Source organism: Streptomyces sp. NPDC107575, from assembly GCF_055657265.1.
Genome location: NZ_JBVKBG010000001.1, coordinates 895230 through 1010572 on the forward strand (window position 1 = coordinate 895230; position 115343 = coordinate 1010572).

Annotated in this window: 97 protein-coding genes (2 of these 97 cut by a window edge); 54 read left to right on the top strand and 43 right to left on the bottom strand. The window is 72.2% G+C overall.

Annotated elements, in window-relative coordinates; genetic code table 11:
- The 4 genes from ACZ7L4_RS04200 to ACZ7L4_RS04215 all read left to right on the top strand — a co-directional run.
- Positions 1-665, top strand: partial view of an enoyl-CoA hydratase/isomerase family protein gene (locus ACZ7L4_RS04200; protein WP_472099518.1) — the 3' portion only. 127 nt of this gene lie to the left of the window's left edge; the window shows 665 of its 792 coding nt (coding positions 128-792); its start codon lies beyond the left edge, outside the window; the stop codon is at positions 663-665.
- A gap of 105 nt (positions 666-770) precedes the next feature.
- The gene (locus tag ACZ7L4_RS04205) at positions 771-1898 is read left to right on the top strand and encodes an acyl-CoA dehydrogenase family protein (RefSeq protein ID WP_472099519.1); all 1128 of its coding nucleotides are present in this window, start codon (positions 771-773) and stop codon (positions 1896-1898) included.
- A complete protein-coding gene (locus ACZ7L4_RS04210; RefSeq protein WP_472099521.1) occupies positions 1895-2998 on the top strand; it encodes an acyl-CoA dehydrogenase family protein in 1104 nt (367 codons plus the stop codon). Before ACZ7L4_RS04205 ends, ACZ7L4_RS04210 begins: the two co-directional genes overlap by 4 nt.
- Positions 2999-3041: 43 nt before the next feature.
- Entirely contained in the window at positions 3042-4412 is a 1371-nt protein-coding gene (locus ACZ7L4_RS04215) for an MFS transporter (protein ID WP_472099523.1), read from the top strand.
- Here ACZ7L4_RS04215 and ACZ7L4_RS04220 read toward each other — a convergent pair.
- The 3 genes from ACZ7L4_RS04220 to ACZ7L4_RS04230 are packed head-to-tail and all read right to left on the bottom strand — an operon-like array spanning position 4396 to position 9368.
- The gene (locus ACZ7L4_RS04220; protein WP_472099525.1) at positions 4396-6582 is read right to left on the bottom strand and encodes a PI-PLC domain-containing protein; all 2187 of its coding nucleotides are present in this window, start codon (positions 6580-6582) and stop codon (positions 4396-4398) included. The two genes, ACZ7L4_RS04215 and ACZ7L4_RS04220, sit on opposite strands and share 17 nt — an antisense overlap.
- A 29-nt stretch (positions 6583-6611) precedes the next feature.
- Positions 6612-7874 carry an arginine deiminase gene (locus tag ACZ7L4_RS04225; RefSeq protein WP_472099527.1) on the bottom strand — a complete coding sequence of 421 codons (1263 nt, stop codon included), beginning with the start codon at positions 7872-7874 and terminating at the stop codon, positions 6612-6614.
- Between the two features lie 42 nt (positions 7875-7916).
- A complete protein-coding gene (locus tag ACZ7L4_RS04230; RefSeq protein WP_472099528.1) occupies positions 7917-9368 on the bottom strand; it encodes a basic amino acid/polyamine antiporter in 1452 nt (483 codons plus the stop codon).
- 191 nt (positions 9369-9559) lie between these two features.
- Here ACZ7L4_RS04230 and ACZ7L4_RS04235 point away from each other — a divergent pair, with 191 nt between their 5' ends.
- Together ACZ7L4_RS04235 and ACZ7L4_RS04240 are read left to right on the top strand one after the other, a co-directional pair.
- On the top strand, positions 9560-10654 hold the full coding sequence (locus ACZ7L4_RS04235; protein ID WP_472099529.1) for a baeRF3 domain-containing protein: 1095 nt from the start codon (positions 9560-9562) through the stop codon (positions 10652-10654).
- The gene (locus tag ACZ7L4_RS04240) at positions 10654-11244 is read left to right on the top strand and encodes a hypothetical protein (RefSeq protein WP_472099531.1); all 591 of its coding nucleotides are present in this window, start codon (positions 10654-10656) and stop codon (positions 11242-11244) included. Before ACZ7L4_RS04235 ends, ACZ7L4_RS04240 begins: the two co-directional genes overlap by 1 nt.
- Here the strand turns inward: ACZ7L4_RS04240 and ACZ7L4_RS04245 are convergent.
- From ACZ7L4_RS04245 to ACZ7L4_RS04255, 3 genes are all read right to left on the bottom strand, one after another.
- Positions 11241-12590, bottom strand: a complete 1350-nt coding sequence (locus tag ACZ7L4_RS04245) for an MFS transporter (protein ID WP_472099532.1) — start codon at positions 12588-12590, stop codon at positions 11241-11243. The genes ACZ7L4_RS04240 and ACZ7L4_RS04245 overlap by 4 nt on opposite strands.
- Before the next feature lie 219 nt (positions 12591-12809).
- A complete protein-coding gene (locus tag ACZ7L4_RS04250; RefSeq protein ID WP_472099533.1) occupies positions 12810-14453 on the bottom strand; it encodes an amidohydrolase in 1644 nt (547 codons plus the stop codon).
- A gap of 174 nt (positions 14454-14627) precedes the next feature.
- Entirely contained in the window at positions 14628-15530 is a 903-nt protein-coding gene (locus tag ACZ7L4_RS04255) for an Lrp/AsnC family transcriptional regulator (protein ID WP_472099534.1), read from the bottom strand.
- Between the two features lie 166 nt (positions 15531-15696).
- Here ACZ7L4_RS04255 and ACZ7L4_RS04260 point away from each other — a divergent pair, with 166 nt between their 5' ends.
- The 7 genes from ACZ7L4_RS04260 to ACZ7L4_RS04290 all read left to right on the top strand — a co-directional run bounded on the left by ACZ7L4_RS04260 (position 15697) and on the right by ACZ7L4_RS04290 (position 23283).
- Positions 15697-16677: a C-terminal binding protein gene (locus ACZ7L4_RS04260; protein ID WP_472099536.1), complete on the top strand. Its 981-nt coding sequence runs from the start codon at positions 15697-15699 to the stop codon at positions 16675-16677.
- Positions 16674-17462, top strand: coding sequence for a class II aldolase/adducin family protein (locus ACZ7L4_RS04265; protein WP_472099538.1), 789 nt, complete (start codon positions 16674-16676; stop codon positions 17460-17462). Before ACZ7L4_RS04260 ends, ACZ7L4_RS04265 begins: the two co-directional genes overlap by 4 nt.
- Before the next feature lie 134 nt (positions 17463-17596).
- The gene (locus ACZ7L4_RS04270) at positions 17597-18115 is read left to right on the top strand and encodes an ATP-binding protein (RefSeq protein WP_472099540.1); all 519 of its coding nucleotides are present in this window, start codon (positions 17597-17599) and stop codon (positions 18113-18115) included.
- The gene (locus ACZ7L4_RS04275) at positions 18112-18993 is read left to right on the top strand and encodes a DUF5753 domain-containing protein (RefSeq protein ID WP_472099541.1); all 882 of its coding nucleotides are present in this window, start codon (positions 18112-18114) and stop codon (positions 18991-18993) included. Before ACZ7L4_RS04270 ends, ACZ7L4_RS04275 begins: the two co-directional genes overlap by 4 nt.
- 98 nt (positions 18994-19091) lie before the next feature.
- The gene (locus ACZ7L4_RS04280; protein ID WP_472099542.1) at positions 19092-21857 is read left to right on the top strand and encodes an AfsR/SARP family transcriptional regulator; all 2766 of its coding nucleotides are present in this window, start codon (positions 19092-19094) and stop codon (positions 21855-21857) included.
- 104 nt (positions 21858-21961) lie between these two features.
- A complete protein-coding gene (locus tag ACZ7L4_RS04285; protein ID WP_472099543.1) occupies positions 21962-22306 on the top strand; it encodes an STAS domain-containing protein in 345 nt (114 codons plus the stop codon).
- Positions 22303-23283, top strand: a complete 981-nt coding sequence (locus tag ACZ7L4_RS04290; RefSeq protein WP_472099545.1) for an anti-sigma factor RsbA family regulatory protein — start codon at positions 22303-22305, stop codon at positions 23281-23283. Before ACZ7L4_RS04285 ends, ACZ7L4_RS04290 begins: the two co-directional genes overlap by 4 nt.
- Before the next feature lie 21 nt (positions 23284-23304).
- Here ACZ7L4_RS04290 and rpsR read toward each other — a convergent pair whose 3' ends face one another.
- The 4 genes from rpsR to rpmG are packed head-to-tail and all read right to left on the bottom strand — an operon-like array spanning position 23305 to position 25186.
- Positions 23305-23541, bottom strand: a complete 237-nt coding sequence (gene rpsR / locus ACZ7L4_RS04295; RefSeq protein ID WP_472099546.1) for a 30S ribosomal protein S18 — start codon at positions 23539-23541, stop codon at positions 23305-23307.
- A 19-nt stretch (positions 23542-23560) separates the two neighbouring features.
- Positions 23561-24712, bottom strand: coding sequence for a CobW family GTP-binding protein (locus ACZ7L4_RS04300; RefSeq protein WP_472099547.1), 1152 nt, complete (start codon positions 24710-24712; stop codon positions 23561-23563).
- Complete coding sequence (locus ACZ7L4_RS04305) at positions 24712-24966, bottom strand: type B 50S ribosomal protein L31 (RefSeq protein ID WP_385755001.1); 255 nt, start codon at positions 24964-24966, stop codon at positions 24712-24714. Before ACZ7L4_RS04305 ends, ACZ7L4_RS04300 begins: the two co-directional genes overlap by 1 nt.
- Positions 24967-25021: 55 nt before the next feature.
- Positions 25022-25186 carry a 50S ribosomal protein L33 gene (gene rpmG / locus ACZ7L4_RS04310; RefSeq protein WP_326016273.1) on the bottom strand — a complete coding sequence of 55 codons (165 nt, stop codon included), beginning with the start codon at positions 25184-25186 and terminating at the stop codon, positions 25022-25024.
- A gap of 114 nt (positions 25187-25300) precedes the next feature.
- On the opposite strand from rpmG, the gene rpmB reads away from it, so the two are divergent.
- From rpmB to ACZ7L4_RS04325, 3 genes are all read left to right on the top strand, one after another.
- Positions 25301-25537 (top strand): 50S ribosomal protein L28, encoded by a 237-nt coding sequence (gene rpmB, locus ACZ7L4_RS04315; protein WP_422482907.1) that lies wholly within the window; start codon positions 25301-25303, stop codon positions 25535-25537.
- On the top strand, positions 25537-25842 hold the full coding sequence (rpsN, locus tag ACZ7L4_RS04320; protein WP_472099548.1) for a 30S ribosomal protein S14: 306 nt from the start codon (positions 25537-25539) through the stop codon (positions 25840-25842). The genes rpmB and rpsN overlap by 1 nt, the downstream gene beginning before the upstream one ends.
- Positions 25843-26037: 195 nt before the next feature.
- Complete coding sequence (locus ACZ7L4_RS04325; protein WP_472099549.1) at positions 26038-27876, top strand: SpoIIE family protein phosphatase; 1839 nt, start codon at positions 26038-26040, stop codon at positions 27874-27876.
- Between the two features lie 39 nt (positions 27877-27915).
- Here ACZ7L4_RS04325 and ACZ7L4_RS04330 read toward each other — a convergent pair whose 3' ends face one another.
- Positions 27916-28728 carry a DinB family protein gene (locus tag ACZ7L4_RS04330; RefSeq protein ID WP_472099550.1) on the bottom strand — a complete coding sequence of 271 codons (813 nt, stop codon included), beginning with the start codon at positions 28726-28728 and terminating at the stop codon, positions 27916-27918.
- Between the two features lie 109 nt (positions 28729-28837).
- On the opposite strand from ACZ7L4_RS04330, the gene ACZ7L4_RS04335 reads away from it, so the two are divergent.
- The 22 genes from ACZ7L4_RS04335 (at position 28838) to ACZ7L4_RS04440 (ending at position 58899) form a co-directional block, all read left to right on the top strand.
- Positions 28838-30841, top strand: coding sequence for a beta-N-acetylhexosaminidase family protein (locus ACZ7L4_RS04335; RefSeq protein ID WP_472099551.1), 2004 nt, complete (start codon positions 28838-28840; stop codon positions 30839-30841).
- Positions 30842-31492: 651 nt separating this feature from the next.
- Positions 31493-32920 (top strand): sugar transferase, encoded by a 1428-nt coding sequence (locus ACZ7L4_RS04340; RefSeq protein ID WP_472099552.1) that lies wholly within the window; start codon positions 31493-31495, stop codon positions 32918-32920.
- 73 nt (positions 32921-32993) lie between these two features.
- Positions 32994-34319 carry a nucleotide sugar dehydrogenase gene (locus ACZ7L4_RS04345; RefSeq protein ID WP_472099553.1) on the top strand — a complete coding sequence of 442 codons (1326 nt, stop codon included), beginning with the start codon at positions 32994-32996 and terminating at the stop codon, positions 34317-34319.
- A 4-nt stretch (positions 34320-34323) separates the two neighbouring features.
- Positions 34324-35571 carry a glycosyltransferase family 4 protein gene (locus ACZ7L4_RS04350; RefSeq protein ID WP_472099554.1) on the top strand — a complete coding sequence of 416 codons (1248 nt, stop codon included), beginning with the start codon at positions 34324-34326 and terminating at the stop codon, positions 35569-35571.
- The gene (locus ACZ7L4_RS04355; RefSeq protein ID WP_472099555.1) at positions 35568-36932 is read left to right on the top strand and encodes a Wzz/FepE/Etk N-terminal domain-containing protein; all 1365 of its coding nucleotides are present in this window, start codon (positions 35568-35570) and stop codon (positions 36930-36932) included. The genes ACZ7L4_RS04350 and ACZ7L4_RS04355 overlap by 4 nt, the downstream gene beginning before the upstream one ends.
- Positions 36929-38449, top strand: a complete 1521-nt coding sequence (locus ACZ7L4_RS04360; RefSeq protein ID WP_472099556.1) for a Wzz/FepE/Etk N-terminal domain-containing protein — start codon at positions 36929-36931, stop codon at positions 38447-38449. The genes ACZ7L4_RS04355 and ACZ7L4_RS04360 overlap by 4 nt, the downstream gene beginning before the upstream one ends.
- 4 nt (positions 38450-38453) lie before the next feature.
- A complete protein-coding gene (gene asnB / locus ACZ7L4_RS04365) occupies positions 38454-40382 on the top strand; it encodes an asparagine synthase (glutamine-hydrolyzing) (protein WP_472099557.1) in 1929 nt (642 codons plus the stop codon).
- Positions 40383-40401: 19 nt separating this feature from the next.
- Complete coding sequence (locus ACZ7L4_RS04370) at positions 40402-42573, top strand: bi-domain-containing oxidoreductase (RefSeq protein WP_472099558.1); 2172 nt, start codon at positions 40402-40404, stop codon at positions 42571-42573.
- On the top strand, positions 42570-44507 hold the full coding sequence (locus tag ACZ7L4_RS04375; protein ID WP_472099559.1) for a heparinase II/III family protein: 1938 nt from the start codon (positions 42570-42572) through the stop codon (positions 44505-44507). The genes ACZ7L4_RS04370 and ACZ7L4_RS04375 overlap by 4 nt, the downstream gene beginning before the upstream one ends.
- A 14-nt stretch (positions 44508-44521) precedes the next feature.
- Complete coding sequence (locus tag ACZ7L4_RS04380; RefSeq protein WP_472099560.1) at positions 44522-46057, top strand: right-handed parallel beta-helix repeat-containing protein; 1536 nt, start codon at positions 44522-44524, stop codon at positions 46055-46057.
- A 1-nt stretch (position 46058) separates the two neighbouring features.
- On the top strand, positions 46059-47294 hold the full coding sequence (locus ACZ7L4_RS04385) for an O-antigen ligase domain-containing protein (RefSeq protein WP_472100390.1): 1236 nt from the start codon (positions 46059-46061) through the stop codon (positions 47292-47294).
- A 2-nt stretch (positions 47295-47296) separates the two neighbouring features.
- On the top strand, positions 47297-48532 hold the full coding sequence (locus ACZ7L4_RS04390; RefSeq protein WP_472099562.1) for a glycosyltransferase family 4 protein: 1236 nt from the start codon (positions 47297-47299) through the stop codon (positions 48530-48532).
- On the top strand, positions 48529-49779 hold the full coding sequence (locus ACZ7L4_RS04395) for a class I SAM-dependent methyltransferase (protein ID WP_472099564.1): 1251 nt from the start codon (positions 48529-48531) through the stop codon (positions 49777-49779). The genes ACZ7L4_RS04390 and ACZ7L4_RS04395 overlap by 4 nt, the downstream gene beginning before the upstream one ends.
- Positions 49776-50570: a glycosyltransferase family protein gene (locus ACZ7L4_RS04400; protein ID WP_472099566.1), complete on the top strand. Its 795-nt coding sequence runs from the start codon at positions 49776-49778 to the stop codon at positions 50568-50570. Before ACZ7L4_RS04395 ends, ACZ7L4_RS04400 begins: the two co-directional genes overlap by 4 nt.
- Positions 50567-51244 (top strand): PIG-L deacetylase family protein, encoded by a 678-nt coding sequence (locus ACZ7L4_RS04405; protein ID WP_472099568.1) that lies wholly within the window; start codon positions 50567-50569, stop codon positions 51242-51244. Before ACZ7L4_RS04400 ends, ACZ7L4_RS04405 begins: the two co-directional genes overlap by 4 nt.
- A 3-nt stretch (positions 51245-51247) precedes the next feature.
- Positions 51248-52273, top strand: coding sequence for an NAD-dependent epimerase/dehydratase family protein (locus ACZ7L4_RS04410; RefSeq protein WP_472099569.1), 1026 nt, complete (start codon positions 51248-51250; stop codon positions 52271-52273).
- Positions 52261-53544: a DUF4910 domain-containing protein gene (locus tag ACZ7L4_RS04415; RefSeq protein WP_472099571.1), complete on the top strand. Its 1284-nt coding sequence runs from the start codon at positions 52261-52263 to the stop codon at positions 53542-53544. Before ACZ7L4_RS04410 ends, ACZ7L4_RS04415 begins: the two co-directional genes overlap by 13 nt.
- Positions 53541-54830 carry a hypothetical protein gene (locus ACZ7L4_RS04420; protein WP_472099573.1) on the top strand — a complete coding sequence of 430 codons (1290 nt, stop codon included), beginning with the start codon at positions 53541-53543 and terminating at the stop codon, positions 54828-54830. Before ACZ7L4_RS04415 ends, ACZ7L4_RS04420 begins: the two co-directional genes overlap by 4 nt.
- Positions 54827-55774 carry a glycosyltransferase family 2 protein gene (locus tag ACZ7L4_RS04425; RefSeq protein ID WP_472099575.1) on the top strand — a complete coding sequence of 316 codons (948 nt, stop codon included), beginning with the start codon at positions 54827-54829 and terminating at the stop codon, positions 55772-55774. The genes ACZ7L4_RS04420 and ACZ7L4_RS04425 overlap by 4 nt, the downstream gene beginning before the upstream one ends.
- Positions 55771-56982, top strand: a complete 1212-nt coding sequence (locus ACZ7L4_RS04430; protein WP_472099577.1) for a polysaccharide pyruvyl transferase family protein — start codon at positions 55771-55773, stop codon at positions 56980-56982. Before ACZ7L4_RS04425 ends, ACZ7L4_RS04430 begins: the two co-directional genes overlap by 4 nt.
- Positions 56979-57530, top strand: coding sequence for a dTDP-4-dehydrorhamnose 3,5-epimerase (gene rfbC / locus ACZ7L4_RS04435; protein WP_472099578.1), 552 nt, complete (start codon positions 56979-56981; stop codon positions 57528-57530). The genes ACZ7L4_RS04430 and rfbC overlap by 4 nt, the downstream gene beginning before the upstream one ends.
- 7 nt (positions 57531-57537) lie before the next feature.
- Positions 57538-58899, top strand: a complete 1362-nt coding sequence (locus ACZ7L4_RS04440) for a glutamate-1-semialdehyde 2,1-aminomutase (RefSeq protein WP_472099580.1) — start codon at positions 57538-57540, stop codon at positions 58897-58899.
- A gap of 1 nt (position 58900) precedes the next feature.
- Here the strand turns inward: ACZ7L4_RS04440 and ACZ7L4_RS04445 are convergent, their stop codons facing one another.
- A complete protein-coding gene (locus ACZ7L4_RS04445) occupies positions 58901-59536 on the bottom strand; it encodes a phosphatase PAP2 family protein (RefSeq protein ID WP_472100392.1) in 636 nt (211 codons plus the stop codon).
- 280 nt (positions 59537-59816) lie between these two features.
- Between ACZ7L4_RS04445 and ACZ7L4_RS04450 the strand changes: the two genes are divergently transcribed.
- Positions 59817-59972 (top strand): hypothetical protein, encoded by a 156-nt coding sequence (locus ACZ7L4_RS04450; RefSeq protein WP_472099581.1) that lies wholly within the window; start codon positions 59817-59819, stop codon positions 59970-59972.
- A 59-nt stretch (positions 59973-60031) separates the two neighbouring features.
- On the opposite strand, the gene ACZ7L4_RS04455 is transcribed toward ACZ7L4_RS04450, so the two are convergent.
- Genes ACZ7L4_RS04455 through ACZ7L4_RS04480 form a run of 6 tightly spaced genes read right to left on the bottom strand, consistent with a single transcriptional unit; the run spans position 60032 to position 70758 of the window.
- Positions 60032-61357 (bottom strand): hypothetical protein, encoded by a 1326-nt coding sequence (locus tag ACZ7L4_RS04455; protein WP_472099583.1) that lies wholly within the window; start codon positions 61355-61357, stop codon positions 60032-60034.
- Positions 61354-62697 (bottom strand): hypothetical protein, encoded by a 1344-nt coding sequence (locus tag ACZ7L4_RS04460; RefSeq protein WP_472099585.1) that lies wholly within the window; start codon positions 62695-62697, stop codon positions 61354-61356. The genes ACZ7L4_RS04455 and ACZ7L4_RS04460 overlap by 4 nt, the downstream gene beginning before the upstream one ends.
- Entirely contained in the window at positions 62694-64727 is a 2034-nt protein-coding gene (locus tag ACZ7L4_RS04465; protein ID WP_472099587.1) for an ATP-binding protein, read from the bottom strand. Before ACZ7L4_RS04465 ends, ACZ7L4_RS04460 begins: the two co-directional genes overlap by 4 nt.
- 49 nt (positions 64728-64776) lie before the next feature.
- Positions 64777-66324 carry a hypothetical protein gene (locus ACZ7L4_RS04470; RefSeq protein ID WP_472099589.1) on the bottom strand — a complete coding sequence of 516 codons (1548 nt, stop codon included), beginning with the start codon at positions 66322-66324 and terminating at the stop codon, positions 64777-64779.
- A 51-nt stretch (positions 66325-66375) separates the two neighbouring features.
- Positions 66376-68511: a phage tail protein gene (locus ACZ7L4_RS04475; RefSeq protein WP_472099591.1), complete on the bottom strand. Its 2136-nt coding sequence runs from the start codon at positions 68509-68511 to the stop codon at positions 66376-66378.
- Positions 68512-68523: 12 nt separating this feature from the next.
- Positions 68524-70758 (bottom strand): putative baseplate assembly protein, encoded by a 2235-nt coding sequence (locus tag ACZ7L4_RS04480; RefSeq protein ID WP_472099593.1) that lies wholly within the window; start codon positions 70756-70758, stop codon positions 68524-68526.
- Between the two features lie 149 nt (positions 70759-70907).
- On the opposite strand from ACZ7L4_RS04480, the gene ACZ7L4_RS04485 reads away from it, so the two are divergent.
- Together ACZ7L4_RS04485 and ACZ7L4_RS04490 are read left to right on the top strand one after the other, a co-directional pair.
- The gene (locus tag ACZ7L4_RS04485; RefSeq protein ID WP_472099594.1) at positions 70908-73850 is read left to right on the top strand and encodes a hypothetical protein; all 2943 of its coding nucleotides are present in this window, start codon (positions 70908-70910) and stop codon (positions 73848-73850) included.
- A gap of 2 nt (positions 73851-73852) precedes the next feature.
- Positions 73853-74869 (top strand): outer membrane protein assembly factor BamB family protein, encoded by a 1017-nt coding sequence (locus tag ACZ7L4_RS04490; protein ID WP_472100393.1) that lies wholly within the window; start codon positions 73853-73855, stop codon positions 74867-74869.
- 17 nt (positions 74870-74886) lie between these two features.
- Here ACZ7L4_RS04490 and ACZ7L4_RS04495 read toward each other — a convergent pair whose 3' ends face one another.
- From ACZ7L4_RS04495 to ACZ7L4_RS04550, 12 genes are all read right to left on the bottom strand, one after another.
- Positions 74887-77064, bottom strand: a complete 2178-nt coding sequence (locus ACZ7L4_RS04495; protein WP_472099596.1) for an eCIS core domain-containing protein — start codon at positions 77062-77064, stop codon at positions 74887-74889.
- A 90-nt stretch (positions 77065-77154) separates the two neighbouring features.
- Positions 77155-78690 (bottom strand): hypothetical protein, encoded by a 1536-nt coding sequence (locus ACZ7L4_RS04500; RefSeq protein WP_472099598.1) that lies wholly within the window; start codon positions 78688-78690, stop codon positions 77155-77157.
- A 13-nt stretch (positions 78691-78703) separates the two neighbouring features.
- Positions 78704-79369, bottom strand: coding sequence for a phage baseplate assembly protein V (locus tag ACZ7L4_RS04505; RefSeq protein WP_472099600.1), 666 nt, complete (start codon positions 79367-79369; stop codon positions 78704-78706).
- Positions 79369-80454: a phage late control D family protein gene (locus ACZ7L4_RS04510; RefSeq protein ID WP_472099602.1), complete on the bottom strand. Its 1086-nt coding sequence runs from the start codon at positions 80452-80454 to the stop codon at positions 79369-79371. Before ACZ7L4_RS04510 ends, ACZ7L4_RS04505 begins: the two co-directional genes overlap by 1 nt.
- Positions 80447-80647 carry a hypothetical protein gene (locus tag ACZ7L4_RS04515; protein WP_472099604.1) on the bottom strand — a complete coding sequence of 67 codons (201 nt, stop codon included), beginning with the start codon at positions 80645-80647 and terminating at the stop codon, positions 80447-80449. The genes ACZ7L4_RS04510 and ACZ7L4_RS04515 overlap by 8 nt, the downstream gene beginning before the upstream one ends.
- A complete protein-coding gene (locus tag ACZ7L4_RS04520) occupies positions 80644-82026 on the bottom strand; it encodes a CIS tube protein (protein WP_472099606.1) in 1383 nt (460 codons plus the stop codon). The genes ACZ7L4_RS04515 and ACZ7L4_RS04520 overlap by 4 nt, the downstream gene beginning before the upstream one ends.
- A complete protein-coding gene (locus ACZ7L4_RS04525) occupies positions 82026-82535 on the bottom strand; it encodes a phage tail protein (RefSeq protein ID WP_472099608.1) in 510 nt (169 codons plus the stop codon). The genes ACZ7L4_RS04520 and ACZ7L4_RS04525 overlap by 1 nt, the downstream gene beginning before the upstream one ends.
- Positions 82528-84570: a phage tail sheath family protein gene (locus ACZ7L4_RS04530; RefSeq protein WP_472099610.1), complete on the bottom strand. Its 2043-nt coding sequence runs from the start codon at positions 84568-84570 to the stop codon at positions 82528-82530. The genes ACZ7L4_RS04525 and ACZ7L4_RS04530 overlap by 8 nt, the downstream gene beginning before the upstream one ends.
- Positions 84571-84575: 5 nt before the next feature.
- A complete protein-coding gene (locus tag ACZ7L4_RS04535) occupies positions 84576-85028 on the bottom strand; it encodes a phage tail protein (RefSeq protein WP_472099611.1) in 453 nt (150 codons plus the stop codon).
- A gap of 34 nt (positions 85029-85062) precedes the next feature.
- Positions 85063-86991, bottom strand: coding sequence for a phage tail sheath family protein (locus tag ACZ7L4_RS04540; protein ID WP_472099613.1), 1929 nt, complete (start codon positions 86989-86991; stop codon positions 85063-85065).
- 51 nt (positions 86992-87042) lie between these two features.
- Positions 87043-87897 (bottom strand): hypothetical protein, encoded by an 855-nt coding sequence (locus tag ACZ7L4_RS04545; RefSeq protein ID WP_472099614.1) that lies wholly within the window; start codon positions 87895-87897, stop codon positions 87043-87045.
- On the bottom strand, positions 87894-88511 hold the full coding sequence (locus tag ACZ7L4_RS04550) for a Pvc16 family protein (protein WP_472099616.1): 618 nt from the start codon (positions 88509-88511) through the stop codon (positions 87894-87896). Before ACZ7L4_RS04550 ends, ACZ7L4_RS04545 begins: the two co-directional genes overlap by 4 nt.
- A gap of 156 nt (positions 88512-88667) precedes the next feature.
- Here ACZ7L4_RS04550 and ACZ7L4_RS04555 point away from each other — a divergent pair, with 156 nt between their 5' ends.
- The 3 genes from ACZ7L4_RS04555 (at position 88668) to ACZ7L4_RS04565 (ending at position 92223) form a co-directional block, all read left to right on the top strand.
- Positions 88668-89696, top strand: a complete 1029-nt coding sequence (locus ACZ7L4_RS04555) for a hypothetical protein (RefSeq protein ID WP_472099618.1) — start codon at positions 88668-88670, stop codon at positions 89694-89696.
- Between the two features lie 163 nt (positions 89697-89859).
- Positions 89860-90627: an AfsR/SARP family transcriptional regulator gene (locus ACZ7L4_RS04560; protein WP_472099620.1), complete on the top strand. Its 768-nt coding sequence runs from the start codon at positions 89860-89862 to the stop codon at positions 90625-90627.
- Positions 90628-90792: 165 nt separating this feature from the next.
- Entirely contained in the window at positions 90793-92223 is a 1431-nt protein-coding gene (locus tag ACZ7L4_RS04565; protein ID WP_472099622.1) for a DEAD/DEAH box helicase, read from the top strand.
- Between the two features lie 26 nt (positions 92224-92249).
- Here the strand turns inward: ACZ7L4_RS04565 and ACZ7L4_RS04570 are convergent, their stop codons facing one another.
- The 3 genes from ACZ7L4_RS04570 to ACZ7L4_RS04580 all read right to left on the bottom strand — a co-directional run bounded on the left by ACZ7L4_RS04570 (position 92250) and on the right by ACZ7L4_RS04580 (position 95334).
- Positions 92250-92816 carry an SRPBCC family protein gene (locus ACZ7L4_RS04570; RefSeq protein ID WP_472099623.1) on the bottom strand — a complete coding sequence of 189 codons (567 nt, stop codon included), beginning with the start codon at positions 92814-92816 and terminating at the stop codon, positions 92250-92252.
- Positions 92816-93430, bottom strand: coding sequence for a TetR/AcrR family transcriptional regulator (locus ACZ7L4_RS04575; RefSeq protein ID WP_472099625.1), 615 nt, complete (start codon positions 93428-93430; stop codon positions 92816-92818). The genes ACZ7L4_RS04570 and ACZ7L4_RS04575 overlap by 1 nt, the downstream gene beginning before the upstream one ends.
- Positions 93431-93546: 116 nt before the next feature.
- Positions 93547-95334 (bottom strand): sigma-54-dependent Fis family transcriptional regulator, encoded by a 1788-nt coding sequence (locus tag ACZ7L4_RS04580; RefSeq protein WP_472099627.1) that lies wholly within the window; start codon positions 95332-95334, stop codon positions 93547-93549.
- 219 nt (positions 95335-95553) lie between these two features.
- Here ACZ7L4_RS04580 and ACZ7L4_RS04585 point away from each other — a divergent pair, with 219 nt between their 5' ends.
- From ACZ7L4_RS04585 to ACZ7L4_RS04605, 5 genes are read left to right on the top strand one after another with little or no spacing between them, the layout of a single operon-like run.
- Positions 95554-96348 (top strand): acetoin reductase, encoded by a 795-nt coding sequence (locus ACZ7L4_RS04585; protein WP_472099628.1) that lies wholly within the window; start codon positions 95554-95556, stop codon positions 96346-96348.
- Between the two features lie 37 nt (positions 96349-96385).
- Complete coding sequence (locus tag ACZ7L4_RS04590) at positions 96386-97387, top strand: amidohydrolase family protein (RefSeq protein WP_472099629.1); 1002 nt, start codon at positions 96386-96388, stop codon at positions 97385-97387.
- Position 97388: 1 nt separating this feature from the next.
- Positions 97389-98114 (top strand): metal-sulfur cluster assembly factor, encoded by a 726-nt coding sequence (locus tag ACZ7L4_RS04595; protein WP_472099631.1) that lies wholly within the window; start codon positions 97389-97391, stop codon positions 98112-98114.
- Positions 98111-99136 carry an NAD(P)-dependent alcohol dehydrogenase gene (locus ACZ7L4_RS04600; protein ID WP_472099633.1) on the top strand — a complete coding sequence of 342 codons (1026 nt, stop codon included), beginning with the start codon at positions 98111-98113 and terminating at the stop codon, positions 99134-99136. The genes ACZ7L4_RS04595 and ACZ7L4_RS04600 overlap by 4 nt, the downstream gene beginning before the upstream one ends.
- Positions 99137-99179: 43 nt before the next feature.
- Positions 99180-99995, top strand: a complete 816-nt coding sequence (locus ACZ7L4_RS04605; RefSeq protein WP_472099635.1) for an SCO6745 family protein — start codon at positions 99180-99182, stop codon at positions 99993-99995.
- 12 nt (positions 99996-100007) lie between these two features.
- On the opposite strand, the gene ACZ7L4_RS04610 is transcribed toward ACZ7L4_RS04605, so the two are convergent.
- Positions 100008-100913, bottom strand: a complete 906-nt coding sequence (locus ACZ7L4_RS04610; RefSeq protein WP_472099637.1) for an alpha/beta fold hydrolase — start codon at positions 100911-100913, stop codon at positions 100008-100010.
- 392 nt (positions 100914-101305) lie between these two features.
- Between ACZ7L4_RS04610 and ACZ7L4_RS04615 the strand changes: the two genes are divergently transcribed.
- Positions 101306-101686, top strand: coding sequence for a hypothetical protein (locus tag ACZ7L4_RS04615; RefSeq protein WP_472099639.1), 381 nt, complete (start codon positions 101306-101308; stop codon positions 101684-101686).
- Positions 101687-101912: 226 nt separating this feature from the next.
- Entirely contained in the window at positions 101913-102128 is a 216-nt protein-coding gene (locus ACZ7L4_RS04620; protein ID WP_472099641.1) for a DUF6243 family protein, read from the top strand.
- A 22-nt stretch (positions 102129-102150) separates the two neighbouring features.
- Here the strand turns inward: ACZ7L4_RS04620 and ACZ7L4_RS04625 are convergent, their stop codons facing one another.
- Positions 102151-102489 (bottom strand): thioredoxin family protein, encoded by a 339-nt coding sequence (locus tag ACZ7L4_RS04625; RefSeq protein WP_472099643.1) that lies wholly within the window; start codon positions 102487-102489, stop codon positions 102151-102153.
- A 75-nt stretch (positions 102490-102564) separates the two neighbouring features.
- A complete protein-coding gene (locus tag ACZ7L4_RS04630) occupies positions 102565-103707 on the bottom strand; it encodes a PucR family transcriptional regulator (protein ID WP_472099645.1) in 1143 nt (380 codons plus the stop codon).
- A 132-nt stretch (positions 103708-103839) separates the two neighbouring features.
- On the opposite strand from ACZ7L4_RS04630, the gene ACZ7L4_RS04635 reads away from it, so the two are divergent.
- The 3 genes from ACZ7L4_RS04635 (at position 103840) to ACZ7L4_RS04645 (ending at position 107776) form a co-directional block, all read left to right on the top strand.
- A complete protein-coding gene (locus tag ACZ7L4_RS04635; protein ID WP_472100394.1) occupies positions 103840-104850 on the top strand; it encodes a ferredoxin reductase in 1011 nt (336 codons plus the stop codon).
- A gap of 7 nt (positions 104851-104857) precedes the next feature.
- Positions 104858-105994, top strand: a complete 1137-nt coding sequence (locus ACZ7L4_RS04640) for a fatty acid desaturase family protein (protein WP_472099647.1) — start codon at positions 104858-104860, stop codon at positions 105992-105994.
- Between the two features lie 138 nt (positions 105995-106132).
- The gene (locus ACZ7L4_RS04645) at positions 106133-107776 is read left to right on the top strand and encodes a GMC oxidoreductase (RefSeq protein ID WP_472099649.1); all 1644 of its coding nucleotides are present in this window, start codon (positions 106133-106135) and stop codon (positions 107774-107776) included.
- 40 nt (positions 107777-107816) lie between these two features.
- On the opposite strand, the gene ACZ7L4_RS04650 is transcribed toward ACZ7L4_RS04645, so the two are convergent.
- The 7 genes from ACZ7L4_RS04650 to xylB all read right to left on the bottom strand — a co-directional run.
- The gene (locus tag ACZ7L4_RS04650; protein WP_472099650.1) at positions 107817-108296 is read right to left on the bottom strand and encodes a carboxymuconolactone decarboxylase family protein; all 480 of its coding nucleotides are present in this window, start codon (positions 108294-108296) and stop codon (positions 107817-107819) included.
- Positions 108293-109375 carry an NAD(P)H-dependent amine dehydrogenase family protein gene (locus tag ACZ7L4_RS04655; RefSeq protein ID WP_472099652.1) on the bottom strand — a complete coding sequence of 361 codons (1083 nt, stop codon included), beginning with the start codon at positions 109373-109375 and terminating at the stop codon, positions 108293-108295. The genes ACZ7L4_RS04650 and ACZ7L4_RS04655 overlap by 4 nt, the downstream gene beginning before the upstream one ends.
- A gap of 109 nt (positions 109376-109484) precedes the next feature.
- Complete coding sequence (gene exaC, locus ACZ7L4_RS04660) at positions 109485-111008, bottom strand: acetaldehyde dehydrogenase ExaC (RefSeq protein WP_472099653.1); 1524 nt, start codon at positions 111006-111008, stop codon at positions 109485-109487.
- Positions 111009-111083: 75 nt separating this feature from the next.
- Positions 111084-112352, bottom strand: coding sequence for a GAF domain-containing protein (locus ACZ7L4_RS04665; RefSeq protein ID WP_472099655.1), 1269 nt, complete (start codon positions 112350-112352; stop codon positions 111084-111086).
- Positions 112353-112498: 146 nt separating this feature from the next.
- Complete coding sequence (locus ACZ7L4_RS04670; RefSeq protein WP_472099657.1) at positions 112499-113104, bottom strand: N-acetylmuramoyl-L-alanine amidase; 606 nt, start codon at positions 113102-113104, stop codon at positions 112499-112501.
- A gap of 518 nt (positions 113105-113622) precedes the next feature.
- Positions 113623-114813: an ROK family protein gene (locus ACZ7L4_RS04675; RefSeq protein ID WP_472099659.1), complete on the bottom strand. Its 1191-nt coding sequence runs from the start codon at positions 114811-114813 to the stop codon at positions 113623-113625.
- A 66-nt stretch (positions 114814-114879) separates the two neighbouring features.
- Positions 114880-115343 carry the 3' end of a xylulokinase gene (xylB, locus tag ACZ7L4_RS04680; RefSeq protein WP_472099661.1) on the bottom strand. Its footprint extends 1000 nt past the window's final position, so the window shows 464 of its 1464 coding nt (coding positions 1001-1464); its start codon lies beyond the right edge, outside the window; the stop codon is at positions 114880-114882.

Here is a 115343-nt window from a genome sequence, read left to right on the forward strand (position 1 = left end):
GCGCCGACGCCGACCCGGACGTCCGCGTCATCGTCGTCACCGGCGCGGGCGACGCCTTCTGCTCCGGCGTCGACCTCGCCGACTTCAAGGGCGAACAGCGCACCCCGATCCAGGAGAAGCGGCTGCTCACCGAGCGGGTGCACCAGGTCGCCCGGGCCCTCGAGGACCTCGACAAGCCGGTCATCGCCGCCGTCGCCGGGCCCGCCGTCGGCGCGGGCATGGACATGGCCCTGCTGTGCGACCTGCGCTTCGCGGGCCGCTCCGCCCGCTTCTGCGAGGGCTACATCAAGGTCGGCCTGGTCCCCGGCGACGGCGGCTGCTGGCTGCTGCCCCGCGTCGTCGGCCAGGCGGCCGCGCTGCGCCTGCTGTGGACCGGCGACTTCGTGGACGCCGCCGAGGCCGAGCGGCTCGGCATCGTAGAAGACGTCTTCGACGACGCGGACCTTCTCGACGAGGTGTACGCCTTCGCCGCCCGCCTCGTCGCCAGGCCGCCCGCCGCGCTCGCGATGATCAAGCGCGCCGTCCGGCAGGGCGCCAACCACGACCTGCGCACCGCGCTCGACCTGATCTCCTCCCACATGGCCGTGGTGACGTCGATGGACGACTCCCGTGAGGCCTACGACGCGTTCCGCGAGAAGCGCGACGGCACGTACACGGGTTCCTGACCGTTCAAGCCCCGCCGGCGATCGAGGCCCGGGGTCCGGGGCGGAGCCCCGAGACCGATCGCCGGGTGACCGCGCCGCCCCCTCGACTTCAGGAGACACCACCGCATGTCCCCGACCGACACACGCACCGACCCCCGGTCCGCCGCCCGCTCCCTGGCCGCCGAGTGGCGGACGGCCGCCCGCTACACCCCTCGCAGCGACGCCTGGCTGCGCTCCTTCGACCGCGACTTCAGCCGCGAACTGGCCGCCCGCGGCATGACCGCCATGACCTGGCCCGTCGAGTACGGCGGCCACGCCCTGCACAACGTCGACCGGCTCGCGGTCACCGAGGAACTGCTGCGGGCGGGCGCCCCCGTCGCCGCGCACTGGATCGGGGACCGGCAGATCGGGCCCGCGATCCTGCGGCACGGCAGCCCCGCGCTCAAGGAGGAGATCCTGCCGCGGATCGCCGCCACCGACGCCGTCTTCTGCCTCGGCATGAGCGAGCCCGAGGCCGGCTCCGACCTGGCCTCCGTCCGCACCTCCGCGCGCCGTGTCGCGGGCGGCTGGCGGCTCAGCGGTCACAAGATCTGGACCAGCCACGCCCACCACGCCACCCACGCCTACGTACTGGCCCGCACCACCCCGCGCGAGGACGTCGAGCGCAAGCACCAGGGGCTGAGCGAGTTCGTCGTCGACATGGACGCCGACGGGGTCAGCACGGGCGCCATCCCCGACCTGGCGGGCGAACACCACTTCAACGAGGTCCGGTTCGAGGACGTGTTCGTCCCCGAAGGCCGCCTCATCGGCATCGAGGGGGAGGGCTGGCGCCAGGTCGTCGGCCAGCTCTCCTTCGAACGCGGCGGCGCCGAACGCGTCCTGTCCAGCTACCCCGTCCTCGTCGCCCTGCTCGCCGAGGCCGCCCGGACCGGACACGGCACCCCGGACACCCTCGTCGCGTCCATCGGCTCCCTCACCGCGCGGCTCACCGTCCTGCGCCGCCTGTGCTGGGACGTCGCCTCCGCCATGGACCGCGGGGAGAGCACGGTCCGCGCGGCCGCCGCCCTGAAGTACTTGGGCAACGCCTTCGAGAACGACGTCGTCGAGGCGTTCCGCGAGGCCTCCGGAGGCCTGCCGCCCACCGCCGACAGCGACTTCGGCCAGGCGCTGCTCGCGGCCCCGGCGTTCGGCCTGCGCGGCGGCGCCTCCGACGTCCTGCTGTCCCTGATCGCCCGCGAGGAGACCCGCGCATGACCACGCCCACCAAACCCCGACGCCGCGAGCCCACCCTCACCAGCGAGTACGCCGACGAACTCCGCGAGGTCGTGCGGGGACTCGCGGCGGACGCGGAGGCCGACGGCGGCGAGGCGGACGGCCCCGCACTGTGGGAGCGCCTCGCCGACCTCGGCATGACGCGCCTGGACGTCCCCGAATCGGCGGGCGGCTCGGGCGGCTCCTTCGACGATCTGCTCGCCCTGGCCCACGCACTCGCCCGGCACGCCGTCACCACCCCGGTCGCCGAGTCCGCCACCGCCGACTGGTGCCTGGCCTCCGGCGCCACCCTCCCCACCGGGACGGCCACCCTCGCCCTCCTCCCCGAAGGCGTCACGGGGCCGGACGCGGACGGCACGCTCACGACCCAACTGGCGGCGGTTCCTTGGGCGTCCGGGGCGCACACGCTGCTCCTGGTCCCCGCGGACGGGGCGGAGGCGGGCCCGTGGACCGTCGACCTCGCGGGCCCGGGCGTCACCTGCCACCCCTCATGGCCCGCCCTGTGCACCACCCCGTACGCGGCCGTCGGCCTCGACTCCGTACCGGTCACCGCGCTGCCGCCCGGCGCGCCGTCCTCCGCACACCTCCGAGCCCGCCTCGCCCTGCTCCGCTCGGCGGCCCTGCTCGGCGCGGCCGAGGGTGCCTACGAACTGACCGCAGCGCACGTGACCGAGCGCGAGCAGTTCGGCGCGCCGCTCCTGAAGATCCCGGCCGTCGCCGCGCACCTCGCGACCATGCGCGTGCACCTCCTCCAGGCCGAGGCCGCCCTGCACCACGCACGCGACACGTACCGCGCGACCGGGAGCGTCGACGAGGACGCCGCCCGGCTGACCGCGGCGGCCGCCACCGTACGGATCACCGCCGCGACCACCGCCACCGAAGTGGCCCGCACCGCCCACCAGTTGCACGGCGCGCTCGGCATCACCGCCGAGTACCCCCTGCACCGGTACACGCGCCGCCTGTGGGCCTGGCGCGACACCCCCACCCCGCAGCACACCGAGGCCGCCGCGCTCGGCCGCCTCGCCGTCGCGGTGGGCGAGTCCGGCCTCTGGGACGTCCTCACCGCCCCCATGCCGCGCTGACCTCCCCCGTCCCCGCTCCCCACTTCCCCAGAGAGGCTCGACGATGAGTCGTCCGGTCAACCCAAGAGCGGTATCCAGCACGGCCGCGCAGAAGCGCACCTACGTCCGGAACATCCTGGTCGGCTCGATCGGCAACATGATCGAGTGGTTCGACTGGTTCGTCTACGCCACCTTCGCCGTCTACTTCTCCGGACAGTTCTTCCCGGCGGACGACCCCACCGCCTCCCTGCTGAACTCCGCGGCGGTCTTCGCCGTCGGCTTCCTAGCCCGGCCGGTCGGCGGCTGGCTGCTGGGCAGGCTCGCGGACCGCAAGGGCCGCAAGACCGGCCTCACCGTCACCGTCGGCCTGATGTCGGCGAGCGCCCTGATGATCGCGCTCGCCCCCGACCACGCGACCGCCGGCTACACCGGTGCCGTCGTCCTCGTCGTGGCCCGCCTGCTGCAAGGACTCAGCGTCGGCGGCGAGTACGCGGCCAGCGCCTCCTACCTGACCGAGGTCTCGGCCGGACACCGGCGCGGCCTCGGCGGCAGCTTCCAGTACGTGTCCGTGACACTGGGCCAGCTGGCGGGACTGGTGATCCTCATCGTCCTTCAGACCCTGCTCAGCGAGGACCAACTGACCCAGTGGGGCTGGCGGATCCCCTTCGTGATCGGCGCGCTCGGGGCCGTCGCCGTCTTCTATCTGCGCCGCGGCATGCACGAGACCGAGGCGTACGTGAAGGCCGAGGCCTCCGACATACAGGAGCGGCGCGGAACCCTGCGCGAGGTGTGGCGCCAACGCCGCGCGGCCGTCCTGGTGTTCGCCCTCACGCTCGGCGGCTCCGTCGCCTACTACACGTACACCACCTACCTCAACAGCTATCTGGTCAACAGCGTCGGCCTGCCCAAGGAGCAGGCGTCGTGGGTGAGTTTCGCGGCGCTCTGCGTCTTCCTGGTGCTGCTGCCGCTGGGCGGATACATCTCCGACCGGGTCGGCCGCCGCCCCGTGCTGATCTTCTTCGGCATCGGCACGACGCTCGGCACCTATCCGATCCTCAGCGGCATGAAGGCGTGGCCGACCTGGGGCGCCGCCCTCGCGCTGTCGATCCTGGCGCTGACGATCGTCGCCGGCTACTCGTCGGTCAACGCGGTGGTGAAGGCGGAACTGTTCACCACCGAGGTACGCACCGTGGGCGTCGCCGTCCCCTACAACCTCGCCCAGGCCCTCTTCGGCGGCACCGCCTCCTACGTCGCCCTGGCCTTCGCCGACGGCGGCCACGAGAACTGGTTCTTCCTCTACGTCTCCGGCTGCGCCCTGATCTCGCTGATCACGTACGCGCTGATGCCGGAGACCTCGAAGACGTCGCTCGTCGAGGAGCCGGGGCGGGAGCCGGTGCCCGGGTCGGTGTCGGAGCGGGTCAGCGACGCTCGTTGAGCGCGTCCACCGCCCCCTGCGCGTCCCCGATCGTCGCGTAGTCGACCGCGATGAAGTTGACCGGTCTGCCGCGCTCGCGTTCGCAGCGGTGCGCGCGGTCCAGGACGTAGCGGCGGGCGTTGACCTCGCCCGCGTCGATGCGGCTGCCGCCGTTGTTGGTGATGAAGTGGTTGAGCAGGAACAGCCGTTTGCCGTCGCCGCCGCGGTGCGGGACGCAGCTCATCTGGTCGGGGGAGCGGAAGGCGAACGGCGTCTCCATGCCGTACCGGTAGAAGTTGCGGTACCAGGAGCCCGCGTCGTCCGCCTGCTCGGCGAAGACCACCAGGCGCCGGCCGCTGTCGATCATCTCGCCGAGCGTCGGCCACGGCTTCGCCGGGTCGGCGGCCGGCCGGTGCACCAGCTTGTCCAACCCGGCCTGCCGGAAGGCCTTTTGGGTGTCCTCGGCGGAGATCGCGTCCTGCACGATCAGCGTGATCACTTCGTTGGGGTGGTCCTTCATCCAGTCGCCGAGCTCGCGCAGCGTCGGCACCAGCGGGATCGCCCCCGCCCTGCACACGGAATGGCACAGCCACAGCCCCTTGCGCGGCGGGTTGACCCGGTTGACCGCGGACCGCACCAGCGCCTGCTGCTCGGCGGTGAACTCGGAGCCGTCCAGACGCTCGGTGATCTCCTCGGGCGTCTCCCAGCGGTAGGTGTCCAGCTGCAGGGCGCGCGCCCCGTGGTCCAGCTGCGTGCTGATGTGCGGGTCCTGGAGCGGCCCGATGAAGTGGTCGGCGGTCGTCGACATCGCGTTGTGCATGGTCAGATACGCGACCTCGTCGTAGCGGCGGTCGCACAGCTCGGTGCTGCCCTGGCACTCGCGGGCCGCGGCCGGGGAGGCGGCCAGCGGCATCAGGACCATCCCCGCGACCGCCACGCACGCGGAGCCGAACCCCAGGCCGACCGCCCGCCGCGGCGACCCGAGTCGCTCCCGCGCCATCCGCGGGGCCCGTCCCGCGAGCCCGGTCCGCATGAGCAGGCCGACACCGGCGAGCAGCGCCCCCGCGAGCACGGGGACCAGTGCGGCCCACAGCGCGGTGCCGGTGAGGTGGCCCACGGCGGCGCGCTGCACGTCGTCGACGAGGCGAGCGAGGCTCGGCGGCCACGAGTCGGGAGGCGCCACGAGCCGCCCGTCGGTGACCAGCCGCGTCACCCAGGCGGCCAGCGCGGTGAGCGCGCCGCCTGCCGCGAGCGGAATCCCGAGCAGGATCAGCCGCCGCCCCGGCTGCGCAGGACCGAGCAGCCACAGCGCGGCCAGGGACAGCAACAGCAGTACCGCCGCGACGACTTCGAGCACCCCGAGGCCCACCGCCGTGTACGGACGCGCCTCGTGCAGCCCCGACAGATCGTTGCCGGACGCCTTGAGGGTGTCGGTCAGGTCCCAGGTGCCGCCGTCGACCAGCGCCCGGAGCTGCGTCGCCGCGCCCTGCACGCGGTCCGTGACGGTGGCCGGGGCGACGGCCGCGAGCGCGGTGCCGACGTCGCCGTCCGCGAGCGCCGTCTCGATCTCCGGGCGCAGCTCCGCGCGCTCCTTCGCCGGTACGAGGGCGAGCAGCGCGTCGGCGACGCGGTCCGCCTGGTCCGGTGTCAGCGGCAGCTGCGGCAGGTTCTCGGGCGCGCGCCCGGCGGCGAGTTCGCGGGCCTCGTCGGCGAGCGTCTCCCGGAACCGGTCGAAGTCGGGCTCGGAGCGGTTCTGGACGCCCGCGACGAGATCGCCGAAGTAGGTGTGCGCGAGGTCGCCGAGGCCCGCGATGACCGGGCGCAGATCGACGACGAGGCGCAGGTCGTCACGGTCGCCGTTGAGATAGCCGACCACCGCGTCGATCTGCTGCCGCGTCAGGTCCCGCAGCGTGTCCGGCGGCAGGACCAGCTTGAGGTTGGAGGTGATCTGGGCCTCCGGCACCGCGAGGCCCGCCAGGAGGTCGCGGGTGACCGGGGAGGCCTTCGGGTCGACCAGGACCTCGTTGTAGAGCCGGTCGTAGGCGTGCTGCTCGTCGAGGACGGCGGCGTGGAAGCCGGGGTCGAGCAGCGTGCCGCGGACGGTGGCCGTGACGCACACGGTCAGCGTGGCGAGCGCGGCCACGACGAGGGCCACCGCGCGGAGCAGCGGATGGAGCGCGACCTTCTCCATGCCTTGACGGTACCGGTCCCGGGGCCGCCTCAATAGTCGAGCGGGTCCCTGCTGATGGGGCAGGTCATGCAGTGGCCGCCGCCGCGCCCCCGGCCGAGTTCGGCGCCGACGATCGTGATGACCTCGACGCCCGCCTTGCGCAGCAGCGTGTTCGTCTGGGTGTTGCGGTCGTACGTGAAGACCACGCCGGGCTCCAGGGCGACCGCGTTGTTCCCGCTGTCCCACTGCTGGCGCTCGGAGGCGTACACGTCGCCGCCCGTCTCGATGACCTGGAGGTCGCCGATGCCGAGGGCCTTCGCGACGACGTCGGTGAACGCGGCCGAGCCCTCGTCGGTGATCTCAAGGCCGGGCGCCTTGTCGCTCGGGCGCAGCGAGAACGTGTGCACCGCGTCCATGATCTTCGGGTAGAGCGTCACGATGTCGCGGTCGGCGAAGGTGAAGACGGTGTCCAGGTGCATCGCGGAGCGCAGCTTCGGCATCCCGGCGACGATGACGCGCTCGGCGGCGCCGTTCTCGAACAGGGAGGCCGCGACCTGCGTGATGGCCTGCCGTGAGGTGCGCTCGCTCATGCCCATCAGGACGACGCCCTTGCCGACGGGCATGATGTCGCCGCCCTCGAAGCTCGCCTGCCCCCAGTCCTGTTCGGGATCGCCCCACCACACGGTCGAGCCCGCGAAGTCGGGGTGGAACTCGTAGACCGCCTTCATCAGCAGCGTCTCGTCGTGCCGCGCGGGCCAGTACAGCGGATTGAGGGTGAGGCCGCCGTACAGCCAGCACGTGGTGTCGCGCGTATAGAGGGTGTTGGGCAGCGGCGGCATCAGGTACTCGCGCACGCCCGCGGTCTCCCGGGCCAGGGAGACGTACGGGGAGCGGTAGTCGTCGGGCAGGTCCGTGGTGGCGAGACCGCCGATGAGGTACTCGGCGAGCTGGCGGTGGTCGAGGCCCTCCAGGAACGCGCGGGTGTCGTCGATCAGGCCGAGCCCCACCTGGTTTGCGACGATCTTCCGGTCAAGGAGCCAGGACCTGGCCCCGGGGACCGCCATCGTCTCCGCGAGCAGCTCGTGCAGCTCGACGACCTCGACGCCCCGGCCGCGCAGCTTGTTGACGAAGTCGGCGTGGTCGCGCTGGGCGTTCTCCACCCACATCACGTCGTCGAACAGCAGGTCGTCCGCGTTGGTCGGGGTCAGCCTGCGGTGCGCGAGCCCCGGCGCGCAGACGAGTACCTTGCGCAGCCGGCCCACCTCGGAGTGGACGCCGTAGGGGACGGGAGCGGAGCTGTCGGGGTCGGTCACGGGGTGCCTCCCGGGGCGGGGGTGCGGGGGTGGGACGGGCGGTCACAGGCTGATCCAGCCGGCGGCCAGGGCGACGATGCCGAGCACCGCGCCGATGACGGAGACGGCGAGGATGACGAACTCGCGCGGCGAGAACAGGCGGCGGCCCTGCTCGCGGCGGGCCATCACGAACAGGACGGTGGCCGGGGCGTAGAAGATCAGCGAGACGAGGACGAACTTCAGCCCCGCCGCGTACAGCAGGAACGCCGTGTAGATCACGGCCACCCAGGCGATGGTCAGTTCACGGTTCGAGGCGCGGCCGCCGGTGGTGAGCGGATCGGGGCGCATGCCGATCTTCGCGGCGAACCCGGCCGCCAGCAGATACGGGATCAGGGACAACGCGCTGGTCAGATCCAGCGCGAAGTTGAAGGCGTCGTCGGAGAAGGCGGTGATCACGAGCACGACCTGGGTCAGGATCGTGGTCATGAGCAGGGCGGGCACCGGCACGTCCGCGGGGTTGGCGCGGCGCAGGAAGCGCGGCATGTCGTCGTCCTTCGCGGCGACGAACAGCACCTCCGCGGCCATCAGCGTCCACGCCAGATAGGCGCCGAGCACCGACACGATCAGGCCGACGCTGATGAAGACCTTGCCCCAGGTGCCGACCGCGTCCTCCAGGACCCCGGCCATGGACGGCTGGCGCAGTTCGGCGATCTCGCTCATCGGCATGATCCCGTAGGAGACGATCACGACCGAGGCGAAGATGGCGAAGACGCTGAGGAAGCCGAGGACCGTGGCCTTGCCGACGTCCTCACGGCGCTTGGCGTGCCGCGAGTAGACGCTGGCGCCCTCGACGCCGAGGAAGACGAAGACGGTGGCCAGCATCGTGCCCTTGACCTGGCTGAACAGGGAGCCCGCGTAGTCGGCGCCGCCCCAGTTCTCGGCGAACACGCTCGGGTCGAAGAAGACGAGCGCCAGGATCACGAAGATGACGATCGGCACGACCTTGGCGATCGTGACGATCTTGTTGATGGCCGCGGCCTCCTTCACGCCGCGACGGATCATCAGGAAGAACGCCCACAGGCCGACCGAGGACAGGACGATGGCGAGCGCGGTGTCGCCCTCGCCGAGGCTCGACCAGATGGTGCCGACCGTCGACATGATCAGTACCCAGTACGTCACGTTGCCGACGCAGGAGCTGGCCCAGTAGCCGAAGGCGGAGAAGAATCCCACGTACTCGCCGAAGCCCGCTTTGGCGTAGGCGTAGACGCCCGCGTCCAGGTCGGGTCTGCGCACGGCGAGGGACTGGAAGACGAAGGCGAGCATGAGCATGCCCGTACCGGCGATCGCCCAGGAGATGAGTGCTCCGGCCACCCCGGTCTGCTCGGCGAAGCGCGCCGGGAGCGAGAACACTCCGGCGCCGACCATGGAGCCGATGACCATGGTGGTGAGGGTGAACAGGGCCAGTTTGGCGGGCGGTGGGGAGGTCTGGGACTCCGAAGAGCCTTGCTGCTCCATCACGTCCCCTTCGGTTGTGGTGCGGGGGAGCTGGGGCGCTCGGAGAACAGTTTTCTACGCATACGTTGATGGCTGCACCTTTTCGGCGCCTCAAGGCGCAATGGGCTGAATGGGCCGCCCATTCCAAATGGCCGTTTGTGCGACTTGTGGGCAGCATGGTGCGAGCCGTCTCAGAAGAAGGACAAGCAGCCATGCAATCCTCATTGACCCCGGTGATCCTTCGCGAGCTGCGGGAGCCGCGCAGCTACCCCGCCGTGTCCCTGGCGATGCCCACCCATCGGCGACGACCGGAGAACAGCCAGGACCCGGTCCGGCTCGGCAACCTCATCAGTGAGGCGGAACGCCAGTTGGCGGCCGACCCCGCGGTGACGAAGGAGCGGCAGGCGGACGTCGTCGCGCAGCTGCGGGAGGCGGTCCAGGAGATCGATCTCGCCCATGCGCGCGACGGCCTCGTCGTCTTCGCCGCGCCGGGCGAGCACCAGGCTTGGGTCGTCGACCGCGGCGTCCCCGAGCGGGTCGTGGTCGCCGACACCTTCCTGACCCGGAACCTGGTCGCCGCCGACGCCGCGCGGCGCCCCTACTGGGTGCTGGCCCTCGCCGCCGACCGGATCACGCTGTGGGACGGCCGGGGCGAGCGCGTCACCGAGAACACGGAGCACGGCTTCCCGCTGACCCGCAGCCTCGAGGACCCGGACGCCGAGCGCAAGGAGCGCATCGGCGACGTGCCGAGCACCTTCCGCGACGAACAGGCCCGCCAGTTCTTCCGGGACGCGGACACCGAGCTGAGCGATGTGCTCGGCGAGGAACCCAGGCCCCTCTACGTCACCGGGGAGCCCGCCGCGCTGACACTCCTGACGGAGGTCGGCAGCGCCGCTCAGGGCGCGATCGAGGTCCCGGTCGGCGGCCTCGCGCAGGGCACACCCGACGAGGTGGCCCAGGCGGTGGCCCCGGCGCGGGACGAGGCGGCGCGGCTCGCCGTCGCCGAAGCCCTTGACCAGTTGGAGCAGGCGCGCGGCGAGAAGAAGTACGCGGCCGGCGTGGACGAGGTGTGGCAGGAGGCCCAGGACGGGCGGATCCGCAGGCTCGTCGTCGAGGAGAACTACCGGATCACCGTGCGGGCCGGCGACGGCCACCTGGAACCGGCCGCCGACGACGATCTCGACGCCGTCCACGACATCGTCGACGAGGTCGTCGAGTCCGCCCTGGAGACCGGAGCCGAGGTGGTGTTCGTCCCCGACGACACCCTCGCGGACGCCGGGCGCGTCGCCGCGGTGCTGAGGTTCTGATGCGCGCGCGAAGGACGGCCGCGCCGCTCGCCTGCGCCCTTGCGGGCGTGCTGGCGCTCGCGGCATGCAGCTCCGGCAGCGAGAAGGACACGGGTGCGAGCGCAAGCGCTTCGGCCAGCTCGCCTGACGCGTCGAGGTTCTCCGGTACGCCGCCCTCGGCGCTGGCGTCGAAGAAGGAGTCGATCAAGGCTTCCGCGTCCGAGGCCGCCAAGTCGGCGTCGGAGCGGGCCGACAAGTTCGAGGCGTCCGTCTCGGCGAACCTGGAGCGCAAGCGCCAGGAGTTCACCAAGCAGCTCGACAAGGCCGACGGCCAGGGCAACGCGGTGCGCGACGTCGAACTGACCGGCAAGCGCCTCGCGGACACGAAGGGCGTGCGCGCCGTCGTCGTCCACATCACCAACACCACCGACAAGACCGCCTCGTACGCGGTGCAGGTGGACTTCAGCGACCCCGACGGCAAGGTCGTGGAGACCAAAATCGTCGGAGCCGAGGACCTGAAGGCGGGGGACCGGGCGCAACCGCTGGCGATCAGCACCAAGCCCCCCGAGCCTCATCTCAAGGCCAGTGTGGCCAAGGCCCAGCGCTACTAGGCGGCCACGGTCTCCCGTGTCGCGGCCGTGGACTCGGCCGCGACACGGCGCTCGAAGTGGACCCGCAGCCGCAGCGTGCACCAGATGCCGATCGCCGAGATCACCATCAGCGCGGCGGCCGGGGGCCAGTACGCGCCGCCGGCCAGGGACGACAGCCAGACCGCGGTGACCGGCGCGAAGCCCGCGAAGATCATGTTGCAGACCTGGTAGGAGAGCGAGATGCCGGTGTAGCGGACGTGCGGGGCGAAACCGTCGGCGAGGATCGCGGCCATCGGCCCGTACAGCGCCGACATCACCAGGCGCATCGCCAGCATCATCAGATAGATCAGCACGACGCTGCCGCCGCCGAGCACCATGAACTGCGGGATCGACAGCAGCACGACACCGGCGAGGCCCGCGACGACGACCTTGTGCGCGCCCACCTTGTCGCCGAGCAGCGCGAGCAGCGGGGTGACCACCAGCTCGAGGAACGCGGCCAGCGAGAGGCCGTTGAGCAGCATCGACTCCGACAGGTGCAGCGACTCGGTGCCGTACGAGAGCAGATAACTGGTCACCACGTAGTAGCCGCCGGTCGCGGTGGCCAGCGCGAAGACGCCGGTCAGGACCGTCTTCCAGTCCTTGTGCAGCACCTCGGCCACGGGCAGCCGGCTCGGCTCCTCCTTCTCGGCCTCGGCGGCGTGGATGTCCTCCATCACCGGCGAGTCCTCCAGCTTGGTGCGCACCACCAGGCCGATCACGACGAGGACCGCGGAGGCGAGGAACGGCACGCGCCAGCCCCAGCTGTTGAACGCGGACTCGCCGAACAGGTTCATGAGGCTGAACATGCCGGTCGACAGCAACGCGCCCACGGACGAGCCGAGTTGGGCGAACGAGCCGAAGAAGGTGGCCTTGCCCTTGGGCGCGTTCTCGACGGCGATGAGCACGGCGCCGCCCCATTCGCCGCCGATCGCGATGCCCTGGATGAGGCGCAGCGTGATCAGCAGGATCGGGGACAGGACACCGACCTGGTCGTACGTCGGCAGCAGGCCGATCGCGAACGAGGCGATGCCCATCATCAGGAGCGTGATGACGAGCGTCTTCTTTCGGCCGACGCGGTCGCCGATGTGCCCGAAGACGATGCCGCCGAGCGGGCGCAGCAGGAAGCCGACGGCGAAGGTCGCGAAGGACGAGATCGTCTTGAGGGCCGTCGGCATGTCGGCGGGGAAGAAGACGTCGTTGAACACGATCGCCGCGGCGGTGGCGAAGGCGTAGAAGTCGTACCACTCGATGGAAGTTCCGGACAGAGCGGCGAACGCCGTCCTGAACGGGCTCTGCGGCGAACGGACTGACGTGGTGCGGTCCGACAAGGGGACCTCCGGCGGGATGAGTGCGGTCGGGGACGGGGAGTGGGGGGGGCAGGGGGCTTTCAGGGGCGCGGGAAACTGCGCAACCGCAACCACGGGTGGGCGCGTCCTGCGGACGGGCGCGGCGACGATGCGGCATTCAGGGGCGCGGGGAACTGCGCAAGCCCAGCCACGGCGTGGCGCACCATCCGGCACGGCCACACCACGACTCGGCCAAAACGACTACGCGCTGCGCGCCCACGCCCGACTGCCGCCGATCCACGTCTCCTGGACGCGAATCCCGGCCAACTCCTCGGCGGGCACGGTCAACGGATCGGCATCGAGGACACAGAAGTCGGCGAGCATGCCGGGCGCGAGCACGCCGACGGCACCCTCACGGTGCAGCGCGCTCGCCGCGGCAGCGGTATGCGCATGCAACCCCGCCTCGACCGGCAGCCGCAACGACTCGTCACCCAGAACCGTGCCGAGCACCGTCCGCCGCGTCGCCGCCGCCGACACCGCCTCCAGTGGCGCGGGCGGAGCCACCGGCGCGTCGGAGGAGAACACGACCGGCACCCCGGCCCCGGGGCAGCGCCCCGCCGGGTTGTACCGGTGGCCCATGTCACCGATCGCGGTCAACGTGCCGTCACCGGTGCGCAGATGGTGCTGCGGCTGCATGACGGGGACGACGCCGAGCGCGCCCATCCGCTCGATCTGCTCGTCCGTCGGAAGCCCCGAGTGCTCGATGCGGTGCCGCATGTCGGGCCGCTCCCGGTCGGCCTGCGCCTTCTCGACGGCGTCGAGCACCATGCCGATGGCGTACGGGGACTGGGCGTGCGTCGCGGTCTGCAGACCGGCGTCGTGGGCGCGGCGCACGATCTCCGCGTACTCCTCGACGGAGTGGTACAGCTGCCCGTGGTGGCAGCAGTCGGCGGCGTACCCCTCGGGGAAGTACGCGGTCCAGCCGCCGAGCGTGCCGTCGGCGTAGAACTTCACGCCCTGGATGCGGAACAGGTCGTCGCCGAAGCCGCGCACCGCGCCGAGTTCGAGCGCGGTGTCGAGCAGCGCGGAGGTCAGATAGGCGGAGACGCGCATGCGCAGCGAACCGTCGGCCCGCGCCCGCAGGTACGTCTCCATCTCGCGGCGCGAGACCTGCGCGTCGCCGATCGTGGTGACACCGGAGGCGAGGAACACCTCCTGGGCGCGCAGCAGATGGTCGGCCATGATCTCGTCGGGCTCGGAGAGGTGGAAGTTCGGCCCGTGGTTGCCGATCTTCACGCCGGCCGGCCCGGTCAGCAGGTCGCAGGCGCCGTCCCACAGCTGCCCGTCGGGCTCGCCGTTCTCGAAGTGGCCGATGGCGCCGCCCTCGGGCGAGGGGGTGGACGCGTCGATGCCGCAGGTGCGCAGGGTGTGGGAGTTGACGACGCCGCCGTGCCCGGAGGCGTTCATCACGTAGACCTCGCGGTCGTCGGCGACGCGGTCCAGGTCGTGGCAGCTGGGGTGGCGGCCCTCGGCGAGCCGCCGGTGCTCGTAGCCGAAGCCGCGCACCGGGACGCCGCCCGGCAGGTCGCGGGCGGCCTCGCGCAGCACCTCCACCATCGTGTCGATGTCCGGCACGCGCTCGGGCCGCAGGTCGACCCAGGCGAGCGCCTGCCCGTACATCACCGGGTGGCAGTGGGCGTCCACGAAGCCGGGGTGGACGAGGCCGCCGTCGAGCTTCAGCTCCTCGTCGACCCGGCCACCGAGCGCGGCGCGGGCCTCCTCGACGGTGCCGACGTGCACGATGCGCTCGCCGCGCACGGCGAGGGCCTCGGCCCGGACGGTGGTGCCGGCGGCCGCGACGGCGGCGCCGGTGACGAGGAGTGTGTGCTCGGGGGAGCGGGGCATGGCAGGCCTGCTTTCGACCGGGAACGTACGGGGGTGCGCCGACAGACGATTCGGCTCGCTGAACCATAGATAGCGAACGACTGGTTGACCAGAGGGTTGGGCGAAGAATGTTTGTAAAGTTGAATGGCCGGTCTGGTTCCGTATCGACTGTGCACCCCGGTGCGGCGCGGGCGGTCAGTCCGTGCGCGGCCCCAAGTCGTACCGCTCCTTGACGAGTTCCAGGTGCAGCCAGCTCTCCACCTCGCGTACGGCGGGCAGCCCGCGCATGTCCTCCAGCGTGGTGCGCACCGCCGCGAACGATTCGGCGGTGATGGTGCCGACCAGCTCCGCCCGGCCCAGGCACGTCGACAGGAACGTCACGCGGTCGAAGGCGGCCACCACCCGGTCGGCGACGTCCGCCGCCGCGCCGTCCACCCGCAGGCTGAACCCGCACAGATAGCCCATGCCGAGCACGTCGGGGCGGACCAGTGCCACCACCTTGGCGACCCCGCCCTCCAGCAGGCGCAGCGTGCGCGCGCGGGTGGCGCCCGCCGACAGGCCGACGCGCGCGGCGAGCTCCGCGAAGGCGAGGCGGCCGTCGTCCTCCAGCTCGGCGAGGATCCGCTCGTCCGTCGCGTCGAGCGCGCTCACGGTCGGCTCCTGGGTGAGGAGGTAGGGGTCCTTCACGTGGCGGGTCGCGACGAGCGCGTCCACCGCGCGTACGCCCGGCAGCGACCGGATCTGCTCGATGGTCCGGTCGAGCGCGCCGAAGCCCGCGGTGCGCACCTCCGTCATGATGGCGCGGCGCCCGCTGGTCAGCGTCACGAACGGGGCCTCGGGCAGCTCGGCGATCGCGCGCGCCACCGGGCCCGCCGGTCCTTCGGTGTCGATCGCCAGGTGCGCGGAGGCCGACAGGTCGCGCACGGCCGGGTGGACGATCGCCACGACCCGTACGGCGCCCGACTCCTGGAGCCGCTGCACGCGCATCCGTGCGGCGGGCCGGGACAGGCCCACGCGCTGGGCGAGGGTCTCGTACGTGAGGCGGCCGTCGCCCTGCAGCTCGCGCACGATGCCCAGGTCGGTCTCGTCGAGATCCACGTGCTGTTCCCCTTGGTGGTCCGGTGCGCGCCCGGCCGGGCGCCCGCTCATTGTCGGTCACCGGGAGGGCGACCGTCTCGTTCGGTCTGGACAAGCATGGCAGTCGAAACGTAAGTTCGACTCCCGTAAGTCGATCGAATCATTTCTGATGGCCCTGGAGGATGGTGTGCCGCGACCCGTTGTCGTGATCACCGACACCGAGGAGCTGGATCCCGCACCGGGCGTCCGTCTCCTCGCCGACGCCGGCTGGGAGGTGCGGATCGTCGGCAGTCGGGACCCGGAGGCGATCGCCGCCGCGGCGCACGACGCCGACGCGTTGATCGTCGGGTACGCGCGCGTGGACGCGGACCTGCTCGACCGCCTGCCCCAGGTGCGGCTGCTCGCCACCATGTCCGCCGGCTACGACATGATCGACATCGCCGAGGCGGAGCGGCGCGGCCTGTGGGTGGCGAACCTGCCGGGCGCCGCGACCGAGGACGTCGCCGTGCACGCCCTCGCGCAGGCGCTCGCCCTGGCCCGCCGCCTCCCGCAGGCCGACGCCGTGGTCCGCTCCGGCGGCTGGAGCACCGATCTGCGCGAAGTTCCGCGCCGCACGAGCGAGTTGACGCTCGGCCTGGTCGGCATGGGCCGCATCGCCCGCACCCTCGCCCGCGTCGCGGGGCCCCTCTTCGGCCGGATCGCCGCGTACGACCCGCGCGCCACGAACTGGCCCGAGGGCGTCGAACGCCTGGACCTGGACACGCTCGTGGAGCAGGCCGACGTCCTCTCTCTGCACGTCCCGTCCACGCCGCAGACCCAGGGCATGGTCGACGCCGGCCTGCTGTCGCGGATGCGCCCCGGCAGCGTCCTGGTCAACGTCTCGCGCGGCGACCTCGTGAACCCGGACGCCCTGCTCGACGCCCTCGACAGCGGCCGACTGGCGGGCGCCGCGCTCGACGTCTTCCCCGTCGAACCGCCTGCGCCGGACGACCGCCTGCGCAGCCACCCCCGCCTGCTGCTCTCCCCGCACAGCGCCTTCCTCTCCGACGCCTCCCTGCGCGCGTACGTCACCGAACCCGCGCGCAACGTCATCGCCTGGTGGTCCACCGGGCGCCCGAACACCCCCGTCGTCGACCCCACGACCCGCACCCAAGGAGCCCTCGCGTGACCGACACCCTCAGCGTCCCCGTCACGGCCGAGGACGCCGCCCAGGAAGAGCTGCGCCTGCGCCGCGAACTGGCCGCCGTCTACCGCCTGGTCGCCCACTTCCGCATGACCGACCTGATCTTCACGCACATCTCGCAGCGCCTCCCGGGCCCGGACAACCACTTCCTGATCAACCCCTACGGCCTGCTCTTCGAGGAGATCACCGCCTCGAACCTGGTCAAGATCGACCTCGACGGCAACGCGGTGGAGCCGAGCCCGCACCCCGTCAACCCGGCCGGCTTCATGATCCACAGCGCGATCCACAAGGCCCGCCCCGACGCCCACTGCGTGCTGCACACCCACACGAAGGCCGGCTGCGCCGTCGCCGCGCAGCAGGGCGGGCTGCTCCCCGTCAACCAGATGTCGATGGAGTTCCACAACCGCGTCGGCTACCACGACTACGAGGGCGTCGCCCTCAACTTCGACGAGCAGAAGCGCCTCGTCGAGGACCTCGGCACGCACCCGGCACTGATCCTGCGCAACCACGGCCTGCTGACGGTCGGCGAGAGCGCCAAGCAGGCGTTCCTGCGCATGTACTACCTGGAGAAGGCCTGCGAGATCCAGGTCACCGCCCAGGCCGGCGGCGCCCTGATCATCCCCTCCGAGCAGGTCTGCGAGTACACCGCCCAGCAGCTCACGGGCGAGGGCGAGGCCTCCTCGGACGTCGAGGACGACATCGCCTACGACCTGGCGTGGGGCGCGCTGCTGCGTCTCGTGGAGCGGATCGCGCCGGACTACAAGGGTTGACACCCCCGGGGATCCGGCCTTGGGCGGCCGGATCCCCGCCCCGCCTACCGGCGCTGTACCGCCGCTCTTCCCCCACCGTGCACGCTGCCCGCAGCCACACCGCCCGCAGCGGCGGCACCTCGAGGGGGAGGGCCATGGGTTCCTCGAAAGGCACGTCCGCGCGACCCCGCACGCCCCTGCTGGTGGCGGGCCCGTACGCGTACTCCCGCACCCGGCACCCCTGCGCCGACTGCGACCTCGGCGTCGGCCGGCAACTGCACCGGCACGTCCGCGCGGTCCCCGCGGAGGTCGTCCGAGTACGCGCGGCAGTGCTCGCCGCGCTGACCTCCTGGGGATGTCCGCCTGGCGCCGTCGACGACGGCGAGCTGCTCGTCAGCGAACTCGTCACCAACGCCGTCGTGCACACCACCGACACCACGGTCGCCGTGAACGTGGTGCACCTCGGCAACCGGCTGCTCATCGAGGTCACCGACTCCTCGCCGGTCCGCCCCGCACTGCGTGCGCCCGGCCCCGAGGACGAACAGGGGCGCGGGATGCAGCTCGTGGAGGCCGTCGCCACGGCCTGGGGCTCGCGCAGGGAACCGGGCCGTGGCAAGACCACCTGGTGCACGCTCGCCCTGGACGGCGGCGACGCGGCCCGGCGGGACCGATGAGCGCACCGCGGCCGAGCGTCTACCGGTGGGACATCCACCGCGTCGCGGGCAGCCGCCACCAGCACGGACCCTGCGGCACCAGCGTCAGCGAGGACGGGGCACGGGCCTGCGTCGAGGCGGCCCTGTCCGGCGCCATGGACCCGGACGCGTACGCATGGGGCCTGCTCAGCCGCGTGCGCTCCGGGACGGGGGAGGCCCCGGCGGCCGGCCCGCACACGCCGATCGCGTGGGCCGCCCCGGGGCCCGACGGCACCGTCGCCTGGCTGCCCCACGGGGCGGCGGCGCCGCGCCCGGCCCGTACCCCGCACGTCGCCGAACTGGAACAACGGGCCACCGCCATCCACGAGTTCGCGTCCACCGCACTCCCCGAGCTGTTGCGCACGGACGACTACGCGCGCGCCCTGTGCGCCACGGTCCACCCGCTCGACCCGCCGCTGCGCACCGAACGGCGCCTGGCCGCTCTCGCCCGGCGCCGCCGCATCCTGGACCGGCGCGAGCCGCCCCGCCTCGTGGTGCTCCTCGACGAGGGCGTCCTGCGCCGCCGCGTCGGCGGCAAGCACGTGATGAGCGGGCAGCTCGGGCATCTCGTCGACCGTGGCGCGCTGCCCCGGATCCACCTCCAGGTGCTTCCCCTCGACGCGCCGGACCACCCGGGGGCGCTGCCGTCCTTCCGGCTCATGGGCTTCGGCGAGGGGGCCGACGTGCTGTGCGGCGAGTCCTCCCTCGGCGCGCAGATTACGGACGACGCCGGGCGGATCGGGGAGCACCGGCACGCCTTCCAGCTGATCCGGTCCCGTGCCCTGTCGCGGGACGACTCACGGGAACTCATCCGCGAGCTCAAGGGCGAACTGGACCGAGACCCTCACGTCTCCCGGTGAACTTCCTTGCCCCGCACGTGGGTTCGCACCACAATCGGGGACCACCCCGCCCGGCCGACAGAGCGCGGGAGACGGCACACGGAACGTGACGCGAGGTCATGAGGTATCGGTTGCTCGGGCCGCTCGGCCTGTGGCGGGACGGCGCTCAGGTGCCGCTCGCGCCGGCGAAATGGCGCATGCTCCTCGCCGTGTTGCTGTGCGAGGCCAATCAACTCGTCTCCACCGACCGGCTCGTCGAGGAACTCTGGGGCCACCACCCGCCGCAGAGCGTCCACAAACTGCTCCAGGGCTACGTCTCGCGGGTGCGCCGCGCGCTCGGCGACGCCTCCGGCGACGTCCTGGTCACGCATGTGCACGGCTACCGGGCCCACGGGTACCGGCTCGTCGTCGAGCCCGGCGCCGTGGACGCCCACCGGTTCGCCGACCTCGTCAAGGCGGCCGGACGCGATCTGGAGCGGAACGCGCCGAAGGCGGCCGCCGATCGGCTCGCCGAGGCCCTCGACCTGTGGCACGACACCCCCTTCGCGGATGTTCCGCCGACACCCGCCGTCGAGACCGAGACCAGTCGCCTCCTCGCCGCGCACACCCAGGCCCGTGAACTCCTCATCGAGGCGCGCCTGAGGCTCGGCCACCACGAGGCGGTCCTCGACGAACTCCAGGCACTGTCCGACGAACACCCCCTGCGCGAGGCGCTGCGGGGCCGCCTGATGCTCGCCCTGTACCGCTCGGGCCGTCAGGCCGACGCCCTGAGCGCCTACCGCGACCTGCGCCGACGCCTCGCCGACGATCTGGGCATCGAGCCGGGGCCTCCGGTGCGCGACCTCCACCAGCGCATCCTCACCGGCGACACGTCCCTCCTCCTGGAATCCGAACCGCGCGAGAGCGAGTCCGCCGAGGCCGACCGCACTCCGGCCGAGGTGCCCGCCCGTGTCCCCCGTGAACTGCCGCCCACCACCGGCGAGTTCCTCGGCCGTTCGGGCGAGGAGTCTGTGCTCCAGGAGATCCTCGGCGGCACCGGACGCGGCCGCCCGGCCATCGCCGCGATCGACGGGACCGGCGGCGTCGGCAAATCGGCCCTGGCCATCCACACGGCACACCGCCTCGCCGACCGCTTCCCCGACGGGCAGTTCTACGTCGATCTGCACGGTGCCACCGTGGGCCTCACGCCCCTCGAACCGGGCGAGGTTCTCGGCCGGTTCCTCAGCACGTTGGGCGTGCCGCGGGTCGCCGTCCCCACGAACACGGAGGAAGCCGCCGCCGCGTTCCGCTCCCTGGTCGCGGACCGGCGCGTCCTGATCGTCCTCGACAACGCGGCGAGCGTGGAACAGGTGCGCCCGCTGCTGCCCGCGGGGCCCGGCTGCGCCGTCCTCGTCACCAGCCGCGAGATGCTCACCACGCTGGAGGGCGCCGGCCATCTGCACCTCGGCGTGCTCTTCCACGACCAGGCGACGGCGCTCCTGGAGCGGCTGCTCGGCGCGGACCGGGTGGGCGCCGAGACCGAGGCGGCCGACGCGATCATCCGGATGTGCGGCGGGCTCCCGCTCGCCCTGCGGATCGTCGGCGCCCGCCTCGCCGCTCGCCCCAGCTGGCCACTGAGCGCCTTCGTCGAACGGCTCGGCGACGCCCAGGGACGCCTCGACGAGATCAGCGTCGGCGACATCTCCGTCCGCGCGAGCTTCCACGCCGGCTACCAGGCCCTGTGCCACGGCTCCCACCCCAGCGACCAGGCCGCCGCCCGCGCCTTCCGGCTCCTCGGCGTCGTACCGGGATCGAGCACAGGCCTGCCCGCCGCGGCCGCGCTGCTCGGCGTCCCGGCCGCCCGCGCCGAGGACGCCCTCGAACGCCTCGTCGACGCCCACCTGTTGAACAGCCCGGCCCCCGGCCGCTACCAGATGCACGACCTGCTGCGCCTGTTCGCCCGCGAGGTGTGCGCCGAGGAACCCGAGGCCGAACGCACCGAGGCACTGGAGCGCGTCCTGCGGTTCTACGCCGCCACCACCGGCCGCGCCGTGGCCCACCTGGAGGTGCCGCCCGGCCTCGCCCGCCGCGCCGACGACCCGACACCGGTCCGCATCGACGACCTCGGGCAGGCAGAGGCCTGGCTCGACAGCGAGCGCGCCAACCTCATCGCCACCATCACGCACGCCGCCACCGCGTCCGACGACGCGGCCCGCCACGCCGTCCGCCTCATCGGACTCCTCCACTGGTACCTCTACCCGTACGCCCGTGCACGGGAGCTGCGCAGCCTCGGCGAACTCGCCATCCGCACGGCCCGCCGGCTCGGCGACCGCAGGAGCGAGGCTCAGGGGCTGCACAATCTGGCGGCCGTCTACTGGCTGCACGGCAGGCTCGACCACATGCGCGAGTGCCTGGACGCGGCGCTCGCCATCTGGCGCGGGATCGGCGACGCCAAGGGTGAGCGGCGGACCCTGTACTGCCTCGCGGACGCGCTCACGGAGACGGAGCGGTACGAGGAGTCCCTCACCGTGCAGCGGTCGCATCTCGCCCTCGCCCGCGCGGCCGACGACCGCACCGCCCTGGTGGTCGGCCTCGGCGACCTCGGGCGCGCCCTGCGCGGACTGGGCCGCACCGTCGACGCGCTGGAGGCCTACGAGGAGAGCGCACGGATCGCGGCCGAGAACGGCGACGACGGCCTGCAGTGCTTCGCAACGCACGAGATCAGCCGCATCCTCCTGTACGAGGGCAGGAACGCGGAGGCGGGCAAGCTCCTCGAACGCGCCGCGAGCCTCGGCAGCGACCTCACCGCGTACGTGCGCTGGCGCGGGCACGCCTGGAGCGCGTTCTTCCCCGCGTGCCTGAGCCTGCGGATGGGCCCGGGCGCCCTGGCCCCGCCGCCACTGTGAACGGCGGCCCGCCGGCACCGACCGGATCTACCGCCGCTCTACCGGACCCCGTTACCTTCGGGGACGCCTTGCACAAGGACCCACCTCACCACTCGGCAGGCTTCATGGACGCCACGGCACCCGGCGAGCAGCGCATCCTGCGGATCACCCGCACCGACGACCCGCCCGGGCTCGGCCTCGAAGGGGAACTCGACGCCACCCGGCACGATGTCCTCGCGCAGGCACTCGCGGACCTCGCGGAGGTGGACGGCGAACTCCACCTCGACCTCGGCGGGTTGACCTTCATCGACCTCGGGGCGCTGCGCCTGCTCGCGGCCATCGGACACCGCCGCGGCCCGCGCCGGGGACTCGTCCTCGACCACGTGGCACCGGAAGTGGCGGGCGTCATCGCGATCGTGGGCTGGGGCCGGCTGCCGGGCCTCGTGCCGGGAGCGGAGGGGACGGCATGACCATCGACGAGATCATCGAGGCGCTGGAACGGCTCGGCCCGGCGGACGCCCCCGGCTTCGAGGGGCCGCTGGTCCACCAGCACCAGGCGGTGCTGTACGACGGCATACCGGAGTTCCTCGCGGGCACCGTGCCGCACCTGCGCGAGGGCATCGAGGCGGGAGCGCCGACGATCGCCGTGGCCCCAGTGCGAGAAGGCGACGCCCTGCGCGAGGCGCTCGGCCCGGACGCCCCCGCCGTGCAGTTCATCAATCCCCTGGAGGTCTACACGAACCCCGTACGGGCGATGGCCGCGATCTCGGCGGTCGCCCGCACGCTCGGCCCGCGCCCCGCGTGGGTCGTGGCGACCGACGACTGGGAGCGCTACCCCGACCCCATCGAATGGGTCCGCTACGAGGCGCTGCTCAACATCAGCTTCCCCAACCAGCCCTTCCACAGCCGTTGTTGCTACGACACACGCGTGCTGCCTCCCGAGGTCGTCGACCATGTGCGCCGCACCCACCCCGAGGTCTTCGAGGGCGAGGCCCTGCGGGACAGCCCCGTGTACGGCGATCAGACGGCTCTGCTCGCAGACCTCGATCGCCGGCCGCTGCCCGCCTCGCCGCACGCCACCGCATCCATGCGGATCCTGCCCGCGGATCTGCACGCGGTGCGCGCCTTCGTGGCCGAGCAGGCGCGCGACTGCGGGGTGACGGGCGACGCCCTGCACCAGCTCCTGGTGGCCGTCACCGAGGTGGCGACCAACGCCATCCGGCACGGCGACGCCCCCGTCACCCTGCGCGCCTGGCCCGACAACGGCCTGATCTGCGAGATCACCGATTCCGGCGACTGGCGGCCCGACGCCCACCTCAGCTGGAACCCGCCGGACTCCGCCACCGATGCCGGCTTCGGGCTGTGGGGCGCGGGCATGCTGTGCGACACGGTGCAGGTGCGCCCCGGCGCGAAGGGGACGACGGTGCGGCTGCGGACCTGCGCCTGAGGTGTCCGCAGCCGCACCGGCTCACCTGTTTCCGTACGGCAGCAGCGCCATCTCCCGGGCGTTCTTGATGGCGGACGTCACCTGGCGTTGCTGGCGGACCGTCAGGCGGGTGACGCGGCGGCTGCGGATCTTGCCGCGGTCGGAGATGAACTGGCGGAGCAGGTCGGTGTCCTTGTAGTCGACGTAGGTGATGCCGGCCGCGTCGAGCGGGTTCGGGCGCGGCTTGAGGGGCTTGCGCGGGGTGCGGGAACGGGGCATGTCGGGTCCTTTCGGTGGGTCAGCGCGCGGGGTCGAGGAGCGGGTCGAAGGCGGCGGGGAGCCGGCTCCAACCGGCCGGGCCGGCGCGGTACTCGTCGTCGGTGAGCAGGCAGGAGTCGAGCAGGGCGGCCAGGCCCTCGCGGTCGAGAGCCGGGGAGGTGAACACGAGGTGCTGGCAGCGGTCGCCGTGCTCCGGGTGCCAGTCCATGGCCGCCGCCGCGCGCCGCTCGGGCGGCACCAACTCCCAGGCGGCGTCGGGCAGTGAGTGCAGCCAGGGGCCGCAGTCGTCGACGCCCAGGGCGCCGCCCGCCGCGTCCCAGGACAACAGGGTGTCGGGCCGGTCCGCGAGCCAGAAGCGCCCCCGGCTGCGGGCCGCGGCGCAGCACAGATCCTCCAGCGCGTCGAACAGCCGCTGCGGATGGAACGGCCGGTGCCGGCGCCACACGAGGGTGCCGACCCCGGCCTCCTCCGCCTCCTGCGGCAGCCGGGCGCTGGCCGGGTGCTGGGCGGTGCGCGCGGCCTCCACGTCGAATCCGGCCAGGGCGAGCCGGGCCAGTTCGCTCGAGCGGGCCGCCACCTGTTGCCCCGTCGGGTGCAGCTGGGCGAGCAGCGCCCGGTCCTCCTCGTCCGCCTCCGGACTCTCGGTGACGGCGATGACGGAGGCGTACTCCAGCTGCCGGGCCCAGGTGTCGGCGACGGTGCGCTGGTCACTGGCGGCCGCGGCGAGACCGGCCTCGGCGAGGTCGTCGCCGTTGCCCAGGTAGGGGAGGACGAGCGCGGGGTCGACCGCCGTGATCACGCCGGTCAGCTGCAGCGCGGGAGCGCCGTGCGCCGCCACGACATCCGCCATGGCCTGCGGTTCCACGGAGTCCCACAGCTCCACGACGGCGAGCCGGGTCAGCCCGTCGGACGCGAGCCGCTCCAGCTCCGGCACGAGGTCCTCGCGCAGGGCGCAGCACGCGCAGTCGTTGACCAACGGCGCCTCGCCGCGGCCCAGTTCACCGGACGCGTCCCGGATCGTACGGGTCACGGTCCCGGACGCGGCGGTGCCGAGGTCGTGGTGCAGGGCCACGCTGGACGGCACCGCGTCGAGCAGGCCCCGCACCACCTCCTTGCGCGCCTCGCTGTGCAGGCTGCCGACGATCACGACGGGCAGTCGGTCGCCCCCCATCACCGGGCCCCTCGACGGCCGAAGCGGCGTTCGAAGCGCTCGACGCGGCCCGCGGTGTCCATGACGCGGGCGGTGCCGGTGTAGAAGGGGTGGCTCGCCGAGGAGACCTCGACGTCGTACACGGGATAGGTGTTGCCGTCCTCCCACTCGACGGTCCGGTCGGTGGTGAGCGTGGAACGGGTCAGGAAGGCGAATCCGGCGGCCTTGTCGCGGAAGACAACGGGCCGGTAGGCCGGGTGGATGCCGGGCTTCATGGCGGACTCCAGATGGTTCGGGTGGTTCGGGTGGCGGTGCGGGGCCGGCCGGCGCTCAGCGCTCTTCGCGGAAGTCGACGTGGCGGCCGACCACGGGGTCGTACTTGCGCAGGACCAGGCGGTCCGGGTTGTTCCTGCGGTTCTTGCGGGTGACGTAGGTGTAGCCCGTCCCTGCCGTCGAGCGGAGTTTGAGGATCGGGCGCAGTTCGTTGCGTGCCATGCCGCTACTATATGGCAATGGTTTCCATGTTCAATAACGGGGCCAGGTTCATGACCGCCACTGACTGCCGCTGACCGGCACGACAGGCAACGAACGACGACAGAAAGGGACCGCATGTCCGCCCACTGCCAACTGACCGGCGCCGCACCGCGCTTCGGCAACCGCATCTCGCACTCGCACCGGCGCACCTCCCGACGCTTCGACCCGAACATCCAGAGCAAGCGCTACTGGCTGCCCAGCGAGGGCCGCAACGTGCGGCTGACCCTGAGCGCCAGGGGAGTCAAGACGGTCGACGTCATCGGCATCGAGGCCGCGGTCGCGCGGATCCGTGCGCGAGGGGGCAAGGTCTGATGGCGAAGAAGAGCAAGATCGCGAAGAACGAGAAGCGGAAGGCGATCGTCGAGCGGTACGCCGCCCGGCGCGCGGAACTGAAGGAGACTCTCCGCCGCCCCGGCACCCCGGAGCCGGAGCGCGCCGCCGCCCTGGCAGAACTGCGCCGCCAGCCGCGCGACGCCAGCGCCACGCGGGTCCGCAACCGCGACAGCGTGGACGGCAGGCCGCGCGGGCATCTGCGCAAGTTCGGCCTGTCCCGCGTCCGGCTGCGGGAGGAGGCACACGCGGGACACCTGCCGGGGGTCACCAAGTCCTCCTGGTGACGTAGCCGCGCGCAGGGCCTGTCATTCGGTTCAGGACGGATCCGAATGACAGCCCCTGGCCGCCCGACCGGGCACCGCCCTGGTCGGGCGTTCCGCGCGGGTCGCCCGCATGGCGCCCGAGCGCAGGCGCCGCGCGGCCGATCGTCGGACCATGGGGGGAAGCCGGAGTGCGTCGAGCCGAGGGGAGTGCCGCAGGTGGGTGGCGGGCGCGAGCGCGGAATCCCCGAAGAGGACCCCGAGGAGCCCGGGGAACACGGGGAGCCCGAGGTGTACGACGCCGAGGTTCGCCAGGTCGACGTGCTCAACCGGCTCGCGGGCCCGGCCTCCGGAGGGCCCGGCGCCGACTCCGACCGGGCGCCGGACCGTACCAGCCACCGCGACACCGACGTGCTCGTCACCGGACATGCGCTGGCCGGAATCGCGTCACTGGGGGAGGCCCTCACCCTGATCTCCCAACTGGCCGACGCCACCTTCCCGCTGCGCGGCCAGGCGGTCTTCCGCTCGGACCGCGAAGTGCTGCACTGCGTCGGACAGTTCGGCCTGAGCGACGGCGAGGCCGAGGCCTACCGGCTGCCGCTGCGCAGCGCCCACCCCGCCGCGCAGGTGGCACGCACCGGGCGGCCCGTGGTGCTGACCTCGCCGCAGGAGTACCGGGACCGGTTCCCCTCCGTCGAAGGGGGCGCGGACCTCGCACGCTACGAGGTCTGGGCGTTCCTGCCGCTCACCACGTACGGCCAGCTCACCGGCGTGTGGATGGCCGCGTTCGACGCCCCGGTGGAGATGACCGGCGGCATCGGCACCTTCCTGGTCACCCTCGCCCGGCTGCTCGGCCAGTGCATCGAGCAGACCTACGACGGCGAAGCCGATCACGCCCTCTCAGAGAGCCTGCGCAGCAGCATGGGCCGCATCGGCCCGGGCCCCGAGGGGCTCACCGTCACCGCGCGTTACGTCCCCACCGGCGGCGGGCTCATGGTCGGCGGCGACTGGTTCGACAGCATCACGCTGCCCAACGGGCGGCTCGGCCTGGTGATCGGCGACGTCCAGGGCCACGACGTGCAGGCCGCCGGGCTGATGTCGCAGCTGCGCACCGCCATTCACGCCTACGCCGCCGAGGGGCACGGCCCTGACGCCGTCCTCGTCCGCGCCTCCCACTTCCTCGCCTCACTGGGCGAGGGCCGCTTCGCCACCTGCATCTACCTGGAGGCCGACCCCGAGACCGGCACGCTCCGCATCGCCCGCGCCGGCCACCCGCACCCGGTCCTTCGGCTGCCGGACGGCACCTGTCTGCTCAAGCACGTGCGCGGCGGCCTGCCCCTGGGACTCGACCTCGGCGAGGACGACTACCCGGTCAGCATCGTCACGCTGCGTGAGAACGAGATCCTCATGCTCTGCACGGACGGCCTGATCGAGTCCGGCGGCCACGACATGTACTCCGGCTGGCTCCGGGTGCGCGGCGCGCTGACGCCGGGCGGCCCCGACGACATCGCCGGCATGGCCGACCGGCTCCTCAACGCGGTGGTGGCCCCGCAGGTCACGCAGCCGGGCGACCGACCCGTCACCTCCTTCACCGAGGACGACATCGCCCTGCTGCTCCTGCGCCGCGACCCCCGCGACGACCACGCGGACGGGCCCGGGCGCAATCTGCGGTTCACCCTCGAACAGGACCAGGCCCAGGGCATCGCCGACGCCCGCATCGAGTTCCAGGGCCTGCTCCACGACTGGGCCCGCCCCGAGCAGGTCGACACCGCCCTGCTGCTCGTCTCCGAACTCCTCGGCAACGTACTGATCCACACCGAGCAGGCCGCGGTCCTGCGGGCCGACATCAGCGGCGCCGAGGGGCGCCGCCGGCTGCGCGTGGAGGTCTCCGATCGCAGCGACGAGGTCCCCGCCCGCCGCGCCCCCGGCGAACTCTCCTCCTCGGGCCGCGGCCTGGTCCTCCTCGACCTGCTGGCCCACCGCTGGAACCTGCGCCCGGAGCCGGAGGGCAAGACGGTGTGGTTCGAACTGGACGAGGACGGGCCCGAGGAGCCCTGAGTCCGTTCCTTGTCGCTTGTCCTTTGTCGAGGATCCCGCTCAGCGTTCGTGCAGGTCGAGGTCACGGACGCAGAACCCGTGGTGCAGCAAGACCTCGTTCAGCACCACGCGCAGGCACTCGACCACCGGCCTGCCCTCGGCGTACGGCGGCCAGCCCGGTCCCGCAGGAACGGGAGCGACCGCGGACAGCTCGTCGACCGTCACGGTCGCCAGCCAACGCTCCAGTTCGGCGGACTGTTCGTCCCGCACGGCCAGTACCTCGTCGAGGCCCGGGGTCGCCGCTCGATCGAGGCCCTGCTCCTCCTGATCGGGCACGAAGCCGGACGCCAACCCGATCCCGGTGAAGGGCCGGGTCGATCCCAGGCAACAGCGGCGAAACCACGAGTCGTGCACGAACACCAGGTGGCGCAGGGTCTCCACGGCCGACCATTCGCCGTCGACACGCCGGTGCTCGGAGCCGGCGGGCATCGTGCGGAGCCGCTCGATCGTCCTCGCCCAGCCATCACGCAGCTGTCGATGGGCTTTCCGCAGATCGGCCGGGTCATCTGAGCGCATCAGCAACCGAACTGGATACCGCCGGTCGAGCTCGGCCTCGACGTAGGACGTCACCTCCACGCCGTTGACCACCACGTTGCTGACCAGCCCGTCGATCACGACGTCCCGCATCACCACGCCGATCAGCCGGGCGCGGGTCAGGTCGCACTCGCGAAACTCGGCGTCGGCCAGATCCTGATCCTCAAAGCTCACCATGCCGAGCATTGTGTACCGGCGGGCCGACACCAGGCGGGCGTCCAGCCGGAACAGCAGGTTGTGGGCGGCCGGTCCGTCCTGGACCCCGGTGGGTCGGCGCAACTCCTCCTCGCTCGCGGGATCTTGACACCGTCATGGATGGGTGGTGGTTTAGACCACGTGCCCTCGCCCGATGGTGAGGGTCCGCTTCCGTGGAGGTGCAGTGTCCCGTATGTCTGAACGTCATTCGTCCTGTCTCCCCCGTGTCTCCCGTCCCGCGCTCGCCGGTGCCGCGCTCCTGCTGACCCTGGGCGCGGTCGCCGTGCCCGCGCAGGCGGAAGGTGGTGCGCCGGCCGCCGCCCGTGCGGAAACCGCCGCCAAGTTGCCCGTCGTCACGCCCACTCCGCAGGACATGAGATCCGCGGGCGCCGACCTGAAGGTGCCCAGCCGGGCGCGTCTCGTGCTCGGCGACGGCGTCGAAGCGTCGAGCGTCGAGGTCGTCAAGCGGGCGCTGACCGCGGCAGGCGCCCGGTCCGTCGACACCGTCAAGGCCGCCGACGCCAGGACTACGGCTGCGCCCGGTGTGCTGACCGTCGTGGCCGGATCCATCAAGGACGGCGCCATCGCGGCCGCCCTCAAGGGCGCGGGCGGCACCGTGCCCGGCACCCTGAACCCGGAGGGCTACTCCCTCGCCTCCCGTGGCTCCGCCCGCGGTGACATCGTTGTCCTGGCCGGAAACGACGGTGACGGCGTCTACTACGCCGCCCAGACACTGCGTCAGTTGGTGACGGGGCCGCACAGCATCGCCTCCGTCTCGATCACCGACCACCCGAGCATGCCGCTGCGCGGCAGCATCGAGGGCTTCTACGGCGCGCCCTGGTCGCACAGCGACCGCGTCGACCAACTCGCCTTCTACGGCGACGTCAAGGCCAACACGTACATCTACACGCCGAAGGACGACACGTACCTGCGGGAGAAGTGGCGCACCCCGTATCCGGCGGACAAGCTCGCCGATCTGCGCGAGTTGATCGAGAAGGCCGCCGACCATCACGTCGACTTCACGTACGCCCTCTCGCCGGGTCTTTCCGTCTGTTACAGCGACCCCGACGATGTCAAGGCGCTGAAGGAGAAGCTGGGTTCGCTCTACGAGCAGGGCGCGCGCAGCTTCTACGTGGCGCTCGACGACATCAGTTACACCAAGTGGAACTGCGACGCCGACCAGGCGAAGTACGGGGCGCCGGGGCGGGCCGCGGCGGGGCAGGCGCAGACCGATCTGCTCAACGCGGTGCAGCAGGACTTCATCGACACCCATGAGGGCGCCAAGCCGCTCCAGTTCGTGCCCACCGAGTACTCCGACACGGCGGACTCCGCGTACAAGTCGGTGCTGCGCGAGAAGTTGGACCCGAAGGTCGTCGTGCAGTGGACCGGCACCGACGTCGTGCCGCCCTCCATCAGCCTCGCGGACGCCAAGGCCGCGTCCACGGTGTGGGGCCGCAAGGTGTTCCTTTGGGACAACTATCCGGTGAACGACTACGGGCAGACCACCGGACGCCTCCTGATGGCCCCGTACGACAAGCGGGAAGCCGGTCTGCACAAGGAGTTGAGCGGCATCGTGCTCAACCCGATGAACCAGGCGGCGCCGAGCAAGGTCGCGCTCTTCGGCGGCGCGTCGTTCGCCTGGAACGACGAGGACTACGATCCCGACCGCACCTGGCGCGCGTCCGCCGACTACCTGGCCGGCGGCGACCGGGACACCGCGCGGGCCCTGCTCGCCTTCTTCGACACCGAGCACCTCGCGCCGACCTTCGGCGACACGAACTGGCAGCCGCAGGCGCCCGAACTCGCCTCGCGTCTCGACGAGTTCCGCACGGCGTGGGACGGCGGCACCGACGCCGAGCGGCAGGCCGCACTGCGCAAGCTTTCGGCCTATGCGGAGGTGCTCGCCGGCGCCCCCGAGCAGATCCGCGACGGGGTGCGGGATCCGGCCTTCCTCGCGCAGACGAAGCCGTGGCTCGACGCGCTCGACCTGTGGGGCGGTGCCCTGAACGCCACGCTGGACGGGCTGCGCGCCCAACTCGGCTCCGGCAGCGGGGAGTCGGACTTCGCGAAGGCGGCCGACCTGGCGAAGCAGGCCTCCGCGATCACCACCATCCCCGGCACCACGCGGCCGCAGGGCCCGATCAAGGTGGCCGACGGGGTTCTGGACGCCTTCATTGCGCAGGCGCCCCAGATGTGACGACCCCTCAAAAGCCCGCCCCGGTACGTGACCTGGGCGGGCTTCGTCATGTCCGGGCGCCGCCCCGGAGCGGAGGGGCGGAATCCCGCCGAGAATGGCTGATCGTGCAGGCAACTTCAAACCTTGACCACAAATTCCACACATCCCTCTCTATGGGCGGCCTCAATGGTCTAGATTGACCGTGCTTCACATGCCGGGACACTAGGCGACAAATGATGATCTATGGGGGCTGGTGTGGCGTGCGACCGACCGCCGCCGCACCGGAATCGAACGGGGGGTGATCGTTTTGTGGTGCCCGACAGGGGGACCTTGGGCGCGGGGAGCGCCCGAGAGGTCGCGGGGATTCCGGGCGACTCGGTCCCCGGGTTCCGATCAGCGCGACACGTCCGCCACCGACTGAGCGGACGGCGCACGCCGAGCTGAACCAGCCGGTGATTCACGCACGGGAGGCGGGGGCCTCCCGAGGGGGAGGAGCAGCGCGGTACGGGGGGCGGGGGGCCTCCCGAGGAGGGGAAACAGCACGGGGGGCGGCGGCCTCCCGAGGGGGGAGTAACCGTGTTGGGCGAGCACGTCGAACCCGCTGGCGACCCGGACGGGGCTGTACAGCAGGGGGAATTAGTCAGCCCGTTCCCGCCGGTCAGCGGGCGTCCGGTGAACGGGGCACTGCAGCGGCCCGCGAGCGACTGGGAGCAGCGCTACCGCCGCATCGTGATCATCAGCGATACGGTGGCGACCGCTGTCGTGGTGGCGGCCTTCGGAGGCTTCTTCGGGGTCAGGGACGCCGCCAACTGGCACGAGAAGTGGAAGATCCTGGCGTTCGGCACCGAGTTGCTGGTGCTGGGGGCGCTGGCGGTGAGCCGCTCGTGGGCTCCGGCCGTGCTCGGCCAGGGCGCCGAGGAGTTCCGCCGGCTCGGGCGTTCGCTGTTCACGGCGACCGTCGTCCTCGCGCTCGGCGGGATCGCCCTCACCTCGCGCAACATCAAGCTCTGGATCTTCGTCGCGATCCCCGCGATCGCGCTGGTGACGATGACCGCGCGCTATCTGCTGCGGCTGTGGCTGCACAGACAGCGCAAGGAAGGACGCTGTCTGCGTCCGGTGCTGGCCGCAGGGAGCCCGGACACCGTGCGCGACCTGATCAGCAGAACGCGGAAGTTCCCGCACATCGGCTGGCAGGTGGAGGCGGTCTGCACGACGGACGGACACGGTGTCGACGGTGACCGTCTGGACGGAGTGCCGGTCGTCGGCCCCCTGACGGACGTCGCGAGCCACGTCTCGCGCGACGGCTACCGGGTCGTCGCGGTCACCCCCGATCCGCACTGGACGCCGGACCGGCTGCAGCGGCTGGCCTGGAACCTGGAGGGCAGCGACGCCGAAATGGTCGTGGCGCCCGTGCTGATGGAGGTGGCGGGACCGCGGCTGCACGTCGACGCGGTGCTGGGGATACCGCTGCTGCGGGTCAGCATGCCGGCGTTCACCGGAGGACGCCGGGCCATAAAGGAGATCGTCGACCGGCTCGGAGCGGCGATCCTGATCCTGCTGTTCGCTCCGGTGATGGTGCTCGTCGGTCTCTGTGTCCTGGCCGACAGCCGGGGCGGGGTGTTCTACCGGCAGCGCCGGGTGGGCAAGGACGGCCGCGAGTTCACCATCCTCAAGTTCCGCACCATGGTCGACGGGGCGCATGGCAAGCGGGCCGGTCTCGCCGACCGGAACGAGGGGGCGGGGCTGCTGTTCAAGCTCCGGCGGGACCCGCGGGTGACCAAGGTGGGGCACGTACTGCGCCGCTACTCGCTGGACGAACTCCCGCAGCTGTTCAACGTGTTGACCGGATCGATGTCACTCGTCGGCCCGCGGCCTCCCCTGCCCGAGGAGTCCGCGGCGTACGGGCCTGACATCAGGCGGCGCCTCCTGGTCAAGCCCGGGCTCACCGGCCTGTGGCAGATCAGCGGGCGCAGCGACCTGCCGTGGGAGGAGGCGGTCCGCCTCGACCTGCGCTACGTCGAGGACTGGTCGCTCGCCCTCGACACGGTGATCTTGTGGAAGACGCTGCGGGCCGTGCTCCACGGACAAGGGGCGTACTGAAGCGGGGGGCGCGCCGATCCGTCGGCGCAGGAAAGTCAGGCCACAAGGGCCTGCTCTGGGGGGAGGAACGGGAATGAGGATCAGCGTCCTAGGACTCGGCTACGTCGGCTGTGTGTCGGCGGCATGCCTGGCGGGACAGGGCCACGAGGTCATCGGCGTGGACGTGAACCAGGCGAAGGTGGACCTGGTCAACAGCGGCAGGGCCCCCGTGGTCGAGGAGCGGATCGGCGAGCTCACCGCAGAGGTCGTGCGGACCGGAGCCCTGCGCGCCACCCGCGACGTCCGCGAGGCGATCATGGGCAGCGACGTGTCGCTGATCTGCGTCGGTACGCCGTCGGAGCCCAACGGCAGCTTGTGCACGACGTACTTGGAGCGGGTCACCGAACAGATCGGCGCCGCGCTGGCCGAGCGCGGGGCGGAGGGCGGCCGGCACACGGTCGTGTTCCGCAGCACCATGCTCCCAAGCACCTGCCTGAACCTGCTGGTGCCGATCCTGGAGAAGAGCCTCGGCGGCACCGCCGGCGTCGACTTCGGCGTCGCGGTCAACCCGGAGTTCCTGCGCGAGGGCACCAGCGTGCGGGACTTCTTCGACCCGCCCAAGACCGTCATCGGCCAACTGGACCAGGCCAGTGGCGACGTGGTGGCCCAGTTGTACGAGGGGCTGCCCGGCGAGGTGTTCCGGGTGCCGGTCCCGGTCGCCGAGGCGATCAAGTACGCGGACAACTCCTTCCACGGCCTCAAGATCGGTTTCGCCAACGAACTCGGCGCGGTGTGCCAGGCGTTGGGCGTCGACTCGCACCAGGTGATGGACGTGTTCCTCGCCGACCGCAAGCTCAACATCAGCCCCGCCTACCTGCGTCCCGGCTTCGCCTTCGGCGGCTCCTGCCTGCCCAAGGACCTGCGCAGCCTGGTGCACGCGGCGCGGCGGGCCGACGTCTCCGTGCCGATCCTGTCGCACGTGCTCGCGTCCAACGCCGACCACTTGCAGCGCGCGGTGGAGCTCGTCGAGCGCACCGGCAAGCGCAAGGTGGGCCTGTTCGGCCTGTCGTTCAAGCCCGGCACCGACGACCTGCGCGAGAGCCCGCTCGTCGAACTGGCGGAGCGGCTCTACGGCAAGGGCTACGACCTCAAGATCTACGACGCCAACGTGAGCCTTTCCCGGCTGATGGGCGCGAACCGCGAGTACATCGAGGGCCGCCTTCCGCACCTCGCGCAACTGCTCGCGGACTCCGTCGACGAGGTGCTCGGCCACGCCGAGGTGTGCCTCGTCGGCACCAGAGATCAAGCAGTCCTGTCGGCGCTGCCGCTCAGCGGCGGCCCGACGGTCGTCGATCTCGTCCGCCTTCCCGACGCCGAGGCGCGCCGGGCCGAACCGGGGTACATGGGCCTTGCTTGGTGACGCAATGAACGAAGAAACAACCAGCGGGGGCGGGCCGAACCGGCGCGCGCTGATCCTGGTGGAGAACCTGTCGGTCCCCTTCGACCGGCGGGTGTGGCAGGAGTGCACGACGCTGCGCGACGCGGGCTGGACCGTGCACGTCATCTGCCCGCAGGGCACGAAGCGGGACACGGAAGCCGAGACGGTCATCGACGGGGTGCACATCCACCGCTACCCGCTGACCGCCGCCACCGGGGGACCGGCCGGCTATCTGCGGGAGTACGGCTCCGCGCTGTGGCACACCGCGCGGCTCGCCCGCAAGGTGGGACCGGTGCACGTCGTGCACGCCTGCAACCCGCCGGACCTGCTGTTCCTGGCGGCGCGGTGGCTGCGCCGGCGCGGCGCGCGGTTCGTCTTCGACCAGCACGACCTGGTGCCCGAGCTGTACCTGTCGCGCTTCGGCCGCGGCAAGGATCTGCTCTACCGCGGTGTATGCGCGCTCGAACGCAGCACCTACCGGGCCGCGGACGTCGTGCTCGCCACGAACGAGAGCTACCGGGACGTCGCGCTCGACCGCGGCGGAAAGCGCCCGGAGGACGTGTTCGTGGTCCGCAGTGCGCCCCAGATCGAGCGGTTCCAACCGGTGCCGCCCGAGCCGGAGTTGAAGCGCGGCAAGCCCCATCTGCTGTGCTACCTCGGCGTGATGGGGCCGCAGGACGGCGTCGACTACGCCCTGCGGGCGCTGGCCAAGCTGCGCGACGAGCTCGGGCGGACCGACTGGCACGCCGTGTTCGTCGGCTCGGGCGACGCCTTCGACGCGATGGTGGAGCTGTCCCGTGAACTCGGGCTCGCCGACCAGGTGGAGTTCACCGGACGCATACCGGACGCCGACCTCGTGCGCTACCTGTCCACCGCGGACGTCTGCCTCTCGCCCGACCCGCGCAACCCGCTCAACGACGTGTCGACGATGAACAAGGTCCTCGAGTACATGGCCATGGGCCGCCCCATCGTCTCGTTCGATCTGAGAGAGGCGCGCGTCTCCGCAGGTGACGCGGCTGTCTACGCGCGTGCCAACGACGAGGCGGAATTCGCGGGTCTCGTCGCGCGGTTGCTGGACGATCCGGAGCAGCGGGCCCGGATGGGCAAGCTCGGGCAGGAGCGCATCGGCGGACCGCTGTCCTGGCGGAACTCGCAGGAGTCGCTGCTCGCCGCCTACGCCGCCGCGGTGGCGGGGCGCGGCCCCGCCCAGGCAAGGAGGAGGCGGGGTCGTTGAGCGAGGACACGATCCGCCTGGTCACGATCGGCCGGATTCTCCGCAGAAGGTGGCGGCTGCTCGCCGTCCTCACCGTGGTCGGCGCGCTCGTCGGCTACGGCGTCTCCGTGGTGTTCCCGCCGCGCTACACGGCATCGGCATCGGTGCTGCTGCCGGGCCAGTGGGAGGAGCGCGAGCTGCTCACCCAGGTGGACATCGCGACGAGTTCCTCGGTGGTCGACCGGGCCGCGGCCAAGCTCGACTGGGCCGGTGTCAACGGCAGTGACCTGCACGGCCGCGTGACCGCCAAGGCCGCCGACGGCAACATCATCGCCATCTCGGGCACCGCCGAGAGCCCGAAGCGCGCCCAGCAGCTCACCGACCGGGTGGCCCAGCAGTTCGTCGCGTTCTCCGCGCGGATCGCGGGCGGCGCGACCGACGCCGACGCGGCCGCGGGACCCGAGGCGCTGCGCAAGAAGGTGCAGGAGACCAACCGCCGGATCACCGAACTGGCCCGCGGGGCCGACCCGGGCCGGACGGTCGAGGGTGTGCAGGCCCGTACGGCGCTGGAGAACCTGCGCAACTCGCTGGAGGCGGCCATGAAGAAGCTGGAGGAGGCCGACCCGGCGACGAACAAGGCGAGCATGGTCGTCATGGGCCCCGCGGCCCGGCCGACCGGCCAGTCGCCGCCGACGCGGGTCCAACTCATCGTCGCCGGGGCGCTGTTGTTCTTCCTGTTCTCGGTCATCGGTCACCTGACCGCCGCCCGGATCAACCGCAGGCTGCGCACCGAGCAGGAGATCGCCTCCGCGCTCGGCTCGACGCTCCTCGGCGCCGTCGACGTGCCCGGGGAACAGCGCGCGCAGCGGACCCAGGGCGGCCCGCGCGCCGCCCTGCGCCGCCTGCTCGGCACCGACACCCGGTGGGACGTCCCCACCCCGCAGCGCTCCGGCGACGAGGCCGCGCGGCGCACCCGCTACCGGCGGGTGTGCGGCCGCATCCGGGCCCAACTGCCCGCGCCCCGGCGCCTGCTGGTCGTCGTCCCGGACGGCGACGAGCTCGCCCTGCGGGCCGCGGGCCAGCTCGTCGCCGAGGCCAAGGGCGACCCGGTGCTGCGCGTGGTCGTGGTGCCGGTGGACCGGCCGATCGTGCCGGACCGGGGCACCGAGGCCGGCGCCGTCGTCGTCCTCAGCGCAGGCAGCTGGACCGCGGAGGAGCTCACCGGCGTCGCCGAGGCCTGCGCGGACGCCAGGCACGAGATCGTCGGCATCGTCGTGGCGGGACCGGTCAGGGTCCGCCCCGCCGGCCCGGCCGAGGAGCCGCCCGACCATGCCACTCCCGCGCTCGCGGTGCGCGGCCACGCGACGGGAGGCTCGGCGTGACGACGAACAGGACTTCGGAGTCGGCGGCGGGCACCCCGCTGCTCGACCTGCACGCGCTGGTGGTCGCGGTGCGCAGGCGCCGCCGCCTGTGGGGCGCCCTGGCGCTGCTCGGGCTCGTGATCGGCGCGGCGGTGGCGATCCTGCTGCCGCCCCCGCCGAGCGCGGTGACCAAGGTGCTGGTCGCGCACCAGGAGGACCAGCCGAACGACACGGGAACACTGATCCGCACCGACATCGAGGTGCTGGGCACCACCCGCATCGCCAAGGACGCCCTGCAGACCCTCAAGTCCCAGGAGAGCACCGAGGACTTCATGCGGGACTACCGGGGCACCGGGCTGACCAACAACGTGCTGCAGATCGACGTGTCGGCCGACAGCGAAGCGCTGGCGGTCGACCGGGCCAAGGCGCTCGCCGACGCGTTCGTCGCCGATCACGTGCGGCGGATGCGGGCGGCGGCCACGGCCGAGTCCCAGGCCCTGCTCGACCAGCGCGACCGCATGCGCGACGAGCTGGCCCGGGTCAACAAGGAGATCGGCGACCGGGCACCGGACGACAACGCCGACGAGTCGGCCGCCGGCACCGAGACGCTCTTCGCCCGCCGCGCCGAACTCAACTCGCGGATCGCCGACTTCGACCAGCGCGCCGCCGAGGCACGCACCGGCACACCCAAGGTCGTCGCCGGTACGCAGATCGTGGACGCCCCGCGCGCGGTGCAGCACTCGCTGCCCAAGACGACGGCGACCAACGCCGCGATCGGCCTGGTTCTCGGTCTCGTCCTCGGGCTCGCCCTGTCCGCGGTCGGCGCCGTGGTCGCGGACCGCCCCGTGCTGCGCCGGGACATCTCGGCGAACCTGGGCGCCTCCGTCATCGCGGAGCTGCCCCGGCGCGCCGGGCCCTGGCGGCGCAAGGGCACCCGGGCGACCCGCGAACGGCTCACCGCGACCCTCGCCCGCACCGTGCACGGCTCCGCGGAACCGCTGTCGCTCCTCGAGCTGGGCTGCGCGCGCACCACGAGCGCGATCGCCCTGGACCTCGCGGGGACGCTGACGGCGGAGGGCCCCGTGGTCGTCGTCGACGGACTGCCGGGGCCGGAGCTCGCCGACCACCGCCCGCAGCCGGGCGGACCCACGGTCGTCGGCGCCGAGCACGCCGCGGCCGTCTCGCCCCAGGACCGCCGCATCGGCGTCGGCTCCGTGGCGCCCGGCACGGCGTGGACCGACCTCCAGCACCTCGGCACCCAGACGGTGCTCGTCGTACGGGCCGGGCACGGCAGCGCCGCATGGCTGCACACGGTGGCGCGACAGCTCGCCGAGCAGCGCATCCCCGTGCTCGGCGTGGTGCTGATCGACCCGGACCCCAGGGACAGGACCGACGGCACGCTCTGGGACGGGCTGCACACCGCCCTGCGCGGCAGGGGCGACCGGCCGGCCCGGCACAACGGGTCGGGCCCGCGGCGCACGGAGCGCAAGCCCGCATGGGCGGCCCGGGGCGCGGACAACGACCAGGAGGCTCGGTAAGTACATGTGTGGCATCGCAGGCACCTACCGGTGGCCGGACGGGAAGGTCGTGACCGACCGGCTCACCGACACCCTCGCCCACCGCGGTCCCGACGGGTCCGGCCGCTACGGCCACCCCGCCGGTGACGGCGAGGTCCAGCTCGGGCACCGCCGTCTGTCCATCATCGACCTGTCCGAGACCGGCGCCCAGCCGATGGTCTCGGACGGCCTCGCCCTGACCTACAACGGCGAGCTGTACAACGCGCCCGAACTCCGTGCCGAACTGGAGGGTGCCGGGGCCCGCTTCCGCGGCACCTCCGACACCGAGGTGCTCCTGGAGGCCTGGCGGCGCTGGGGCACCGACTGCCTGCCCCGCCTGCGCGGCATGTTCGCGTTCGGGATCTTCGACGAGCGCACCGGTGAACTGGTGCTCGCGCGCGACCAGTTGGGCATCAAGCCGCTCTTCCTGCTGCGGCGGGGCGGCGGCCTGGTGTTCGCCTCCGAGCTCAAGGCGCTCGCGGCCGTGACGGCCCTGCGCCCCGACCCGACAGCGCTGGTGGCCTCCCTGCTGTACTACTGGGTGCCCGACTCGCGGTGCGCGTACCAGGAGGCGGAGAAGCTCCAGCCGGGCAGCTGGATGAGATTCCGGCCCGACGGCCGGGTGGAGAGCGGCCGGTACTGGAACCTCAAGGACGTCGCCAGTGAGGGCCGCGATCGGGCCCGGGCCGGCGAACAGCCGGACCTGGCCGCCATTGTCGAGGAGTCGACCAAACGACACCTGATGTCCGACGTGCCCGTGGCGACCTTCCTCTCCGGTGGCCTCGACTCCAGCTATCTGACCGCGCTCGCGGCCCGCCACCAGCCGGGGATCTCCGCCTACACGATCGGATTCCGCGCCGAGGACGCCAAGTTCGAGGCGATGCCCGACGACCTGCGCTACGCACGGCAGGTCGCCCGGCGGTTCGGCGTCGACCTGCACGAGATCGAGATCGCGCCCAACGTCCTCGACCTGCTGCCGCAGATGACGTACTCGCTGGACGAGCCGATCGGCGACCCCGCCGCGATCAACACGTACCTGATTTGCCAGGCCGCCCGCGAGGCCGGCGTCAAGGTGATGCTCTCGGGGATGGGCGCCGACGAACTGTTCGCCGGCTACCGCAAACACCTCGCCAACCTGATCGCGCTGCGCTACCAGCGGGTGCCCCGGCCGCTGCGGCGCGGCGTGTCCGCGGCCGTGGACCGGTTGCCGGTCGCCACGTCGAAGCGCGGACTGCGCTCGGTGCGCTTCGCCAAGCGGTTCCTGTCCTTCGCCGACCTGCCGGAGGAGACCGCGTTCCGGCGCAGCTACACCATGTACGACCAGCAGGAGCTGCTCGCCCTGCTCGACCCGGATCTGGCGGGCACGGTCGACGACGTACTGACCGAGCACGCGGACGTGTACGAGGACAACGACCTCGACGACTTCGTCAACCGCATGTGCCTCGGCGACGCCCGGATGTTCCTGCCGGGTCTCAACCTGACGTACACGGACCGCTCCAGCATGGCCGCCTCCACCGAGGTGCGCGTGCCCTACGTCGACGTGGAGGTCGTCAAGGCGGCGTTCGCCTTCCCGGGCGACCGCAAGATCGTCGGCCGGCAGGGCAAGGCGGTCCTCAAGGAGGCCGCCACCTCGATCCTGCCCCGGGAGATCGTCTACCGGCCCAAGGGCCTGTTCAGCGCCCCGCTGCGGGCCTGGATGAGCCGGGACCTGGCACCCCTGGTGCGCGAGGTGATCAACGACGGCGAGCTGGTCCGCTCCGGGTTCCTGCGCCGCGACGCGCTGCGGCGGCTCGCGGCGGAGGACGCCGCCGGGCAGAGCGACCACTCCAAGCATCTGTGGCACGTACTGACTCTCGAGTACTGGTATCGCGACGCGACCTCTGGGTCCGGACAGAGCACTCGGCCAACGGCATAGGAATTTCAGGGGAGTTCGCGTGAAGCAAGTTGTTCAGAACTACAAGAGCGGCGAGTTGGCCGTGCTCGATGTACCGGTGCCGGGCTGCAAGCCGGGCGGGGTGCTGGTCCGCACCGCCTACTCGCTGATCTCCACGGGCACCGAGATGATGAAGGTGTCCGAGGCCGGCATGTCGATGATCGGCAAGGCCCGCTCGCGCCCCGACCAGGTGGCCAAGGTCATGCAGTCCGTGGCCACCAACGGGGTGCCCGCCACCTACCGCAAGGTGATGGGCAAGCTCGATTCCTACACGCCGCTCGGCTACTCCCTGTGCGGGATCGTCGAGCAGGTCGGCGCCGGGATCGACGACGTCAAGGTCGGCGACCTGGTGGCCTGCGCGGGCAATGAGCACGCGCTGCACGCCGAGCTCAACTGGGTGCCCAAGAACCTCTACGCCCCGCTGCCGGAAGGACTCGCGCCCCGGCACGCCGCCTTCGGCACCGTCGGCTCGATCGCCCTGCAAGGTGTGCGCCAGGGCGAGCCGCAGCTCGGCGAGTCGGCCCTCGTCATCGGCCTCGGCCTGATCGGGCAGCTCGTGGTGCAGCTCCTCGCCGCCGCGGGCGTCCGCGTCGTCGGCGTCGACCCCGACCCGGAGCGCTGCGCACTCGCCGAGCGCCAGGGCGCCGAGGCCTGCGGCGACCCGGAGTCCGCCGCCGTCACCGCGGCCGTCGCCGAACTCACCGACGGCCACGGCGTCGACCAGGTGTATCTGGCGGCCGGCGGCTCCAGCAACGGACCCGTCGAGCTGGCCGCCAAGCTGTGCCGGGACCGCGGCCGCGTCGTCGACATCGGCAAGTGCCGCCTCGACCTGCCCTGGAACGCGTACTACGAGAAGGAGCTGGACGTCCGCTTCTCCCGCTCCTACGGTCCGGGCCGCTACGACCCGTCGTACGAGCTGGAGGGCCGGGACTACCCGATCGGCTACGTCCGCTGGACCGAGCGCCGCAACCTCGCCTGCTTCCTTGACCTCGTCGCGCGCGGTCGCGTCGACGTGGAGCCGCTGATCACCCATGTCGCCGACTTCGACGACGCCGTCGAGACGTATCAGCGCCTCAAGGACGGCGAACTCAAGGCCGTCACCGCGCTGTTCCGCTACCCGGAGCAGACCGTGGAGGCCCCGGCGCCCGAGGTCGCCGTGCCTGCGGTGCCGGTGCGGCCGGGCCAGGTACGGGCCGCGAAGACGCCGGTGCGCCTCGCGTTCGTCGGCGCCGGCAACTACGCGACGTCGATGCTGCTGCCGCACCTGACCGGGCGCGAGGGCGTCGAGCTGGCGACCGTCGTCACCACGACGGCGCTGTCCGCGGCCAACGCGCAGCGCAAGTTCGGCTTCGCCCAGGCCACCACCGACCTGGACGCCGTGCTCGGCGACAAGTCCATCGACGCGGTGTTCGTCGTCACCCGGCACAGCTCGCACGCCGACCTGACCCGGCAGGCGCTCCTCGCGGGCAAGACCGTGTTCGTGGAGAAGCCCCTCGCGCTCAGCGAAGAGGAGCTGGCGAGCGTCCTCGCGACGGTGGAGGAGTCCGGCAACGACCGCCTCCAGGTCGGCTTCAACCGCCGCTTCGCCCCGCTGCTGCGCGAGGCCAAGCAGCGCTTCGGCGCCCGCAACGGCCCGGCGCACCTGCGCTACCTGGTCAACGCGGGCCGGCTCGACCACGGCAGCTGGTACCTCCAGCAGGGCACCGAAGGCTCCCGGTTCGCCGGCGAGGGCGGCCACTTCATCGACACGGCGAGCTGGCTGCTCGACGCCGACCCGGTGTCCGTGCACGCGACCGCCACGCCGGGCAACGAGGACCTCCAGGTCGTCCTCCGCTACCCGGACGGGTCCACCGCCACCATCGCCTACGTCACCACAGGACCCGCGGCCTTCCCGAAGGAGACCCTCGACCTGGTTGCGGACGGCAGGGCGCTGCGCCTCGACGACTTCGTCCGCGCCTCGGTCTACGGGCCCAAGCGCTGGGTCAGCTCGCGGCTCCCCAAGGCCCGCGACAAGGGCCAGAACGCCGAACTGGCCTCCTTCATCAAGGCCGTGCGGACCGGTGGCCCCATGCCCGTACCGCTGGAGTCGCTCGTCGCCACCACGGCTGCCACCCTCGCCGTGCAGACCGGCCTGGCCGGCGGCGCGCCCGTCACGTTGGCGGGGCCGCGATGACCATGAGTGCGGGCTGGTACCTGCGGCGCCTGTCCCGGATGGGGCCGCAGGAGGTCGCGGGCCGGGTGGGCGACACGGTGCGCAGGCGCCGCTGGCGCTCCGCGCGGCCCATGTCCCCGCGGGTCACCGGCGCCCGATTCACGTCGGTGCTGCCCGCCGAGGCGCTCGCCGCGGTGCCGCAGGACGCCGTGAAACGCCTCGTCGCGGAGGCCGACCGGCTGATGTACGGGCACGCCGAGTTCTTCGGCGTGGTCCGCGACGACCTGGTCGATCCGGACTGGTGGTACGACCCGAAGACCGGCCGCCGCGCGCCGTTCGGCTACGCGTTCGGCGTGCCGTACCGGGACGAGGAGACGGTCGGCGACATCAAGCAGATCTGGGAGCCGTCGAGGCACCAGTACCTCACCCGGCTCGCCGCGGCCTACGCGGTCACCGGGGACGAGCGCTACGCCGAGCGCGTGGCCGAGCACCTGCGCTCGTGGTGGGCGGCCAACCCGCCGCTGCGCGGCGTCCACTGGATCAGCGGCATCGAGCTGGGCATCCGGCTGCTGTCCTGGGTGTGGATCCGCCGGCTGCTCGACGGCTGGGCGGGCGTGTACGACCTGTTCGAGGACAACCCGGCGGCCGTGAACCAGATCTGGCACCACCAGCGCTGGCTCGCCGCCTTCCCGAGCCGGGGCTCCTCGGCGAACAACCATGTCATCGCCGAGGCCGCCGGGCAGTTCGCGGCGTCCTGCGCGTTCGACTGGTTCCCGTCGTCGCAGCGCTGGCGCACGGACGCCCTCACCTCGCTGGAGCGGCACCTGCGGAGCAACACCTTCCTGTCCGGGCTCAACCGCGAGCTGGCCACCGAGTACCACGGCCTCGTCCTGGAGCTGGGCCTGGCGGCGGTCGCCGAGGCGGACGCGGCCGGGGTGGCGCTGCCCGCGACCGTACGGGTCGTGCTGCTGCGGATGACCGACGCGCTCGCGGCCGTCGTCGACAACCGGCTGCGGCCGCCGCGCCAGGGCGACGCGGACGACGGCCACGGACTGGTCCTGGACGGCCCGGGCACCGACCGCTGGGGCTCGCTGCTCGCCACCGGGGAGGCCGTGTTCGGCCGGCTCGACTGGTGGCCGGAGGTGACCGGCACGGATGTGCGCACCCCGCTCCTCGCCGCGCTGATCAAGCCCGCGGGGCTCAAGGTGCGGCGCCCGGCAGGCCGGGCCGCGCACTTCGCGGACGCGGGCCTCACCATCCTGCGCGGCACCGGGACATCGGGCGAGATCTGGTGCCGCTGCGACGGCGGACCGCACGGCTTCCTGTCCATCGCCGCACACGCCCACGCGGACGCGCTGTCCGCGGAGGTGCGCCACGACGGGGTCGACATCCTGGCCGATCCGGGAACGTACTGCTACCACGGCCAGCCCGAGTGGCGGCGCTACTTCCGCTCGACCCTCGGCCACAACACGCTGGAGCTGGACGGGGCCGACCAGTCCGAGTCCGGCGGACCGTTCCTGTGGACCCGGCACGCGCGCACCCGCGTGCTCGAGTTCGGCCCGGACCGCTGGCGCGCCGAACACGACGGCTACCGGCCCTCCACGCACCGCCGCCGGGTCGAACTCGACGCACCTTCGCAGGAGTTGAGGATCACCGACACGGTGAGCGGGCCGCGCCGCGACGTCCGCCTGGCGTTCCACCTCGGGCCGCAGGTCACCGCGGACCTTTCGGGCGAGCGGGCCCTGCTGACCTGGACGCGCGACGGCGAGGACCGCTCCGCCGAGCTCGACCTGCCCGCGGGGCTGTCCTGGCGGGCGCACCGCGGCGAGAGCGAGCCCCCGCTGGGCTGGTACTCCGCCGGATTCGGACGCAAGGAACCCGCCACGACGCTGATCGGCAGCGGACACGCCGACGGCGCGGGGGAGTTCACCACCGTGCTCAGGTTCCTGGGCTAGGGGGGAGGGGAGACGTGGGTATCAAGTGGCGGCACTGGGCGTGGCCGGCGGCATCGCTGACGCTGGTCGTGCTCGCGGCGACGGGCTGTACGAGCACGTCGGACGGCGGAGCCAAGGCGTCCGCCTCGCCGTCGAGGCAGGGCGCCCGGACGGCCGTGGCCCGCGTCTGCGACAAGCCCTCGGTCGGCCCCGAGAAGGCACCCAAGGGCGCGGTCACCGTCGACCCCAAGAAGGTCAACGACCTGACGGAGAAGACCAAGAGTCACCCCGCTGGCACCACGTTCTGGCTGCGCCCCGGCAAGCACCGGCTCGAATCGGCGCGCTACGCCCAGGTCATCCCCAAGAAGGGCAACCGCTACCTCGGCGCGCCCGGCGCGGTGCTCGACGGCCGCAAGGTCAACCAGTACGCCTTCGGCGGCCACGCCCGTGACGTCGTCATCCGGTATCTGACGGTGGAGCGCTTCGTCCCGCCGCAGAACGAGGGCGTCGTCAACCACGGTTCGGCCGACGGCTGGGCCATCGAGTACTCGACGATCCAGCGCAACGCGGGCGCCGGGATGATGACCGGCGCCCGCCAGAAGATCCGCTCCAACTGCCTGCGCGACAACGGCCAGTACGGCGTCAACGGCTACAAGGACGGCGACACGGCCCGCGGCCTGGTGATCGAGGACAACGAGGTCGTCGGCAACAACACCGACGACTGGGAGAAGAAGCAGCCCGGCTGCGGCTGCACCGGCGGCATGAAGTTCTGGGCCGTCAACGGCGCCGACATCCGCGGCAACTGGGTGCACGACAACCGCGGCGTCGGGATCTGGGCCGACAACAACAACAACGACTTCCGCATCGAGAAGAACCTGATCGAGGCCAACGACGGCGCCGCCCTGATGTACGAGACCAGCTACAACGCGGTCATCCGCGACAACACCATGCGGCGCAACAACTGGGTCAGCGGCGGCAAACCGGCCGAGCGCGGCGACAGCTTCCCGTACGGGACCATCTACGTCTCCGAGGCGGGCGGTGAACCACGGGTCAAGGCCCGCACCGACAAGCTCGAGATCTACCGGAACCTGATGGAGAACAACTGGAACGGGATCACCCTCTGGGAGAACTCCAACCGGTTCTGCAACAGCCCGGCCAACACCTCGACCGGCGAGTGCACGCTGCTGGTCGAGGACGTCAAGCGCTGCGCGCGCCCCGCGATAGCCAAGGCGCCGCTCTACGACGACTGCCGGTGGAAGACCCAGCGCGTCGACATCCACGACAACCGCTTCGTCCTCGACACCTCCGTCGTCAAGTGCACGGACAAGTGCGGCCGCATGGGGATCCTCTCCGTCTACGGCACCTATCCGAAGTGGTCGCCCTACCAGGGCACGCGGGTCGCCGAGGCGATCACCCGCAAGCAGGACAATCGCTGGCACGACAACACCTACCGCGGTCCGTGGACCTTCGTCGTCGAGGACATGAGCAAGGTCGTCGACCGCGAGGACTGGCAGGACGCGCCGTACAAGCAGGACGCCGGCAGCACCTTCCACCGGAAGGCCGGTGGCTGACATGGAGGAACACGGCAGGCTCGCCCCGCCGAAGGCCGTCGGCATCGTCTGGCTGCTGCTCGGCATCAACACGATGGGCTCCGCCGGCGCGAAGACCATCTTCCCGCTGCCGCGCTCCGTCATCCAGCTGGTCACCATGGGCTCGCTCGGCGTCGCCTTCGCCCTGGCGCTCGCGCTCAACCCGCGGCTGCGGATCCGGCCCAGCGCCTTCGTCTTCCTGCTGACGCTGCTGCTCGTTCCCAGCCTGATCTCCAGCCTGGGGGTCGGCCCCGGCGGACTGTTCCGCTGCGCCCGCCTCGCGCTCTTCATCGGCACCCTGTGGCTGCTGAGCTGCTGGTGGGACGGGAGCCTGACCTTCGTCCGCTACCACATCCGGATGTACTTCGGGATCCTGGTGACGGTGGTCGCGGGCCTGGCCATCTCCCCGGGCGCCGCCATGCCCGAGCTGTACGGCGGGCGGCTCGTCGGCGCGCTGTGGCCGCTCACCCCGCCGCAGATCGGCCAGTACACGGCCGTGATCATCGGTCTTACCGTGCTGCTCCTGGTCGGCCGCCGCATCGACCGGACGAGCGCGGTGGTGGTCATCGTCCCGTGCCTCGTGCTGCTCGCCCTCACCCACACCCGCACGGCCACGGTCGGACTCCTCGCCGGGCTCGCCCTGGCGATCTGCTCCCTGCTGCTGACCAGCGCCGCCGCCCGCCGCTTCTTCGGATGGTCGGTGCTGGTGGTGACGGTGGCCGGGGTGGGCTTCGCCTCCGCCGTCCAGGCGTGGTTCCTGCGCGGCCAGAACAAGGAGTACTTCACCAGCCTCACCGGCCGGGCCAAGGTCTGGGACGCGCTGCTCGCGGCGCCCCGGAGCACCGCCGAGCAGTTCCTCGGCACCGGCCTGGGCGACAAGTCGTTCGGCGGCCTGCCGATCGACAACAGCTGGCTGGCCGTCTACAACGAACAGGGCCTGATCGGGGTCGCCCTCGTCGCGTCCGTCCTCCTCGTCCTCGGCGGCGTCGCCCTGCTGCGGCCGCCGTCGCTGCAGCGGGCCTGCGCGATCTTCCTGATCAGCTACGTCGTGCTCTCGTCGTACACCGAGGCGGGCCTGGGCGACGCCTCGCCGTATCTGCTGCATCTGGCCCTGGCCGCCTCGCTCCTGGCGACGCCCGCCGAGGCCGCACCGTTCCCGGCGCCTTCGGTGCCCCGACGCCGTATCCCGCGCTGGGCCCGGGAACGGGAGGTGAGCTGACCATGCACATTCTCGTGGTGCACAACCACTACTCCTCGGGACAGCCGAGCGGCGAGAACCGGGTCGTCGCCGAGGAGGTCGCGCTGCTGCGCGCGGCGGGCCACCGCGTCGAGATGTTCGAGCGGCGCAGCGACGACATCGCCGACCGCTCGCTGCTCGGCAAGGTCGCGGTGCCGCTGCTCGTGCCCTGGAACCCGGCGGTCCGCAAGGAGTTGACCGCCCGGCTCCTGGCCGACCGCCCCGACGTGGTGCACGTCCACAACGTCTTCCCGCTGCTGTCGCCCTCGGTCCTGGCCGCCTGCGCGGACGCCGGGGTGCCCGTCGTCACCACGCTGCACAACTACTACCAGGTGTGTCCGCCGGGCACGCTGCAGCGGGACGGCCGGCTGTGCACCGAGTGCGTCGGCAGGAGGCTGCCGCTGCCCGCCGTACGGCACGGCTGCTACCGGGGCTCCCGGCTCGCGACGGTGCCGATGGCGGTCAACCTGACGGTCAACCGGCGCCGTTGGTGGTCGGGCGTCGAGCGGTTCTTCTGCATCTCCGGCGCCCAGCGCGACGTCCTGGTGCGCTCGGGTCTTCCGGCCGAACTGCTCACGGTGAAGCACAACTTCGTGCCCGACCCGGGGATCGGCCGCGAGGGCGACGGCGAGCAGCTGCTGTTCCTCGGCCGGCTCGCGGAGGCCAAGGGCGTCCGTGTGCTGATGGCCGCCTGGGACATGATCGCCGCGGAGGGCGGGGTGGGAGTCCCGCTGGTGTTCGCCGGCTCGGGCCCGCTGGAGTCGGAGGTGCGCTCCTGGGCACAGGGTCGGGACGACGTGCGCTGCGCCGGCCTGTTGGATCCGGACGAGGTTCGCAAGGCCGTCGCCCGGTCGGTCGCCGTGGTGGCGCCCTCGCTGGCCCCGGAGACGTTCGGCCTGGTGGTCGCGGAGGCGATGGCGGCCGGGGTCCCGGCCGTCGCCTCCGGGCACGGCGCCTTCGTCGAACTCGTCGAGGACGGGGAGACCGGGCTGCTGCACCGCCCGGGCGAGCGCACCTCGCTGGCGTCCTGTCTGCGCCGGATCACGGCCGATCCGGCCGCCAACCGGGACATGGGCCGCGCGGCCCGCCGCCGCTACGAGCAGGGCTTCAGCCCGGCCGTCGGGCTCGCGCGCCTGGAAGAGGAGTACCGCTCCGCGATCGCGGGCCGGTCGGAACAAGGCACCACATGGGGGACGGAATCAATGGGGGGCAATAAATGACACAGTGCCGACTCTGTGGCTCGGCGACGCTGGCGAGCGTCGTCGATCTGGGGGCGACACCGCCGTGCGAGAGCTTCCTCGCCGCGGACCAGCTGGACGCGCCGGAGCCCGCGTTCCCGCTGCACCTGAGGGTGTGCACCGACTGCTGGCTGGCGCAGATCCCGCCGCTGATCACGCCCGAGGACACGTTCAAGGAGTACGCGTACTTCTCGTCGTTCTCGACGTCCTGGGTGGAGCACGCGCGCACCTACGTCGCCGATGCCGTCGAGCGCGCCGAACTGGGCCCCGACGCCTTCGTGGTCGAGGTCGCGAGCAACGACGGCTATCTGCTGAAGCACGTGGTGGACCGGGGGATCCGCTGCCTGGGCATCGAGCCGTCGGTCAACGTCGGCGCCGCGGCGCGCGAGGCGGGCGTGCCCACGCTCACCGCGTTCCTCTCGCCCGAGACCGGAACCGCCGTCCGCGCCGAGCACGGCCCGGCGAACCTGGTCGCCGCGAACAACGTGTACGCGCACATCCCCGACGTGGTCGGCTTCACCCAGGGGCTGCGCGCCCTGGTCGCGGACGACGGCTGGGTCTCCATCGAGGTGCAGCACCTGCTGACCCTGATCGAGGAGAACCAGTACGACACGATCTACCACGAGCACTTCCAGTACTACACGGTCGCCTCCGCGATCCGCGCGCTCGCCAGCGGCGGACTCGCCCTCGTGGACGTCGAGCTGCTGCCCACCCACGGCGGCTCGATCCGGCTGTGGGCTCGGCCCGCCGAGGTGGCGGGGGAGCCCTCGCAGCGCGTCGCCGACGTGCTGGCGCGGGAGAAGGCGGCAGGACTCCAGGAGCTGTCCGGGTACACGGAGTTCTCCGCCCGGGTCGCCAAGGTCCGCCGCGACCTCCTCACGTTCCTGATCACGGCGGCCGAGCAGGGCAAGACGGTCGTCGGCTACGGCGCGCCCGGCAAGGGCAACACCCTGCTCAACCACTGCGGCATCCGCCCCGACCTGCTCGCGTACACGGTCGACCGCAACCCCTACAAGCACGGCCGGTACACCCCGGGCACCCGCATCCCGATCCTGCCGCCCGAGCGGATCGCCGAGGACAAGCCGGACTACGTCCTGATCCTGCCGTGGAACCTGCGGACCGAGCTGACCGAACAGCTGGCGTTCGTGCACGAGTGGGGCGGCCGCCTCGTCTTTCCCATCCCGGAACTGAGTGTTGTCGAACCCAGCGCTGTCGAGGTGACGTCATGAAGGTCGTTCTGTTCTGCGGCGGCTACGGGATGCGGATGCGCAGCGGCGCCGCGGACGACGTGCCCAAGCCCATGGCGATGGTCGGCCCCCGCCCGCTGATCTGGCACGTCATGCGCTACTACGCGCACTACGGGCACAAGGAGTTCATCCTGTGCCTCGGCTACGGCGCGCACCACATCAAGGACTTCTTCCTCAACTACGAGGAGACGACGTCGAACGATTTCGTACTCCGCAACGGCCGCGCTGAACTGTTGTCCAATGACATAGCCGACTGGACGATCACGTTCGCGCAGACCGGCATCGAGTCCCCGATCGGCGAGCGCCTGCGCCGGGTGCGCCACCACCTCGACGGCGACGAGATGTTCCTCGCCAACTACGCCGACGTGCTCACCGACGCGCCGCTCGACGAGATGGTCGACCGGTTCGCGCAGCGCGACGCGGGCGCGTCGATGATGGTGGTGCCGCCGCAGTCCTCGTTCCACTGCGTGGACCTCGGCGAGGACGGCCTGGTCGGCGGCATCACCGCGGTCAGCGACATGCCGCTGTGGGAGAACGGCGGCTACTTCGTGCTCCGCCAGGAGGTCTTCGACCACATACCCGAGAACGGGGACCTGGTCGCCGACGGCTGCGCCCAACTGGCCAAGCAGGGACGCCTCGTGGCCCACCAGCACCGCGGCTTCTGGAAGCCCACCGACACCGTCAAGGAACGCGCCGCGCTCGACGCCGGCTACGCACGCGGTGACCGCCCGTGGGCCGTGTGGGAGCGGGACAGTGCGGGGGTGGGCGCGTGATCCGGCTCGCGGCCGGTCGCCCCGACCGGATCGTCGCCGTGGGCGCGCACTGCGACGACATCGCCATCGGCGCGGGCGGCACGCTGCTCACGCTGTGCCGGGCCCGGCCGGGCCTTCGCGTGGACGCGCTGGTCCTGACCGGCGGCGGCACCGAGCGCGAACAGGAGGAGCGGGCCGCGCTCGCCGCCTTCTGCCCGGGCGCCGACCTGCGCCTGACCGTGCACAAGCTGCCCGACGGACGGCTGCCCGCGCACTGGGAGGAGGCCAAGTCCGCCGTCGAGGAACTGCGTTTGCAGGGTGACCCGGACCTCGTCCTCGCCCCGCGCGCCGACGACGCGCACCAGGACCACCGCGGCCTCGCCCAGCTGATGCCGACCGCCTTCCGCGACCACCTCGTGCTCGGCTACGAGATCGTCAAGTGGGACGGCGACCTCGGCCGGATGTCCGCGTACCAGCCGCTGGCACCGGAGACCGCCGAGGACAAGGTGCGGCTGCTGCAGGAGCACTACGCCTCGCAGCGCCACCGCCCCTGGTACGACCGCGAGGCCTTCCTCGGCCTCGCCCGGATCCGCGGCATCGAATGCCACGAGCGCTACGCAGAGGCGTTCGCCGTCACCAAACTCACGCTCGACCTGGGCGCCCGCACCTCGGGCGCTCCCACTCTGGGGGATTGAACCTTGCGCGTACTACTGACCGGACACCAGGGCTACCTGGGCACCGTGATGGCCCCGGTCCTCAAGGCCGCGGGGCACGACGTGGTCGGCCTCGACTCCGGCCTGTTCGCCGACTGCGTCCTCGGCCCGACCCCCGACGACCCGCAGGGTCACCGGGTGGACCTGCGCGACGTCACCGCCGAGCACGTGGCGGGCGTGGACGCCGTGATCCACCTCGCCGCGCTCTCCAACGACCCGCTCGGCTCGCTTGCGCCGCAGCTCACGTACGACATCAACCACCACGCCTCCGTGCACCTCGCTCGCGTCGCCCGCGAGGCCGGCGTCAAGCGGTTCCTGTACGCCTCGACGTGCTCGGTGTACGGCGCGGCGGGCGGCGACGAACTCGTCGGCGAGGACGCCCCGTTGCGCCCCGTCACGCCCTACGCCGAGTCCAAGGTGCGCGTCGAGGACGACCTGCACGCGCTCGCCGACGCCGACTTCACCCCGGTGTACATGCGCAACGCCACCGCCTTCGGCTACTCGCCGCGGCTGCGCGCCGACATCGTCCTGAACAATCTCGTGGGCCACGCGCTGCTCTCCGGCGAGGTGCTGGTGCTCTCCGACGGCACGCCCTGGCGCCCGCTCGTGCACGCCGCCGACATCGCCCGCGCCTTCACGGCCGCGCTGACCGCGCCCCGCGAGGCTGTCCACGACCGGGCGTTCAACATCGGCAGCGAGACCAACAACGTCACCGTCGCCGAGATCGCCGAGCAGGTCGCCGAGGCGGTGGAGGGCGCGAAGGTGCGGATCACCGGGGAGTCCGGCGCCGACCCGCGCTCCTACCGAGTGGACTTCGCCCGCTTCCGCTCCGCGATCCCCGGCTTCGACTGCGAGTGGACGGTCAAGCGCGGCGCGCTCGAACTCGCCGACGCCTACCGGAAGTTCGGCCTCACCAAGGACGCCTTCGACAACCGCTTCACCCGCCTCGCTGTGCTGCGCGCGGCCTCCGAGGCCGGCTCCGTCGACGACACCCTGCGGTGGCGCCCGTGACCGCGACAGGTGAGCAGATGCACGAACTGGTGGAGCGGATGTACCCGCTCTGTCGGAGCATCACCGGCGACGGGGTGCGCGCCACCCTCGCCATCGTCGGGGAGTACATCCCGCTCGACGTGCACGAGGTGCCCACCGGCACCCAGGTCCTCGACTGGACGGTGCCGCAGGAGTGGAACATCCGCGACGCGTACATCGCCGACGCGTCCGGGAAGCGGGTCGTCGACTTCGCGGCGTCCAGCCTGCACGTGCTCGGCTACAGCGTCCCGGTGTCGGCGACGATGCCGCTGGCCGAGCTGCGCTCGCACCTGCACACCCTGCCGGACCAGCCGGACCTGGTGCCGTACCGCACCAGCTACTACAAGCCGGACTGGGGATTCTGCCTGGCCCAGAACACCCTGGACGCGCTGCCGGAGGGCGAGTACGAGGTGTGCGTGGACTCCACTTTGGAGGACGGCCACCTCACCTACGCCGAGCACGTGGTGCCCGGCCAGGTGCCCGACGAGGTGATCGTCTCCTGTCACGTGTGCCACCCCTCGCTCGCCAATGACAACCTGGCGGGCATCGCGGTGGCCACGTACCTGGCCCGCGCGCTGGCCGAGCGCACGCCGTACTACACCTACCGGTTCGTCTTCGCGCCCGGCACCGTCGGCGCGATCACCTGGCTCGCCCGCAACAAGGAGCGGATCGACCACGTCAAGCACGGCCTCGTGCTGGCGTGCGCGGGCGACCGGGGCGACCTCACGTACAAGCGGAGCAGACGCGGCGACGCCGAGATCGACCGCGTACTGCAACACGTGCTGTCGGCGTCCGAACGGCCGCACCAGGTCAAGGAGTTCACGCCCTACGGATACGACGAGCGGCAGTACTGCTCGCCCGGGTTCGACCTCGGCGTGGGCTCGCTGACCCGCACCCCGTACGCCGGATACCCCGAGTACCACACCTCGGCGGACGACCTGGACTTCGTCTCCCCGGAGGCGATGGCGGACACCCTCGCCGTGTGCCGCGAGGCGTTCGCCGTCCTGGACCGCAACCGGCGCTACCTCAACCAAAGTCCTTACGGGGAACCGCAGTTGGGGCGGCGTGGGCTGTACGACGCGCTCGGCGGGCGCAGTGACACCAAGCAGGCCCAGATGGCGATGCTCTGGGTGCTCAACCTGTCCGACGGCGAGCACAGCCTGCTCGACATCGCCGAGCGGTCCGGGCTGCCGTTCGACACCGTCGCCGACGCGGCGGACGCCCTGGGCGCCGCGGGGCTGGTCAAGGCATGACGTCGATGACCACCGAGGAGGAGACGACGAAGACATCCGCCAGGCGGGCCCTCGCCGGCCGGCTGTCCTGGGGCCTCGCCGACCAGGCGGCCTCCAGCGTGTCCAACTTCGCGGTGGGCATCTACGTGGCCCGTTCCCTGGGCGTGACCGCGTTCGGCGTGTTCAGCCTGGCCTGGGTGACGTACGGCGTGGTGCTCAACGTCTCCCGGGGCCTGGCCACTGACCCGCTCATGGTCCGCTTCAGCGCGGTGCCGGAGGCGTCCTGGCGCCGGGCGGTGGCCCGCTGCTCGGGCACCGCGCTCGGCGTCGGCGCCGCCCTCGGCGCGGCGTCCCTGGTGCTCGGCCTCGCGATCGGCGGCAGCATCGGGCCCGCCTTCGCCTGCCTCGGCATCGTCCTGCCGGGGCTGCTGCTGCAGGACTCCTGGCGGTTCGCGTTCTTCGCCGCGGGCACCGGGCGCAAGGCGTTCGTCAACGACATCGTGTGGTGCGTCGCCCTGGTTCCCGCCCTGGTGGTGGCGGCCCGCGTCGGCGGCGTGCCCGCCTTCGTGCTCGCCTGGGGCGGATCCGCCGCGGTCGCTGCCGCGTACGGCTGCATCCAGTCCGGCATCCGGCCCCACCTCACCGGAGCGCGTACCTGGCTGCGCGAGCACCGCGACCTCGGCACCCGCTACCTCGTCGAGAACGTCAGCAACAGCGGCGGCAGCCAGCTGCGCGCCTACGGGCTCGGCGTGATCGTCGGTGTCGGCGCGGTCGGCGTCGTGCGCGGCGCCGAGCTGCTGCTCGGCCCGTTCATGGCCGTCCTGATGGGACTCTCGCTGGTCACCGTCGCCGAAGCGGCCCGGGTGCTGCGGCGGGCCCCGCACCGCCTCGGCAGGTTCTGCCTCCTGCTCGGCGGCGGACAGGCCGTCGCCGCGCTGCTGTGGGGCGGGGCCCTGCTCCTGGTCCCCGACCGGGCCGGCGAGCTGCTGCTCGGCGACGTGTGGAGCGCCGCCTCGCAGCTCATCGTGCCGGTCACCCTCGGCGTCGCGGGCGCCGGGCTCGGCACCGGCGCCGCCGCCGGGCTGCGCGCGCTCGGCGCGGCCCGGCTCAGCCTGCGCTCCCAACTGTTCGCCTCCGCCTGCTACGTCGCCGGCGGACTCGGCGGCGCGGCCGCCGGCGGCGTGGTCGGCTCCGCCTGGGGCGTCGCCGCCGCGACCGTCACCGGCTCCGCCGTGTGGTGGCTGCACCTGAGGTACGCGCTGCGCGAGCACCACCACAACCCCACCCCCGAAGCGAGGACCCCATGAGCGCCCAGCCCCGACTGAGCATCGGCCTGCCCGTCTACAACGGCGAGGAGTACCTCGCCGAGTCCCTCGACGCGCTCCTCGGCCAGACCTACGAGGACTTCGAGCTGGTCATCACCGACAACGCCTCGACCGACGGGACCGCGGACATCTGCCGCGACTACGCGGGGCGCGACCCGCGCATCCGCTACATCCGGCTGCCCCGCAACATCGGCGCCGCCCCGAACCACAACTACGTGTTCACGCAGTGCCGCGGCGAGCTGTTCAAGTGGGCGTCCCACGACGACCTGTACGCCCGCGACCTGCTGCGCCGCTGCGTCCTCGCGCTCGACGAGCACCCCGAGGTGATCCTCGCCCACGCCGACCAGGCCGTCATCGACGAGGACGGCAAGGTCAAGGTCCCCTACGCGTACACCCTGAACACCGACTCGCCGCGCGCGCCCGAGCGCTTCCGCAGCATGCTGTTCGAGCCCGGCGGCGACGACTTCTACGGTGTGATCCGCGCCGACGTGCTGCGCAAGGTGAAGCCGCACGACAGCTACCACCACGCCGACCGCACCTTCGTCGCCGAGATCGGCCTGCACGGCCCCTTCCACCAGGTGCCGGAGCTGCTCTACTTCCGCCGCGACCACCCCACCCGCGCCGAGCGGGCCAACCCCTCCAAGCGCTCCCGTTGCGTCAACCTCGACCCGCGGCGGGCGGGTGTGCTGCACCCGACGCCCCGGCTGCTCGCCGAGTACGTCCTGGGATTCGTCTCGGCGATCCGGCGGGCACCGCTGTCCTCGGCCGAACGGGCGGCGTGCTACCGGCACTTGGCCGCGTGGGCGACCAGCCGCGTCCGGCCGGGCGCGGGGGAGCGGGTCGAGGACCGGGCGCCGGTCGACCCCGCACAGCTCGACGTCTCCATCGACGAGATCGTCGCGGGGCGCGAGGGGCGGCGGCGATGAACGGCCCGCCGCGCGTCGGGGTGTTCGGCCTGCTCGGCTCCGGCAACCTCGGCAACGACGGATCCCTGGAGGCCGTCCTCGGCTACCTCCGTACCGAGCACCCGGACGCCCCCGTGGACGCGCTGTGCGGCGGACCCGACGTCGTCACCGCCCGCTACGGCATCCCCGCCACACGGCTGCACTGGAACCGCGGCGAGTACCGCACCGCGTCGCGCGCGGGCGCGCTCGCGACGAAGGGCCTCGGCAAACTCGTCGACGTCGTGCGCACCGCCGCCTGGGTGCGCCGGCACGACGTGGTGATCGTGCCCGGCATGGGCGTCCTGGAGGCCACCCTGCCGCTGCGGCCCTGGGGATTCCCGTACTCCCTGTTCCTGCTCTGCGCGAGCGGGCGGCTGCTCGGCACGAAGGTCGCGCTGGTCGGCGTCGGCGCCGGAGAGATCCGGGTCCGGCCGACCCGGGTCCTGGTCCGCTGGTCGGCGCGGCTCGCCGCCTACCGCTCGTACCGCGACGCCCAGTCCCGCGACGCGATGCGCGCGATGGGCGTGAACACCGCGCGCGACGCGGTCTACCCGGACCTGGCGTTCGCCCTCCCGGTGCCCGCGGCGCCGCCGGCCGAGGGCACGGTCTGCGTCGGCGTCATGGACTTCCACGGCGGCAACGACGACCGGGCGCGCGCCGAGGAGATCCACCGGCGCTACCTCGACGGGACGACCCGGTTCGTGCGCACCCTCGTCGAGGACGGCCGGCGGGTCCGGCTGCTCACCGGCGACGACTGCGACACGACCGTGGTCGGGGCGATCCTCGACGCGGTCGACTCGCCGCTGGTCACCGCCGCCGAACCGGCCTCCCTCGACGACCTGATGAAGGAGACCGCGGCCGCCGACACCGTGGTCGCCACCCGCTACCACAACCTGATCTGCGCCCTGAAGTCCGGCACCCCCACCCTCGCCCTCACCTACGCGGCCAAGAGCGACGCGCTCATGGAGCGGATGGGCCTCGGGGCGTACTGCCACCCGGCGCGCGAGGTCGACGCCGACCGGCTCCTCGAACAGTTCCGGGAACTGGAGAAGCACGCGGCGGAGCTGCGCCAGACCCTCGCGGAGCGGAACAAGGCCGCCGCACAGCACCTCACCCACCAGTTCACCGCGTTGACCGACACCCTGTTCCCGGCCACCGGCCGGACCCGTACACCCCGGGGGAATCGATGAAACTGACCGAAGTCCCGGAGATCGCCGGGGCGTTCCTGCTCGAACCCACCCCGCACGCCGACGAACGCGGCTTCTTCTGCCGCACCTTCGACGCCGACGTGCTCCGCTCGGTGGGCCTCGACCCGGCCGCCTTCGTCCAGGACAGCGTGTCCCGCTCGGTCCGCGGCGTGCTGCGCGGCATGCACCTGCGCTCCGGCAACGGCGAGGCCAAACTGGTGCGCTGCTCGTACGGGAAGATCTTCGACGTCGTCGTGGACCTGCGGCCGGACTCGGCGACGTACCGCAACCGCGCCACGTTCGAACTGTCCGGCGACACGCAGGTGACGCTCTACATCCCGGCGGGGTGCGCGCACGGCTTCCAGGCGCTGACCGAGACCGCCGACACCTCGTACCGCATCGACCGCCCGCACGACCCGTCCGAGGACGTGACGATCGCGTTCGACGACCCGGAGCTCGCCATTCCATGGCCGCTGCCGGTCACCTCGATGTCCGAGCGGGACCGGGAGGCGCCGAGCCTCGCCGAGGTCCTGAAGCAGCAGGGGAGTTGAGGCCGGCATGCCCATCCACAACACGTCGGACACCGTCGACCTGTCGGACACCGAAGAGTTCCAGCTGCCCCGGTCGCGATCGGCCAACGACCGGCTGCACGCCATGATCCCCGGCGGCGCGCACACCTACGCCAAGGGCGACGACCAGTACCCCGAACACCTCGCTCCGGTCATCAGCCACGGGCGCGGCGCCCATGTGTGGGACATCGACGGCAACCGCTACATCGAGTACGGCTCGGGCCTGCGCTCGGTCAGCCTCGGACACGCCCACCCGCGCGTGAACGACGCGGTGCGCAGGGAGATCGACCGCGGCAGCAACTTCGTGCGGCCGTCCATCGTGGAGGTCCAGGCCGCCGAGCGCTTCCTGGCCACCGTGCCGACCGCCGACATGGTGAAGTTCGCGAAGAACGGCTCCGACGTCACCACCGCCGCGGTGCGCCTGGCGCGCGCCGTCACCGGGCGGAGCCGGGTCGCCATCTGCGCCGACCACCCGTTCTTCTCCACGGACGACTGGTTCATCGGCACCACGCCCATGTCGGCGGGCATCCCGACGGCGACCACCGACCTCACGGTGTCCTTCCCGTACGGGGACCTCGCCGCCACGGAAGCGCTCCTGAGCCGGTACGCGGACGAGGTCGCCTGCCTGATCCTCGAACCCGCGGCCCACCGCGAACCCCCGCCCGGCTACCTCGAAGGGCTGCGGGACCTCGCCGACCGGCACGGCTGCGTACTGATCTTCGACGAGATGATCACCGGCCTGCGCTGGTCAGAGGCGGGCGCCCAGGGCCTGTACGGGGTCGTGCCCGACCTCTCCACGTTCGGCAAGGCGCTGGGCAACGGCTTCGCCGTCTCGGCGCTCGCCGGGCGGCGCGAACTGATGGAGCACGGCGGACTGCGCCACCGCGGCGAGCGCGTCTTCCTGCTCTCCACGACCCACGGCGCGGAGACCCACTGCCTGGCGGCGGCGATGGCCGTCCAGAGCACGTACGTGGAGGAGGGCATCAGCGCGCGCCTGCACACCCTCGGCGAACGCCTCGCCGCAGGGGTGCGCGAGGCCGCGTCGAGCATGGGCGTCGGCGAGAACGTCCTCGTCAAGGGCCGGGCCAGCAACCTCGTCTTCGCCACCCTCGACGAGAACGGTCAGCCCTCACAGCTGTACCGCACGCTGTTCCTGCGCCGGCTCCTCATGGGCGGCGTCCTCGCCCCGTCGTTCGTGGTGAGCAGCGCGCTCGCCGACGCCGACATCGACCGCACCATCGACGCGGTGGCCGACGCCTGCGCGGTGTACCGCAAGGCGCTCGACGCCGGCGACCCCACGCCGTGGCTGGCCGGACGGCCGGTCAAGCCGGTGTTCCGCCGCCTCGCCTGAGTCAGCGGCGAGCTGGTCGGCCGGTGTCCGCGACCCGGTCGACCAGCCACGCGGTGGCGGGCACCACGGCGAGGGCGAGGCACCAGCCGCCGAGGACATCGGTCGCGTAGTGCGCGCTGAGCGCGACCTGCGCCCATCCCATGGCGGCCCCCGCGACCAGCGCTGCGCCGAGGATCAGCGACGTCCCTGCCACCCCGCCGAGACCGAGTCGTCCGACCGCGAGCAGTGCCACCGCGACGGCCAGCGCGGTGAGGAAGGCTGTGTGCCCACTCGGATACGACAGATTGTCCGCACCGTGGATGGTGCGCCCCACCAGCGGCTTGACGAGCGTTCCCACCCCGACGGTCAGGGCGACGGCCGCCACGACGAACACGGCCGTACGAAGCCCACGAAGCAGCAGGCAGACGACGACGACCGTACCCACCAGCAGCACCGAACCGAGGGGTTCCCCGAGCCAGTCGACGGCAAGGCCGACGCGGCGCCAGGGCGGTCCCACGCTGTCCGCCGTCGGATGGACGATCCAGCTGTCCACGCCGCCCGGCTTGCTGTCACCGGAGTACAGGACGCCGAGCGCGACAACTATCAGAGCGGCGAGGCCGGCGATCGCGGTGAGCCAGGTGCCCAGGATGGTGGGCAGTACGCGGGATGATCCGGCTGCCGCACCGGCACGGGGACCACCAGGTTCCGGCCCCGCTTCCCTCTCGGTCAGGCGATCCAACGCGAGCCCCCCCCGTCGTGTCCGGCCACCCCTCAGGGACGATATCCGTCGGGTGGCCGCGGCGTCCGCGCAACTCCCCAAGCTGGTACGAGAGGTGAAGCGTCACGGCCCAGTGACGTGACGCTGGGACGCTTGTTCGGTGACTCCTTCAGGACGTGCCACATCCTCTGAGATGCCTCAGCACGGGCGTGGACCAGTGGTGGGGGTCCTCACGATCCGCCGGGACGGCGACCATGTGCTCTACCAATTGCGGTACCACCTGACGTTGTCGCCGTCGTCACGGGAGCGGGCCCTCAGGACCGTCGACCTGGACGAGTTGTGCGCGTTGTTGCGGTCGCTCTCCGAGCAGCTGTAGCCGGCGACGTGCTCCACCTCTGTCAGCGGGTGCCCGGTGCGGCCCCAGGGCTCGTCCCGTCAAAGGGGATCGTCGGCGTTGTCCGGGAGGTGGACGGCCCTGCGGAAGGCGACCCACGAGCGGTTCGTCTGCAGATCGTGGCCGTCCGTGTAGGGCTCCGGCACCGGCACCATGATCTCGATCCGGGGCGGCTGGAGCCCTTCGCCCCGCGTCAGCGGGATGCGGTCCGCGTGCTGCGCTCGCGCAACCAACTCCACGACGGTGTCCGCGCGGTAGGCGTTGAAGGTGAGGCCCGCATGCGGGGGAAAGAGCCGCCGGATCCCGTCGTAGATGTTTCCCGGTTCGGCGGGCAGATAGCCGGCCGGCGGCAGCTCGTCGAATCCGAACTCCCGCAGGCTGGCCCCCGCCGTGACCGCCCGCTTTCCGCCCAGGTCGGTGCGGAGGCCCTCCAGCAGGCGTTTCGGCTCCAGCGTCTTGCGGGACTCCAGCAGTTCGATCGCCCTGTTGAGCGGCGTGGACACGTCCACCGTCAGGGTGTGCTCCGCAGCGATGTCGGCGGGCGGCGCGGACGCCGCCCGCATCGTCGGCCACACCGAGCCGAGCTGGTCCTGGAACTGCAGGAGTTGGGCGATGAACACCGGCCAGGGCCGCATCGCGAGCCGGGTGGTCCAGCCGGTCTCCGGGGCGGTACCCACCCGGTCGCGGCGGCCCGCCCAGACGTCCACCACGAATCCGTCCGCGGTGCGCAGCAGCAGGGCGATGCTCACCGGGCCGGGCGCGGGGCCGGTGGGCGTCACCCAGTCGACGCCAGTGAGGGGGCGGTTCTGCTCGTCGGTGCGGTCCCGGTCGGACGCGGCGAGGAGTGGGAATCCCTCGCGCCGTTCCCGCTCGAAGTGGAGGGACGCCACATGATTGCGGAAGCTCGCCGCGCGCGGATCGGGGCCTGGCTCGAAGCGGACGCGAGCGAGGTCCACCGCGACCCCCTCTCCGACGAAGGGGGCAGTGCCCCGGTCGCCCTTGCACGGGTCGACGCACAGGTCCCCGTAGCTCTTCTCGTGCCCGAACGGCTCCTCCGTCGCGACGAGTTCGACCCGCCACACGTCGTCCTCCCCATCGGCGGGCAGCGGGACACGGATGGTCGACGTGGACAGCAGGACGTTGCCGTCGCCATCGACGGCGAGGCCGGGCGCGACGTCGAGCCGGGTCGGCGGCTTGCCGGGATCACCGGCGAGCGCCAGGCCGTAGCCGTGCACGACGCCGGGCCCGCCGGAGCGGCCGAGCGCGCGGGAGAGAGCCTGTGTGTAGAGCTGAATCCGCTGCAGGTGCACCGCGCGCAGGAACATTCCGTCGAACGGCGTCAACCGACTGATCTCGGGCGTGCTCATGGTGCGTCCCCTTCGTCGCCGTCCGTCCCGGCCCGCAGCGTGAGCGCCGCGTCGTTGCCGTCGTGTTCGGTGCCCGGCGGACCGCCCACCAGACCCGCCAGCGGCACCCGCGGGTGCGCGCCGAACACCGGGGTCGGCCCGGTGCCGCGGACGGTGACCCGGACCAGGTCGTACACGGGCGGGTCGTGCAGGGCGACGCTCACGGTCAGTTCGTCGGGGTCGTACGTGATCCGGGCGATGTCCTCGTGCACCCAGCCGTCATCCGCCAGAGACGTCACCGTCACGGGGCGGCCCTCCAACGATCCGCTCAGCAGGGGCGCCGTCACGCGCAGCCGCAGCACGTGGGGCTCCGGCCACTCGACCGTGCGCTCGACGCGCGGCCCGCCGGCGTCCACGGCGGGGTGCGTGTCGAGGAGGGCCGGGGCGAGCCCGCAGACCAGGTCGGCGATGGTCGCGGTCGGCAGCAGCGTGGGGCGTCGGCACAGGTCGATGTCGTGGTCGAGCAGCCGCAGGTCCTTCCCGTACCCGTGCACGCGCAGCCGCAGCCCGGCCACCGGCACGGCGCCGGGCTCGTCGCACGGGAAGAGGGAGGCGGCGCCGTCCTCGGGAGTGAACGGGGCCAGGTCGGCGGCGTCCGCGGCGGCCAGCCGGTGAAAGGTGTCGAGCAGGTCGGCAGCCCGCCGCTCCTCGGGCGACTGAGCGATCCGGGCCGCGGCCCGCGCCGCCTCGTGGCCCGCGAGGTCGCCGGGAGCCACCTCGTCCAGCCCGAGCAGGACGCGTACGCGGTGGTAGGGCGCGGCAGCAGGATCGGGGCACGGTCCCGGACGCAGCGTCAACCGGACCCGTTCCGCCACGCGGGAGTGGGTGGTGTGCTGCCGCGACAGATCGCAGGGGTCGGCGAGGGCGGGCACCGGGGACGTCGGGCACGGGTCGAGGCGGGCGCTCAGCCAGGCGTCGACGGTCCGCTCCGGCCCGCGGCTCCCGACCGTTCCCTCGCCCCCGAACTCCCTGACCAGGGCGGCCAGGTCGCAGCACCAGTCGGCGTCGAGGTACAGCTCACGTCCCAGGCCGTCGACGGCGAGCCCGGAGGCGACCCGCAGCAGTCGCGTCCCGGTGGCGTCGACGTCGACCGTGACGCGGAATCCGCGCACGATCCCGGTGCCGTGCAGCCAGGCGTGATGCAGCATCAGCTTGCCGCGGGCGTTGCCGATGAGGGTCATGAAGTCGTCCTCGTCCAGCAGCATCCCGTACCGGGCGCGCAGCGTCAGGAAGGGATTGACCGGCAGCTCGCCGTCGGGGTGGCAGTCGTGCGGGGCGAGCCGTCCCTCGCAGCCGCTCATGCCCACTCCTCCAGGTGCCCGGACGGAGGCTCGCCCGGATAGGGCCGCATCGCCTTCGAGTACTCGCGGCGCATCGCGCACAGCAGATGGCCGCGTGTGATGGGCCCGCCGCCCGGTGCCGCGAGGAAGGCGGCGCCCAGGGCGGCGCCGCGGATCCAGGCGCCCGGCACCGGGTACATCCGGGCCAGCACGTCCAGGTCCACATCGGCGGCGAGCAGTGCCTGTTCGGGCAGGTGCAGCCGCCACAGCCGGATCCTGGCCTCGGCGTCGGGCAGGCCGAACTCGACGAGGAAGTCCATCCGCCGCAGGAACGCCGCGTCGATGTTCTGCCGCAGATTGGAGGTGAGGACGACGAGCCCGTCGAATGTGTCCATCCGCTGCAACAGGTACGCGGTCTCCAGGTTCGCGTAGCGGTCGTTGGCGTCCTTGATCTGCGTCCGCGAGCCGAACAGCACGTCCGCCTCGTCCAGCAGCAGGACCGCCTGGGTGCGCTCGGCGGCGTCGAAGGCGCCCGACAGGTTCTTCTCCGTCTCGCCGATCCACTTGGACACGAGGCGGGCCACGTCGACGAGGAGCAGGTCCGTCCGCGCGGCCGCGGCGAGGGCCGCGGCGGCGAGTGACTTGCCGGTGCCCGGCGGCCCGGTGAACAGCATCCGCACCCCGCGCCCGGCCCGTAGCTGCGCGCCGAACCCCCAGTCCTCCAGGACGAGTTGCCGCTGTTCGAGCCTGGCCACCGCGTCCTTCAGCTGCCGCTCCGGTTCGGACGGCAGCACCAACTGCTCCCAGGCGACGGACGGCGTGCTCAGCGTGACCCCCGGCGGCAGGCCGGTGCGGGCCCGGTGCCGGATGGCGGCCGACACGTCCGCCGGCTCCGTCCGCGCGCCGAGCCGCGCTCGGCTGTCCAGATCGGCTGCGACCACTGCGGTCAGCGCCGGGTCCAGCGGATGCCGGGCGGCCAGCGCGGTCGCGGAAGACCGCAGCCCCGGCAGGCTCCGCGACCAGGCGCCGCGATGGTCGTCCAGGGTGAGCGGCCCGGGCGGCACCGTCAGCACGGGCCGCAGCCCCGTCGGACGCAGGCCTCCCGGCCGGGCGCACACCAGCGCGGGCCCGCGCAGCCAGGCAAGGTCCAGTACGGGTGCGTCCGCTGCCCCGTCGCACGGCCCGGGGTCGGCGTGGCAGAACACCGGAACGGCCCCGCGCGCCGCCGCGTGCGCCGCGAAGAGGCGGGCCCGCACGGTGTCGTCGGGAGCGGCCCGCGCCGCCACGAGACGGACTCCCGCGGAGTCCGCCAGGGCGGCACAGCGGCTGAGCGTGACACTCTCGTCCTCGTCGGCGAGTACGAGTGTCCGCGCCACCGGCGAGGTGAGCGCGGTCGCCGCGCGGCGCACGGCGGGCAGCCGGAGCCATCCGTCGAGGCCGGGCGGGGCGTCGTCGACGGTCACCCGGGCGGGCCCGGGAGGCCAGACGTCCATGGAGTGCAGGGCCTCCCACAGCGCCGGGGCCGGCTCGACGGAACGCTCGAACAACGGACCGTCACCGAGCCGCACGAGCCCTTCGCCGATGACCCCGCCGGGAGCGCACTCGCGACGGATCAGCGGGCGGCCGTCTCCTCCGTCCGGGGAGGCAAGGAGCGCGGCGAGGCCGAGTGTCGGACGGGGTTCGCCGCGGGGGTGCAGCGCCCGGAAGGTGCCGGCGAGGCCCTCGTGCTCCTCCGGGAGGCCCGCAAGGAGCATCAAATCGGTTGCCGGTGCGCCCAGTTGGTAGTGGGCTCGGAGCCGGTCCAGTGGGTGCGGGAGGCTCACCGGCCCGTCACAGATGGACTGAGCGGCGTGCGCGGCGTGTTCGGCCCAGGACCGCAGGAAAGCCTCGGCAGGGCCCGCGGGTTCCGCCGAACAGTTGGCCGCGACCAGATCGGCGACCCGCAGGGCGACCCGTGCGGCGCGCGCCGAAAGGCTCAGGCTCGCGCGGTACCGCTCCTGCGACAGCTCCGTACCCGGCGCCACCGAGTACGTGCCCTCCAGGATTGTCATGACCGCCAGCCTGGCCCGTGGTCGTCACCCGCGCGTGACGCGGCCGCCCTCACGCGTACCGGAAGCGCAGCACGCGTCCGAGCCACGGCACCCACCCCGGGTCGAGGTCCAGGCCCGCGACGCGGACGTCGACGTCCACCTCGTCCAGAGCGAGCACCACCTCGGTCCAACCGGGAGAGAAGAAGACGGTCCCGTGGCGCGCGGACAGCTCCCGCACCGTTTCCGCACCGGCGTGCTCGGATCGTCCGAGGCTCGCGGCGGCCGCCCGAGACCATCGCTCGGCGAGTGTGCGCACGGCACACGTCTCGTCGGCGGCCGGAGGGGCGACCGACCGCCACGGGCGGGGAGCCGTGGGGTCGAGCCCGCAGAAGGCCAGGACGGCCGGGTCGTCGTCGGACAGCGGGAGCAGAGCGTGGGCCACGGCGTGCAGTACCCAGGGCAGGGGGCGGCGGGCGAGGGCCGCGTCGGCGAGCACGGTGTGGGGCAGGCCGACCGCCGGGGCCAGGGAGAGCAGGAAGAGGAGCCCGGCCCACGCGGTCGACAGGCCCTGGGCGTCGGACTCCGGCTCCGTGCCCGCTTCGACGTCGATTCCGGTGCTGTCCGGAGGACGGGTGTGTGGCTCCGGGGTGGGCATGGCGGGCGACGGACCGGAAACCGCGCCCACGCCCGTGGTCTCGTGCGAAGGGTGGGCGGGGGCAGTGGGACGCGCCGCCCCGGACACCAAGTCGGCCACCGCGCAGAGCAGTTCACGTGCGTCCGTCCGGCCGAGGCCGGCGGGATCGGTCTCGGCCACCACCAGCGCCGCCCAGGCCGAGGCGTCCGTGCCGTCGGGACGCAGCCGGGACCGTCGGATCTCCCCGGCCAGCACCGACCGGCCGAACAGGGCGGCGGGCAGTGTGTGTTGGGCGCACGGGACGGACGCGTCGGCCGGGGCGGCGGTGTGGGGGTGGCCCGCTGCGTCCCGCCGTCGGCCGGTGGGGGACTCGGCGGTGCCCGGCACCTCCGGGGCCACCGTGAGGAGCGCCGCGACGGCGGGCCAGCCACCGCAACGATGGCGTGCGCGCGGCCCGCCGAGCACCTGGTGCGGCGCGGCGAGCCCCGCGCGGTGCACCGCGTCGAGCAGCGCGCCGGGACCGGCCCCCGGACGGTGCGCGCACAGCCGCCGCAGCGCCGCCACGATCGCCGCTCCGGGCGCGCTCGCCGGGTCCGGATCCCCTCGGCTGTGAACGCCCGCCTTCTCCCAGGCCCAGGCCCGGTCCAGCCTGCCGAGCGCCACCGAGGCGATCAGGTCCGCGACCGCGTGCGCGGGCCCGTCGTAGTGCACGACATCGGGATCGGGGGCCGTCAGTGCCTCGACGAGCCGCGAGACGAGGGCCGTCGCCCAGGCCCGGCGGAGCGCCGCGTCGGTGGCGTCGTCGTCGAGCGTGACGCGGATGTCGAGCCGTTGAAGGCACCAGATCCCGGCGGGCACCTCGGTGGTGTCCAGTTCCCTTGCCACGTCGTCGCGTACGACCGCTTCCGCGAGCCGCGCGATCCGAGGCTCGTCGGCGGCGGGCGCCTGCGCGACGAAGCGGCCGATCGACAACTGGGTGTCCACGTCTCAGCCCTTTCGCCCTGTCGAGAACCCCGCCCCTGCACTCTCTGCTCGTCACCCCTCGCACACCGGCGGTACACCCACGACCCCGTCCCCGCCGACCGCGACCCGGCCCACCACCGCGAGCCCCCACCGGGCGCCCGCCCCGACGACTGAGGTGAGTCCGACGTGCAGGTGGCGGCCGACGCGCATGCCGGGGCCGAGTTCGCAGATCTCCACCTGGGTGTGTGCGGGCCGCTGGTCCGCGAGGATCTTCTCCACGACGTCCCGCTGCTCGCGGCTCAGGTCGGCGGGGACGAGCACGCTGAACCGGTGGGCCGCGGTGGCGAAACCGTCGGGGGAGCCGCGCGGCCCGGCCGCCGATCCGTCGCCGGGGGAGCCGCCGGTCCTGATCGTCGCGCCGAGCCGCGCGGGCGCGGGGCTGCCTGGGCCCGCTCCGAGCACGGCGCCGGGGACGCCGCGCAGCCGCCAGCTCTCGACGAGGGCTGGCGGACGGCCCAGGTAGAGCGACAGGATCCGGGTCAGCGCGGCGAGCGTGCCGCGCCGCGCGAACAGGGCGTACGCCTGCGCGATGAGCTCCCGGCGGGCCGCCTCCGGCCAGCGCCGGTCCAGGGCCAGACCGGCGAACCCGGCGAGCCAGGCCAACGCCTCCTGCGGAGTGGCCGACGGGTCGACCAGCAGGGCGCGCCGCACGGCGCGGCCGTCCAGCTCACGCAGCAGGCCGTCCAGCGGAGCGAGGAAGCGGTGCAGGAAATCGGCGTCGCCGTCGTCCCGGGACCAGGCGCGGGGGAGATGGTGGAGCATCCGGTGGCCGGGCCGCTCGACCCGCAACTCCCGCACCCGAGGTGTGAGTTCGGTGGTGCCGGCGAGGTCGATCAGCAGCCACAGGTAGCGGCCGGGTGGGGCGCCCACCGGGACCTCGTAGGTCTCGAAGCGGTCGTCCGCCGGGATCTGCGCCCAGGGCTGCTCCCGGCCCGTCGGCCTCCGGAACAGCGGCGCGGCGGTCGACGTGCTCGCGACGGCGAGCGCGGTGGCCTCGGGAAGCGGCGGCGTCAGATCGGGCCGCCGGACGGTGACACCACCCCGGGCCGGGGGAGCGGGGGAGACGGGGTCGATGACCTCGTCGTCGTCCGTCGTGAGTCCGCGCACGGCGACATCGGTGCCGGGCGGCAGACACGCGTCGAGGAAGACCCGCCCCCAACGCGTGCGGTATGCGCCGCTGTCCAGGCGGTAGGTGACGACGCGGCCCGATGCGAGGTGGCGGACACGGGGGTTGCCGGCCCAGGTGTACCCGCCCACGGAGCCCGCGGCCCGGTCGGTCGTGTACACGAGACGGCCGTGGGACTCCGCAATCGAACCCCCGTCGAACCCCGGCTGTGCCAGTGGATCGAGTTCGAGCACCCCGGTGCCGAGCCCCGTCTCCTCCACCGGCGCGAAGCGGCGCAGCGCCGCACCCGGCCGGCAGGCCACGGCCAGCGTGCCGTCCGCGCGGGCCGACAGGTCGACCGCGCCCGGCACTTCGACCACCGGGTGGCCCTCGGTGTCGGCGATCAGTGGGGGCAGGTCCGCGCGGTCCCACAGGACGAGCACCGTCCCGTCCGGTGCCGTGGTGACCCGCACCGCCGCCACGGCGCCCCGACACCGCGGACGCACCAACGGTGGCCCGGCGCAAGGACCTTGACACCCGGCGACCACGAGAAGGCCGACGGGCCGCCGGGTCAGAACCAGCGCAGCACGGCAGTGCGCCGCGACGTCCACCGCCGTGCGCCGCGGATGCCGCGGCGTGGCGACCGTGACCTTGCGCAGCGCTCCACGCGCCCACAGATCGACGACCGTGATCCGCGCACCGGCGTCCTGGATGACGTACAGCCGCTGATCGGAGTCGACGGCGAGGGCGGACGGGCGTCGGAACGGGCCTGCCCAGTCCAGATCGGTCGTGGACAGCGGGCCCGCCTCCGGCGCCCGGACCCCGATCCGGTCCTCGTCGGGCCAACTGCGGTAGGCGCTGCCCCACCGGTCGAAGGCGAGACCGGGCGGCGGCCGGCGCACGGGAACGTCGCCGTCGGGAACCGACTCGGTGTCCTGCCAACCGAGTTGGATGCCTCCGCCCGGCAGCAGGGCGGTGTTCTCATGACGGCAGCGGGCCCACTGGTCGGGATGGGCGAGCAGGCTGTACGCGGCGGTGTCCATGCCGGACCCCGCTCAGCAGACGTCGCGCGGAAGCGGCGCGATCACCACGTCCGCGTCGGCGGGCGGGAGCGGGCGGTAGCCGCTGCCGGGGGCGAGCGGCGCACCCGACACCACCGTCAGGTCGACGACTTCGGGGAGTTGGTAGCGTTCGAGCTCGACCAGCGGCACCGTCCGCATGCCGTTCGGTGCCGCTCGATCGGGCACGGCGAGCAGCAGCCCGTCCAGGTACTCCACCCCGTCGACCTGCACGGCCACGGCCTCCAGCTCGGCTCGCCGCACGGTGCGCCCGAGCGGCCAGCCCTGGCCTTCGGGGCCGAACGGGGGCAGGGGGGCCAGGAATTGGCGCAGGATGAGCTCGACCCAGCGGCGCACGGCGTCCACCTGGAACCCTTCGCGTACGACGATGCCCGCGGCCAGGCCGACCGGACGGTACTCCGGCGGGATCACATACAGCTCGGTGGTGATCAGCCGACGCGGATCGAGATGCCGGGTGACCTCGCGCAGCAGGGCCCGGTCGGGCAGCGGGGCCGCCGGGGCGCGGACGTCATCGGAGGGCAGTACGAGGACGCTGACCACGCCCGCCGCGGGGACCTCGGGGTGGTCGGGGTGCAGTAGCCGCAGCGTCTCCGCGCGGACCACCCCGGGCACCTGTAGGGCCAGTTCACGGAAGTCGTCGGTGGTGACGGCCCGGTCGCGGCGGTGCACCTCGCCGGGGATCCGCTCCAGCGTGGCGTCCAGCGGCTCCGCGTCGCGCCCGCCCGTCGCGGGCAGCGGATTGCCGACCTCGACGCCGGTGGCATCGACGACCTGGTCGATCGCACCGGCCGGCACGTTCCCGGCCGCGCCGCCGCCGTACCGGTAGGCGCGCACCCGGATCCGCTCCCCGATCTGCGGCACCCGCGGGCCCTGCCCACCACTGCCGAACCGCACCTCGCCCGCCGCGAGATCCACGGTGTAGTGCCGGTCCCCGGCGCGGGACGCGGCGAAGCCCCCGACCTCGCTCCACTGCCGCCAACGCCCCGCCTCCTCGACGTCCAGCACGACGGTGCCGGCCAGAACGCCCTGACGCACCAGCGGGTACGCCTGTCCGGCGCCGCCCGTGCCGGTGCCGAGGAGTTCCGGGGCGGGGATCGATCGGGCCTGGGTCGCGCGGACGGCATTGGCGCCCACCCAGCGGACGCGGTGGATCGGTTCGCCGGAGCCGCTGGTGTCGCCGGAGCCGTTTGTGCTGCCGGTGCCGCCGGCGCCGGGCTGCGGCCGGGTCGCATGCAACCAGGCGACAACCCGGGCGGCCGTCGCCGCGTCCTCCAGCGCAGGCGGACTGTCGGCGCCTCCGGACGGCGGCGCGGAAGGATCGGGCAGCGCCAGTGGATCGGGCAGCGTCAGCTCCACGACCCCCGTCGTGGTGAGCCCTTCGGTGGTGTCCGCGGCGACGTCCAGCGTGCGCGGCGGTGTGCCGTCGCCGGTCCACAGCCGCCACAGTGTCGGCGGCACCTCACCGTCCAGGGCGGTCGACCGATAGCGCTCGGCGCCCGCCGCGTCGAGCTCGCCCAGCCGGAACGACCGGTCCGTACTCTCGTCGAAGGCGATCCCCAGGCACAGGGCGCGCCCGCCCAACTCCGCGGCGAGCGGCTCCGCTTCGACGCCTTCCCCCCGCAGCACCGCGACCCACAGGGCCCGGTCCACGGCCTCGGCCACATCGACCGGCTCCGCGCCGGGCGCCGCGGGATCGGTGGGCAGCACCCGCGGCCGGAAGAACCGCACCCGCCCACCACTGCCGAGCCCGAGCCGCAGCAGCGCGTCACAACGGCGCGCCTGCTCCGCGGCATCGTCCTCGGCCGCCGCGGGCACCCCCTCCTTCACCACGCCGAACGCCTCAACCGGCCACACGGCCACGTCCCGCTCGGTCTCGAACGACACACCCCCGCCCCGCAGTTCACCCCCGCGCGGCACCCGCACCCCACCCGTCACCCCGGTGCGCAGGGCAGCCAACACGTGCGCGGGCCGTGCGGGCAGCGCGGGCACCCCGAGCAGGCTCAGGAACGCGACCTTCGTGGCATCCGGAATCTGGTTGAACCGAAACAGCACGGACTCACCGAGGAACGCGAACAGGTCGAGCAGCGCGATCCCCGGATCACTGTCGTTGTGGTCCGTCCACTCCGGGGTGAACGTGGGGATGCGCTGGATCAGCTCGGCGCGCAGCTGCTCGAAGTCACGGTCGTCGAGGACGGGGGCGATGAGGGTCATGGCCTGCCGTCCGGGGCAGGCACCAGCCGGTTCTCCATGCTCCGATCGTCCGCGCGCCCACGTCACGGCAGCGTTGCGGGGGCCGCGGCTCGGGGTGGGCCAAGGCGCCGGTGACCGGCAGGTGACGGTCGGCCTGTTGACCTGACCGGATGGGAAACGGTAAGCGCGCGGTGCGGGCCCCCGTCAAGCGGCCGCCCCCGGGCAGCAGCGGACGCTCGCCGGCCCCGTCCACCGGACGCGGGGCCGCCGGTGCGCCCGGAGCCCTGGCGCTGGACCTGTCGCGCACGGTGTCCGGCTCCGCCGCCCTGTCCGCCGCGCTGGGCGAGGCCGTGGTGGTCGCGCCGCTTCAGACCGGCGCACGGGTCAAGGACGAGGGCGTCACGGTGGACCAGCCCGATGCTCGGACCACGTTGTTCGAGTACGGTCCCTACCAACTCCAGGTCCGGGCGCAGGAGCCGGCGGCCCGCTACGCCGCCTACCTGGACCCGGCTCCGCTGCCGCCCCCGCGCGCGGCAGCGGACGCCGAGCTGGTGCTTCCTGAGCCGTCGCCCCCGCTGCCGCAGCGTACCGTGCGGGTGGCGGTCACCCACGGAGTGCTCGTCCAGCGGACCCCCTCGTCACCCCTGGAGGACGGCTCGCCCGAACTCGTGGTCCAGCAGCGCTGGGTGGGCGGCAGCCAGTTCCTCGACCCGCTGACGGAGACGGTCATCGGGCCCTGGGTCAGGGAGGTTCAGCTCGGCGACGGCGCCGTCCAGGTCGAACTCGACGAATCGGCGATCCGGATCAGCCCACCCGGATCGTCCCGCGGCCCGGCCCGCGGTTCGTGGACGGTGCACACGCAACCGCGCTTCGCGTACCGGATCGAAGGGGAGTGGGCGGGCGCGATGCGTAACGAGCGCATCGTCGTCGTGGCGGCCTCACCCGGTGTCCGGGTCGAAGAGCTCACGCTCGACCGACAACTGGCGGTGCAGACGTACGGCCGAAAACTGGTGCTGCAGCTGGTCAGGGTGGCGCATCCGGCCCTGGTTCCGGCCCAGGGCGCTGCGATCGACGCGACCGTTCTCGCCGGCCCGCAGCCCGTCGACGATGCCACCGCGGGCCTGCTCCAGCTGCCGGGCGCCCAGCCGCACCCTGTGCACGTCGAGAAGAGCCTCTCGGGCAGCGTCGACGTCCGGCATCGCAGCGGCGCCATGGTTTCGATCACCGCCAATGCACAGGAGCTGAGCTCCACTTTCGGCGCCGCCTACGCGTGGCAGGTGGTCACGGGGCTGCCCACGGGTGACGAGATCAGGATCGCGGCGGGCCCGGGCACGGTGGTCGCTCTCGACGAGCCGCTCCCGCCCGACACGACCCGCGGCGGAGCGGTCTCCAGCATCGAACTGCGCGAGGTCGCGGCCGGCCGGGGCCTCGACGCCGCGGGCCTGTCCATACGGATCGTCGAGCTGCCCATGGCGGATCTCGTACCGGTGCAGGGCACACCACTGAACCTGGATTATCTGGTCAGCCAGGGCGGGTGGTACCGAGAAGTCGACCGGCACGAGTGGCTGGGCACGAACGACCTGCCCTACGAGATGTCGGCCACCGTCCTCGACACGCTGCTCAGCGCGATCCCCGTCTTCGGCGCCTTCTACCAGGCCGGTGAATTCGTGTACGGGCTGCGGACCGGCCGGGACTTCTACGGCCGCGAACTGTCGGGCCTCGACCTCGCCCTCCTGGGGGTGGGCGCAGTGATGGAACTGATCCCGCTGATCGGCCCGCTCGTCGTGCGTGCAGTCGGTGCCGGTGTCCGCGCGGGAGAAGCGGCCCTCCGACTCTCCGCTGCCGCCGCCAGGGTCGGCCTGACCGAGGGACGGCTGGAACAGGTGATGTGGCGGCTGTACCGGGTTTCGGCGGTGGACGACGCAGAGGTCGTGGCCCGCGTGACACAGGCGCTAAGCAAAGGCCACGACATACCGGTCAAGGACATCGACCGGATTTCGGGACTGCTGCGCAGGCTCGGCGCCAACGAAGAGGCGCTGGCCCGGTCCCGCTGGGGCGGGCTCGTGCGCGTCGCGGAGGAGGAAGGCGCGGCCGCCGGGCGGGGGTTGGGGACGGAGGTCCGCGCGTGGGTGTCCGCCCTTGACGCCGAAAGCCGGTTGAGGCTGCGCGTCCAGCCAGGTCTGGCACAGGCCTACGAGAGCATGGACCCGGCCGTACGACGTCTGCTGACCTGGTGTGGATCGGCCTGTCTGCTCGGCGTGACACCGACCCGTCCACAAGCCGCCCGCCTGCGGCGCCTGATCAGAGCAGGGGCACTGACCGAGGGCTCGCTGGCCGAGCGGCAGGCGCGTGTGTTCCTGCACCGGGCGGGTGACGAGCTGGAGTCCGCCATCCGCGCACTGGAAGGGAGGGCAGGCTCGGCGAAACGGCTGCGGCGCTTCCTCGGCCGGATGGTGGACGACGTGGATGTCGTTCTGCACGGGCGGCCCCGCCTGGCCGACACGCGCGCGGTGCGGGCGGAGATACGCCGTGCCCTGAAGACCGGCCTGGACCCCGTGGTGCTCGCCGAGGTCATGACCGCCGCGAGAGGCGCGGTCCCCAACAGCAGCCGACTCGCCCGTTACCTGACCGAGTTGGGCCGGCTGCGCTCCGCCGGAGTGCAAGGCGTGGACGCCGTGTTGAGCGACCTGGCCAGGCGGGGGAACTGGACTCGCGGCGCGGAGTGGGTCCTGCGCCATCTGGACACGGCGCCCGGAGGGCCGCTGTGGCGCAGCGTGCGCAGATTCGAAGAGGTCGCGGGAACGGCGCTGGGCCGGCGGGAGGTGGACGTGCTGCTCAAGAACGGGCTGCGGCTCCAGCTCAAGTCCTGGTTCGAGTTCCGCCCCCATGTTTTCGTCGAGCAGATCCAGAAGGACTGGCTCCTGGCGGGCAGGTCTCCCCGGGGGTTCCTCTGGGTGTTCGACAGGGCGGCCGGGCTGGCTGACGAAGGAGCCCTGCGGGCCGCCGCCGCGCAGGCGCTGCGCGACGCTTCGGGGCAGGGGAGGCTCGGTATGAGTGCCGCGGAGGTGGAGACACTGATCAGCAACTTCGGCGCGCTCATCGTGGTGAGGTGACCATGCCTTCGTTGGCCCACCCGGAGCCGATCCCCGGCACGGCGGACGTGGCGTGTCTGATGACGCCGGTTCCGGTGCCGGGTGGGGTCCTGCTGCCGCGTCAGGACGGCACGTTGGCGTACCGGGAGGCCGGGGGCGCGGAGCGCTGGCGCATTCCCGCCTTCCCGCCTGGCGCTCCGCCGACCGGGACGGCCGCACTGCGCCGGATCGGCTCTCGCGACATCGTGCTCGACACGGCGGACGCGTGGACCTGCGTCCGGCTGGACACCGGCGAAGTCCGCTGGCAGGCGGCCGACTTCGGTGCGTCCCGGCTGGCCTGTGCGGGGGACGACGGGCGCTATTGGAACTGTCTGCCGACCCCGGGCGGTCAGCTCCTGGCCAGTCTGGACCCCGACTCGGGTGCGGTGCGGGTGGCTGGGGAGTGCGAGCGGTGGGGATTCGTGCTGCTGGCGCCGTCGCAGTCCGTGCTGGTCCTGGAGGCGAACAGCCTGGTCCGTCGGGACACCCGGACCGCCGCCCCGCTGTGGCGCAAGGACCTGCCGCTCGACGCGCCGATGGTCATCGACGCGAGCGGATGCCTGGTGGCCGGCCCCGGGCTGATCCTGCCCGTCGTACGCGGGGGCCTGCTGGCTGTCGACGCCGCGGGGGAGCCCAGGTGGTACCGGCCCCTGGGAGACGCCGTGTTCAGCGTGGCGCGGGCCGGCGATGTGCTGCATCTGCTGTCTCCCCAGCGATACTTCCGGATCGACGCGCACACCGGGCGGATGCTCGGCGAAGTAGACCTGGAAGACGTGCTCCCGGGTGAGTTGCTCCAGGTTCACTCCGCCGTCGTACGAGGCGGCGTGCTCTTCGCCGCCGACCTGTCAGGCCTGCTCCTCGGCCTGGAACTGTCGACCGGGTCGATCTCCTGGGCCTTCCGCACCGGCGCCGAAGTGCCGCCCGGGTGCCCGCTGTCGGTGGGTGAAGGCCAACTGTGGGCCATGGACCTGGCGGGCCGAGTCCACGGGTTCACCGTGTGATCGTCCGGCGCGGCAGCTCACCGCAGATAGAAGGGGTAGACGAGGTCGTCCTCCCGGCGGTCGGCCAGTCGCGTGTAGCTGATCGTGATCCACACCAGGGAAGGATCGTCGCCTGGTTCTACGGTCACCTCCGACACCTGGATACGAGGTTCCCAGCGGCGCAGCGACTCCCGTATATCCTGCCGCATGGCCGTCCGGGTGGCCGGAGTGTTCGGACGCAGCAGAAAGCGCCGCAGTCCGCAGCCGAACGTGGGCAGCATGACCCGCTCCCCGGGTTCGGTGTCCAGGATCGTCTCGATGGACTGCCGGACGAGGGCCTCGCCACCGCTGTACACGAGGCGTCCGGCCCGGTCGGGCCGGAACGGGAAGGCCGGGCCCTGCCCGACCCAGGCGTCGATGGTCATGGTTGCCTCCATGGGAGTCTCTGTGCGGCTCAGGCCATGATCGCGCCGGACAGGTAGCGGGGGGGCAGAGAAGGTCCGCACGGTGATGTCACCCAGGAGGCAGCAACCGAGGCTGCTCGTCTGCCATGTCGCGTACCAGGGGGTGTCCCGCCGGATCTTGAAGTAGTAGGTCCCCGGGGCCAGATAGCGCCAGCTGACCGACGTGTAGCGGCCTGTGGCGAGTGGCTGTGTCTTGAAGTTTCCGTCCGGCCAATGCGGGTTGTCCTTCCACAGGGTGATCGAATAGCCGGTCTCGGGGCAGCTCCCGGCGCCGGAAGCGACCCAGTCGGCACGGATCGACACGGACACTCCGCCGTCCTCGACCCGGAACCTTCGGGATTCCAGGCCTTCCTGACAGATCAACAGGGTGCTCGCGAAGTCGGCGGGTTGCGGCACGGCGGTCACGGCCGGCAGTCCGGTCGTCGGCGTGGACGGCGGGCAGACCGGCGCTGGTCGGGTTTCGGCGAAGCTGCCACCCCCGATGCGCGGACCGCGGGCCCGTGTGTGGATGTCGAAGGTGCCGAAGTCCACCGAGATCGAGGAGGCGAAGAACTCGTTGCCGGGTACGTAGCCGTCCACGGTCGCCTCGTACCACAAGGCGCGGCGTCGGTCATGGGCGAGGTTGATCGCTTCGCGTTCGGCGCCGTGGTACAGGCGGCTGTTCAGGGAGGCGCTGCCAATGATGAGGTTCCAGGCCAGGTGCCCCGGACCGTGCAGATTTCTGGACCCGCTGAACCGGGTGAGCCCGTGCAACACGTGGATCGGGTAGAAGAGCCGGCGTTGGTCCTTTTGGCGGATGCAGTCGAACTGCGTCTTGTAGACCTGCTCATCGGCCACGGAGCCAGTGTTGCCGGGACAGCGGGTCAGCGGCTCGGCCGTCACCTTGCCCGCCTGTCCCTGCGGGCCGACGGCCCAGGTGACCATGGTCAGCCACTTCGGGTCGCCGCAATCCGGCTTCTTCTGTTCTTCGTCGCCCTCTTCCGGTTGCGGCTGAGGCTCGGGTTCTGGTCCGTGGTCCGGTTCCGGTCCGACGCCCGGCTCGGGAGAGAGTTCGGGTTGGCTCTCGCCGATGGTTGGCGTCGGATCGCCCAGGTTTGGTACGGGGCCGACGTACGGCGGGGGGAGGGGGCCGGGGAACGGACTGGTCACGGGCGTGGGCGCCGGACGAAGGAGGGGCAATGTCTGAGGGGGCGGTGCGATCCTGGGGACCGCCATTTGCCGGCGCAGTCCGTCAGCGCCCGGGTGACGCACGACGTGCGTGAGCTCATGCGCGAGCAGGCGCTGTCCAGCTGGGGTGTGCGGAGCGTACTGGTCCGCGCCGAATGCGATGTCCCGTCCGACGCTGAAGGCGCGCGCCGAGAAGTGGTGTGCTGCTGCGGTCGCGTCGGCCCCCGTGTGGACGCGGACGTGGTCCAGGCGGGAACCCAGTAGAGGTTCGAACATGGCCCGTGTCGATGGGGCGAGCGGGCGTCCGCCGGACCAGCCGGGGAGTGCCGTGGTGACGGACATGGGCGAGCGGGCCGTCTGTTCGCCGACGCCTTCGGCCGAAGGCTCGGCGATGGAACGCATCACGCGGCCGGCCGTCTGCTCCGCTTCACGCTCGTCGGGGTCCTCCGGCCGGTTGATCGGCGGATGGCCACCCCCGCACCAGCCGTCCGCGGGGCGCCGCCGCACCGTGTCGAGTGCCAGGAAGTGGGACGACGGGGACGAAGCCGTCCGCCACGACGCCGCCGAGGTGGACACAGTGCGCATCGGTGACGGTACTGACGACCGTCGACCGGAACGTTCCGCGGACCGTGAGTCCGTTGTGAAACGCATCCCCGAAGGATGCCCTCGGCGGCGTCACGGCGGCGTCGCGCCTGTGCACAACGGATCCTCCGGCCTGCTCTCCGCCCCCGCGACCCCCGGCCGCGCCGCCTGCTTGGGGTCGAGGCCCTGGACCAGGTCCCCGCCCTCCGAGGGGCTGAGGGACGCGTCCTCGAGTTGTTCCGCCGCGTCGACCGTCTCCATCACCTCGTTGAGATCGGTCCGCTGCTCCGCCGGCATGGCGGCGAACGTGCCCCCGCCGTAGAGGTAGGTCTGGAGCGTCTGCAGCGCCTCCGCGTCGCTCGGCCAGCAGAACCGCAGCAGCAACAGCCACCACAGCTGGAAGACGAACACGACCACCGGCAGGAACAGGCTGAACACGAACATCGAGACGATCATGAAGAGTTCGAGGGCGAACGTGCAGCGGCTCGTGGTCGTGCCGAAGCCCGGGGCGCGTTTCGGTGGGAAGGACGTGGGGTCCATGCGGAGCTGGGAGCCGGGGGGTTGGACGATTTCGACGCCGCCGGGGCCCGGGGGCAGCGCCGCGCGGGCGGCCACCGCGCGCAGGTCCGGCATCGTGATCGTCACGCGGTGGTTCTTGGTGCCCTCCGGGTCCGCATGCGGCGCCAGGCGGTAGGGGAGAGTGGGCTCGCTCCAGGAGAAGCGGTCGGGGCAGGTCTCGTGGCCGGGGCCCGGGTGCTGCCGGGCCAGGCAGCGCACCGTGTAGATCGTCCGGTCGTCGAGGCGCGGCAGACCGCGTTCGTCGAGGTCCGCGGAGTGCGTGGGCACGACGCCGAACCACAGGGCGCGGGTGCGGGCGGCGGCGCAGTCCGCTTCCCCCGGGGGCAGTCGCCACATCGGGAGTTCCAGTTCGCCGGGGAGGAGCGCGGGCGGCGCGGCGGAGTCCACGTGCCGCCACACCCCCGTGCCGGCCCGTCCCGGCACCCATCCCTCGACCGTGCGCCGTGGGCGCACCTTCGCCCACAACTCCTGCTGGTGGGGCGTGAGACGCAGTCCCGCCGCCGCGCCGACGAACGCCATGTCGTCCATGTCGTCGGGGTCGGGCACGGGTGGCGGAGAGTCCGCGGCCATGGCCTCAGCGGCATCCGGGGCCTTGGACAGTGAGTGGATCAGGCTGCGCGCCAGCTCGCGCAGCGCCTGTTTGTCGTGCACCAGTGTCCGCTCGCGCCGGATCACGAACGACAGGCCCACGCCCTCGGCCGCGCCCGCCCTTGGTAGTCCCGGCTCGTCGCAGAAGAGTTCGACCACGACGGCGTAGAAGCGTTCGTGCAGCGGCTGGTACAGCTTGCGCAGCGGGGAGCGGACGATCGAGTGGTCGACGAAGCGAAGGCGTCCGCTCTTCACTCCGCCCTTCGGCACCGGGACGGGAAAACCCCATCGGTCCTCGTCGACGAAGGCCAGGCTGTCGCGCGGGTCCGCAAGCAGCCGGTCCACGAAATCCGTGCCGCCGTACTTCTGGAGGGCCGGCTGGCGCGCCGCCGCGTCGAAGGGGGTGAGGTTCTCGCGGGCGCGTACGTACCAGGGGGCGCGCAGTGCGTACGAGTGGTCCATGCCGATCCCGTCGTCAAAGGAGGTTGCAGACGCCGGGCGAGTACACCGGCGACGCCACCGCCGCGTTCGCCTGCAGCACCTCGCACCGGACGATCCCGCTGAACGTGGCGACCGGCGTCGTGACATCCACCTTCGCCGCCGTCACCGAGACCGACGTCATGCCGCTGATGTCCACCGACGTCGCCGTGACCCGGACCGAGGCCCCGCCCGCGACCTGAACGGTGACCGTGCCCGGGCCCGCGTCGTCGAGGGTCAGGTGATGGCCCCGCGCGGTGCGCACCGTGACCTTGGGCGACGCCCCGTCGTCGAACTGGATGCGGCTGCCCGAACGCGTCTTCCACGTACGCAGGTTGTTGGCGCGGGTCGCCGGTGTGGGCAGCGGGGCGGTGCCGTTCCAGGCGCAGCCGACGACATATGGCCTGCGCAACTGGCCCGCCTCGAAGGCCACCACAACCTGGCTGTCCCTTTCCGGCAGGATCTGCAGGCCCTGATCGCCGTCGGCGTACGGGGAGCAGAGCGTGGCCCAGGCGCGTACGTCACGGTCGCCCGCCGCGCCGAGCCACGGGAAGCGGACCTCGATCCGGCCGAGCCGCTCCGGGTCCACGAGGTCGGTGACGACTGCCGGGTAGACCCCGAAGTAGCCCGGTGCGGAGCCGTCCACGTGCGGGTGCGGGCTCATCACGCCACCTCGTTCACGGTCGCCCGCTCTGCGTGGAAGCAGGTGCGGAAGCCGGAGACCTGGTCGAAGGAGTGCTGTACGTAGGTCACGTAGTAGCCGCCGCCCTCGAACGGGGCGCCGACGTCGGCGAGTTCGAGGCGGCTGCCCACGACCACGTCGGCATTGCCCCGCAGCAGACCGCTCATGGTGACGAAGCGCCGCCCCCTGCGGAGCATCTCGGCCCTGGCGTACGAGCGGGCCTCGTCGAGGGTGAGGGCAGCCTCGCGGACCCGGTAACTGGCGCTCTGCGCGAGGGCGTCGCCGACCAGACGCGGTCCCGTGCGGCCGCCGGAGATTTCACTGTCGACGACCTCGGGCCCCGCCTGCGCCTCGATGGTCCGCTGGGTGCGCGCGTCGTATCCGGTCACGGTCACGCTGCCGCGCTGATGGGCGAGGTCCGCGCCGATCCGCGCGGACAGCAGATGGTTTCCCTGGACCGCGACGACCTTCGTCCCCGGACGCTTGTCCCTGGTACGGAAGTGCAGCGTGTTGCCCGTGCACCACAACTCGGCCTGGATCAGCCGCGCCCGCTCCCGTAGGAACGCCAGGTCGCTCTGGTTGAACTGCTGGACGACGTCGTAGTGCGCGCCATCGGCGTCGACGTCCGCGTCGAGACCGTGCGCGCGGGCGAGGTCGCGGGCGATCTGGGCGTCCGTCGTCCTCCGGTAGGTGCGCATCCGGCGCGTCATGCGCAGCCGCATCAACGGGTCCTCGGCGTGCAGGATCACCACGGGCGCGCTGCCGTCGCGGAACTCGGCCTCGACGGCGGAGACCGTGCCCTGGAAGACGTACCGCTGGCGCTCGTCCGGGCCGAGGCTGACCTCGATGCTCCCGCCGAGGCCGACATCGCGGCCGTCGAGGTGGCGCATCCGCCCCGGCGGCCCGGTCGCGCCGGAGTCCGTGGCGACGAGGTGGGCCCGCAGGGTGCGCAGCCCCTTGGTGCTCTCGGTGACCTCCAGGCGTACGCAGTCGCGGGCCAGGTCCGGCGCCAGGGCGCCGCGCACCCGGAACACCGGCGTCGCGATCGCCGGGCTGGTCTCAGTCATCGAAGCCGTCGGCGCGAGTGCGTGCCTCGACCCAGTCGAGGCGGCCCCTCAGCTCGCTCCAGGCCGCCTCCGCGGCGCCAGGGACGACTCCGTTCGGCCGGGTGTCATCGGGGCCCGCGGCGCCGACCGTACTCACGTACGTGTGCACCTCGTCCACGCTGACCGTGCTCGCGCGGGTGCTCATGGAGTTCACCGGCAGTCACCTCCTGGTCGCCAGCGCATCGTGCTGGGGCGGGCGTCACGGGCGCGTTGTGCGGCGTCCGCCGCCGCCCGCCCGGACGTTCCGGGGGTGAGCCGTTCCCAGGGCGGGCCGTTCGTCGCCGCGACGGCTGCCTCGCGCGGCCGGGCCCGCGCGGTGAGACTCCGGGGGCCGCCGGCCCGGCTGTCCGCGGCGGTGGCCGGCTGCGGTCGGGCCCGCAAGGGCAGTGCCCTGCCGTACGCGAGCAACCGTGGGTCGACGAGGGCGGACGCCGGGTCCAAGGGGACGGACGCCGGGGCCACGGACGCGGACACCGAGGCCGGTCGCGCGCCCGGCGGGCCTCCCGCGTCGCGCACGGAGAACGACGCGCGTGCCGCCCCCGCCTCGGCCCGTGCCCGCGCGCCCGCGAGCCGTGCCGCGGCCGCCGCCACGCCGCCCGCCGCGGTCAGCCGCAGCCCCGCAGGAAGCAGCGCGGCGGCGGATCCGCTGGCGGTGGCGGTCACTTCGGCGTCCCCGGCGCGCACGACCGCGCCCGGGCCCACGACCGAACCCGCGCCCATGCCCGCCGCGAATCCCGCGACGCCGCCCCGTCCCCCCGACGCCGCGATCTCCGTGCCCGCCCGAACGGCGAGCCCGGCCGGCAGGTTCAACGGGTCTTCGACGCCGTCGGCCAGCGCCCGCCAGGCCGCCGGGCTGCCACCGATGCGGGCGGCGAGGTCGTGCAGGCTCTCCCCGTCCAGCGCCCCCACCACTTGGGTCGGCGCCGCGGTGCCCCGTTGGCCGGGGCGGGATCCCGGCGGTGGTTCCAGTGGCCGGGACGAGGGCCTGACCGGCACGGAGCCGCCCGGCTCGGTGGCCGGGTCGTCGGTGCGCGCTCCGGGGCCGATCGCGTTGGCCTCCAGCGACGGGTCCTGTTCGGTGATGCTCAGACTGAGCCTGGCCCGCAGCGCACGGCCGTCGGGACTGAAGTAGTCGATGTCCTCGGTGACCTGGGTGACCCGGCCGTTGAAGAGGAAGGTGCCCCAGTGGAACTGCACCAGCGGCGCCGGACTCTTCGGCTCGTCGGCGGGCGGCTGAACGAACCGGCGCACGGCCGCGGTGCGGGTCCTGACGTCGACCCCGTCCTCCTCGGCGGTGTCGTACTCGAGCTCGAACGACAGGACCGAGGACTGTACGGACGCGTTCTGCCGGGGCTGCGCCTTGACCGTGACGCCGCCCGCGTCCGCGTGGTTCGAGTACTGGATCTTCAGGGACGTCGGGTTGAACTGGACGTCGATGACGCGCTTCGGCGCGGAGAACCGGGCCTTCTCCCGCGGCCCCGCGTCGGTCAGCAGCGAGATGACGGCCAGCGAGGCCTTCGCGAACTCCGCCATCAGGGCACCAGCCTCAGACCCTCGTGGACGATGTGCAGCTCCTCGATGGCGATCTCGCCGGTCCGCGCGTTGAGCGCCGGGCCCGTGACCTTCGAAGGGAGCCCGCGGACGAACCGCCACGTGGCCCGCGGGTCCTCCCGGCGGGACGCGAAGACATCGACGGTCCCGTCGATCCGCCGCACGGGCGCGGTCCCCGCGACCATGTCCTGCAGCCACTGCCACAGCGCCGGGTCGATCCGGGCGCCGGGGCTCCTCGCGAACATACCGCGCTTGAGGACGAGCGGTTCGAGCTTCACCCGTCCCACCCGGCGGATCACCGCGTCGTTGCGGCCGCCCTCCAGGTGGTCGCGCACGTCCGCCTGGAGTTCGAGACCGGAGCACTCCTGGAAGGCGCCGGTGGCGAGAGTGCCGCCACCGCGAGAGCCCGGACTGTCGGTCAGGGTCACCTCGAAACGGAACGACTGCAGGACGTCGCGCGGGAACGGCTGGTCCTGGGGCGTGCTAACCACGGGCTGCCTCCTGTATGTCGAGGGAATCGCCGTCGAGGGTGAGCCGCACCACGAGGAACTCCAGCGGGCTGCTCGGCGCCACGCCGACCTCCAGCACGATCCGGCCGAGCGCGACCGACTCGGGCGGGTTCAGGTCCGCGTCCGCCCGTACGAAGAAGGACTCGGTCTCGGACGCTCCGGTGAACGCGCCCTGCCGGAACAGGCCGCGCAGCAGGTCCTCGATGTGCAGTACGAGGACGGCCCGCAGCGCCGCCGTGTGCGGTTCGAACACCACCCACTGGCTCTCCCGGTCGAGAGTCAGCCGCAGCATCGTCATCAGCCGCCGCACCGTGAGCTGCCGGTAGTCGGGATCACGGGAGAGGGTGCGCGCCGCGGTGAGCCGGAAGCCGTCGCGCTCGGCCCGGAAGACGTTGATCCCCAGCGGATGCAGGGCGTCGTGCTCGGCGTCGGTGACCCGGTCGGCGATCGTGACGGCTCCCGCGGCGAGTTCGTCCCCGGGGCCCGTGGGCAGCCCGGTGGCGAGCTCACGGGCGGCGACGATGCCTGCCGCGAACGCCGAAGGCGGCACGAGCCGGGCCGTCGTCGGCGACCCGGGCGGCGCCGGTCCTCGCGGTGGCAGTACGCCGAGCCAGGGGTGGTACGCGGCGGCGTAACCGCTGTCGAAACCGGTCCGCCAGTCGGCGGCGGCGCGCGTGGACAGGCCCTGGGGGACATCCGTCAGGACGACGAACCGCTGTGCGGCGTCGGCCAGTCGGACCAGCCACTGCTGCCGGGCCCGCAACCGGGCCAGTTCGTCGGGCAGCCGCGCGTCGAGGTAGGCGGCGTCCGTGCCCGGAGTGCGCAGCAAGGCAGGCCGCGGCGGCGGGGCGCACGGGGCGAACCGGTCGGGCGGCGGGTCGAGCGGCTCCTCGGTCTCCTCGGCAGGCACGACTCCGTTCCACGCGAGGTCGGGGACGGTGAGCAGCCCCAGTTCTGGTACCTGGGCGAGCCGTTCGACGCCGCGGTGTGCGCGCTCGCCCGCCGGGTCCTCGTCCGGGGGGTCGCCCGGTGAGCGGCCCAGGAGGTCCGCCTCGCCGATGTCGCCGTACCGGTCCGTGCCGGGCCGCAGAACCCGGGAGACGATCGGTGCCGGCAGCGGCTCGGGGAGCGCGAGCCGCAGGTCGGCCTCGGCGGCCGCGTCGGACCAGTCGGGCTCCGGTGCGATCAGCCGGGATCCGTCCGACACCACGGAGGCGAGCCACCGCGGGTGGCGCGGTGCGAGCCCGACGTCGAAGGCCTCGACCGTCGGTCCTTCGGGCGCGTGGTCGTCCACGGTGAGCGAGGCGTGCACGAGGCCGAGCGACCGCGTGGACCGGGGCAGCGGAGCGTCCAGAACCCACGCCGACCGGCGTGCACCGGACCCCACTTCACGCTCGGACGTGTCCTCGATCCAGCGGATCCCGGCGCCGCCACGTTCGGTGCGCACATGCAGCAGCGAACCCGGAGGCGCCCGGAGGCCCGCCGGTGGCAGCACCACGCGGTCCGCGTCGATACCGGTGCCCCCTCCGAGCGCGCGCCCGTGCACCGCCGGCTCCACGGTGAAACGCTGGCCGACCCGCGCCTTCAGGGACACCGTCAGCCTGTTCGCCCAGGCGCCCCCGTCGCGCGCCCGCCACCGCACGGGCAGCGCACGGCCCCTGCCGGTGGCGCGCAGCGGGATCCAGCGGCCTTCCGCGTCGTACGCCCCCTGTTCGACCAGTGTGTGGGCCTCGGCGTGCTGCGGCGGGCCCACCCGCAGCACGTACGCCCGCCGCCCCCCTTGGCCGAAGAACGCCGAGACGGCCAACGGCAGCAGGCCGGGCCCGAGACCGAAGCGCGCGAGGTACTCCGGCCAACTGCCCACGGATACTGGCGTGTCGACGGGCCCACGGGCCGCCACCCCGGCGAAACCGGTGGCGTCAAGGGCCACCCGGGACAGGCCGGTGGCGCCCGCCTCCGAGCGGACCCGGTAGACACCGGGCGCGCCGAGGCGCAGTCCTGCGGACGGGACGCTCATGACGGTCAGGTGTTCCGGAAGTCGATGGACTCGGCGACCAGGTGCAGCTCCTCCATGGCCACCTCGCCGCCGCCCTTGCCGCTGAGGGTGGGGCCCACCCACTTCTTCGGCTGGGCGTTGTGCAGCGTCCACGAACACGCGTCGGCGCCCCGCTCGTCCATCAGCACGATGACGACCGTGCGCGGATCGAAGTCACCTCCGCGCGTGGCGCCGAGCCACTGGAACAGGCGCAGATCGCCGACGACACCGCGTTTGAGGGTCACGTCGTCGGTGCTGTTGACGTTGGCGATCTTGCGGACGTGGTTCTGGGGGTCGTTGCCGTTGCGGTACTCGGAGTACTTGACCTCGTTGCCGATGCCGCTGACCTCGGAGAAGCCGGCGGCGAACCCCTCGTCGGTGTCGTCGCCGAGCTTCACCCGGAACTTGAACGCGCCGTACGGATTGTCCCTGACGGGCATGGTGCCCTCCGATCGCGGAAGTGGGGAGGGTGGCTCACGGGCGTCGGGCGTCGGCCGTCCACTGGCCGATGCGGAAGATCACGAACTCGGCCGGATATGTCGGCGCGACACCGATCTCGCAGATCAACCGGCCGTTGTCCAGGTCGTTCTGACTCATCGTCGAACGGTCGCAGCGCACGAAGAACGCCTCCTCGGGCTTGCTGCCCATCAGTGCGCCGGTCCGCCACACGACGAGCAGGAAGTCCTCGATCGTCTGCCGGAGATTGCGCCACAGCCGCTCGTTGTTCGGCTCGAACACCACCCACTGGGTGGACTGGTCGATGGAGTGCTCCAGGAAGATGAACAGGCGGCGCACATTCACATAGCGCCACTCCGGGTCCGAGCTCATCGTGCGGGCGCCCCACACCCGGTTGCTGCGGCCGGGGAAGAAACGCAGCGCGTTGATGCCCTCGGGGTTGAGCACCGACTGCCGCCCGAAATTGACCGCCGTCTCGAACTTGGTCAGCCCGAGCACCACTTCGTTGGCCGGCGCCTTGTGCACGCCGCGGGTCACGTCGTTGCGTGCGTAGATGCCCGCGACGAACCCCGAGGGAGGCAGCAGCAGGGTGGCCGGGGCAGAGCCGGGATCCGGTCGCTGGGTGGGATCGACGATCTGCATCCACGGGTAGTAGAGCGCGGCGTACGAGGTGTCGAACCCGGCGCGGAACGACCGCACTTGGGAAAGCCCGCTCTCGGCGGGCGGGTCGATGATCGCCATGCGGTAACGGAGCCGCTCGCAATGCCCGATGAGATGGTCCGTGGCGGTCTTGCGCGAGTCTGTGTCGGCCAGGCGGACGATGTCGGGGGTGGCGACCAGCGCGATGTCGTCGATCTCCGCGAGGGCGTTCAGGCCGGTGCCGGGCCGCGCGGGGGCGTCGTCGTTCTGCTCGGTGCCCAGCAGGTCATCGGGGGTGAGGGTCTCCCCGTCGTTCCCGGCGGCGCCGTCCGTGAGATAGCCCTGGCTGTCCGCGGCGAGCAGCGCCGCCGCGAGCTGCCCGGCCGTGGGCGCGGTCGGCGCCGGTGCGGGCGGCGGCGGGGGCTCGGTGGAGCCGGGGCGCAGGTAGACCTGGGCCAGTTCGTCGGCCGGGTCCACGGCGCGCAGCACCCGCAGCACCGACCGGGGGTGGTCGGGGTGCGGGGCCAGCTGCGCGTAGGTGTCCGTGCGGCCGTCCGCGGAGGCCACGGTGACGTCCAACTCCAGTTGGTAGCCGGATGTCTGCGGGTCGATCGCCGTGACCCCACCCTGCCCGTCGTCGAAGCCGAGGACCCGGTCGGGGCCGCGGCGTGCCACGAACACGGTCGCCGGGTCGATGGGGTCGCCGCGCCCCAGCAGGGTGTCGCGGGGGAGCACGACGACGGCCGCAAGTTCACTGACGCCCACCAGGCGGGCGCTCCGGCCGTCCGGGTCGGGCACGATCCGGTCCCGGCTCAGCCTGCGCGACACCGTGACGCTGATCTGGCGTCCCGCGGATCCGGGCCAGCGGGCCCGCCACGTCGGCAGCGCCACGGGCGCACCCGCGCCGGCGGGCCCCGGCGCGGTCACCGTGCGCCGGGCGAACGCGGCGTCCATCCGGGCCCTGTCGACGGCGCCGCTCTGGGCGTCGCGCACCCAGGGGAAGACCCGGGCGACGTAGAGCCGGCGGCCGCCGTTGGCGAAGAACGCGCGGGCCGCGTGCGCCAGGTAGTTGGCCCTGCCATCGTCCGAGGGCGAGGACAGATCGCCGAAGGCCCGCTCGAACTCGCTGTACGAGGTCACCAGGGTCGGCTGGACGGGGACCGGCGGGGCGCCCGGAAGCGCGTAGGGGAGGGGACCGTAGCGGGTCAGCCCCGCCATGCCGAAGGTGCTCGTCGGCACGCCCTCGATCGACTTGGACCGGAAGCTCGTCTCCTCGACGTAGACGCCGGGAGTCAGGTACTCGGGCATGTGCAGGCTCCTTCGGGCCGCGGCCCACGGGCTGCGGCGGCGCGCGGGCGGTCAGGGGTTGAACTGCAGGGGCTCCCGCAGCAGCAGGACGTCGCCGACGTCCACGTCCACCGTGGACACCGGCGCCGTCGACGGGACGTAGAACGGGGGCGGCGAGACGCCTCGCAGCAGCGGATTGTCGAGGTCGGCTGCGAGCGGCGGGGACGACGAGCGGGGCACCGGCTCCAGCGGCAGGTCCGCGAGCGGGTCCTGGGCGAGCTCCCGTGCGGTGGGCGGTGGCGGGCCGCCGGGGCCGCGCGCGTGCACCAGCAGATCGACCCGCAGCCGCGAGGGAGCGGGCGGCGGCAGCAGCCCCGTGCTCGTGAGCGGCAGCAGGAACTCGCCCCGCTCGTCGCCGTGCGCCCGGCCGACGACCCGCCCGCCGGGGCCGGTCGCCGCGATCCGCGGCCAGCGCACCGGCGCTTCGTCGCGCGCGACACGGCCCCGGATCACGGTGAACCCCGGCCCGGGCCCGCCGGCCGACCCCGGAGCGAGCCAGATCCGCAACACGCGCGACAGGGCGGGGAGTCGGGGCCCGGGCGGCACCTGATCCACGGCTTCGGCGGCGGCCGGCGGCCACAACGGAACCCGCAGCCGGCGCGGCACCAGGCGTCGCGTGGTGTCCCACACGCGCAGGTCTGCCCGGTCACCGATGTGCGGCCCGAACAGCAGGAGGAAGCGGCCGCCGCGGCCGAAGGTCCCGGCGCCGCCCGCGAACTGGCGTTCGCCGCCGACGAACTGACGTCGCGCCCCCTCCCTGCGCAGTGCCACGGGCGTCGCTACCGGACGCGAGGTGAGCGCGTCGCGCACCTCGACGGCGAGAGCCAGCCGGTGCAGGACCCGTTGGCCACCGGGAAGAGTCGTCACGGCGGCACCGCCCCGGGAGGCGGCGAGGTCGCGGTGGTCCGGGCGGCCACGGTGGTGACCCGCTCGGGGACCTCCGCGCGGCGGCCGTCGATCCGGATCACCCGCGCCAAGTAGGGCAGACAGAGACGGTAGTCGGTGGTCAGTGCCTGGAACGCCTCGCTCATCGAGTCCAGCGCCACGTCGTCGGGCACCACGGAGATCAGGTCCGACGCGTCCCAGTCGCCGGACGGATGCAGCAGCGGACCCGCGAGCAGACCTTCCGATTCCAGTACCTGTCCGGCCAGACCGAGCCATTCCAACTCGCTCTCGGCGAAGGTGTCCCAGGCCGCGATCAGCAGATGCATGCGCAGCGGGAGCCGGGCGAGACCGTCGACGCCCGCCGCACCGGCGAGCCCCGGCCGCGTCTCCCGGTCGACCGACAGCCGGTAGCAGTACACCGACACCGCGGGGAACTGAATGACCGCACCGGGGCTGCTGTTCACCTCGTCGAAGTCACGGGTCGTCGCCAGCACGGCGGTGGGCCGCGGCGCACCAGGCAGTGCCTCGGCGAACCTGCGGTTCAGCAGGTCGACGATGCTGCGCCCGACGGCGGCCAGGGCCCGGTATCCGGCCATGGCGGCGATGGTGGGCCCCGGCGCGTCACCGCGCCGTTGTGGCGACGCGAGGCGCCTCCACAACGGCGACGCTCCGGTGACAGTGCCCCCTCGACACTTCGGTCCTGACCCCGCTGCGCGCCCCGCGGCGCGGCGGATACCGACGGAGGAGGCACGATGGAAACCGGCTATCCCCAGGGGCAGCCCCGGCAGGAGCGCCACAAGCACCACGACCCACCGCACGAGGAGTGCGATCTGACAGGGATGGACGACCTTGCCTGTGAGTCGAAGGGTGTGGCAGACAGGGCCCAGTACATCGCCAAGTACGCGGACGAGCTGAAGGAGCGCCGGGCCGCGTACGACACCGCTCGAGCCGCCTACACGCAGGCGCGTACGGCGGCCACGGCGGACGCGGCGGGTATCCGCAAGGACCTGCTGCAGATCCGCGAGCAGTTGCGCTGCCAACTCGACCGCGGCACGGTCGAATGCCTGGACGAGGCATGGGACGAGGTCGCCGAGCGCCTACAGCACTGCGGCGAGGGGCGCTCCGGATGCTGTGTCGAGGAGTGCGACTTCGGGGACGAAGACGGTGCGGACGACGACATCGAGGGCCTGACCGCACGGCTCGGCCGTGTCGAGCGCATCGTGTCCGCCGCCGAAGCCTGCTTCGCCACGCTGGTGGGCGAACCCGACGAGCTGACCCGGCGGGTGGCCGATCTCAGGGCCAAGGCCACCGCCCTGCTCGCGGAGATCTCCGACCCCAAGAAGGCCGACCTCAAGCACGCTTACGCGACCCTGCGGTGGCTCTGGCACCGGTACGACGAGATCTGGTGGGGCTTCCCTCGGGTGGACGACTTCCAGAACTGCCTGTGCCAGGCGTTGACCTGCTCGATCGGTGGACGCCGCCTGCTGGGCATCCTGACCGGCAGGCTCGGTGTGCTGAAGTGTCGCAAGGACGCGCGGGACCAGCGCTGCGCCATGCTGCGGACCCAGGTGGTTGAAACGGTGCTGGAGGTGTGCGACAGGTCCTGCCGCTCCGTGGGCGACGCGGAGCGGGCCGGACAGGAGAAGCGGACCGGCCACCGGGCGGCGGACGAGGCCGAACAGGAGGCCGGCGACGACGCCGACGGTGACACCGGTGCCGGCGACAGCGCCGAGACCACGCGGACCGGCAAACGCGAGGGCAGGCCCCACTCGTCGTGGTGAGGCGGCCGATCGGCCGCCCCGACTGGCTGAGCCCTGCCCCGTGACGGGACGGTGACGCGCTGGGAGCATGTTGGGAGACCGGCATCCGCTCCGCCCACGGGGGGTCGCAGTGGTCTCAACACTGGTCGAATCGTTGACACGGACCGAAAGCGGCCGCAGTGCCATGCTCCATCTGTTCGGCGGGCCGTTCGTGATGCTGGCCGGCGAGCGCGTCGAGGTCCCAGAGGGCAGCAAACGACTGCTGGTGTTCGCCGCCTTGCAGTCCGGGCAGGTGGAACGCCGTTACGCCGCCGCGTCGTTGTGGCCACTGGGGGATGAGGCACGGGCCTGTGGCAATCTGCGCTCGGCCCTGTGGCGGCTGCGTCAGATGAACCTCCATCTCATCGAGACGGACAAGACCTTCCTGCGTCTGGACCCTGGCGTCGCGGTAGACGTACGCCTCGTGTGCGACTGGGCCCAGCGCCTGATCCGCGACGAGTTGAACCCCGGTGACCTGGCGGCGGTGCCGTGGCGGCTCGACGACTTGGACTTCCTGCCCGGTTGCTATGACGACTGGGCGTTGATGGAGCGCGAACGCCTACGGCAGCGGCTCCTGCACGCGCTGGAAGCGCTGAGCCGCGCTCTCACGGCTCGGGGGCGCTGTGCGGAGGCGGTGGATGTCGCCTTGATGGTGGTGAGCGCGGAACCCCTGCGGGAGAGCGCGCAGCGTCGGCTGATCGAGGCGCATGTCGCGGAGTGCAACTGGCGGGAGGCGCGGCGCGCGTTGGACGCATACCGCAGGACGCTGCTGGCAGAGCTCGGTCTTGAACCCGCCCGAGACCTGTGCGATCTGATCGTCGGGCACATGACGCCGCAGTCCGTGTCGCGTCCCGGCGTGCCGTGCCGGCCGTCTCGGCTGGTGGACACCGCGCTGGCCCGCGCCGGACGCTGAGCCACCGTGACCAGGAGAGAATGAGCGGCCTGCCCGCCCCGCCGTGCTAGCGTTGAGCGTTTGCAGCGCAGCTGTGCCGGGGTCCCGTCGGGTGCCGCCGGCCGGCCGCCGCGTCCCCGCCGCGCCTTCCTCGGTACGGTCCCACCCTTCGCAGGAAGGCTCTCTGTGAGCGAATCAGCACGTGCCGACGACGCCCGGCAGCAGGACGACGCGCCGGGCACCGCCCCCGTGACGTCCTTCGCGGACCTCGATCTGCCGGCCGCGGTGCTGCGCACGCTCGCCGAGCACGGCGTGACGAAGCCGTTCCCCATCCAGGCGGCGGCGCTGCCGAACGCGCTGGCGGGCCGGGACGTCCTCGGCCGGGGCCGCACCGGTTCCGGCAAGACGCTCGCCTTCGGCCTCGGGCTGCTCGCCCGGACCGCCGGGCGACGCGCGCAGCCCAAGGAGCCCCTCGCCCTCGTGCTGGTCCCCACCCGGGAGCTGGCGCAGCAGGTGACCGAGGCCCTCACCCCGTACGCCGAGGCGCTGCGGCTGCGGCTCGCGACCGTGGTGGGCGGCGTGTCCATCAGCCGCCAGTCCGCCGCGCTGCGCGACGGCGCCGAGGTCGTCATCGCCACCCCGGGCCGGCTCCACGACCTGATCGACCGCAAGGGCTGCCGCCTGGGACGGGTGCGCATCACGGTCCTGGACGAGGCCGACCAGATGTGCGACATGGGCTTCCTGCCGCAGGTCACCGAGGCCCTGGACCAGGTGCGGCCCGACGGCCAACGGATGCTGTTCTCCGCCACCCTCGACGCCGACGTCGACCAGCTGGTGCAGCGCTACCTGCGCGACCCGGCCGAGCACTCCGTGGACCCCTCCTCCAGCGCGGTCTCCACGATCGAGCACCACGTCCTCGTCGTACACGGCCCGGACCGCTGGTCCGTCGCCACGGAGATCGCCGCCCGGGACGGCCGCGTCCTGCTCTTCCTCGACACCAAGCACGGCGTCGACCAGCTCACCCGGCACCTGCGGGCCAGCGGTGTGGCCGCCGCCGCGCTGCACAGCGGCAAGGCGCAGCCGCAGCGCACCCGGACCCTGGCCCAGTTCAAGAACGGCGAGATCACCGCCCTGGTGGCGACGAACGTCGCCGCGCGCGGCCTGCACGTCGACGACCTCGACCTCGTGGTCAACGTCGACCCGGCGACCGACCCCAAGGACTACCTCCACCGCGCGGGACGTACCGCCCGCGCAGGACGTTCCGGCACCGTCGTGTCCCTCGTCCTGTCCGGGCAGCGCCGCGAGACGAGCCAGGTGATGGCGGACGCCGACGTCACCGCGAAGGTCACCAAGGTGCGCTCCGGCGAGGCCGAACTGAGCCGGATCACCGGCGCCAGGGCCCCCTCCGGCAAGCCGCTGGACGGCGGCCCCGCCCAGCGCCCCAAGAACCAGAACACCCCGTTCCGCGGCCTCGGCAGCACCAAGAACCCGAAGAGCGGCTCCGGAACCGGGACGGGTTCCGGAGCCGGCTCGGGCGGCCGCGGCTCCCGCAAGACCAACGAGGCCCGCAAGCTCGCGGAGGCGCGCAAGGCGGCGCGGGTGCGCAGGGGCGGCTGAGCCCGATTCCCTTCAGGCGGCCGGGTTCAGGAGGCCCTGACCTCGGCCACGCGGTCGGCCAGTGCCCGGTTCAGCGCGCGGAACTGCGGCAGGGTGTTGGACTCCAGCGTGCTGCGGACGAAGGGAACCGCCACGCCGCTGAACGCCTCGCTCTGCGTCAGCCTGACCCGGTGGCTCCCCACCTGGTCGATGACGAAGCGGTGTTCGCCGTCGAAGACGAGGCCGGGGCCGATCCTGCCGATCCAGCGCAGCTCCCGGCCCGGGTCGGCGGCCAGCACAGTGGGCGTGAACGTGGTGTCCCCGGTCTTGTCGCGCATGACCAGACGCAGGGTGGCGTCCTCGCGCACGGTGCCGCCCGCGGAGACGATGAACGGGTTCCACTCGTCGTAGGCCCGCAGATCGGACAGCACGCGCCAGACCTCGTCGGGCGTCGCCTCCAGCTCGATCGACGTACTCAGCCTGTACGGGCGGGCGTTGGTCCAGCCGGTGTAGAGCGCCAGCAGGACGAGGAGCGAGGCCAGCACGGCGACCAGGCGGCGGCGCCGGGGCCGGGTCCGGCGCGGGCGTGTCGGAGCTTCCAGTAATGCGGTCATCAACTCTCCCTGAGCGGTAGCGCGCCGCGCAGGGCGGCGCTCACGAGTCGTTCGGCATACGCACGGTCGATTGGCCGGCCGGTGATGAGGAGCCGGTAGTACAGGGCCCCCGCGAGCTGGTCGAACAGCAGGCCGGCGTCGGTGGAGGAGTCCAGCTCGCCGCGGAGCCGGGCGCGGTCGATCCGCCCCAGGACGACCTGGTTGCGCCGGGTGAAGACCTCGCGGACCAGCGCGCCGATGTCGGGGTGCCGGGCAGCTGCGGCGACCAGCTCGGCCACCACTCCGGCGGACAGGTCGTCGGCCTCGCCCTGCCGTCCCGCGCGCCGCATGCTGTTGAGCCCGAGGGCGATCTGCTCCGCGTAGTCGGTGAGGTCGGCGCGCACGTCCCCGGTGTCCGGGACGGCCACGTCGTCCTGCATCCGGGCGATCACCGCGACGGCCAGATGATCCTTGGTGGGCCAGCGCCGGTACAGGGTCGTCTTGGCCACGTCGGCCCGCTCGGCGACCTTGTCCACGACGAACCCCGCGTAGCCGTGCTCCAGGAGCTGGTCCCGCGCCGTCCGCAGAATCCGCTCGTCGGCCTCCGCGTTCCTCGGCCGCCCTCGCTGCGCCATGTCCTGTGCTCCGCCCCAGTCATTCCGCTACTGCCGTTTCGTAATTGGAGCGTACGGAGGTAGGGGGCTTTACGCAACGGTCGTAGCGAAATTGGATGCGGGGGCTGTCGGTCGGCTCAACCGCGTGCGGGAAGGGTGATGCCGTAGGCCCGCATCTTCCGGTAGATCGTCGTGCGGGAGATGCCGAGCCGCTGCGCCGCGAGGAGCTTGTTGCCGTCCGCCTCCAGCAGGGCCTGGACCAGGGTGTCGCGCTCGGACGCCTCCCAGGCGCTGAGCGAGCGGCCGCCCGCGCTGTGCAGGGACGGCGGCAGATCGCCGAGCTCGATCCGGTAGGTGCGCCGGCCCGCCGCGGCCTCGCGCAGTGCGGCGTCCAGCTGGCGGATGTTCCCGGGCCAGTCGTGCCGGCGCAGCAGCGGCAGCACCTCGGGCGCGCACTCGACGCCCGCGCCGACGCGCCGCAGCAGACAGTCGACCAGGGCGGGCAGGTCCGCGAGGCGGTGCCGCAGCGCGGGAACGGCCACCGCCTCGGCGAAGCAGCGCCGCAGGGGTTCGGGCACGGCGCGTGCCTGGCGCAGGGTGCCGACGATCCAGGTGCCCTGTGCCGTCGCGGCGTCCAGGGCCTGGGCGACGGCGGGAGCTTCCTCGGGGGCCACGGCGTCCACGTGGCGAAGGAGGAGGGCGCGGCCGGCCCCCGTCGCTGCCTCGCGCAGGGCGGTCGGCAGATCGCTCGCCGCCGCGGCATCCACGACGACGAGGGCCGAGGCCGCACCGGTCAGCGCGTGCGCGGCGCGGGCCAGTGCCGTCTTGCCCGTTCCGGCCTCGCCGTGGAGCAGCAGCGGGGTCCGTTCGCGGGCGCAGCGGGACGCCGTACGGGAGACGGTGTTCCACGCCGGGTCCGTCCCGGCGAGGCCCGGCAGCGGCCACGGCCGGGCCGCGCCCTGCTCCGTGCGCGTACGGGAGCCGGAGCGGGGCCGGTGCCCGGCGTCGGGGACGTCCGCGAAGGCCAGCTCCAGCAGGAATCCGGCCGCGCCCGCGGAACTGTCGACCTGGCGGCAGCGCATCAGGACGCTGTCCCCGCCCGTCAGTTGCACCTCGTGCCGGGTGCGCGGCGCGTGCCCCAGTTCGGCGGCGGCCTCGTGCAGCAGCCGGTGGTCGTCCCCGGTGAGCCGGGCCGAGGCCGCCGAGTTGGCGAGGACGAGATCCTGGCCGAGACAGAGCACCGGCCGGTCGCCGTAGTGGCTCACCTGCTGGAACGCCTCGAGCAGAGCCCGCTGGTGCGAGCTGCTGAACTCGTACATGACGCGCTCGATGTCACCGGCCGCCTCCTGCACCAGGGCCGCCATGAGGGTGCGTGCCGGACCGTTCCAGCACGTCAGGTTCATGGCTCCCTCGACCCGCCCGGTGACCGAGTTGCGGATCGGGGCCGCCGCGCACGAGACGCCCTGCAGACGTTCGTTGAAGTGCTCGGTGCCGAGGACGACATTGGGCCGGCGCTCCTCCAGGGCGACCCCGATGCCGTTCGTGCCGACGAACTGCTCCGCGTAATTGAAGCCGGGGGCCAGATGGACCCGGTCCAGGTGCGTCGAGAGGCGCTTCTCGCCGACGCGGCGGTCGCGCACCCAGCCCTTGCGGTCCGTCACGATCACGCTCGCGTCCGAACCCGCCAGCGTCCGCTCCAGCCGGTCGAGGACGGGCGTCGCGGCGCGCACCAGGCGGCTCTCCCGGTCGAAGTCCGGCTGATAGGGGGCGACCACCTCGTCCGTGCCGACCCCGAGGTACTTGGAACGCTGCCAGGAGTTGCGGATGCCCTCGGGCACGATCGGCGCGGGCGGTTCCGAGTGGGTGAGGAACTGCAGGCGCGCCCGCGCGATGGTCCGGTCCCGCTCCGTGCTGTCGCTGAGCATGGCGCCTCCGATGGGCGTGTTTCCGCCATATTACGAAGGTGTTCGTACCAGTCAACCGGCTGTTCGCCAAGACTCCTTGTGCGTTTTCCGTGCACGGGTACGGGCGTGGGCCGCGGTGTGTTCCACATTGAAAAACTCGACGGCGCCCGCGGCCCGCACGCTGATGGTCGGCGCCGCACAACGGGTGCGGCGGCCCGCCGTCGAGCACAGGAGCCCGCTATGACCTCCGTCGACACCACGCCCCGCACCGCGATCGTCACCGGCGCCGCCCGCGGCATCGGCCGCGCCATCGCCGAGCGCCTCGCACAGGACGGACTCGATGTCGCCGTCGCCGACCTCCCCGGCATGAGCGAGGAGTTGGGTGAAGTGGCGGCCGGCATCGAGAAGACCGGCCGCCGTTCCCTCGCCGTGCACGCCGACGTGTCCAGCAAGGAGCAGACCGACGCGCTCGTCGAGGAAGTGGCGGGCCGCTTCGGCCGGGTCGACGTCTACGTCGCCAACGCCGGCATCGCCCGCGTCACCCCGCTCCTCGACACCGGGCTCGACGAGTTCGAGCAGATCATGGCCGTGAACCTGCGCGGCGTCTTCCTCTCCTACCAGGCCGCCGCGCGGCAGATGATCGCCCAGGGCGGCGGCGGAAAGATCATCGGCGCGGCGTCGATCGTCGCGTACCGCCCGTTCGCGCTGCTCGGCACCTACTCGGCGTCGAAGTGGGGCGTACGCGGTCTGACCCAGGCCGCCGCCATGGAGTGGGCGCGGCACGGCATCACCGTCAACGCGTACTGCCCGGGCATCGTCGGCACCGACATGTGGGACCTCATCGACGAGCGCCTCGCGCAGGAGGAGGGCCTGCAGAAGGGCCGGGCCATCAAGAAGTACGCGGAGGCCATCGCGCTCGGCCGCGTCGAGGAGCCCACCGACGTCGCGTCCTTCGTCTCCTACCTGGCCTCACCGGACTCGGACTACATGACCGGCCAGTCCGTGATGATCGACGGCGGCATCCAGTTCTCCTGACGCACACCGAGGAACGAGGAACTGAGGAGGCAGACAGATGTATTCCAAGGACGGCGAGAACTACTTCATCGTCGACGCGCACATCGCCCTCTGGGACGCGCGCCCCGAGAACCAACTCAACATCCACGGCAAGCAGTTCATCGACTGCTTCTACGACTACCACCGCAACCTCAGCCCGGAGTCCGAGGTGTGGGCGTACGAGGAGTACCTCTACCAGGGCGGCGAGCGGTTGATGAAGGACCTCTTCGTCGACGGGTACGTCGACCACGCCATCTTCCAGCCCGCACGTCTCGGAGCGTTCTACCGGGGCGGCTTCGGTCAGACCGCGGAAGCCTTCGCGCTCGCCCGGCAGCACCCCGACAAGCTGACGTACAACCACTCCTGGGACCCCCGGTACGAGCAGCGGGGAATCGACCAACTGCGGCGCGACGCCGAGCGGTTCCAGCTCAAGGGCGTCAAGCTGTACACCGCAGAGTGGAAGGGCGACAGCCGCGGCTACAAGCTCGACGACCCGTGGACGTATCGCTATCTGGAGGTGTGCCAGGAACTCGGGATCAACAACATCCACGTCCACAAGGGCCCGACGATCCGCCCGCTCGACCGGGACGCCTTCGACGTGGCGGACGTCGACAAGGCGGCCACGCAGTTCCCCGAGATGAACTTCGTCGTCGAGCACTGCGGGCTGCCGCGCCTCGAGGACTTCTGCTGGATCGCCACGCAGGAGCCCAACGTGCACGCGGGCCTCGCCGTCGCGATCCCCTTCATCCACAGCCGCCCCCGGTACTTCGCGCAGATCATCGGCGAACTGCTCTACTGGCTGGACGAGGACCGCATCCAGTTCTCCAGCGACTACGCGCTCTGGACACCTCGCTGGCTGATCGAACGGTTCGTCGACTTCCAGATCCCCGAGGACATGACCCCCGAGTACGCGCCCATCACCGTGGCGCAGAAGAAGAAGATCCTCGGACTCAACGCTGCGGCCATGTACGACATCGAGGTCCCGGCCGGTCTCGGCGTCGACGCACCGGCGGCGGCCTGACATGCGCGCCGACACGCGGGAACAGTCCGCCCGCGCCGCCCTGGACACCGTCCTCGACCCGGAACTGGACGAGCCGATCACCGACCTGGGCTTCGTCCGCTCCGTGACGGTCACCCCCGATGGGGCGCTCACCGTCCGGCTCAGGCTGCCCACCTCGTTCTGCTCGCCCAACTTCGCGTACCTCATGGCCTCGGACTCCAAGGACGCGTTGACGGCGCTGCCCTGGACCCGCGACGTCGTGGTGCTGCTCGACGACCACCACGACTCGGACCTCATCAACCAGGGGCTCGCCGCGGACGCGGGCTACCGCGGCACGTTCGGGGCCGAGGCCGAGAAGGACCTCGAAGCGCTGCGCCTGACGTTTCGCCGCAAGGCCCATTCCGCGGCGATGGAGCGGGCGTTGACCCACCTGCTCCGCGAGAACCCCGACCTCACCGAGGAGGACCTGCACGACGTGGTCCTCGGCGACCTCCCCGACGCGACGACATCCGGCGCGCTGCTGCGCCGACGGGAGGCCCTCGGCCTCGGCGTGGCCGCGTCCGACCCGGTGCTGGTGGACGACGAGGGGCGACGCTTCCCGCCGGGCGAGATCCCGCTCCGGATGCGCTTCGCCCGCGCGGTCCGGGTCTCGATCGACGGCAACGCGCACTTCTGCCGCGGCCTGCTGCGCACCCGCTATCCGCAGTCCGCGGCCGACCAATCGCAATCGAAGGAGAGCGTCTCGTGAAGGCAGTCCAAGTCGTGGGCTACGGCAAGAACCTCGAGATGGCCGAGGTCCCCACACCCGAGCTCACCGGCCCGTTCGACGTCATCGTCCGGATCGGCGGCGCCGGCGTGTGCCGCACCGACATCCACATCCTGGAGGGGCAGTGGGCGCAGAAGTCCGGCGTGACCCTGCCCTACACGATCGGTCATGAGAACGCCGGCTGGGTGCACGCCGTCGGCAGCGCCGTCACCAACGTCGCCGAGGGCGACAAGGTCATCGTGCACCCACTGATCACCTGCGGGCTCTGCCGGGCCTGCCGGGCGGGCGACGACGTCCACTGCGAGAACAACCAGTTCCCCGGCATCGACACCGCCGGAGGCTACGCCGAGTACCTCAAGACCTCCGCACGCAGCGTCGTGCGGATCGACGCCTCCCTCGAACCGGCCGACGTCGCGGCGCTCGCCGACGCGGGGCTCACGGCGTACCACGCCGCGGCCAAGGCGGCCCGCAAGCTGCGGCCGGGGGACCGGTGCGTGGTGATCGGCGCGGGCGGGCTCGGGCACATCGGCGTGCAGGTTCTCAAGGCCCTCACCGCCGCCGAACTCCTCGTCGTCGACCGCAACCCCGACGCGGTGGCCCTGGCGACGTCGATCGGGGCGGACCACGGCATCGTCGCGGACGGCGGCCACGTCGACCGGGTGCGCGAACTGACCGGCGGACACGGGGCGGAGACGGTCATCGACTTCGTCGGCGAGGGCGGCTCCACCAAGGACGGCGTCGCCATGCTGCGCCCGGCCGGCGACTACCACGTGGTCGGCTACGGCGAGAACATCGACGTCCCGACCATCGACATCATCTCCGCCGAGATCAACTTCATCGGCAACCTGGTCGGCTCCTACAACGACCTGTGCGAACTGATGGTCCTGGCCGCGCAGGACCGCGTCCGCCTGCACACCGCGAAGTACCCGCTCGACCGCTTCCAGGACGCGCTGGACGACCTGGAGAGCGGGCGGATCAGGGGGCGGGCGATCCTCACGCCGTGAGTGTCGCGGCGCGGTGTCAGTGGCCGCGGGCATGATGGGGGCCATGACGCACACCGCTCGTCGGATGTTCGAGCTCCTGGAGCCGATCTGCCTGGTCACGTTCTTCGCGGACGAGTGCAACGAGGAGCTGGCCGCGCTCGGCCACCGCACCTACTGGGACGGCTACTTCGCCAGTCGCGCCGCGCCGCTGGGGCGGGTGCCGGCGCAGGTCGTGGACGCGGCCTTCTACAGCTTCGCGGAGGGGGAGGTCGCGCGCCACATCCCCAGCGCGTGGGAGACGATCCCGCCCGAGGCGTCGCTCGCCGCGCGGGAGCGGGGGAGCGCGGCCTCCCTGCGGCGGATCCTCGGCGCGGAGGCGGCCGTGGTGCACGCGGCGGACCTGACCACCAAGGCGGCGACGAGCGCGCCCACGGCGGGCCGGGTGATGTACGCCGGGATGCGCAGCCTCGCGGTGCCGAACGACCCGTTCGCCCGGCTGTGGCACTCCGCGACGATGCTGCGCGAGCACCGCGCCGACGGACACATCGCGGTACTCGTCGGGGCGCGCATCGGCGGCACGGAGTCCCACGTGCTGTCCGCCATCGAGATGGGCATCCACCCGCCGGAGTCGTTCGGCCGCATCCACCATCTGCCGAAGGAACGCCTGGCCGCGGTCATGAACGGCCTGCGCGAGCGCGGACTGGTCGACGCTCAGGGCCGGTTCACCCACGCAGGCCGTGAAACCAAGCAACGCATCGAAGCCCTGACCGACGAGCTGGCCGCCCCACCCTACGAGGCTCTCTCACCCGCCGAGCTGGACGAACTGGTCGCGGAGCTCGAACCCCTCACCGAGACACTGGTGGCCGCGGGGTCGCGGTGACGAGGAGCCGCACTACGACGCCGCGCCGACCGGCACCCTCTCCAGAGCCGGACGTTCGACCTCGGTGAGAAAGTCGAGCGTCTCGATCGGCTGGTCCGTGAAGTAGTCGGCGACGAGCCGGGAGAACTCCTTGCCGCGTTCGAGGTTGGGCAGGTGGTCGGCCTCGCGGATCAGGGCGAACTGTCCCTGCTGAATCGTTGCGGCAACCTCGCGTACGCGGTCGGGCGTGGAGAACTCGTCGAACTCGCCGGTGAAGCACAGGGCCGGCACGTCCGGGATCCCGCCGGGCGGCAGTCCGGGGGTGGCCAGGACCCGCTCCAGGATGGCCAGGTGCCGGGGCACATCGGCGTCGGTGATGGCGCTCATCGTGCACGCCAGCAGCCGGGCGGTCACGGCGCGCTTGCGGACGGGCCGGTCCGGGTGCGCCATGAGCGCCTCCACCGTCACCCGGCCGTAGGCGCTGGAGATGTCCCCCGAGGCGAGGCTGTCGACCATGGCCCGCAGCGCGGTCCGGCACTCCGCCGGGTACTCCATGGACGCCCCGGCGAGCATCAGACGCTTGACGCGCTCGGGACGCCGCTGCACGAGCCGGTACGCGATCGGAACACCGTAGGAGGCGGCGAACAGGTTGACGGCGTCGAGCTTCAACTGCCCGAGCAGATCGCCCAGTACCTCGGCGAGGAAGTCGAAGCCGTACTCCGCCGGCAGATCGTCCGCGTTGCCCGACCCGGGGAAGTCGACGGTGATGACCGTCGCCACCTCCGTCCATGGCTTCTCCAACCGGCGGAAGGCGTACATGTCCTGGAAGGAGCCGCCCAGCAACACGATGGGCTCCGTCCGGGGTTCAGGGTTCTCGACGACACGGCACTCATAGGCGAACCCTTTGAAATGCAGCCGACGCACGAATTCCTCAGACATGGGCGGGTGACTCCTGGAAGCGGGGGAAACGGTCACCCAGCCCAACGAACCTCGGCTGATGGGGTAATGGATCAGCGAAAGACGCGGCTCCTGTCGATGGCCGGACGAAAGTTCGACGCCGGGTCCTGAACGCGGGGCATGCGCAATGCCTGGTCCGGCCCACTCATCCTCGTCACGCCGGTGCGGTACAGCGCGAGATCCTCGCCTCCGCGCCAAAGGTGTCCCTGGTCCCGGCCTCAGGCTTCTGTGAGTGGGAGGGCATGCCTCCATTGCGGAGCGTCATCTCTCATTCAGGTATTGGCCGGTACATGACTAACTGGGGCGACTAGTGCCCGTTAGCGTCTTTCACGCTGGATGTCCCAGTAGATCGACTTCGACAGGGGGTTCTTCCTATGCGTGCGAGAACCAAGGTCGTCACCACGGTCGCGGCAGGGCTGTTGGCCGCTGCGGGGATGTTCGCGCCCAGTGCCTCGGCGGCGGCCCCCGCTGCCCCGGAGCCCCGGCCGGCGAAGGGGGACGTGACGCTCGCCAACACGTGGGTCTACACGTGGACCAGCGCGAACATTCGCAGTTGTGCGTCGACTCAGTGCAGCATCAACTACTCGGTGCCCGCCAACTACCAGCTCAGCGCCATATGTTGGGCGCACGGCCAGTGGGTGAGCCAGAACGGTTATTCGCACGACAAGTGGGTTCTGCTCGGATCGGGTTCGAGCTGGATCTGGGGCGGCCTGCTGAAGGGGAGCGAGACGGGCAACGTACCCAACCAGTGCTGAAGTCCGCTGCCGGAACCCCGCGCCCCGCGAGCCGGACCTGCCGTGGAGGCGGAGTGAAGATCGTGGTGTGCGGGGGCGGCGGAACCAGGTAACGTCATGGTCATGTTCATCCCGGCGCTGATTTACCAGTGAAGGCGGGATGGGCCCTGGCGGCGTCCTTCGGCGTCGCCGCGGCCGTCCCCACCGATGAATCCGTAAATTACTTCGCACCATTCCGGGAGAACTCGTGACCGACAGCAAGAACATCAACAACCCCGTGGGCATGGGCGGCGGCCAGCGCAAGAAGCAGTCGCGCACCGAACGGCAGAACCATGGCCCGCACCGCAACTTCGATCGCGGGGTTGCCGCCGAGAAGAAGGCGGAGTTGCTGCGCAAGATGCGGGAGAAGGCCGGGGCGCCCAAGGGTGCTGAGCAGTCGGGCGACGCCCCCGCGGAGAGCTGACGCGGCGTGTGAGCGGTCTCGCTCACACGTGGCCGGTCAGGAGCTCCCGTAGCTCCGTGGTGCTCATGGGCCCCGCGCCGTGCGCCACCGTCACGCCCTCCTTCAGCAGGACGTAGGACGGGGCTCCGGTGATCCCGTAGCGCTCGGTCGCGGCCGGGCAGCGCGTGATGTCGGCGCGGACCGTCGTCAGGCGGTCCGCGTACTCGTCGGCGATGCCGCCCACGACGAGGTCCATCGCCCGGCAGGGCTCGACCGCCTTGGGCCACGTCCCGATGAAGTAGGCCAGGACCGGCGCTCCGCTCATCCTGAGGATGAAATCGAACTCCGCGTCCTCACGGGGCCGGTGCACCCGCTGCGCCATGGAAGCTCCTGACCTTGCGTTTCGTCGTTCCGTCATTACCCGTCCACCATCATCGTCTCTCGGTCGACGTACGCGTCAGCCGCCGCCCCTGAGACCGACCGCCAGCGTCAGTTCGAGGACCCGGTGGGCCGACGCGAGGTCCGGGAACAGGTCCCGCAGCTGCGACATCCGGTACCGGACCGTCTGGGGATGGACGAACAACGCCGCCGCCACCTCGTCCCGCCTGCCCTGGTGAAGGAGCCACGCCCGCAGCGTCTCCTCAAGGCGGCGTGCGGTCGCGGCGGGCAAGGACCCGAGCGGTGCCAGGGCCCGGGCACGTAGGTCCGCGAACGCGTCCGCGTCGGCGCTCAGCACCAGCTCGGGCAGATGGTCCTCGGTGTCACGAATATCGGGGGACAGGGAACGCGCGCGTACGGCTCGCGCGTACGAGGCGGACGCACGCGTCCACGGCCGCGCCGGGCCGACCACGGCGGTGCGGTCGGTCAGCTGCCGCAGGAGACGTGACCGGTCGGCGTCGGGGACGAGCAGCACACCCGTGGCATCCGGCAGATCGTCGAGGACGAGGGTGCTCGGGTCGAGCGACCGGTAGGCGGGCCGGGCCTGGGCGGCGGGGAGCAGGACCGCGGTCAGCGAATCCGGGGGCTGCCACCCGGCCCGTTGCGCGGAGGCCAGCAGCACGTCCGGGCTCGCGCCGGCGAGGAGGTCGTGGGCCAGGTGTTCCAGGTGGAGCTCGTGGGCCCGGCCCCGGGCGGCCAGTTCGTCGGCGTGACCCGCGGCGCTCGCGGCGGACAGCTCGTCGATGTAGGCGAAGGTCAGCTCGGCGAACTTGGCTACCTCGGCGGCGGGCAGACCCGCAGGTACGGCACCCGCTGCCAGGCACCGCCAGGCCACGCGGGCGCCGACCCGGTAGGCGCTGAGCAGCGCGTCCATCGAACGGCCGTCGCGCACCTCGCCCCGCCCCAGCTCGTACGCCGCGTCACTGGCGTCGCCACCGCTGGCGCTCCCGCTCGCGAGGTCCAGGTAGTGCCCGAGCGCGGTGCGGACGGCCCGGCGGATGGTGCCGCCCATGCTGCCCGACAGGGCGTTCGCGTAGGGCGGCACCTCGTCGATGATCGCCTGGACGATCTCGTCGGCGGTCGTCCTCAGCGCGGCCCGAAGCGCGGTGACCGTCGTCTCGTCCAGGGTCAGCTCGCTGGCTCTCCGGATTGCTTGGCTCACGTTTTTGTTCCCTGCGAACAATTCAGTCGACCAGATTTACGTCCTGCGGTCAGGACTTTACGCCTTGAGACGCACCAAGCTGGACCCATGACGAGTACAGCCCTCCGCAGCAGGGCGTGGAAACTGCTGGAGATGGTCACGACGCCACTGTTGCCGTCGGACTACCTCGACCTGGTCAGCCCGCTGCGTGCGGGCGCCGACCTGCGGGGGCGCATCGAGGCCGTGCACCCCGAGACGGGCGACGCCGCGACCGTCGTGATCAGGCCGGGACGCGGCTGGCGCGGCCACACGGCCGGTCAGTACATCCGGGTCGGCGTCGACGTCGACGGGGTGCGCCTGTGGCGCGCCTACTCCATCACCTCGCCGACCCACCGCCAGGACGGCCGCGTCACCATCACCGTGAAGGCGATCCCGGACGGCAAGGTCAGCAACCACCTCGTCCGCAGGGCGACACCCGGCACGCTGATCCACCTCGACCAGCCGACCGGTGACTTCGTGCTGCCGCGGGCCAAGCCCGCCAAGGTGCTCTACCTGACGGCCGGCAGCGGCATCACGCCCGTGATGGGCATGCTGCGCGACACCGAGTTCGACGACGCCGTAATGATCCACTGCGCGCCGCGGTCGCAGGACGTGATCTTCCGCGACGAACTGCGCGGCCTGGCCGCGGCCGAGAAGCTGCGGCTCACCGAGGTGCACACCGACACGGACGGCATGCTCGACATCGCCCGTCTCGACGAACTCGTGCCCGACTGGACCGAGCGCGAGACCTGGGCCTGCGGGCCGGCCGGCCTGCTCGACGCCGCCGAAGAGCACTGGCGCGAGCACGGCGTACAAGAGCGACTGCACACCGAACGCTTCCGCCCCAGCGTCGTCGTCGCCGGTGACGGCGGCGAGGTCACGTTCAGCGCCACCGGAAAGACCGTCGACGCGGACGGTGCCACTCCGCTGCTGGACGTCGGCGAGGAGAGCGGCGTCCTCATGCCCTCCGGGTGCCGTATGGGCATCTGCTTCGGCTGCGTCACGCCGCTCAAGGCGGGCGCCGTCCGCGACCTGCGCACCGGCGAGATCACCGAGGCCGAGCCGGGCGTCCTCATCCAGACCTGTGTGTCCGCCGCCGCGGGCCCCTGCGACATCGAACGGTAGGAGCACCTTGACCGCCATCGACCCCACCGCCCACCTGACCGCAGAGCAGATCGAGGAGCTCGGCCGCGAGCTGGACGCGATCCGCGACGAGGTGATCGCAGGACGCGGCGAGCAGGACGCCGCCTACATCCGCAAGGTCATCAAGGCGCAGCGCACGCTCGAGCTGGCCAGCCGTGGTGTGTTGCTGTTCTCGATGTTCCCGCCCGCCTGGCTGATCGGCACCGCGGGTCTGTCCGTGGCGAAGATCATGGACAACATGGAGATCGGCCACAACATCCTGCACGGCCAGTGGGACTGGATGCGGGACCCGAAGATCCACTCCACCACGTGGGAGTGGGACCACGTCTCGCCGTCCGACCAGTGGAAGCACTCGCACAACGAGCTGCACCACGCGTACACCAACGTGATCGGCAAGGACAACGACCTCGGCTACGGCATCATGCGCGTCGACGAGGACCAGAAGTGGCAGCCGTTCCACCTCGGCCAGCCGCTGTGGAACTTCATCAACGCCTGCTTCTTTGAATACGGAATCGCGGCGTACGACCTGGAGCTCGGCAAGAACCTGAGCAAGCGCCGCCGCAAGAACCCGGAGTTCCGCGCGCGGGCCAAGGCCGTGGGTCGCAAGATCCGCAAGCAGGTGCTCAAGGACTACGTGATCCACCCGCTGCTCTCGGGCCCGTCGTTCCTCCCCACGCTCGCCGCCACGTTCACCGCGAACCTGGTCCGCAACATCTGGTCCCACTCGGTGATCATGTGCGGTCACTTCCCCGAGGGCGTCCAGGTCTTCGAGCGCCGGTCGATCAAGGGCGAGACGCGCGGCCAGTGGTATCTGCGCCAGATGATGGGCTCCGCGAACATCAGCGGCAGCAAGGCCATGCACTTCATGACCGGCAATCTGTCGCACCAGATCGAGCACCACCTCTTCCCGGACCTGCCGAGCAACCGGTACGCCGAGGTCGCGGTGAAGGTCCGCGCGCTGTTCGAGAAGTACGAGCTGGACTACGTCACCGGACCGTTGCCCAAGCAGGTGTTCTCCGCGTGGCACAAGGTCTTCCGACTCTCCCTGCCGAACAAGCCGAACAAGCCGACCGAGAAGCCCACGGCAACGACGCCGGACCGAGACCGGGAGCTCGTCGCCGTCTGAGATCGGACCCCAGGTCGGTGTCCAAGATCGGGAGAAGTTGGCGCGAATTGGACGCACGTTACCTATCGGTATGCATCGACTTGATTACCGATCAACAGTAGAACTCGTTCCCATTCCGTAGAGAGTGAGGAACGTGCAATGACCGACTCAACCCGTCCTGAAGTGGCCCGTAGCGGGATCTCCCGCCGAGGCTTCCTCGCAGGAACGAGTTCTCTCCTCGGCGCCGTGGCCCTCAGCGGTCACGCCGCCGCGGCCGACCGCTCCACCGCCGCGGCCGTCGCACCCGTCGCCGACGGGGCGCACCTGCCCGCCCTCGTCATCGGCACCGGGTACGGCGGCTCCGTGGCCGCGCTCCGGCTCGCCGAGGCCGGTGTCGACGTGCGGATGGTGGAGATGGGCATGGCCTGGGACACCCCGGGATCCGACGGCAAGATCTTCGCCAACACCACCGCGCCCGACAAGAGATCCTTCTGGCTGAGATGCAGAACCAAGCAGCCCCTGAGCAACTTCCTCGGCTTCCCGATCGACAAGGACATCCCGAAGTACACCGGGATCCTGGACGCCGAGGACTTCGCCGGCATCACCGTCTACCAGGGCCGCGGCGTCGGCGGCGGCTCACTGGTCAACGGCGGCATGGCGGTGACGCCCAAGCGGGAGAACTTCGCGGCGATCTTGCCGTCCGTGGACGCGGGCGAGATGTACGGCACGTACTACCCGCGGGCCAACGCGGGACTCGGCGTCGCCACCATCGACCCGAACTGGTTCGAGAGCGCCGAGTGCTACCAGTACGCGCGCGTCGGCCGTAAGCACGCCCAGCGTTCGGGCTTCCCGTTCGTGTTCGTCCCCGACGTCTACGACTGGGACTACATGAAGCAGGAGGCCGCGGGGACGGTGCCGAAGTCGGCGCTCGCGGGGGAGATCCTCTACGGCAACAACTACGGCAAGAAGTCTCTGCAGAAGACCTACCTCGCGCGGGCCACGGCCACCGGGAAGGTCACCATCACCCCGCTGCACAAGGTGACATCGGTCGCCCCGGCCGCAGGCGGCGGCTACACCGTGCGCATGGACCAGCTCGACACCACGGGCACCGTCACGGCCACCAAGGAAGTCACCGCGGACCGGGTCTTCTTCGCCGCGGGCAGCGTCGGCACCAGCAAGCTCCTCACCCGGCTCAAGGCGACCGGCGTCCTGCCCGCGCTCAACGGCGAGATCGGCAAGGGCTGGGGCGACAACGGGAACGTCATGTGCGGGCGCGCCAACCACCTGTGGGACCCGACCGGTTCGCTCCAGGCGTCCATCCCCACCGGCGGCATCGACAACTGGGCCGCGGGCGGCGCCTTCGCCGAAGTGGCGCCGCTGCCGACCGGCATCGAGACGTACGCGTCCTTCTACCTGTCCATCACGAAGAACCCGAACCGGGCCGAGTTCACGTACAACCCGACGTCCGGCGGCGTCGACCTGAACTGGCAGACGGCGTGGAAGCAGCCGGGGATCAACGCGGCGAAGACCATCTTCGACAAGATCAACGCGAAGGAGGGCACGATCTACCGCACCGACCTGTTCGGTACGTACAAGATCTGGGGCGACCAGCTCACGTACCACCCGCTGGGCGGCGCCGTACTGAACAAAGCGACCGACAACTACGGCCGCCTGCACGGTTATTCGGGCCTCTACGTCATCGACGGTGCGCTGATCCCGGGCAACACCAGCGTCAACCCGTTCGTGACGATCACGGCGCTCGCCGAGCGCAACATCGCCAAGATCGTCGCCACTGACCTCTGACGGCCGCGACCTGCCCAAGTCCCGGCCGCCAAGCGGTGGTTCAGGGCTTGGGCAGGAAGCACGCCGTGTCGAGCCCCAACACATGGTTGAGCCGTCCGAAGGCGAGCCAGGAGCCGATGGCCATGCTCAGCTCCACGATCTCGGCCTGGCTGTAGTGGGCCGTCATCCGCTTCCAGAACTCCTCGTCCAGGCCGTGGTGGTCGACGGCGTAGCGCTCCGCGTACTCGGCCGCGAGCCGGGTCCGCTCGTCGAACGCGTCGGTCCCGCGCCAGTCCTCGACGGCGTCGATGAACGACGACTCGACCTTCTCGCCGTCCCGCTCGGTGCGCCAGTCCAGGCAGAACTGGCAACCGTTGATCTGCGCGATCCGCAGCCGCGCGGCCTCGAACTCCCGCAGTCCCAGCGTGGAATGGTCGTACACGGCCATGGAGAACTGCGCCGCGGCGGGCCCGATGCCGGGCACCATCGCGCCCCACACGTACGGAATGGGTTCCTGCCCGTCAGGTATGTCGATCCTCATGACTGCTTCCTTCCGAGCCGGCCGACGGCGGGGGAGATGGGCACGTCGAGCGCGTCGTAGAGTCCCGGCGGCGCGCCCACGAGCCAGTCGATCGCGCCGACGAGGCGCCCGACGGCGGTCGCGTTGCCGCCCGCCGCGTGGTTGCCGCCCTCGTCGGTGGCCTGGACGGTGACCTCGATGTGCGGGCGGCCCTCGACGATCACTCGGTGCGCGCCGGCCCCGCCGCCGGGCGGTACCGGCCAGTCGGGCGCGCAGGACGGATGGATCCGCGTCACATGCTCGACGACGATGCGCACCTCGCCGTCCACGACGCCCTGCACCTCGAAGCGGACCGCGCCCTGGGTGCCCGCGGCGAAGTCCCCCATGGTCGCCGTCGTGACATCGCTCTCCAGGGCCCGGCGCTCCAACGTCTCGCGGATCTCGTCGAGTTCGACCCCGAGCGCCCGCGCCATCAGCCGCAGCTGCCCGCCCCACACCATCGTCGGCACGGACTCCGCCAGCATCAGGGGCTCGTACTCCATGGTGTGCCCCATGCCGACGAGATCGCGTACCGAGTCCTCCTGGTCGTACGTCGAGTAGTCGAAGATCTCCTGGCAGCGCAGCACGTCGACGCGGGTGCCGAGACCGCTGAGCAGCAGCGGCAGTACGTCGTTGGCCCAGCCGGGGTCGACGCCGGACACGAACAGCGAGCCGCCGCCCGCCTCGATGGCCGCGCGCACCGGATCGGTGAAGTCGGGCGGTGCGCTGCGGTGGTCGTAGAGCGGATAGAGGGCGGGGGAGACGACGACGGCACCGGCGCGCAGGGCGCGGCAGATGTCGTCGAGGGCCTCGTCGGGGCGCAGCTCGCCGGAGGCCGCGTAGAAGACGGCGCCGGGCCGGGCCGCGAGCACCGCGTCGACGTCCGTCGTCGCGGCGAGACCGAGGGCGTGGTCGCATCCGGCCAGGTCGCCCGCGTCGCGGCCGTCCTTGGCGGGGTCGTGCACGAGCACGCCGCAGAGTTCGAGCCCGGGATGGGCGTCGACGGCTCGGATCGCCGCGCGTCCCACGTTCCCGGTGCCCCAGACCACCGTGGAAGTCATGGGCCGGAGCGTAACCTGACGTGTCGTCAGTTGATAGACCCGCCGCACCAGTTGTTGAGCAAGGCGCCTGACGCGTGAAGGACGAGGTCAGGCGCCTTGCTGTGTGCCTCTAGAAGAAGCCCAGCTTCTGTGCCGAGTACGACACGAGCAGGTTCTTCGTCTGCTGGTAGTGGTCCAGCATCATCTTGTGGTTCTCGCGGCCGATGCCGGACTGCTTGTAGCCGCCGAACGCCGCGTGCGCCGGGTACGCGTGGTAGCAGTTGGTCCAGACGCGGCCCGCCTGGATCGAACGGCCCGCCCGGTACGCCGTGTTCATGTCGCGGGTCCAGACGCCGGCGCCCAGGCCGTACAGCGTGTCGTTGGCGATCTTGATGGCGTCGTCGTAGTCGGCGAAGGGGGCGACCGAGACGACCGGGCCGAAGATCTCCTCCTGGAAGACGCGCATGCGGTTGGAGCCCTCGAAGATGGTGGGCTGGACGTAGTAGCCGCCCGCGAGTTCGCCGTCGTACTCGATGCGGTTGCCGCCCGTGAGGACCTTCGCGCCCTCCTGTTGGCCGATGTCCAGGTACGAGAGGATCTTCTGGAGCTGGTCGTTGGAGGCCTGGGCGCCGATCATCGTGTCGGTGTCCAGGGGGTGGCCCGGCTTGATGGCCTCGGTGCGGGCGATGGCCGCTTCGAGGAACTCGCTGTAGTGGCCCTGCTGGATGAGCGCGCGGGAGGGGCAGGTGCACACCTCGCCCTGGTTGAGGGCGAACATCGTGAAGCCCTCGAGGGCCTTGTCGCGGAAGTCGTCGTCCTTGGCCCAGACGTCGTCGAAGAAGATGTTCGGGGACTTGCCGCCGAGTTCGAGGGTGACCGGCTTGATGTTCTCCGAGGCGTACTGCATGATCAGGCGGCCCGTCGTGGTCTCGCCCGTGAACGCGACCTTCGCCACGCGGGAGGAGGAAGCGAGGGGCTTGCCCGCCTCCACGCCGAAGCCGTTGACGATGTTGACCACGCCCGCCGGGATCAGGTCCTTGACCAGGTCCAGCCAGACGTGGATCGACGCCGGGGTCTGCTCGGCCGGCTTGATGACCACCGCGTTGCCCGCCGCGAGGGCCGGGGCCAGTTTCCATGTCGCCATCAGGATGGGGAAGTTCCACGGGATGATCTGGGCGACGACGCCCAGGGGCTCGTGGAAGTGGTAGGCGACCGTGTCGTCGTCGATCTCGGAGAGGCTGCCCTCCTGCGCGCGGACCGCGCCCGCGAAGTAGCGGAAGTGGTCGATCGCGAGGGGGATGTCGGCGGCCAGGGTCTCGCGGACCGGCTTGCCGTTCTCCCAGCTCTCCGCGACGGCGAGGAGTTCGAGGTTCTGCTCCATGCGGTCGGCGATCTTGAGGAGGAGGTCCGCGCGGGCGCCGGGGGAGGTGCGGCCCCAGGAGGGCGCGGCGGCGTGCGCGGCGTCGAGGGCGCGTTCGACGTCCTCGGCCGTGCCGCGGGCGATCTCGGTGAACGGCTGCCCGTTGACCGGGCTCGGGTTCTCGAAGTACTGGCCGCGGGCGGGCGGCGCGTACTCGCCGCCGATGAAGTGGTCGTAGCGGGCCTGGTAGGAGACGACGGAGCCCTGGGTGCCGGGCGCTGCATAGCGGGTCATGTTGGCTTGCCTCCTGTGCGGCTGCCCGCCTTTGGGCAGCGTTCGCAGGGGAGGCTAGGAGTCCGGACGTTGCAGCTACGTTGCGTACGGGGCCGGGGAGCGCAGTTCGTCGTCGAGCGCGGCGAGGCGGGCCAGGACCGGCGGCGTCGGGCGGATCGCCGCGAGCGCGCGCCAGACGTCCAGGTCGTCCTCGCCCCAGGGGGCGTGCACCCAGTCGGCGAGCAGATCGGGGTCGCCGCGGGCGATGAGCGCGGCCCGGAGTTCGTCGGCGAGGCGGTGGCGGATGCGGGCCACGGCGGGCGCCTGTGATGTGGGGAGGAGTGGGCCGCTGTACGCGGACGCCGCCGCGGTGACCGCTCCCGAGGCGAGTCGGCGCTCGACCGTGGTGAGGTCCGAGTCGACCGGCGTCGAAAGGCGGTAGGGGCGGGAACGCAGCACGTCGGGGCCAAGGACCCGGCGCAGCCTCGCCAGTTCGGCCCGCAGCGTCACCGGTGTCACGGACTCGTCCTCGTACAGGAAACACATCAGTTCGTCGCCGGTCAGGCCCTCCGGGTGGCGGGCGAGGAGGACCAGCAGCTCGCTGTGGCGGCGGCTGAGGCGGAGCTTGTGGCCTGCCGGGGTGAGGAGGAGGGCGTCGTCGCGGCCGAGCGCGGTCAGGCGCAGCGCCGGCTCGGCCGCGGGTGGCGGGGCAAGCAGGGCGAGCTGGGACTCCGCCGCGCGCGCCACCGCCTGGACGAACGCCAGGCTGTGCGGGTGTGCGAGCCGGTCGCCGCCCGTGATGTCGACGGCGCCGAGCAGCCGGCCGGTGTGCGGGTCGTGCACGGGAGCCGCCGCGCACGTCCACGGCTGGACCTTGCGGATGAAGTGCTCGGCCGCGAAGACCTGCACCGGACGGTCCACCGCGACGGCCGTGCCCGGCGCGTTCGTCCCCATCGCCGACTCCGACCAGCGGGCGCCCGGCACGAAGTTCATCCGGCCCGCCGCCTGCCGCGTGCCGGTGTGTCCCTCCACCCACAGCAGCCTGCCGTGCGCGTCGCACACCGCGAGCAGATGCTCGCCGTCCGCCGCGAACGTGCCCATCAGCTCGCGGAACAGCGGCATCACGCGGGCCAGCGGATGCTCCGCCCGGTAGCTGCCGAGATCGCCCTCGCGCATCTCCACCGACGCCGAGGCGTCCGGGCTGACGTGCGCGCCCGCCGAGCGGCGCCAGGACGCGGCGACGACCGGGCGCACCGGACGGACCACGGTGCCCACCGCGGTGAACCGCTCGTGCGCGCGGCGCAGCGCCCGGACCCGCTCGGACGGGTCCGTGCCCGGCTCCAGGGCGACCCACTGATCGGTCAACGCGGCCTCCAGGCGGGATCCTTCGCGACGGTGCGGTGGCGCGACCATCGTCACCCCGGGGGAGCGGGCCGACAAGGAGCGGAACACGGATCGGGCGAATCGGCACATGCCACTCACGGGTGTGGAGGCGGCCGGGCCCGCCGGGATCAGGCAGCGGCGACCAGCCGCATGTACCGGTCCCAGTCCCAGTAGGGCCCCGGGTCCGTGTGGTCCGCGCCGGGCACCTCCACGTGGCCGATGATCCGCTCGCGGGTCTTCGGAATGCCGTAGCGCGTGCAGATCGACGCGGTCAGCGCCGCCGACTCCCGGTACATCGCGTCCGTGAAGTACTCCGGTTTGTCGACCCAGCCTTCGTGCTCGATGCCGACGCTGCGCGTGTTGTAGTCCCAGTTCCCCGCGTGCCACGCGACGTCCTTCTCCCGCACCATCTGGGCGATGTGGCCGTCGGAGGAGCGCACGACGTAGTGCGCGGAGACCTGCTTGGCCGGGTTCTTGAAGATGTCGAGCGTGGTCGCGTAGTCCTCCTGCGTGACGTGCACGATCACGAACTCGACCGGGTACGTCAGCGGACGGTTGGCCACCGTGTAGTTGGACTTGCTCGCCGGAACGGACTCGGCCTTCGGGTAGTCCACCGACGCCAGCGGCCGGGCGTCGGCCCGGCCCGTGGCCAGCAGCGCGGTGGGCGCCGCGGCGAGCGCGCCGAGTTGGAGCAGCCGGCGGCGGCTCGGGAACGGTTTGCTTGCTCGGTCCATGTCAATCCTGCCTCTCGGTCACCGGTGGGGCGGAGCTCAGTGGGGCGGGGTCGGTGCGTTGTGCGGTGGGGGTGGGCTGGGCGGTTGGGGGCACCACAGGGGCGCCGCGCTCTCACGCGGTCGCGCGTGCGGCCCGCGGTGCGTTTGGTATGCGGTGGACGACGCCGGGCACCAGCGATATGCCCGCCAAGGAACACGCGTAGACCTGGACCGGCCTCGACGGTGACCCGATGCTCTCCATGACGTCCCCCGACACAGGAATCCCCCTTTCCCGTGCGCGCGCCGCCACCTGTCGGACGGACGGTGGTGCGGCGCCTCGCGTGAATCACGGTACGGCGCTCGCAGGTTGGGGCGGAAGGGGGCACCGAAGATCTGTGGACAACCGGCGCATTGTGAACAACCGCACGTCAGAGGTCCCGACCAGTGGAACCCGCGGCGGATCCCGCCGGCCCGGCGCCCGGGCGGCGACCGCCTCCACCGGCTCCGCCCCTACCGAGTCCGCCTCACCGGCTCCGCCCTCAGGCCGCCACCGCCCCCACCGGATCGTCCAGCACCGACCGCACCACCGAGTGCGCCGCCCCCAGCAGCGGCCCGTCCGAGCCGAGCCCGGACGCGATGACGCCGTCCTCAGGGGACGCCGTACGGCGGGTCAACTCCCGCTCCAGGGACGGCAGGAGCCAGGGCGACAGACGGGACAGCGCGCCGCCGAGAACCACCGCGCGCGGATCCACCAGGTTGACCGCACCGGTCAGCGCGATGCCGAGCGCGGTGCCCGCCGAGCGCAGCGCCCGGCGCGTCGCCGTGTCCCCGCCGGCGGCCCGCTCGGCCAGCAGCGACACCCGGTCGGGCCCCGGCTCGATGCCCGCCGCGCGCAACACCGCCTCCTCGCCCGCGTACTGCTCGAGGCACCCGCGCCCGCCGCACGGGCACGCGGGCCCCTCCGGGCGCACCGGGACATGGCCCAGTTCCCCCGCGAACCCCCTTGTCCCGCGCAGCAGTTGGCCGTCCACGACGAGCGCCGCGCCGATGCCGATCTCCGCCGACACGTGGAGGAAGTCGGCGGGGGAGTCCTCGGCGAGCCACAGTTCGGCGAGGGCGCCGAAGTTCGCCTCGTTCTCGACCGTGACCGGCACGTTGTGGGGGAGCAGCGAGGCGACGTCCGTGTCGTGCCAGTCGAGGTTCGGGGCGCGCACGACGGTCGTGGTGCCGCGCGCGACCAGGCCCGGCACGGCGATCGCGAGCCCGGCGGGTCGCAGCCCGGCCGCCTCCGCCTCGCCGCCCACCTCCCGTACCAGGTCGGCGAGTTCGTCCAGTACGGGCCTCGGGGCGCGCCCCCGGTTGCTCACCCGGCGGTGCCCCCGGGCGCGTACCTCGCCCCGCAGATCGACCGCGCACACCGCGAGATGGTCAACGCCCACCTCGGCTCCGAGACCCGCGGGACCCTGACCGCTGACGGCGAGCGCGGAACCCGGCCGGCCGACGCCGCCCGGACGCTGCGGCCCCAGCTCCTCCAGGAGCCCCGCCCGGATCAACTCGTCGACGAGCGTGGACACGGCCGCCCGCGTCAGGCCGATGTGCTGCGCCACCGCGGCCCGCGAGAGCGGCCCCTCGGCGGCGACCGCGTGCATGACGCGGGACAGGTTGCGGCGGCGCATGGCCTGCTGGGTGTCGGACGTGCCCGGTCGCGGCCGGTGCAGTGGTGCGGTCATGCGCTCATGCTCCCAGGGGCGGTGAGGTGGGGTCTTCGGGAGGTGGTTCCACGTGAGGCGCGGACCTCACCCGTTTCCGACACCGCTCCCGAGATCGTTCCCGAGCAGCGCCCCCGCCCCCGCGAGCACCCCCGAGATCCGCTCCAGCGTCGCCTCGTCCCGCCGCTCCACCGGCTCGAGGAGCGGGCCACGTGCCGTGTCCCAGCGCCGGGCCACCGCCCCCGGGTCCTCGCCGGTCAGCACGCCCGCGGCCTGCGCCGCCGCGCCGAGCGCCACCAGTTCACCGGCCTCGGGCACCTGCACCGCACGCCCCGAAAGCCGTCGCACCGTCTCCTGCCAGGCCGTCCCGCGCGCCCCACCGCCGATGAGGAGCAGCGGAGCCGCGGGGTCGGCGTCCGCGTCGAGCACCCGGTCGAGGGCGCCGAGCAGTGCGTGCACCGCCCCGTCGTACGCCGCCTGCAACAGCTGCCCGCCGGTCGTGTCGTGGCGCAGCCCCGTCAACAGGCCGGAGGCGTCGGGCAGGTTGGGTG

Excerpts from the sequence above, each read along its gene's own strand:
- ACZ7L4_RS04510 (WP_472099602.1), bottom strand. The coding sequence starts at position 80,454 with ATGACTGAGACCAGCCCGGCGATCGCGACGCCGGTGTTCCGGGTGCGC.
- rpmG (WP_326016273.1), bottom strand. The coding sequence starts at position 25,186 with ATGGCACGCAACGAACTGCGCCCGATCCTCAAACTCCGCTCGACGGCA.
- ACZ7L4_RS04490 (WP_472100393.1), top strand. The coding sequence starts at position 73,853 with ATGCCTTCGTTGGCCCACCCGGAGCCGATCCCCGGCACGGCGGACGTG.
- ACZ7L4_RS04505 (WP_472099600.1), bottom strand. The coding sequence starts at position 79,369 with ATGAGCCCGCACCCGCACGTGGACGGCTCCGCACCGGGCTACTTCGGG.
- ACZ7L4_RS04595 (WP_472099631.1), top strand. The coding sequence starts at position 97,389 with ATGCGCGCCGACACGCGGGAACAGTCCGCCCGCGCCGCCCTGGACACC.
- ACZ7L4_RS04215 (WP_472099523.1), top strand. The coding sequence starts at position 3,042 with ATGAGTCGTCCGGTCAACCCAAGAGCGGTATCCAGCACGGCCGCGCAG.
- ACZ7L4_RS04440 (WP_472099580.1), top strand. The coding sequence starts at position 57,538 with ATGCCCATCCACAACACGTCGGACACCGTCGACCTGTCGGACACCGAA.
- ACZ7L4_RS04575 (WP_472099625.1), bottom strand. The coding sequence starts at position 93,430 with ATGGCGCAGCGAGGGCGGCCGAGGAACGCGGAGGCCGACGAGCGGATT.
- ACZ7L4_RS04460 (WP_472099585.1), bottom strand. The coding sequence starts at position 62,697 with ATGAGCGGCTGCGAGGGACGGCTCGCCCCGCACGACTGCCACCCCGAC.
- ACZ7L4_RS04650 (WP_472099650.1), bottom strand. The coding sequence starts at position 108,296 with ATGAGGATCGACATACCTGACGGGCAGGAACCCATTCCGTACGTGTGG.
- ACZ7L4_RS04240 (WP_472099531.1), top strand. The coding sequence starts at position 10,654 with ATGCGCGCGCGAAGGACGGCCGCGCCGCTCGCCTGCGCCCTTGCGGGC.
- ACZ7L4_RS04530 (WP_472099610.1), bottom strand. The coding sequence starts at position 84,570 with ATGAGCGTCCCGTCCGCAGGACTGCGCCTCGGCGCGCCCGGTGTCTAC.
- ACZ7L4_RS04395 (WP_472099564.1), top strand. The coding sequence starts at position 48,529 with ATGACACAGTGCCGACTCTGTGGCTCGGCGACGCTGGCGAGCGTCGTC.
- ACZ7L4_RS04210 (WP_472099521.1), top strand. The coding sequence starts at position 1,895 with ATGACCACGCCCACCAAACCCCGACGCCGCGAGCCCACCCTCACCAGC.
- ACZ7L4_RS04585 (WP_472099628.1), top strand. The coding sequence starts at position 95,554 with ATGACCTCCGTCGACACCACGCCCCGCACCGCGATCGTCACCGGCGCC.
- ACZ7L4_RS04605 (WP_472099635.1), top strand. The coding sequence starts at position 99,180 with ATGACGCACACCGCTCGTCGGATGTTCGAGCTCCTGGAGCCGATCTGC.
- ACZ7L4_RS04635 (WP_472100394.1), top strand. The coding sequence starts at position 103,840 with ATGGTCACGACGCCACTGTTGCCGTCGGACTACCTCGACCTGGTCAGC.
- ACZ7L4_RS04235 (WP_472099529.1), top strand. The coding sequence starts at position 9,560 with ATGCAATCCTCATTGACCCCGGTGATCCTTCGCGAGCTGCGGGAGCCG.
- ACZ7L4_RS04670 (WP_472099657.1), bottom strand. The coding sequence starts at position 113,104 with ATGGACCGAGCAAGCAAACCGTTCCCGAGCCGCCGCCGGCTGCTCCAA.
- ACZ7L4_RS04220 (WP_472099525.1), bottom strand. The coding sequence starts at position 6,582 with ATGGAGAAGGTCGCGCTCCATCCGCTGCTCCGCGCGGTGGCCCTCGTC.
- ACZ7L4_RS04335 (WP_472099551.1), top strand. The coding sequence starts at position 28,838 with ATGTCTGAACGTCATTCGTCCTGTCTCCCCCGTGTCTCCCGTCCCGCG.
- asnB (WP_472099557.1), top strand. The coding sequence starts at position 38,454 with ATGTGTGGCATCGCAGGCACCTACCGGTGGCCGGACGGGAAGGTCGTG.
- ACZ7L4_RS04610 (WP_472099637.1), bottom strand. The coding sequence starts at position 100,913 with ATGTCTGAGGAATTCGTGCGTCGGCTGCATTTCAAAGGGTTCGCCTAT.
- ACZ7L4_RS04480 (WP_472099593.1), bottom strand. The coding sequence starts at position 70,758 with ATGACCCTCATCGCCCCCGTCCTCGACGACCGTGACTTCGAGCAGCTG.
- ACZ7L4_RS04350 (WP_472099554.1), top strand. The coding sequence starts at position 34,324 with ATGAACGAAGAAACAACCAGCGGGGGCGGGCCGAACCGGCGCGCGCTG.
- ACZ7L4_RS04645 (WP_472099649.1), top strand. The coding sequence starts at position 106,133 with ATGACCGACTCAACCCGTCCTGAAGTGGCCCGTAGCGGGATCTCCCGC.
- ACZ7L4_RS04655 (WP_472099652.1), bottom strand. The coding sequence starts at position 109,375 with ATGACTTCCACGGTGGTCTGGGGCACCGGGAACGTGGGACGCGCGGCG.
- ACZ7L4_RS04425 (WP_472099575.1), top strand. The coding sequence starts at position 54,827 with ATGAGCGCCCAGCCCCGACTGAGCATCGGCCTGCCCGTCTACAACGGC.
- ACZ7L4_RS04615 (WP_472099639.1), top strand. The coding sequence starts at position 101,306 with ATGCGTGCGAGAACCAAGGTCGTCACCACGGTCGCGGCAGGGCTGTTG.
- rpmB (WP_422482907.1), top strand. The coding sequence starts at position 25,301 with ATGTCCGCCCACTGCCAACTGACCGGCGCCGCACCGCGCTTCGGCAAC.
- ACZ7L4_RS04625 (WP_472099643.1), bottom strand. The coding sequence starts at position 102,489 with ATGGCGCAGCGGGTGCACCGGCCCCGTGAGGACGCGGAGTTCGATTTC.
- ACZ7L4_RS04305 (WP_385755001.1), bottom strand. The coding sequence starts at position 24,966 with ATGAAGCCCGGCATCCACCCGGCCTACCGGCCCGTTGTCTTCCGCGAC.
- ACZ7L4_RS04430 (WP_472099577.1), top strand. The coding sequence starts at position 55,771 with ATGAACGGCCCGCCGCGCGTCGGGGTGTTCGGCCTGCTCGGCTCCGGC.
- ACZ7L4_RS04385 (WP_472100390.1), top strand. The coding sequence starts at position 46,059 with ATGGAGGAACACGGCAGGCTCGCCCCGCCGAAGGCCGTCGGCATCGTC.
- ACZ7L4_RS04560 (WP_472099620.1), top strand. The coding sequence starts at position 89,860 with ATGCTCCATCTGTTCGGCGGGCCGTTCGTGATGCTGGCCGGCGAGCGC.
- ACZ7L4_RS04300 (WP_472099547.1), bottom strand. The coding sequence starts at position 24,712 with ATGGGGGGCGACCGACTGCCCGTCGTGATCGTCGGCAGCCTGCACAGC.
- ACZ7L4_RS04465 (WP_472099587.1), bottom strand. The coding sequence starts at position 64,727 with ATGACAATCCTGGAGGGCACGTACTCGGTGGCGCCGGGTACGGAGCTG.
- ACZ7L4_RS04250 (WP_472099533.1), bottom strand. The coding sequence starts at position 14,453 with ATGCCCCGCTCCCCCGAGCACACACTCCTCGTCACCGGCGCCGCCGTC.
- ACZ7L4_RS04570 (WP_472099623.1), bottom strand. The coding sequence starts at position 92,816 with ATGACCGCATTACTGGAAGCTCCGACACGCCCGCGCCGGACCCGGCCC.
- ACZ7L4_RS04285 (WP_472099543.1), top strand. The coding sequence starts at position 21,962 with ATGGACGCCACGGCACCCGGCGAGCAGCGCATCCTGCGGATCACCCGC.
- ACZ7L4_RS04280 (WP_472099542.1), top strand. The coding sequence starts at position 19,092 with ATGAGGTATCGGTTGCTCGGGCCGCTCGGCCTGTGGCGGGACGGCGCT.
- ACZ7L4_RS04275 (WP_472099541.1), top strand. The coding sequence starts at position 18,112 with ATGAGCGCACCGCGGCCGAGCGTCTACCGGTGGGACATCCACCGCGTC.
- ACZ7L4_RS04345 (WP_472099553.1), top strand. The coding sequence starts at position 32,994 with ATGAGGATCAGCGTCCTAGGACTCGGCTACGTCGGCTGTGTGTCGGCG.
- ACZ7L4_RS04290 (WP_472099545.1), top strand. The coding sequence starts at position 22,303 with ATGACCATCGACGAGATCATCGAGGCGCTGGAACGGCTCGGCCCGGCG.
- ACZ7L4_RS04580 (WP_472099627.1), bottom strand. The coding sequence starts at position 95,334 with ATGCTCAGCGACAGCACGGAGCGGGACCGGACCATCGCGCGGGCGCGC.
- ACZ7L4_RS04205 (WP_472099519.1), top strand. The coding sequence starts at position 771 with ATGTCCCCGACCGACACACGCACCGACCCCCGGTCCGCCGCCCGCTCC.
- ACZ7L4_RS04555 (WP_472099618.1), top strand. The coding sequence starts at position 88,668 with ATGGAAACCGGCTATCCCCAGGGGCAGCCCCGGCAGGAGCGCCACAAG.
- ACZ7L4_RS04520 (WP_472099606.1), bottom strand. The coding sequence starts at position 82,026 with ATGGCGGAGTTCGCGAAGGCCTCGCTGGCCGTCATCTCGCTGCTGACC.
- ACZ7L4_RS04230 (WP_472099528.1), bottom strand. The coding sequence starts at position 9,368 with ATGGAGCAGCAAGGCTCTTCGGAGTCCCAGACCTCCCCACCGCCCGCC.
- ACZ7L4_RS04540 (WP_472099613.1), bottom strand. The coding sequence starts at position 86,991 with ATGCCCGAGTACCTGACTCCCGGCGTCTACGTCGAGGAGACGAGCTTC.
- ACZ7L4_RS04485 (WP_472099594.1), top strand. The coding sequence starts at position 70,908 with ATGGGAAACGGTAAGCGCGCGGTGCGGGCCCCCGTCAAGCGGCCGCCC.
- ACZ7L4_RS04475 (WP_472099591.1), bottom strand. The coding sequence starts at position 68,511 with ATGGACACCGCCGCGTACAGCCTGCTCGCCCATCCCGACCAGTGGGCC.
- ACZ7L4_RS04375 (WP_472099559.1), top strand. The coding sequence starts at position 42,570 with ATGACCATGAGTGCGGGCTGGTACCTGCGGCGCCTGTCCCGGATGGGG.
- ACZ7L4_RS04535 (WP_472099611.1), bottom strand. The coding sequence starts at position 85,028 with ATGCCCGTCAGGGACAATCCGTACGGCGCGTTCAAGTTCCGGGTGAAG.
- exaC (WP_472099653.1), bottom strand. The coding sequence starts at position 111,008 with ATGACCCGCTATGCAGCGCCCGGCACCCAGGGCTCCGTCGTCTCCTAC.
- rpsR (WP_472099546.1), bottom strand. The coding sequence starts at position 23,541 with ATGCCCCGTTCCCGCACCCCGCGCAAGCCCCTCAAGCCGCGCCCGAAC.
- ACZ7L4_RS04390 (WP_472099562.1), top strand. The coding sequence starts at position 47,297 with ATGCACATTCTCGTGGTGCACAACCACTACTCCTCGGGACAGCCGAGC.
- ACZ7L4_RS04500 (WP_472099598.1), bottom strand. The coding sequence starts at position 78,690 with ATGGACCACTCGTACGCACTGCGCGCCCCCTGGTACGTACGCGCCCGC.
- rfbC (WP_472099578.1), top strand. The coding sequence starts at position 56,979 with ATGAAACTGACCGAAGTCCCGGAGATCGCCGGGGCGTTCCTGCTCGAA.
- rpsN (WP_472099548.1), top strand. The coding sequence starts at position 25,537 with ATGGCGAAGAAGAGCAAGATCGCGAAGAACGAGAAGCGGAAGGCGATC.
- ACZ7L4_RS04420 (WP_472099573.1), top strand. The coding sequence starts at position 53,541 with ATGACGTCGATGACCACCGAGGAGGAGACGACGAAGACATCCGCCAGG.
- ACZ7L4_RS04400 (WP_472099566.1), top strand. The coding sequence starts at position 49,776 with ATGAAGGTCGTTCTGTTCTGCGGCGGCTACGGGATGCGGATGCGCAGC.
- ACZ7L4_RS04590 (WP_472099629.1), top strand. The coding sequence starts at position 96,386 with ATGTATTCCAAGGACGGCGAGAACTACTTCATCGTCGACGCGCACATC.
- ACZ7L4_RS04495 (WP_472099596.1), bottom strand. The coding sequence starts at position 77,064 with ATGCGCACTGTGTCCACCTCGGCGGCGTCGTGGCGGACGGCTTCGTCC.
- ACZ7L4_RS04455 (WP_472099583.1), bottom strand. The coding sequence starts at position 61,357 with ATGAGCACGCCCGAGATCAGTCGGTTGACGCCGTTCGACGGAATGTTC.
- ACZ7L4_RS04550 (WP_472099616.1), bottom strand. The coding sequence starts at position 88,511 with ATGGCCGGATACCGGGCCCTGGCCGCCGTCGGGCGCAGCATCGTCGAC.
- ACZ7L4_RS04270 (WP_472099540.1), top strand. The coding sequence starts at position 17,597 with ATGGGTTCCTCGAAAGGCACGTCCGCGCGACCCCGCACGCCCCTGCTG.
- ACZ7L4_RS04675 (WP_472099659.1), bottom strand. The coding sequence starts at position 114,813 with ATGACCGCACCACTGCACCGGCCGCGACCGGGCACGTCCGACACCCAG.